We start from the raw sequence: 97,796 nt of genomic DNA, 5'->3' as shown, positions 1-97,796 counted from the left end.
GCCGCGGTCTTTGAGCATGCCAGTTGCTGGCGTATCGAGCCCTTCCGCGACCGCGGTCGCGCTGAGCGAGCTGTGGCTGACGTAGAGACCGGATGCGATCGGGTCAGGGCGTGGTGGTGGCGCGTGTCTCCGGGCCGTCAAGAGTGCGTCAATTTCGTCGGTCAGGGCGTCAAGGTTGTGTTCGCACGGCTTCCGGGGATCGCGGGAGGGATCAGACTCGCCGTCGGCGTCGCCGGAGGGGCCGGCGGCCGTGGTCGGAGGAGTGGTCCGGTGGCCGATGTGCTCTACGCACTGTTGCTGGTCGGCGGGTTCGCCGTGCTGGTGCTGTGCCTGCGCGGTCTGGAGCGCCTGTGAGTACCGCTGACGTGGTGACGAATGTGGTCGGCGGCGTGGTCGCGCTGGCCCTGCTCGTCTATCTGGTGGTGGCCCTGCTGCGTCCGGAGCGGTTCTGATGCGTCCCGACGTGCTCGTCTCCGCGGAGGGACGGTCGTGAACGACACCGTCGCCGGCCTGTTCCAGGTTGGCTTGCTGCTGGTGCTGCTCGCGGTGGTCTACGTCCCGTTCGGGGACTACATGGCCCGGGTGTTCACGAGCGAGCGGGACTGGCGGGTCGAGTCGGCGCTGTACCGGCTGGTCCGGGTCGATCCGGCCTCCGGTCAACGCTGGTCGACCTACGCCGCGGGTGTGCTGGGCTTCTCGTTCGTCTCGATCGTGCTGCTGTATCTGCTGCAGCGCCTGCAGCCGCTGCTGCCGATGGCCTTCGGGCGGGACGCCGTCGCGCCGTCGATGGCGTTCAACACCGCGGTGTCGTTCACGACGAACACGAACTGGCAGTCCTACGTCCCCGAGCAGGTGCTCGGCAACACCGTGCAGATGGCCGGGCTGACCGTGCAGAACGTGGTGTCCGCCGCGGTCGGTATCGCCGTGGCGATCGCGCTGGTCCGGGGCTTCGTCCGGCCCGGCGCCGACCGGATCGGCAACTTCTGGGTGGACCTGACCCGCGGGGTGGTCCGGATCCTGCTGCCCTTCTCCTTCGGGGCGGCGATCCTGCTGATCGCCATGGGGGTGACGATGTCGCTGCGCTCCGGCGTGGACGTCACCGGCGTCGACGGGGCCACCCAGACCCTGCCGCTGGCCCCGACCGCCTCGCAGGAGGCGATCAAGGAGCTCGGCACGAACGGCGGTGGGATCTTCAACGCGAACTCGTCGCACCCGTTCGAGAACCCGAACGCGCTGTCGAACCTGTTCGAGATCTTCCTGCTGCTGGTGATCCCGGTGTGCCTGACCCGCACGTTCGGCACGATGCTCGTGGTCGGGTCCGCAGGCTCCGCCTCCGCGGCCGGCAACCGCCGCCAGGGCACCGTGCTGCTGTCGGTGATGGGCATGCTGTGGGCGGCGATGCTCGCCCTGGCGTGGTGTGCCGAGACCCACCCCAACGGCCCGGCCACGCTGACCGCCGGCGGGGCGCTGGAGGGCAAGGAGGTCCGCTTCGGCATCCCCGCGTCGGTGCTGTTCGGGGTGTCCACGACGGGGACCTCGACCGGCGCGGTGAACTCGATGCACGACAGCTGGACCGGCGGGGGTGGCGGTGTGCCCCTGCTGAACATCCTGTTCGGCGAGGTCGCGCCCGGCGGGGTGGGCGCGGGCCTGTACGGGATCCTGGTGCTGGCGGTGATCGCGGTGTTCCTGGCCGGGCTGATGGTCGGGCGCACCCCGGAGTACCTGGGCAAGAAGCTCGGCCGACGCGAGGTCACCGCGGCCGCGGTGGCGATCCTGGCCATGCCGACGCTGGTGCTCGTCGGCACGGGCCTGGCCATCGCGCTACCGGGCACCCGCGAGGCGCTGAACAACGCCGGGGCGCACGGCTTCTCCGAGGTCCTCTACGCCTTCGCCAGCGCGGCCAACAACAACGGTTCGGCGTTTGCCGGGCTCACGGTGACCGGCGACTTCTTCCAGGCCGCCCTCGGGTTGGCGATGCTGCTCGGCCGGTTCGTGCCGATCCTGGCGGTCCTCGCCCTGGCCGGGTCGCTCGCGCAGCAGCGCCGGGTCGAGCCGGGCGCGGGCACGTTGGCCACGGACAAACCCCTCTTCGGGGTCCTCGTGGGCGGCACCGTCGTGCTGGTCGCCGCCCTCACCTTCTTCCCGGCGCTCGCGCTGGGCCCACTCGCGGAGGCACTGGCATGACACCCAGCCTGGGCACCACGCTGGAACGCACCGCGGAGCACACCGCACCCTCCGGCGGATCGGTGAGGGCGGGGGCGTTCCGGCCCGGGCAGTTGTGGGCCTCGCTGCCCGCGGCCCTGGGCAAGCTCGACCCCCGCGCCCAGCTGCGCAACCCGGTCATGTTCGTGGTCTGGGTCGGCTCGGTCCTGGTCACCCTGGACGCGCTCTGGCAGCCGACGCTGTTCGCCTGGCTCATTGCCGTCTGGCTGTGGTTCACCGTGCTGTTCGCCAACCTCGCCGAGGCCGTCGCCGAGGGCCGCGGCAAGGCCCAGGCCGAGACCCTGCGCCGCACCAAGCGCGACACCGTCGCCCGCCGGCTCCGTGCCGACGGGACCGAGGAACGTGTCGGCGGCACTGAGCTGCGCATCGGCGACCGGGTCGTCGTCGAGGCCGGCGAGACGATCCCCGGCGACGGCGACGTCGTCGAGGGCATCGCCACCGTGGACGAGTCGGCGATCACCGGCGAGTCCGCCCCCGTGGTCCGGGAGGCGGGTGGTGACCGGTCCAGCGTGACCGGCGGCACGACGGTGCTCTCGGACCGGATCGTCGTGCAGATCACCACCAAGCCCGGCGAGTCCTTCGTCGACCGGATGATCGCCCTGGTCGAGGGCGCTGCCCGGCAGAAGACGCCCAATGAGATCGCCCTGACCATCCTGCTCTCCGCGCTCACGATCATCTTCCTGCTCGCCGTCGTCGCCCTGCAGCCGATGAGCGCCTACGCCGGCGGCCCGCAGTCCGTCGTGGTGCTGGTGGCGCTGCTGGTCTGTCTGATCCCGACCACGATCGGCGCGCTGCTCTCCGCGATCGGCATCGCGGGCATGGACCGGCTGGTGCAGCGCAACGTGCTGGCCAGGTCCGGCCGGGCCGTCGAGGCCGCGGGCGACATCGACACCCTGCTGCTGGACAAGACCGGCACCATCACCTTCGGCAACCGGCAGGCCACCGAGCTGATCCCGATCGGCCACGCCACGGTGCCGGAGCTGGCCGCCGCGGCGCGGCTGTCCAGCCTGGCGGACCAAACCCCCGAGGGACGCAGCATCGTCGAACTCTGCTCGCGGGAGTACGGGCTGCCCGCCGAGGCCTCGCCCGAGGAGGCCCGGGCGGAGTTCGTGCCGTTCAGTGCCCAGACCCGGATGTCCGGGCTGGACCTGCCCGGCCGGTCCGTGCGCAAGGGCGCGGCGAGCGCGGCGCAGGAGTTTGGCGGGCCGGCCGACTCCACCGCCTGGGCCGAGGTCTCCCGCCTCGCCGACGCCATCGGCGACGAGGGCGGCACCCCGCTGGCCGTCGTCGAAGCCGCCGCGCCCACCGGCGACGCAGCGCGGGTACTGGGGGTGATCCGGCTGTCCGACGTGGTCAAGCCCGGCATCGCCGACCGCTTCGCCCAGCTGCGCGCGATGGGCATCCGCACCGTCATGGTCACCGGCGACAACCCACGCACCGCGCGGGCGATCGCGGCCGAGGCCGGTGTGGACGACCACCTCGCCGAGGCCACCCCCGAGGACAAGATGGCCTACATCCACCGCGAGCAGGAGGGCGGGCGGCTGGTCGCGATGACCGGCGACGGCACCAACGACGCCCCCGCGCTCGCGCAGGCCGACGTCGGCGTCGCGATGAACACCGGGACGGCCGCAGCCAAGGAGGCCGGCAACATGGTCGACCTCGACTCCGACCCCACCAAGCTGATCGCCATCGTCGAGATCGGAAAGCAGCTGCTGATCACCCGCGGGGCCCTGACCACCTTCTCCGTGGCCAACGACCTGGCCAAGTACTTCGCCATCCTGCCCGCGATGTTCGCCGCGCTGTACCCCTCGCTCGGGCTGCTCAACGTCATGGGCCTGCACTCGTCGCGGTCCGCGATCCTGTCTGCGGTGATCTTCAACGCGCTGATCATCATCGTGCTGATCCCGCTGGCCCTGCGCGGCGTGCGCTACCGGCCGAGCTCGGCGTCGGTGCTGCTGCGCCGAAACCTGCTGATCTACGGCCTGGGCGGCGTCATCACCCCGTTCGTCGGGATCTTCCTCATCGACCTGCTCGTCCGACTTCTCCCCGGGATGTGACGTGCTCTCCACATTGCGCAGGCAGACCGGCACCGGTCTGCGGCTACTGATCGTTTTCACAGTGCTCTGCGGGATCGTCTATCCGCTCGCCGTCTGGGGCGTCTCCCGGGTCCCCGGGCTGTCCGGCCACGCCGAGGGCTCGCTGATCACGCAGAACGGGACCGCCGTGGGGTCGTCGCTGATCGGCATCGACCCCGTGCCGGCCGACCCCGCCGCCGACCCGTACTTCCACACCCGGCCGTCGGCCTCGGCCGAGGGCGTGCTCGGCCCGGCCGACACCAGCACCTCCGGGGGCTCGAACAAGGCCGGCGACAGCCAGGACCTGCTCGCCGCGGTGACCCAGCGCCGCGCGCTGATCGCGCAGCGCGAGGGCGTCGCTCCGGAGGCAGTGCCGACCGACGCGATCACCGCCTCGGCGTCCGGGCTGGACCCGGACATCAGCCCGGCCTACGCCGCGCTGCAGATCGACCGCGTCGCCCGGGTCACCGGCCTGCCGATCGCGCAAGTGCGGGACCTGGTCGCGCAGGCGATCGACGGGCGCATACTCGGGTTCCTGGGCGAGCCGACCGTGAACGTCACCGAGCTCAACCTGGCGGTCGCCGCCGCGCAGCGGCCCGGCGGATGAGCACGGTGGGCGGGCCCGGCATGAACGGGGAGGCGATGACGACGACCGAGCCGAGGACTGGAGCGACCGGGCGACCCCGTGGTGAGCTGCGGATCCATCTGGGCGCCGCGCCGGGGGTCGGCAAGACCTACGCGATGCTCGCCGAGGCCCGCCGCCGCGCCGGTCGTGGGACCGACGTGGTCGTCGGGCTCGTGGAGACCCACGACCGCGCGAAGACCGCCGAGCTACTCGAGGGCCTGGAGATCGTGCCGCGGCGCCCCACCCGCCACGGCGGCGAGCTCGACGTGGACGCCGTGCTGGCCCGCCGCCCCGAGGTGGTGCTGGTCGACGAGCTGGCCCACACCAACGCGCCCGCGCCGGACCCGATGGTCGGCTCCGCAAGCTCCGCCTCCGGCAACGCCAAGCGCTGGCAGGACGTCGAGGAGCTCCTCGACGCCGGGATCGACGTGTTGTCCACGGTCAACATCCAGCACCTGGAGTCGCTCAACGACGTCGTCGAAAAGATCACCGGCGTGCGGCAGCGGGAGACCGTGCCCGATGAGTTCGTCCGCCGCGCCGACCAGATCGAGCTGGTCGACATCACCCCCGAGGCCCTGCGGCGCCGGTTGGCGCACGGCAACGTCTACGCCGCGGAGAAGGTCGACGCCGCGCTGGCCAACTACTTCCAGGTCGGGAACCTGATCGCGCTGCGCGAGCTGGCCCTGCTGTGGGTGGCCGACGAGGTCGACACGGCGCTGCAGCGCTATCGCGCCGAGAAGCGGATCTCCGAGACCTGGGAGACCCGCGAGCGCGTGGTCGTGGCGCTGACCGGCGGCCCGGAGTCGGAGACCGTGCTGCGCCGGGCCACTCGCATCGCCAAACGCGCCGGCCAGGCGGATCTGCTCGCCGTGCACGTGCTGCGCGGCGACGGCCTCGCCGGGGCGCCGGTCGGGGCCACGAACGCGTTGCGGAAGCTGGCCGATGATGTCGGGGCCAGCTTCCACGCCGTGGTCGGCGACAGCGGGGCCGGCGGGGTCACCGACGCCCTGCTCGAGTTCGCCCGCGGGGTGAACGCGACCCAGCTGGTGCTCGGCACGTCCCGGCGCTCGCGCCTGGCCCGGCTGTTCGACGAGGGCATCGGCGCCCGTGTCATCCAGGAGTCCGGCTCGATCGACGTCCACATGGTCACCCACGCCGCCGCCGGCTCCGCGCTGCGGCTACCACGGCTGCACAGCCCGCTGCCAGTGGACCGGCGCCTCGTCGGCTGGCTCCTGGGCGTCGCCGGCCCGGCGGCCGCCACGCTGATCGGCATCACGCTCCAAGGCGTCGTCGGGCTGTCCACCGACGTCGTGCTGTTCTTCCTCGCCACCGTCGTGGCGGCGCTGGTCGGCGGGCTGGGCCCGGCCCTGCTCGCCGCGCTGCTCAGCGGGTTGCTGCTCAACTTCTTCCTCACCCGCCCCTACCATTCGCTGACCATCGCCGACCCGGAGAACGTGGTCACCGTCGTCGCCATGCTGCTGGTCGCCGTCCTTGTTGCGCTGGTGGTCGACCGGGCGACGCGGCGCGGTGAACAGGCCGCGCGCGCCCGCACCGAGGCGGCCCTGCTCGCCTCGTTCGCCCGCACCGTGCTGACCGGCACCGACCCGCTGCCCCGGCTGCTGGAGAAGGTCCGCGAGGCGTTCGGGCTGCGCTGCGTCGCACTGCTCGAACACGACGGCGGCGGGTGGCGCCGCGTCGCGATCTCGGGGCCGCCGGACTGCGCGCGCCCAGAGGACGCCGAGGTCGACGTGGCCGTCGAACCGGGACTACATCTGATCGGCACCGGCCGCTCGCTGCCCGCCTCCGACCGGCGGCTCCTGGAGACCGTGGGCGGGCAGGCACTGCTCGCGCTGCGCAGCCAGCGCGCCGGCGAGGAGGCCATGCGCGCGCAGCGCCGCGCCGAGATCAACGAGACCCGTGGTGCGCTGCTCTCCGCGGTCGGCCACGACCTGCGCAGCCCGCTCACCTCCATCAAAGCCGCGGTCGGCAGCCTGCGCGATCCGCTAATCCGGCTTCCCGAGGCCGACCGGGCCGAGCTGCTCGCCACCGTCGAGGAGTCCGCGGACCGGCTGAGCGGCCTCGTCGACAACCTCCTCGACTCCTCCCGGCTCGCCTCCGGCGCCGTCGCGCCGCTGCTGGAACGCGTCGGCTACGACGAGGTTGCCGCCCGGGCGCTGCTCGGCGTGCCCGACGCCGAGCGGGTCCGCCTCGACATCCCGGATGGTCTGCCCGACGTGACCGCCGACGTCGGCCTCCTCGAACGAGTCGTGGCCAACCTGGTCGACAACGCCCTGCGCCACGGTGGCGGGGCGCCGGTCGTGTTGCGGGCCAGTGCCTACGAAGGCCGCGCCGAACTGCGCGTGGTCGACTCCGGGCCGGGAGTGCCGAAGAAGCAGCGCGACAGACTCTTCACACCGTTCCAACGGCTCGGCGACCGCCGCGCCACCCGAGGGGTCGGGCTCGGCCTGTCCGTGGCACGCGGGCTCACCGAGGCCATGGGCGGCACCCTCACCGCCGAGGACACCCCCGGCGGCGGCCTCACCACCGTCATCTCGCTGCCCGTTGCGCTCGCTCCGCAAGCCGCGAGCCGAGCCGTCGCCGGCAGCGGTGCCACCCGCAGGCCCGGTGAGGTCGAGGCGAACCCGGTGCAGCCGTGACCGGCGCTCCCAGCACCCGGGCGCCCGCAGCTCGTGTCGACGAGGACGGTTCCGCCGGGTCGGCGGTGCGCGTCCTGGTCGTCGACGACGACCCGCAGATCCTGCGCGCGCTACGGATCAATCTCACCGCTCACGGCTACCACGTCAACACCGCCGCCACCGGCCGAGCTGCCCTGCTGGCCGTCGGCGACGTGCACCCCGACCTCGTCGTGCTCGACCTCGGCCTCCCCGACCTCGACGGCACAGAGGTCATCGCCGGCCTGCGCGGCTGGACCACGGTCCCGATCGTCGTGCTCTCCGCCCGCGCGGACTCCACCGACAAGGTCGCTGCGCTCGACGCCGGCGCGGACGACTACGTCACCAAACCCTTCGGTATGGCCGAACTCCTCGCCCGGCTCCGGGCCGCCGCCCGCCGAGCCGCCACGTCCGTTGGCGGTGGTGACCGAGTCGTCGCGTTCGGTGAGGTCGAGGTCGACCTGGAACGCAAGCGCGTCCAGCGCGCCGGGGCGGACGTCCACCTCACCCCCACCGAGTGGGGCATGCTCGAGATGCTGGTACGCCACCGCGGCAAACTCGTCTCGCAGCGGGACATGCTGCGCGAGGTGTGGGGACCCCGCCACGAGGACCGCACCAACTATCTGCGCGTCTTCCTCGCTCAACTCCGTCGCAAACTCGAGCCTGATCCCGCGCACCCCCGGCACCTGCTCACCGAGCCTGGGATGGGCTACCGCCTTGAGCTGTAGCACCCGGCCGGCCTGGCATCGCCCGGGGTGACAAACGGGCTCTTCCGGAAATGGAGTGCAGGTGAGGGCGTGATCGACGGCGGGGTTGGGGTCGTGTCGCTGCGTTGAGGTGGGCCCCGAGAAGTTGATGATGCAGGTTCCTACGCCAGCAGCCTTTAGGCGTCCCGGGGTCCCGATGCCGCAGCCTACGTGCCCGCCTGCCCAGATCGTGACCGCCACGATCGTCCGCACCGTCGAACTCGGGGTGCGGATCACCGACGCCGCTGTGGACGGCGAGACCACCGTTGTGTGGTGTGCGCTAAAGCACGTGGCCGAAGTCAGGTCATCAGCCAGGACGACCTGAAGAGCAAAGTCATCTCCGCGCTCCGACGCCTGCAGAAGCTGCCCGCCCTCGTCCGCGGGTTCTTCCGGGACCCAAACCTGCAACACATCACTGCGTAACAGAAGATCGTCTACTGAGGTGATCTCAGTAAGGAATGGCAGGTAGCGGGCCCGACACGCCCAAGTGGGATGATCCCACCTGCACGACCTCACCTGCGCCCGCGACGGCGGCGTGCTCGCCGCCCCGTACTGGTCGGCGTCGCAACTGCGGCTGCCCGCACCGGCCGACTCCGGCGACGAAGGCGCAGGCCAATCCATCAAGACCCCGATCACACAGCCCAGCGGCGGACAGACCCCCGCTCCGGACAACCAGGCCTACAACACCCTGCTGCGAGCGACCCGCGGCCTCGGGGAACACGGATTCGCCCTGCTCACCGGACACTGGCGAGCACTGCAACGCATCACCGCCGGCCCCTCCAGAATCGGACACCACGTAAAAGCCGCGCTCGTCCTCACACAGATCGAACACCGACAACTTCGCAATCCCTGCTGAGATCACCTCACTTACTCATGATCTCCTTGGGGGTAGGTGGGGCCGGGGTCGTCGAGGGTCAGGCAGGTGAGCGAGGCGAGCAGGCCGGAGACGGTGTAGACGTCCCAGCCGGTGAGTGCGTGCCACCGCTCGAGGCGGTATTTCGCGGTGTTGGGGTGGATGTGCAGCGCTCGTGCGCATGCGGAGACCGAGTAACGGTGTGCGGCGAACGCTCGGACGGTGTCGGCGAGAGCGGGGCTGTTGCGGGCAAGTGATGTGCCGCCCTCCAGGACGGGGCGGAGCCTCGACCGTGCCCGACCCAGGATCACAGCGGGCCATTCCTCCCGGAAGTCGACGATTTGTCCCGGCCGAGCCATTTCTAGGGTCTCGGCCGCGTCGACGATGCCCGAGGCCGCCGCCTGCAGGCCGCTTCCGGGCGCCGCGAGCCCGACTGCCGCCGTCGGTTCACCCGCTCGAACGGCCGCGACGAGGTCGACCGGGCCGACGCCCTGCGCCACCACGAGCGCCTGTCCCGCCTCGCCCGCCGCGCAGTGGCCGACACCCGGTCCCGCTGCGAGCGAAGCATTCGTCTGCTCGATGTGGACCTCACCGCGCGAGGTCGAGCAGGCGACGAGGAACTCGCCGGCCGGTTCGAAGCCCAGTGCCACTGCGGCATCGAACGCGGCCTCCGAGGTAGCGCCGTCCCTGGCCAAGGTGTCGATGAACCGGCGCCGCAGGGCGAGCATGCTCGCGGCCTGGACCCGGGACTCCTCCGCGTGCGCGTCGGCGAAGGCGGCGCTGAACCGGTGGACCCAGGTCCACAGCAGGGCGACGGTGCCGACGAGTTCCCCGGTCAGGTCGGGCTCGTGCTGCTGGGCGCGGCGGAGCAGCTCGGCCCAGATCTCGCGGTACGAGATGTGGTACGCCTCGATCGAGGCGGTCAGGGCGAGGGGGAACTGCGCCCGCCGCCGTCCCATGCCGCGGGTGTGGGCGATGGCCTCCGCCGTCGGCGGCCGCCGCTCCCGCAGCCCCGCGAGGATGGCCACCACGCCGACCTCGACGTCGCGGTGGTGCTCCGGGTAGGGGAACTTCTCGTAGCCCGGCACCTCGGCGCGGATACGGCCGACGATGTGGGCGGTCAGCTCGGCCGTGCGCGCGGCCATCGCGTCGAACAGCGCCGTGACCTCGGTGTCGGCCGACACGAGATCCCCCCCTTCGTCAAATCCACGAAATCCGCTGGTCGGATTCGGGATTTGGTCACTTCATTCTGCCGTGTCGCCCCCGCATCATCGTGAAGTTCCTCAGAAGCGAGTGTCGACGGCGACACTCCGCCACCACCCGGGAGCTGCCAACGATGACGAACTCCTCCAGCCCGGACCAGCTCCGGACCGTGCGCCGAGCCACGCTCATCGGGATGATCGGCACGATCATCGAGTGGTACGACTTCATGATCTACGCGACGCTCGCGGCGAGCGTCTTCAACGTGCTGTTCTTCCCGGCGCTCGACCCCGTCACCGGCACCATCGCCTCGCTGAGCACCTTCGCGGCGGGCTTCCTCAGCAGGCCGCTCGGCGGCATCGTGTTCGGGCACTTCGGGGACCGGCTCGGGCGGAAGACCCTGCTCGTGTGGTCGCTGGTGCTGATGGGCGTCGCGACCGCACTGATCGGGCTGCTGCCGACGTACGCGAGCATCGGGGTCGCCGCCCCGGTCCTGCTCACCATGCTACGGATCCTGCAGGGCTTCGCGCTCGGCGGCGAGTGGTCCGGCGCGACGACGATGATCGTCGAGCACGCGCCGGAGGGCAGGCGGGCGTTCTTCGCGAGCTTCGTGCCTTTCTCCTCCGGCATCGGCTTCCTCGCCGCGCTGGGCACCACCCTGGGCCTGCGGGCGAGCCTCAGCCCCGAGGCCTTCCTGGCCTGGGGCTGGCGCGTGCCCTTCATCGCGAGCGTGATCCTCATCGGCATCGGGATGTACCTGCGCCTGCGGGTCGAGGAGACCCGGACCTTCCAGCAGGTGGCCGAGGCCGGCACGGTGCAGCTCCCGCTCGTGCGGCTCCTGCGCACCCAGTGGCGCACCGTGCTGCTGACCTTCTGCATGCACCTCGGCACCACCACGGTGGCGTTCGTCGTCGCGACGTTCATGTTGTCGTACGCCACGCTCCGGCCGGGCCTGGACAGCACCGTCATGATGGCTGCGCTGGCCACCGCGACCGCCATCAACCTCTGCTACGCGTGGACGGTCGGCATCCTCGCCGACCGGGTCGGCCGCAGGCGCGTGTTCGCCTTGGGCTGCGTCGTGCTGATGGTCATCGCGTTCCCGATGTTCTGGCTGGTCGACACGGCGGTGTTCGTCGGCATCGTGGCGGGCCTGCTGCTCGGGCTCGCGGCCCAATACCTCTGCAATCAGGTCGAGGCCTCCTACCTCTCGGAGCTGTTCCCGCCCGAGGTCCGCTGCACCGGGGTGAACCTCGGCTACCAGCTGTGCAACGCGATCGCGGGCGGCACGGCGCCCGTCGTCGCCGTCCTGCTCATGGAGTGGTCCGGCGGCGAGCCCTGGTCGATCTCCGTCTACCTGGTGGTCCTCGGCGCGATCTCGCTGGTCGCGGGCCTGCTCGCCAAGGAGACGAGCCCGCGCACCGCCGCCGTGGTCGTCGACGCCGACCCCGCCCGCGCCGCCGCCCAGGCCTGACGCCACCCCCGTCCCACCACCGGGAGACGCACGTGACAGAGACGCTCAGCCGCGCGCCCGTCGAGGCCCCCGACGCCGGAGGAGCCGCAGCGGAGCGCCTCACCGGCATCGAGGCCCTCGTCCGGGTCCTGACCGACCAGGCCGCCGCGGACGCCCGCGCCGGGCTCACCACGGGCGGGTTCGTGTCCGGTTACCCGGGCTCGCCGATCGGCCGGCTGCACGACGTCCTGGAGGCCCGGTCCGCCGAGCTTGCCGAGCGGCGGATCGTGCACTCGCCGGGGCTCAACGAGGAGCTCGCGGCCACCGCGGTCTGGGGCAGCCAGACCGTGACCGGCACCGCCGGCGCGACCGTCGACGGTGTGTTCGGGATGTGGTACGCCAAGGCGCCCGGGGTCGACCGGGCGGGCGACGCGCTGCGGCACGGCGCGATCCGCGGCGCCGCGCCGTACGGCGGTGTGCTGGTGGTGGCGGGGGACGACCCGAAGCCCAACGCCACGATGTACCCGAGCGACAGCACCCTCGCGTTCCACGCCTGGGGGATGCCGGTGCTCTATCCGAGCTCGGTCCAGGAGGTGCGCGACCTCGGCCTCCACGGCTACGCGCTCTCGCGGGCCGCGGGTGTGTGGGTGGGGTTCAAGATGGTCACCTCGGTCGCCGACGGCACGGGGCCGGTGCGGGACACGCCGGTCACGCCGCAGATCCCGACCGTGACGCTCGACGGTGTGCCGTTCAGCCCACGTCTGCGGGTGAACGACGCCGGCGAGCTCATGAAGGACGCGGAGCGGGATCTGCACGCGGCCCGGCTCCGGCTCGCCGCCGAGTACATCCGACAGAACCGGCTCAACCCGGTTGTCGTCGACCCGGCGGGAGCCACGACGGGGATCGTCGCCGCGGGGCCCGCGTACGCCGAGCTGCGCCGGGCGCTCGACCGGCTCGGTGTGGGCGAGGCGGACCTGCGTCGTCGGGGGGTCCGGCTCAAGAAGGTCATGGCGCCGTACCCGATCGCCGGCGCCGAGTGGGAGGAGTTCGCGGACGGGCTGACCGAGATCCTCGTGGTCGAGGAGAAGCGCCCGATCCTGGAGCCCTCGCTCAAGGACGCCCTCTACGGGCGCACCGACCGGCCGACGATCGTCGGGAAGACCGACGAGTCCGGCGCGGAGTTCCTGCCGGTGCACGGCGAGATCACGACAGGTCTGCTCACCCGCCGGTTCGCCGAGCGCTGGGGGCTGTCCGCCGCGGTCCCACGCTCCCGTCCGGCACCGTTGCCGCTGCTCACCACGTCGCGAACAGGTTTCTTCTGCTCGGCCTGCCCGCACAACACGGGTCTGAAGGCGCCCGAGGGGGCGAGCGTCGGCGCGGGCATCGGCTGCCACCTGCTGGGCCTGTTCGCCGGCCGACCGGAGCACGGTGAGATCTCCGGCTACACCCAGATGGGCGGCGAGGGGGCGCAGTGGCTGGGCATGGCCCCCTTCACGAACACCCCGCACCTCGTGCAGAACGTCGGGGACGGGACGTTCCACCACTCGGCCAGCCTCGCGGTGCGCGCGGCGGTCGCGGGCGGTGTCAACGTCACCTACAAGCTGCTCTACAACGGCACCGTCGGGATGACCGGCGGGCAGGACGTCCGCGGCGGGATGACCGTGCCCGCGATGGCGCGGATGCTGCTCGCCGAGGGCGTCACCCGGGTCGTGGTGACCAGCGACGATCCCGGGAAGTACCGGCGCCGGGACCTTCCCCGCGGTGTCCGGGTCCGGCCGCGCGAGGAGATCGTCGCGGTGCAGGAGGAGCTGGCCGCGCTGCCCGGGGTGACGGTGCTGATCCACGACCAGATGTGCGCGGCGGAGAAGCGACGGTGGCAGCGCCGGACCGGCGCGACCCCCACGAAGCGCGTCATGATCAACGAGCGGGTGTGCGAGGCGTGCGGCGACTGCAGCCGGACCTCACAGTGCCTGTCCGTGCAGCCGGTGGAGACCGAGTTCGGGCGCAAGACGACCATCCACCAGTCCTCCTGCAACACCGACTACACCTGCGCGGCGGGAGACTGCCCGTCCTTCCTCACCGTCGAGACGAAGGACGCGACCCGGCGGCTGGCAGAGATCCCGGAGGCGCCCCCGGCGCCGGAGCCCACGGTCGTCGTCCCGACCGACTCGTTCTCGATCCACATGACGGGGATCGGCGGGACCGGAGTCATCTCCGTGAGCCAGATGCTCGGCGCCGCGGCGACGCTCGAGGGCAGGCGCGTGCGCAGCCTCGACCTCACCGGATCCACGATCAAGGCAGGTCCGGTCGTGTCCCAGCTGCAGGTCGTCGCCACCGGAGAACCCCCGGCGGGCATCGCGGACGGAGGCGCTGACCTGTTCCTCGCATTCGACCTGCTGGCCGGGATGACACCGGCGAACCTCGCGCCCGCCGGTGCCGACCGGACGGTGGTGGTCGCGTCCTCGGCCGTGACGCCTACCGCGCAGATGGCAGTCGACCCCACCGTGCGCTACCCCTCGACCGAGGAACTGCGCAGCACTCTCGACGCGACCAGCCGGGCCGACCACAACGTCTACCTCGACGTCGAGGCACTCGCGCAGAGCATCGTGGGAACGCACATGGCCGCCAACGCGCTGCTGGTCGGAGTCGCCCACCAGGCGGGGGCCCTGCCACTGCGCGCCGAGTCGATCGAGCAGGCGATCCGCGACCAGGGCACCGCGGTCGAGCAGAACCTCGCCGCCTTCCGCTGGGGCCGCGCCGTCGTCGCCGATCCCGCCCTCGCCGAACGACTCGGATCCCGCCCGACGGGCCGCGGTGCGGTCGACGCTCGGACCCGCGCCCTCGTCGACCGGATCGGCGCAACCGGCGAGCTCGCCCGGCTGCTCGAGATCCGGATCCCCGACCTGGCGGAATACCAGAACGCGGCCTACGCGCGTGCGTACGCGGACGTGGTCGCCGACGTGGCGGCGGCGGAGCGGACCGTCGACGGCGACGGACTGGCCCTGGCGGTAGCGCGCCACCTGCACCGGGTCATGGCCTACAAGGACGAGTACGAGGTTGCTCGCCTGCACCTGCTGGACTCCGTGACCGCGGCGGTGGAGGCCGAGTTCGGCGCGGGCGCGCGAGTGTCCTGGAACCTGCACCCGCCCGTGCTGCGCTACCTCGGCATGGACCGCAAGATCACCTTCGGTCCGTGGTTCCGGCCTGCCCTCGGAGCTCTCCGCGCGATGCGCAAGGTGCGGGGAACCCCTGTCGACGTGTTCAGCCGCTCCCGGGTTCGCCGTGTCGAGCGGGCTCTCGTCGCCCACCACACCGCCCTCTGCCGAGCCGTAGCCGTCGGCCTGACCAGTGAGAACCTCGCGGTGAGGACCGCGCTCGTCGACGCCATCGGAGAGGTTCGCGGCTACGAGGAGATCAAGATGGCCGCCGTCGTGCGGTATGTCGAGACTGCCCGACCGCTCGCGGTCGCCGCAGGTGTTCCGTTCGTGACCGACGGACTTGCGGAGGCGGCCCGATGACCACCACCTCGACCCGCCTGTGCCGCTACACCGTCGACGCCTACGCCGATGTCGTCGGCGGGCCCGGCCCGACGACGCCCACCGGGCGAGCCCGCCCGCTGCCCGCCGAACTCGCCACGCTGTCGCAGGCCGAGGCCTACGCGATCCGGCGCGAGTGCGTCACGGAGCTGTGCACGACCCGGGGAGCCAGGCCCCGTGGCTACAAGATCAGCGTGACCGGCAAGGCCGACCAGGAACGGATCGGCGCCACCGAGCCGACCTTCGGCAGGCTGACGGACCGACACCTCCTCCCGACCGGCGCGGAGATCCGGCTCGACCTGGCCAACCAGCCACCGCTCGAACCTGAGCTCGTCCTGCGCACGTCCGCGGACCTCGGACCGGAGGCGAGCCCCGACGAGATCCACGAAGCGGTCGAGATCGCCGCCGCGTTGGAGATCCCCGTCTGCCGATTCGCCGACTGGTGGCCCGAGGGACAGCTCTCTCGGCTCACACTCACCGGTCTGATCGCGGACACCTCCGTCGCCGGCTTCGTCGTGGTCGGCACACAGTGGTCACGCCTGACGCGAGAGCGGGTCCGGCAGGTGACGGCGGCCGTGGACACGCCGGCGGGCAAGGTGGTCCACGGGCACCCGTCCGCAGAGCTCGGCGACCCGCTCGCGACGCTCGCCTGGCTGGTCGGCGCCCTTGCCCGGACCGGGGAGACCCTGCCCGCCGGGTCGGTGGTGTCCAGCGGGGCGTTAGCCGCACCCACCCGAGCCGTGCCCGGCACCTACCGGGCACGCTTCGACCAGGGGCTCGGCGAGGTCGCCGTCACGTTCGGGGAAGGGGTGGGATCGTCGTGGATCTCGAGCTGAAGGACCGTACGTTCCTGGTCACGGGCGGTACCGCGGGCCTGGGTTACGGGATCGCGGAGGTGCTGCTCCGGGAAGGCGCACACGTCGCGATCTGCGGCCGCGACCCCGAGCGCCTTGCGGAGGCCGCGGAGAAGCTGGGCGGCGAGGTGCTCGCGGTACGCGCCGACGTCACCCGTGCCGAGGACATCGGGGCGCTGGTCGCCGCGGCGGGCGAGCGCTGGGGCAGGTTGGACGGTCTGGTCAGCAACGCCGGGGTACACACCTCGGGCGCATTCGTCAACACCTCGGACGAGGAGTGGCAGGCGGACTTCGAGCTGAAACTGCTCGCGGCCGTCCGGCTGGTGCGGTCGGCCCTGCCGCTGCTCCGGGCGGCGGAGGGTGGCGCCTCGGTGCTCAGCGTGTTGAGCATCTTCGCCCGGTTCCAGCCGGCCCGGTCGATGCCGAGCTCGGTCTACCGCTCGGCCGGTCTCGCGCTCACCAAGGGCCTGTCGAACGAGCTCGCTGCGGACCGGATCCGGGTCAACGCCCTGCTCGTCGGGTTCATCCACAGCGACCAGTGGGCCCGAGCAGCCGCCGCTGCCGGGGAGAACCTGGCGGACTACGAACGCCGACGCGCAGCGGAGCTGGGCATCCCGCTCGGCAGGGCCGGCACGACCGAGGAGTTCGCCGACCTCGCGGCGTTCGTCCTGTCGCCACGCGCGGGATATCTCACCGGTACCGCACTGAACGTCGACGGCGGGCTCTCACCGGTGATCTAGGTGCACGCATTCGGCTTCGACCTCCGGCTCCGGGCGCCGGAGTCTTCAGGTAGATCGCGAACAGCGTGACCAGCGTGCCGTACTGCGTCGCGGCGGGCTCGTCCGGGTCGGTGGGCTGCGGGCTGTCCAGCCAACGGCGCCCGAGGTCGGCGTCGAACACCTCGCCGCCGACCAGCGCCCCGATCCAGGTGGCGAGATCGTCGGCGGTGGAGATCATCCCTCCGGCCGCCCAGGCGTACGACGGGTTCTGGTCGGTGTAGTCCTCGGGCTGCAGGGTTCCGGCCCTGGCCGTGGTTCGGAGGTCCGGCGGGTACGTGCTGTCCACCACGGCGTAGCGGGAGCCGCCGTACCTGTCGCAGTGCGAGTACGGAGCGGGGACGGCGGTGTCGGTGCTCGCCGGGAGCGACATCCGTGCCAGGTCCACCGGTCCGAACAGGCTTTCGCGGTAGACCTCGGCGAGGTGCCTGCCGTCGGCCTGCTCGACGATCAGGCCGAGCAGGGCGCAGTTGGTGTTGCTGGAGTCGTAGGACGTGCCGGGTGGAAACTCCGCGGGGTGCCGGAAGGCGATGGCCAGCGTCTCCTGCCCTGTCCACACCGTGCCGGGGTCGGTGTCGAGGGTCGCGGCGAGGTCGGGGTCGCTCGTGTAGCCGTACAGTCCGCTGCGCATCATCAGCAGGTCGGCGACGGCGACGGCGTCCCCGCCCGGCACGTCCGGGACGTATGCCGACACCGGGTCGTCGAACCGCACGCGGCCCTCCTGGACCAGCTGCACGACCACGGCGGCGGTCATCGTCTTGGTGATCGAGGCGATCCGGACGTGGGTGTCGCCGGCCGGTGGCACCGTGGCTCCCCGTCGTCGGCACGACCGAGCGGCGGTCGTGCCGTCCCGCTGCGGGCTGCGGACCTCGACCACGGCGCCGGGGATCATCAGCTCGTAGCGGTCGCCCCCACGGTCGCCCGCAGGGCGGCGGGATCGACGGTCTTCAGCACGGACGGGCCCCCGGCGTGGTGGTCGGCGGCGCGGACGAGGTGCTCGACGCCGGCGCGGCGTAGGCGACGCAGCCCCCGCGGCCACCAGGACGGCGCAGGCCGCTGCGCGGGAGGATGGAGGGCGGCATGGGGAGGAGGGGAGCGTGTCCGAGGAGGAGCTGATCGTCGAGTTCGCGCTGGCCCGGCTCGACAACCCCGGGCTGGACGTCGAGGAGATCGCGGCGCTGCTGGTGCGCCGGCTGGGGCCCGAGCGGATGCTCCAGTTCGCCACGCAGAACCTCGCGACGCGCGGCGAGCTGCGCGGACCGCTGTTCGAGTCGGCCGTGGAGCACGTCCTGCGGGTCGTCCTGACGCTGCGGGACGGCAGCGGCGACTGAGCTGAGCGTTCAGCCGTCCGTCAGGTCCCGCTCCGGCAGGGAGCCGAGCGAATCGTCGGGCTCGTCGCCGGCGACGACGTCCGCGCACCGTTCGGCGCCTCCCGGTGACCGGTCGCGGTGTGGGCGTTGCCCGGGTGAGTGCGCGGCCGTTGCACCAGGTGCCCGACCACGGATGAAAACTACTCTTCGTGATCGAGCAACCCCGGAGGGTGTGCGAACGTCCTCCCCTCGGAAGACCACCACACCGACACGAGGAGCGGCAGGGGTTTGGGTACGCGGCGTTTCGCACCAGCCACCCGGTCACGCAGGGGCACCCGGTCACGCAGGGGCATCCGCAGGACGGTCATCGCGACGGCCGTGGCGGCGATCGGGCTCGGCGTGGCCCTCGTCGCCGGCCCGGCCTTCGCCGAGTCGCCCGCCGCGCAGCGGGCGCACGCGGAGCCGCTCGTCGAGGGCACGCCGTGCTCGATCTCGACGAAGGCCTGCGTGGACCTCGAGTCCCAGCAGGCCTGGCTGATCCAGGACGGGAAGGTCGTCCGCGGCCCGGTGCGGATCTCGTCGGGGGGTCAGGGACAGGAGACCCCCGTCGGCCACTCCCTGCGGGTGTACCGCAAGGAGAAGGACCACCTCAGCCAGGAGTCCCGGCTGCCCGACGGTGACCCGGCCCCCATGCCGTGGTCGGTGTTCTTCGAGGACGGCGGCATCGCCTTCCACTCCGGCAGCCCCGACCGCGCGTCGGCCGGCTGCATCCACCTCGAGCCGGCCGACGCCGAGGCCTGGTTCACCTACCTGCAGATCGGCGACATGGTGCAGGTGGTGAGGGCGTCGGAGGAGATGGCCGCCCGCCACGGGCCGCCGGCGCAGAAGTAGCCCGCACACGCCGGTGGGCCCGGCCTCCCGGCCGGGCCACCGTCCTGCAGGTCGGTCAGGGAACGTCGACCCCCGCCGCGACCGGCTCGGTGCGCCCGGTCCTGCCGCGGCGGCCACCGACGAACCCGGTGCCGTAGGCGACCGCGATCAGGGCCGCCGTCAGCAGGTCCCAGCTCAGGCAGGCGATGGTGTACGGCTCGGGCGCGAAGGCCCGGCCGGGGCCGATGTTGTGCAACACGATGTCCCACACCGGGTGCAGGGCCCACCCCGCGGCGAGCCAGTACGGCGAGCGCCGGATCCCGAGCACGGCCATCCCGCCGAAGAGCAGGACGCCGAGGACCTCGACGGCCAGCCAGGCCGGACCCGCGTCCGCGCCGGCCGCGAACACGACGTAGAACGCCGCGGCGGCGATCAGGACCCCGGCGAGCAGGACCCGGCCGAGGACGTCGCGGACGAAGCGCGACAGGGCGAGGCCGACGAGCGACCAGAAGACGCCGCCGAAGGCGCCCTCGACGAGCAGTTCGACCACCATGGTCAGGTTCCTTCCAGGGGGTGCCGACGGGCCCGACGGGCCCGCTGCGGGGCAGGGGACGGGTCAGGACCGGGTCGCGCAGTGGCCGATGTACTCGCCGCGGCGCAGCAGCATCGCGACCGCCATCGCGGGCAGCATCAGGACGTGCCCGCCGACCATGACGGTGCCGGCGGAGATCAGCCCGGCCCACATCGGCGGGAACAGCACGACGAACGGCAGGTACATCGCGGCGGCCATCTCGAGGGTCGCGGGCCACCCGTGCCCGCGGAACCGCATCCACGCGCACATCGCGACGGACATGTTCGTGGCCATGATCAGCGAGGCCGGTTCGGGCGCGTGGAACGCCGCGGTCCAGCCGAGGGCCTCGCCGGCGAGCGACCAGAGGGGGCCGAGGGCGATCATGCCGACCACCATGGCCACGACCATCTCCAGGTAGTGGCGGACGATGTGGCCGGTCGGGGTGGTGGGTCGGAGCAGGGTCTTCATCCGTGGTGTCCTGTTCGGTGTCGCGGCCGGTGTCGCGGTCGCGGTCGTCGGGGGCGTCGGGGGCGGGGGCGTCCGGGGCGGGGTCGTCGGGTGGGCGGACCGGGTCACGGCGCGGCCCGGTGGCCGGTGTGCGCGATCGCCGCCCGTACGCGTTCGGGGGCGGCCGCCCCGGTCACGCGGACCGTCCGGCCGGACAGGTCGACCTCGACGGCGGTGACCCCGGCGACGTCACCCACACCGGCGGAGACGGCGCGGACGCAGTGCTCGCAGGTCATGTCCGGCACGCGGAGCTCGAGTACTTCCACGGGGCGATCCCTCCTCCGGGGCGTCCGCGGTTCGAACGCCTGGGAGAAGGGTCGGCGCGACCGCTGTCCGGCCCCTGTCCCGGCGCTGTCCGGGGTGAACGGGGCCGGACAGGCCCGGGCAGGGGAGTGGCGCGGGACGAGGGAGCGGCCCCGTCCGATACCGGACGGCCGCTCCCGGATCAGCCCTCGACGAGCGGACCGGGGCCGGTGCGGCGCCCCTCCGCGAGGGCGCGGGCGACGCGCTCGTCGCCGAGCAGTACCCGGCAGGCCGTCATGGCGCGGTCGCGATCGGCCTGCTCGACGGCGTCGGCGGGGCGCCCCGCCCGATCCCGTTCGGCGGCGGCCGCGCCGAGCAGTTGCGCGGCGCGCTCGGCCCCGGCTCCCGGCACGGTCCCGCCCGCGACGGCCCCGCCCGCGACGGCCCTGCCCGGGACGGCCCTGCCCGGGACGGCCCCGCCCGCGACGGCCCCGCCCGCGACGGCCCCGGCGACGGCGACACAGGCCAGCCCCTCCAGCGCGGAGGGCAGCGCGGCCGCGCCCCCGAGCTCGAGCGCGCGACGGTGCGTGCGGTCCGCGGCGGCGAGCTCGCCGGACTGCTCCAGTGTGTGGCCGAGCTGGACCGCCAGCGCGGCGGCCAGCCCGCCGATGCCGGCGGCCACCAGCTGCTCGACGGCCGGGGCGAGCACGGACCGCGCGGAGGCCAGGTCGCCGCGGCGGCGCGCGTCGACGCCCCTGGCGAGCGCCGCGAACGACGCACCGGGACCGGCGCCGAGCCGACGTGCGGTCTCCTCGGCCTCGGCGCACCGCCGCAGGGCGGTGTCGCGGTCGTCGAGGAGAAGTGCGCAGTAGGCCAGCTCGGCCTGCATCCACTGCAGCGTCAGCAGCAACCCGAGCTCGCCGGCGAGCCTGGCCGACCGCTCGATCAGCGGCACGGCCTCGGCGGGCCGTCCCGCCACCCGCACGGCGGTGCCGTGGTGGCCCAGCACCGCGGAGTGGCCCCATCGGTCGCCGAGGCCGGCGAACCCGGCCGCCGCCCGTTCGGCCAGCCGCTCGGCCTCGGCCTGCCGGAGGGAGCCCGTGCGGAACCCGATCTCGGCCCGGACGAACGTGGCCAGGGCGAGCCCCCACTCGTCGCCGGCCCGGTGGAGCGCCTGCTCGGCGGTGGTGAGCAGGTGCTCGGCGCCTGCCGGGTCGGCCCCGGTCGTGCCCTCCACGGCCAGCAGGATCCGGGCGTAGGTCGCCGCCGGGACCACCCCGGCCTCCTCGGCTGCGGCGAGGCTCACCTCCGCCTCCCGTGCGCACCGTGCGCCGGGATGCACGACGCAGGCCCCGGGCCGCCACACCAGCGACGCCGCCTGGTGGGCGACCGCACGGGCGGCGGCCGAGCCGCCGACGGCCGCGTCGAGCACGGCGTCGACGTGCCGCCGACCCTCGTCGTGCCGGCCGAAGTACCACCACCAGCCCAGTGCCCCCACCAGCCGGAGACCGACGTCGGGTGCCTCGGCGGCGTGCTCGAGCGCCCAGGCCAGCGCCGCGTCGACGTTGTCGCGCTCCGCCCGCAGCCGGGCGAGGGCGACGTCCTGGTCGCCGCCGCGGAGCAGCGGAGCCGCCGCCTCGGCCACGGCCAGCACCGCCTCGGCGTGCCGGCGCGCGTACTCGGTCCGCTCGCCCGCGGCGTCGAGCCGTTGCGCGGCGTAGACCCGCACGGTCTCCAGCATGCGGAAGCGGCCGTCGCCGTGCGCATCGACGACCAGCGACCGGGCGACGAGTCGGCCGAGCACGTCCAGCACCGCGTCGGGGGGCAGCGGGTCCCCGGGGGCAGCGGGTCCCCGGCGCAGGCGGCCTCCGCCTCCTCCAGGGTCCAGCTGCCCCGGAACACGGCCAGGCGACGGAGCAGGACCTGCTCGTCGTCGTCGAGCAGGGCGTGGCTCCAGTCGAGGGTCGCCTGCAGGGTGCGGTGCCGCGCGGCCGCGGTGCGCGGACCGCTGGTCAGCAGCGCGAAGCGGTCCGACAGGCGCGCGGCGATCTGCTCCACCGGCAGCACCCCCACCCGGGCCGCGGCGAGCTCGAGCGCCAGCGGCAGCCCGTCGAGCCGGCGGCAGATCTCGGCCACCGGCCCGAGCGTGGTCCCGTCGAGGACGAACCCCGGGCGGGCGGCCCAGGCGCGCTCGGCGAAGAGCCGTACCGCGTCGTTCGCGGCCAGCTCGTCGGGCCCGGCGCCGTCGGGCGGGGTCGGCAACGGGCGCACCGGGAGCTGCACCTCGCCGGGCACCGCCAGGGGCTCGCGGCTCGTGGCCAGCACGTGCACCGCCGGACACCCCACCAGGACGCGCTCCACCAGCACCGCGCAGGCGTCCACGACGTGCTCGCAGTTGTCCACCACGAGCAGCAGCCGGCCGTCGCGCAGCGTGGCGACGAGGCGCTCCACCGGGTCGACCGCGGCATCGCCGGCCGGTCCGATGGCGTCGAGCACCGCGACGGCGACCCGTGCCGGGTCCGCGACGCCGGCCAGTTCCACGAGGACGACCCCGTCCGGGAACCGGTCGGACACCGACCGGGCCGCCTCGGTCGCCAGCGTGGTCTTCCCCGCGCCACCCGGCCCGGTCAGGGTGACCAGCCGCCGGTCCCGGCACAGCCGCGCCACCCGCGTCAGCTCCTCGTCGCGGCCCAGCACGGCGGTGAGCCGTGTCGGCAGGGGCGGGCGCCCGCCTGCGGCCGGGGTCGGGGCGAGGTCCGCGCGGTGCCGCAGGATCGCGTCGTGCAGCGCCTCCAGCTCGGGTGACGGGTCCAGCCCGAGCTGCTCGGCCAGCGCGCGGCGGAGGTCGGCGTACACCGCCAGGGCCTCCGCCTGCCTCCCGGCCTGGTACAGCGCGGTCATCTGGTGGCCGCGCAGCCGCTCCCGCAGGGGGTGGGCGGCCACGAGCGGTTCCACCTCGGCGAGGACCTCGGTGCCCCGGCCGGCGGCCAACCGCAGCCGGGCGCGGTCCTCGACCGCGGTCAGGCGCAGTTCCTCGAGCCGGGTGCGCTCCAGCCCCGCCCAGCCCTCGCTCGCGAACTCGGCGAGGGGATCACCGCGCCAGAGCTCCAGCGCCTCGGTGTAGAGCTCCTCGGCCCGGCGACCGTCGGCCCGGCGGGCCCGCTCGATCAGCTCCGCCGCCCGGAGGGCGTCGACCCGGCGCGGCTCGACCTCCAGCACGTACCCCGGGGCCCGGGTCACGACGCCGCCGGGTGCTCCCGCCGCGGCCAGCGCCCGGCGCAGCTTCGAGACCCTGGTCTGCAGCGCGTTGCCCGGGTCCTCGGGCAGCCGATCGCCCCACAGGTCGTCGATCAGCCGGGCGGGCGAGACCGCCTGCCCGGCCCGCAGCGCCAGGAGCGCCAGGAGGGCCCGCTCGGCGCCGCGTCCCACGCTGCGCTCCTGCCCGTCGACGACGACACCGACCGGGCCGAGCAGCCGGACGTCCACCGCCCGGCGTGAGGCCGTGGTCGCTCGGTCGCCGCCCGTCACGACGTCAACCAACCACGCGCCGGGCCCCGGAGGCGAGCCCGGTGAGCACGGCCACGCCTTGACGCGGATACCGATGCTCTCCATTATCGGAGAGGAACACTATCTGTTCTACGGAGGAGGCGCGGGATGGCACGCACGGACGGCTCGCGGACGACGCACCAGCACGAGGGCGAGCTGGTGGTCTTCCTCATCGGCATGACGATCAACCGGTGGTGGCGCGTCGACCGGTGGCTGCCGACCCTGCTGGCGATGGGTCCGATGCTGCGGGAACTCTCCCGGGATCCGGCGTCCGGCCTGCTCGGCTTCCGCGCGTTGCTCGGGGCCGCAGGCCCGACCGTCGTCCAGTACTGGAGCTCGGTCGACGAGCTCTACGCGTACGCCGGCGACCGGACCGCCACCCACCGCCCGGCCTGGGCCGCGTTCAACCGGCGGGCCCGGAGGGCACCGGGGGTCGTGGGCGTCTGGCACGAGACGTACCGGGTGGCGGGGGCCGAGAGCATCTACGTGGGCACGCCTGCGATGGGCCTGGCGAAGGCGACCACGCGCGTCCCGGTCACGGCGCGCACCGACGCCGCCCGGCAGCGGATCGAGGCCGACCGCACGGTGGCCTGACGGGTGTCCGGGGCCGCACCAGGCCGAACGCGCACTCCGGCCGAGGTCAGGCGCGGCTAACATCGTCGCGTGGGGACCATGACACCCGCCGTGGAGGACTACCTCAAGACGATCTTCCTGCTGGCCACCCGCGGGGAGCCCGTCACGACCGGCGCGCTCGCGAAGGAGCTGCAGGTGTCCTCGCCGTCGGTGTCGGCCATGGTCAAACGGCTGGCCGACGGCGAGCTGGTCCGGCGGGGCCGCATCCTCAGCCTCACCGCCGCGGGCGAGCGGGAGGCGCTGCGGGTGGTCCGGCGCCACCGGCTGCTGGAGACCTTCCTGGTCCGGGCGCTGGACATGCCCTGGGACGAGGTGCACGAGGAGGCCGAGCAGCTCGAGCACGCGTTGAGCGACCGGCTGGAGGCGCGGATCGACGCGGCGCTGGGCCATCCCTCGCACGACCCGCACGGCGATCCCATCCCCGGGGTCGCCGGCCGGCACGACGAGAGCTGGGGGCAACCCCTCACCGTCGCGCCCGAGGGCTGCCGGTTCGAGATCGAGCGGGTGTCGGACCGGCACAGCGACGCGCTGCGGTACCTCGGCGAGCGCGGGCTGCGCCCGGGCGTGACGGTCGAGGTCGAGGAGCAGGACCCCTACGGCGGGCCCCGGTGGGTGCGGGTGTCCGGGGAGCGGGTCGCGCTGGCCCCGCTGCTCATCGGGCTGGTCCACGGACGCGTGGTCCGGTAGGAGGGTCGCCCGCCCTCGTCCGCACCGGAGCGCCCCGCGCGGGGCCACGGCGGGTCCCGCGCGGGGCGGCAGGAACGCCGACGCGCCGGCGGCCCCGGGGGGAGGGGCGGCCGGCGCGTCGGAATGGTGCGCCCGGCTCGGGGGTACCGGGCACCGTGGGGAGCGGACGCTCAGCCCGCGAGGGCGGCGATCTGCGAGGCGACGTCGCCCGCGGAGGGAGCCGCGAGGTCACTGGTGGGGAGCATGGTGTCCTGGGTGTCGAGGTCCTGGTCCGCGGTCGACGGCAGCTCCGGCAGCTCCGGGCCGGCCAGCGGCAGGGCGGCCTGCGGGGTGGCGAACTCGCCGACCGTGGTCGGCAGGTGGTCCTGGGGGAGCGCCGGCAGCTCCGGGAGCGCGGCCTCGTGGGCGGCCTCGTGCGAGGCGGCCGGGATGTCGCCCGCGGAGGAGGTGTTGCCGCTGCTGTCGACGCTGACGTTCGGGGCCTCGAGGTTGGCGACGCCCGGCACCGAGAAGGAGTCGAAGTCCGTGGGCAGCTCGTGGGCGGAGTCGGGCGACGGCAGGGACGGGGCCCCCGGCGAGGGGGCCTCGGGCAGGGTCGCGGCCCCGGTGGGCAGCTCCGGCAGCGTCGGCAGGTCGGCGGCGAACGCCTGGCCCGCGAAGGCCGCACCGAGGGCGGCGACGCCGGCGACGGTGGCCGTGGTGGCGAGGGTGCGCCTGACGAGACTGCTCATGAGTGGGGGGTCCTTCCGATCGGGGGTAACCGGACGTCGACCGTCGTCGACTCGCGTGCGGATCTGCGGGGCCAACGAAGGCGTCGTGACCGGGTTGTGCCCTCCGACCCGGCTTCACCCGATGCGGTGGCCGCAAAGACGCAGGTCACACGTGTTTCACCATGTCGGGGGAGCGGCGGTGCTTGACGCTGCGACCATCGGCGTCCCGGGCCACGGAGGGTGACTCGACGCGGGGACGGTCCACTCGGGATGATCGGGCGCGTGGGTGTTCGGGGACTGCTCGCCGCCGGTGTGGGCACGGGTCTGGGACTGGTGGGGGCCGGGGCGCTGGGGGTCGGCCGGTACTACGCCGCCGTGCTGCTCGATCCGTCCCGGGTCGTCGAGTACCCCGAGCGGGTGCTGCGGGCCGACGCGGGGTCGGTGACCCTGGCGGGCAGCCGGCTCGTCCGCCAGCCCGGGGTCTGGGGCCTGCGGTGGGCGGAGGGGCTCGCGGTGTTCGGCCGGGTGCTGTCGGACGACCGGCACGGCGTGCGCCGGGTCCTGCTGTCCGGGCCGGTCCCGCCGGAGGGACCCGCCGTCGTCGACGCCGGGCCCTTCGACCCGGATCCGGGGGCGCGCGGGCTGGCGTTCCGGGAGGTGCGGGTCGCGACCCCGCTGGGACCCGCACCCGCCTGGGAGGTCCCCGGCCCGCGGGACGTCTGGGCCGTCGCCGTGCACGGCCGCGGCGGGCGGCGCCGCGAGGCCCTGCGGATCCTCCCGGTGCTCCACCGCCTCGGCCTGCCGACCCTGGTGATCAGCTACCGCAACGACGACGACGCCCCGCCCAGCCCCGACGGCCACTTCCACCTCGGCGACACCGAGTGGGAGGACCTGGAGGCCGCGGTGCGCCATGCGCAGGAGCAGGGGGCCCGGCGCATCGTGCTGGTCGGCTGGTCGATGGGCGCGGCGATCGGCGGGGCCTTCCTCGACCGCTCCCCGGCGGCCGAGCTGGTCGACGCCGTGGTGTGGGACGCGCCGCTGGTCGACTGGCGCGCGACGCTGCGCCGCCAGGCCCGCAACCGGCTGCTCCCGCCGCAGCTGATCCCCGTCGCGACGGCGATCACCCGGCGGCGGATCGGCATCGACTTCGACGACTTCGACCTGCTGCGGCACCCGCCCGCGCGCCGCCCGCCGACCCTGCTCGTCCACAGCACGCCGGACACCGCCGTTCCGGTCGGGCCCAGCCGCGCGCTCGCCGCCGCGGGGCGGGACCTCGGCTGGCCCATCCGGTACGTGGAGGTCGGCGGGGTGGAGCACACGGCGGCGTGGAACGCCGACCCCGAGCGCTACGAGGGCGCGGTCGCGGCCTTCCTCACCGAGGTCGTGCCCGAGGAGCCCGCCGACGTGGAGACCGCCTAGGAACGACCGTCGCGGGCCGGCGCGGCCAGGGTCCCCGGCTCGAGGTCGACGTCGGTGGGCGGGACGGTGGACGGCGGCTCGGTGATCGACTCGACGGGCTGGGGCCGCCGGGACAGCACGAACCATCCGGCGATCGACAAAGCCGTGACCAGCAGGCCCGCGCCGATCCACCACCAGCGGCGGGGCGACGGGGTGCCGGGGTCGATCCGGGCCGCGAGCTCGCGGCGCGCGGCGAGCACGCCCTCGTCGAGCCGGTCGAGGGCCGTCGCGGCGGCGGCTCCGGCGACCGCCTCCACCCGCCCGGCGACCCGGCCGGCGCGTGCGGCGAGGACGGGCAGGTTCTCCTCCACCTTGCCGGCGACCTCGTGGGCGAACTCCTCCACCGTCCCGCCCAGCGAGGACAGCGTGGCCGCCGCCTGGTCGCGGGCGCGGCCGAGCGCCTCGGGGGTGCCGGTGGGGCTGGTCGGGGCGTTCATGCGACCTCCGCTCGTGGTGTACCGGGTGGCGTGCCCCACCGACCCTGGCACGATGGACGACGTGACTGCACCAGGCAACTCGAAGCAGACCGCCACGCTGCGGACCTCCGAGGGCGACATCCGGATCATCCTCTTCCCGGACCACGCGCCCAAGACGGTGGAGAACTTCGTCGGTCTCGCGACCGGCAAGAAGGAGTACTCGCAGCCGAACGCCGGCGGCGGCGCCAGCGGGCCGTTCTACGACGGCTCGGTCTTCCACCGCGTCATCGGCGGCTTCATGATCCAGGGCGGCGACCCGACCGGCACCGGTCGCGGCGGCCCGGGCTACCAGTTCGGGGACGAGTTCCACCCCGACCTGAAGTTCGACCGGCCGTACCTGCTGGCGATGGCGAACGCCGGGCCCGGCACCAACGGGTCCCAGTTCTTCATCACCGTGGGCCCGACGCCGCACCTCAACCGTCGGCACACGATCTTCGGTGAGGTGGCCGACGCGGAGTCCCGCGCCGTCGTCGACACGATCGCGAACACCGCCACCGACCGTGCCGACCGGCCGCTGACGGACGTCGTGATCCAGCACATCGACGTCGAGTAGGAGCCGAGTGACGTACCCCGCCGGACCGCCCGAGCCGGCGGCCGGGCCGCCGGTCTGCCCCCGGCATCCGGACCGCCCGACGGGCCTGCGGTGCACGCGGTGCGGTCGGCCCGCCTGCCCGGAGTGCCTGCGCGACGCCGCGGTCGGCCAGCAGTGCGTCGACTGCGTGTACCAGGGCAGCCGGGGCGTCCGGCGGGGCAGGACCGTGGCGGGCGCCGAACCGGGTGGCCGTCCGCTCGTGGTGCCGGTGCTCGTGGCGCTCAACGTGGCGCTGTTCGTGTTCACCGCCGCCCAGGCCCGCAGCATCGGGTCGAACGCCGCCGCGCCGCTCTTCCGGGAGTGGGTGCTGGTTCCCGGGCTGGTCGCCACCGGTGACTGGTGGCGGCCGCTGACGGCCGGCTTCCTGCACTACGGGCCGCTGCACCTGGTGTTCAACATGCTGGCGCTCTGGATCATCGGGCGGGAGCTCGAGCCCGTGCTGGGCCGGATCCGGTTCCTCGCCGTCTACCTGGTGGCGCTGCTCGGCGGCGCGGCCGCCGTGATGCTGTTCTCCCCGCCCGCCTCGCTGGTCGCCGGTGCCTCGGGCGCGGTGTTCGGGTTGATGGGCGCGCTGTTCGTGGTCGCCCGGCGGCTGCGGGTCCCGACTGGCCAGGTCGTCGGCCTGGTCGTGGTGAACCTCGTGCTGAGCGTGGTCGTGCCGGGGATCTCGCTGGTCGGCCACCTGGGCGGACTGGTGCTGGGCTCGGCCGCCACCCTCGCGCTGGTGCACGTGCCGCCGGTGCGCAACCGCACGGTTCTGCAGACCGGGGCGCTCGTGGTGCTCACGGTCGCGGTGCTGACCGTCATCGTCGGACGCGCCGCCGCCGTCGCCTTCGTCTGAGACCGGCCGGCCCGCCGGGGCCTCCACCGGACCGCTCCGGCGACCCACACCGGACCGCTCCGGCGACCCACACCGGACCGCTCCGGCGACCCACGCCGGACCGCTCCGGCGACCCACGCCGGACCGCTCCGGCGACGGCGAGCCGCTCAGGAACGGCTGGGGAGGTAGGGCCGCACGACCTCGGCGACGTCCTCGGGATCGGCGCCGAGGTCCAGCCGGCCCAGCACCACGAGGCGCTCCTCGCCGCCGACCAGCAGGTCGAGCTCCAGCAGGCTGGTCTCGCGGCCGAAGCGCCGCGTCCGCAGCACCCGCACCCGCTGTACGGCGGGCCAGTCGACGGACCGCGTGCGTGTGAGGCTGCGCACCACGAGCCCGTGGGCGTGCAGCGCGAGTCGGGGCCGGGCCACCGTGCCGACCAGCGAGGCGTACCCGAGGCCGAGCGCGGCGACCCCGGCGATCAGGCGCCCGGCCGGGTCGGCGGCGCCGAGCAGCAGGACCAGGAACCAGGCGAGCGCGGCCCCGGCGAGGACCCAGCCGAGCGCGACGAGCCCGCGGGCCGGGGCCCACCGGTGCTCACACATGGTAGCTGTGAGAGTTGTCCACAGGCCTTGTCCACAGTGGGGATGAATCACACACCTGTAGTTTCACCTGGCCAGGGGGGTGGCGGGGTCGGTGTCCCCCGTATCACGCTGCGTGATGGCGTCCGGCTAGCGCCACCGCATGGACATGAGGAGCGCGATCACGATCAGCCCGAAGCCGACGAGGAAGTTCGCGCCGCCCAGCGCCTGCATGAAAGGGATGGCGTCGCGGGCCAGGTAGTCGGTGATCAGCCAGGCCAGCCCGAGCAGGCCGACGCCCAGCATGATGGCGACGTACGCGGGATGGGTGGGGCCCTTGACCTTCACGGGCTTCCGGTCGCTCGCCGGCGGGGTGTAGGCGACCTTCTTGCGGACCTTGGACTTCGGCATCGGGGACCTCGTGGAGCTTTCTGCGGGTGGTGCGGGGTGGTGCGCACCGGGTGCGCACCGCTCGCCGACCACCGTAGCGCGAAACCTCCCGCGCCGGGCCGGCGCGGACTCCGCTCAGATCTGGGCGGTGAGGGCGGCGACCTCGTCTCCGAGCCGGCGGACGAGCTCCTCCGGCACCTCGTGCCCCGCGGTGGCGAGCCAGTTGGCCAGCATCCGGTGCCCGCCCTCGGTGAGCACGGACTCGGGGTGGAACTGGACGCCCTCGATCGGCAGGTCCTTGTGCCGCACGGCCATGATCAGGCCGGTCTCGGTGCGCCCGGTGACCTCGAGCTCCACCGGCAGCGTGTCCGGCCGGATCGACAGCGAGTGGTACCGGGTCGCGGTGAACGGCGCGGGCAGCCCGCGCAGCACGCCGACCCCGTCGTGGAAGACCTGCGAGGTCTTCCCGTGCAGCAGCTCCGGTGCCCGCTCGACCACGCCGCCCCAGGCCACCCCGATGGCCTGGTGGCCGAGGCAGACCCCGAGCAGCGGGAGGTTGCGGTCCCCGGCCGCCTTGATGACGTCGATGCTCCGGCCGGCCTCCTCCGGGGTGCCGGGGCCGGGGCTGACCAGGACCGCGCCCACCTCGCCGAGCTCGTCCAGCCCGGCGGTCAGCTCGTCGTTGCGCAGCACGACCGGCTCGACGCCGAGCTGCGCCAGGTACTGGACGAGGTTGTAGACGAAGCTGTCGTAGTTGTCGACGACCAGGACGCGCATCAGTTCCCGCCTCCGAAGAACCCACCGCCGGACGCCTGGCCCACGGTCAGCGTGACCGTGTCGTCCGGGTCCACGGACCGGCCTGCCGACGGATCCGACCTGACCACCTTGTTGTCCTGCGCCGAGTCCTGCACCTGGGTGGCCTGCAGCTGGTAGTTGCGGATGCCGGCCGAGCGCAGCTGGTCGACCGCGTCGTCGACGGACTGGCCCACGACGTCCGGCATCTGCACCTTGTTGCCGCGCGAGACCTGGAGCGTGATCGTGCTGCCGGGGGCGACCCGCGTGCCGGCCGACGGGTTGGAGCCCACCACGGTGCCCTCCTCACCGGCGCCGTCGACCTCCTGGGTCTGCACCGAGGTGAACCCCGAGTCGGCCAGCGTCCGGGTGGCCCGGTCCTCGCTCTGACCGGTGACGTCCGGCACCGCGACGGTCGTCTGCTTCGTGCCGACCACGACGGACACGGCGCTGCCGCCGGGCGCGTCGACCCCGGCCGCCGGCGACGAGGAGATGATCTTGCCGACGAGGTCGGAGTCCGAGGTCTCCTGGGTGCTCCGGTCGCCCAGCGTGAGACCCCGCTGCTCGAGCAGCGCCGCGGCCTCGTCCGTGGTCTTGCCGGTCAGCGCCGGGACCGTGGCCGACGCCGGCCCGGTGCCCACGTAGATCGTGACGCGGCTGCGCTCGGCGACCTGGACGTTCCCGGCCGGGTCGGTGCGGGTGACCTTGTTGGTCTGGGCGACGTCCGACGGCTCCTGTCTGAGGTCCACCAGCAGCCCCGCGTTCGACACGGCGGTGCGCGCGGCATCGGGGTCCTGCCCGACGACGTCCGGCACGGCGACCTGGTCGGGTTGCGCGGGCCCGCCGAGCACCTGGTAGGCGAAGAAGCCGATCAGACCGAGCGCGGCGAGCACCGCGACGACGATCCCGATCGTGCGCCCGGTGCCGCGCCGCGGCTGCTCGTCCTCCCACACCTGCGGGGGCGGCGGCGGGCCGTGCCGGCCGCCGCCGGAGATCCGCCGGGTGGTGGCGGTCTGCTCGGCGAGCAGTGCGGTCCGCTCGTCCTCGCTCATCACCATGGGGGCGAGCGGCTGCTGGCCGTTGCGCACCCGGATGAGGTCCGCGCGCATCTCGGCGGACGACTGGTACCGATTGGCGGGGTTCTTCGACAGCGCCTTGAGCACGACGGCGTCGAGCGAGGGCGGGATCTGCGGGTTGACGTCCGAGGGTCGCCGCGGGTCCTCCCGCACGTGCTGGTAGGCCACCGCGACCGGCGTGTCGCCGGTGAACGGCGGCTCTCCGGTGAGCAGCTCGAACAGCACGCACCCCGCGGCGTAGACGTCCGACCGCGCGTCGACCTGCTCCCCGCGCGCCTGCTCGGGGGACAGGTACTGCGCGGTGCCGATGACGGCCGCCGTCTGCGTGACGTTCTGGCCCTCGCCCAACGCGCGGGCGATGCCGAAGTCCATCACCTTCACCGCGCCGTTGCGGGTGATCATGATGTTCGCCGGCTTCACGTCCCGGTGGATGATGTGGTGCCGGTGGCTGAAGTCGAGCGCGGCGCAGACGTCCGCCATGACCTCGATGACGCGCTGCTGGGACAGCGGCCCGGTGGTCTTGACGATCTCCCGCAGCGTCTGGCCGTCGACGTACTCCATGACGATGTACGGCAGCGGGCCGAACTCGCTCTGGGTCTCGCCGGTGTCGTACACCGCGACGATGGCGGGATGGTTGAGCGCGGCCGCGTTCTGGGCCTCGCGGCGGAACCGCAGCTGGAACTGGGGGTCGCGCGCGAGGTCGGCGCGCAGCACCTTGATCGCGACGTCCCGGCCGAGCCGCGTGTCCATACCACGATGGACCTCGGACATGCCGCCGTAGCCGAGCGTGTCGCCCAGCTGGTAGCGCTCGGAGAGCAGCTTGGGGGTCGTCATCGGGTCCGGTTCCTGGAGGGGGCGGGGGCGGGGGCGGGTCCCATCATGCCCGGGCGGGGCACGGTCGCGGTCCCCGGCCACCCCGGGCGGGGACCGACCCCGCGACTGCGAGGGCTCACCGGACCTCCTCCGTGCGGGTCGGGGCGGCCGTGTCCCCCGGGGATCCGGCCGGTGCCGCCGGACGAGCGAGGACGGCCACCTGGCCCGGTACGCTACCTGCCCCGGTCCGCGCGTGCGTGCCGGTCGACGTGGGCCCGGTGGACGGTGCCGTGGCGTCGGCGAACAGCTTCGGAACCGTGAGCGCCGCCACCACGACGGCCGCGACGATCAGCAGCACGAAGGCCACGAGCAGCACGGTGCCGCCGCGGTTCGGCTGCGAGCGGGCGACGAGCTTGAGCGGCTCGGTCGGGGGCGCCGGGGCGACCGGAGGGCGCCGCGGCGGAGTGCGGGAGGTCGTCCCAGGCGCCGACGAACCGGGCGCCGACGAACCGGGCGCCGACGAACCGGGCGCTGACGGACCGGGCGCCGACGGACCGGGGGACGGCCGGCCGGTCGGCGTGTGTGCGGCGCCGGGCTTCGGGGTCGGTGCCGAAGTGGGGGTCGGTGCCGGGGTGGGGGTCGGTGCCGGGGTGGGGGTCGGTGCCGGGGTGGGGGTCGGTGCCGGGGTGGGGGTCGGTGCCGGGGTGGGGGTCGGGGCGGCCGTGCGGCCGGGCGCGGCGCCCGGTGAGGGGCCGGGGGAGGCCGCGCGGGTGGCCGTGTCGGCGCCGGCGGGCCCTGCTGTGCGGTCGGGCGCCGATCGCTCCGCCGCACGCCCCTCGACCCGTGTCGCTGCCCGCGCCGTCGGTCGGTCGGACGGGGGGCGCTCGGCCTGCTCGGCCACCGAGCGCGCCTCGGGAGCCGGTGCGGAGCCGGGCGACACCGGGGGCAGGGACGGGGCGGACGAGGGCCCGCCGGCCGCCGCCGAGGAGGACGACGACGAGGACGCCTCGGCGCCCCCGCCCGAGCCCGGCCGGCTCCGGTCCCGCCCGCGACCCGCCCGCCGCTCCCGCTTGCTGCGCCGTCGGTGACCGGGGCGGGTGTCGGTCCCGCCGGCCGTGCCGTCGTCGGCTCCCGCGGCGCCCTCGGGGTCGGCGGCAGGGAGCCGCAGGCCCTGTGCGGTCATCCGGGCCGGTGTGGGCAGGGCCTCCTCCCGGCGCACGGCGGCGATCGCGGCGGCCAGCTCGGCGCCGTCGGCGTAGCGCCGGTGCGGGTCCTTGACCAGGATCGTCTCGATCAGCTGCCGGACCCGCCACGGGACCGACCCGGGCAGCGGCGGCGGCTCGTCCCGGACCTGCATCATGGCGACGGCGACGGCGTTCTCGGCACGGAAGGGCCGGTGGCCGGCCAGGCACTCGTACCCGACGATGCCGAGCGAGTAGACGTCGCCCTCCGGCCCGGCCTCGCCGCCGCTGGCCTGCTCCGGCGCGATGTAGTGGGCCGTGCCCATCACCATGCCGGTGCGGGTGACGGGGACGGCGTTGGCCGCCTTGGCGATGCCGAAGTCCGTGAGTTTCACGGTGCCGTCGACGCGGATGAGGATGTTCCCGGGCTTGACGTCCCGGTGCACGAACCCGCGCTCGTGCGCCGCGTGGAGCGAGTGCGCGGCCTGCTCCATGATCCGTAGCGTCTCGGCCGGCTCCATCGGGCCGCGGGCGATCACGGCGGACAGCGGTTCCCCGCGGACCAGCTCCATCACCAGGTAGGCCGTTCGCCGGCCGTCCTCGGTGACCTCGTCCTCGCCGTAGTCGTGGACGGCCGCGACGCCGGAGTGGTTGAGCGAGGCCACGGTGCGGGCCTCGATCCGGAAACGGTGGAGGAACTCGTCGTCGTCGGAGAGCTCACCGCGCAGCACCTTGACCGCCACGCCGCGGCCGAGCCGCTCGTCGAGCGCCTCCCACACCTCGCCCATGCCGCCGACGGCGATCCGCCGCTCCAGCCGGTAGCGGTCGGCGATCAGCCGGCCCGCGGCGAGGGTGCCGGGGACCGGGAGCGAGCCGCCCGCGGCGGTCACCGGCCGCCCCGCAACGCCTCCGCGATCACGGCCCGGCCGATCGGCGCGGCGACGGAGCCACCGGTCGCCTCGAGGGCCCGGTTCCCGCCGTTCTCGACGAGCACGGCCACGGCGACCTGCGGGTCGTTCGCGGGAGCGAAGGCGACGTACCAGGCGTGCGGCGGGGTGTTCTTGGGATCGGTGCCGTGTTCGGCGGTCCCGGTCTTGGACGCGATCTGGACGCCGGTGATCTTCCCGCCGCCGGACGTGCGGGCCTCCGAGCCGAGCATCATGTCGGTGAGCGTGGCGGCGACCCCCGCAGGCATCGACCGGCCGAGCCGGTCCGGCTCGGTGGTGTCGATGACGTCGAGGTCCGGCCCCTGCACCTCCTTGATCAGGTGCGGGGCCATGGTCTGCCCGCCGTTGGCGATCGACGCGACGATCATGGCGTTCTGCAGCGGGGTCAGCCGGACGTCCCGCTGCCCGATCGAGGACTGCTGTACGGCCGCGGTGTCCGGCAGGTCCCCGACGCCCGAGGGCGTCACCGGCATCGGGACGGAGAGGTCGGAGCGGCCGATGCCGAACGCGTCCGCCTGGGCGCGCAGCTTGTCCGCCCCCAGCTCGCCGCCGAGCTGGGCGAAGGCCGTGTTGCAGGAGCGGGCGAGGGCCTCGCGCAGCGACGCGGTCTGCCCCGTGCCGCACTGCGTGCCGGCGTAGTTCTCCAGCGTGGTGTTCGTCCCGGTCAGTCGGATGTTCGAGGCCGCCGTGAGCTGGCTGTCCGGGGTGTAGCCGTTCTGCAGCGCGGCGGCCACGTCCACCAGCTTGAAGGTCGACCCGGGCGGGAAGGTCTGGTCGATCGCGCGGTTGGGCAGGGTCGCCGGGTCGGCCGCGTTGATCGACTTCCAAGCCTGCTGCTGGGTCGAGGAGTTGTGGCTGGCCAGCGGGTTGGGGTCGTACGACGGCGTGGACACCATCGCCAGGATCTCGCCGGTCTTCGGCTGCAGCGCCACGACCGCGCCCTCGTAGCCCTGCTCGGACATCTCCTGGTACGCCCGCTCCTGCACGGACGGCTCGAGCGTGAGCACGACGTTCCCGCCGCTCGGGTCCCGCCCGGTGATCAGGTCGGAGAGCCGGCGGGCGAACAGCCGGTCGTCGCTGCCGTTGAGCACCGGGTCGGCGTAGCGCTCCAGCCCGCTGGAGCTGTAGATCACCGAGTAGTAGCCGGTCACCGGCGAGTAGACGGGGCCGTCGGTGTACTGGCGCTGGTACTTGAGCCGGTCGTCCGTCTCGACGCTCTGCGCCAGCACCTGCCCCTCGGCCGAGATCTGGCCGCGCTTGCGGGCGTACTCGGCGAGCAGCACGCGCTGGTTGCGCGGGTCGTCCCGGTAGTCGCCGGCCTTCACGACCTGCACATAGGTCAGGTTGCCGAGCAGCAGCAGGATCAGCGCCATCACGGCGATGGCGATCCGGCGGATCGGGGTGTTCACGGGCGACCCCCGGGCGGGCTCGGGAGCGGCCCGGTGGTGGGCCGCTGGACCAGCTCGGTGCCGGCGTCGGCGATCGGGACCGCGGGGGCGGCGGGCCGGCGGGTGAGCGGGGCCCGGGCGGCGTTGGAGATCCGCAGGAGCATCGCCACGAGAGCGTAGTTCGCCACGAGCGACGACCCGCCGTAGGACAGGAACGGCAGGGTCAGGCCGGTCAGCGGGATCAGCTTGGTGACGCCGCCGATGACCACGAAGATCTGCAGCGCCACCGCGAAGGACAGGCCGGTGGCCAGCAGCTTGCCGAAGCTGTCGCGCACCGCCAGCGCGCTGCGCAGGCCGCGGGTGATCAGCACCAGGTAGACGACCAGGATCGAGGCCAGCCCGATCAGCCCGAGCTCCTCGCCGAGCGAGGAGAAGATGAAGTCGCTCTCGGCGAACGGCACCAGGTCGGGGCGGCCCGCGCCCAGGCCGGTGCCACCGACGCCGCCGGTCCCGAGCCCGAACAGCGCCTGCCCGATCTGGTAGCCGCGGTTGTCGTAGTCCGAGAAGGGGTCGAGCCACACCTGCACGCGGACCTGCACGTGCCCGAACAGCTGGTACGCGACGAGCGCGCCGACCGCGAAGAACCCGAGGCCGATGAGCATCCAGGACACGCGCTCGGTGGCCGCGTAGAGCAGGACCAGCAGGATCCCGAAGAACAGCAGCGAGGAACCCAGGTCGCGTTCCACGACGAGCACGCCGACCGACAGCCCCCACGCCACCAGCAGCGGTGCGAGGTCGCGGGCGCGTGGCAGCTCCATACCGAGGAACCGGCGCCCTGCCGTGGAGAACAGGTCCCGCTTCTGCACCAGGAACGCGGCGAAGAAGATGATCAGCAGGATCTTGGCGAACTCGCCGGGCTGGATGCCCGCCCCGCCGACCCGGATCCACAGCTTGGCCCCGTTGACCTCGGAGATCGACGACGGCAGCAGGCCGGGCAGGGCCAGCAGGACCAGGCCGACGAACCCGCACGTGAAGCCGTAGCGCGCCAACGAACGGTGGTCGGAGACCCGCCACAGCACCGCGATGAACAGCGCCAGCCCGACCGCCGTCCACAGAATCTGCTTGAACACCAGCGAGCCCGGCTCGGGCTGGCCGAGCAGTGCCGCGCGGTCCGCGTCGGCCAGGTCGAGCCGGTGGATCATCACCAGGCCCAGCCCGTTGAGCAGGGCGACCGAGGGCAGGATCAGCGGGTCGGCGTAGGGCGCGAACCTGCGCACCGCGAGGTGCGCGAGGGTGAGCACGACCAGGTAGGCGAGGCCGACGTAGAGCAGCGTCGGGGTGAGCTCCTGCTCCTGGTTCGCCTCCACCAGCACGAGCGCGCCGGTGACGATGATCGCGGCGAACACCAGCAGCAGCAGCTCGATGGTGCGCCCGGTGGGCAGCGCGGGGGCGCCCTCCCGACCGTCCGCCCCGTCCGGCCGGGCCGCCCTGAGTCCCGGGGCCGCCATCAGCTCGCCGGCCGGCAGGTCAAGCCGGGCTCGGGGGTGACGGTCGGCAGCGGGGTCGTGTCCGTGGGCGGCGCGTTCGGGTCCACCGGCGCGTTCGGGTCTACCGGGGCGTTCGGGTCCACCGGGGCGTTCGGGTCCGGCGCGGCGCCGCCGGGCGGGGCGGCCGGTGTCGTGGTCGGGGCTGCCGGCTGCTCGACGGGGCAGATCGGCAGCATCCGCTGGTGCAGCCGGTCGACGGTGCCGCGGGCGCCGTCGAGGCCCTCCGAGGCGGGGATGCCGGCGGTGACCGTGTTGCGGACGTCCTCGGGCAGGTCCGACAGGGTGATGTCCGTCCGCTCGGCCACGGTCTGCAACGGCACGCCCAGCACGCTCCCGCGCACCCCCTGGTAGATCACGACCTGCTCGGCCTCGGTCCCGACGTAGTACTGCTGCATCACCCAGGTCCGGGCCAGCCAGCCGCCGAGGACGAGGACGACGAGCAGCCCGGCGACGGCGAGGCCCACGCGGACCGCGGTCCGGTGGTGCGGGCGGTCCGGCCGGACCGCCGCGGCGGGCTCGACGCGGCGGGGCAGGGCCCGGGGGAGTGTGGTCGCGGAGGCCCGGGCGGCCGCGGTGTCGGCGCCGCTGATCCCGTCCTCGCTGCCGTCGCCTGCCGCGCCGCCGATGATGGGGGCGTCGTCGCCGTAGTCGACGTCGAGGACGTCGGCCACGATGCAGGTGATGTTGTCCGGCCCGCCCCCGCGCAGGGCGAGCTCGATCAGCCGGTCGGCGCACTCGCGCGGGTCGGCGTACTGGCGCAGCGTCTCGGCCAGCGTCTCGTCGCTCACCGGACCCGACAGCCCGTCCGAGCAGAGCAGGTAGCGGTCACCGGCCCGCGCCTCGCGGATGGTCAGCGAGGGCTCGACCTCCGCCCCGGTGATGGCCCGCAGGAGCAGCGAGCGCTGCGGGTGGGTGTGTGCCTCGTCCTCGCTGATCCGGCCCTCGTCGATCAGCGACTGGACGAAGGTGTCGTCCTTCGTGATCTGCGTGAACGCGCCCTCGCGGAGCTGGTAGGCCCGCGAGTCGCCCACGTGCACCAGGCCGAGCCGGTTGCCCGCGAAGAGGATCGCGGTCAGCGTGGTGCCCATGCCCTCGAGGTCGGGGGACTCGGCGACGTGCCGGGTGATCGCCGCGTTGCCCTCGAAGGTGGCCTCGCGCAGCTCGGCCAGCAGGTCGTCGCCGGGCTGGTCCTCGTCGAGCGGGGCCAGTGCGGAGATGACGAGGGACGACGCCACCTCGCCGGCGGCGTGTCCGCCCATCCCGTCCGCCAGCGCCAGCAGCCGCGGACCGGCGTAGACCGCGTCCTGGTTGTTCTGCCGGACGAGCCCGCGATCGCTGCGGGCGGAGTAGCGCAGGACCAGCGTCATGAGCGCAGCTCGATCACCGTCTTGCCGATACGGACAGGAACCCCGAGGGGAACCCGGGTGGGTCCGGTGACCTTAGCCCGGTCCAGATAGGTCCCGTTCGTCGACCCGAGGTCCTCGACGTACCACTCCTCGCCCTGCTGGCTGATCCGCGCGTGCCGGGTCGAGGCGTAGTCGTCGTCGAGCTTGAGGGTCGAGTCGTCCGCGCGCCCGACCAGGATCGGCCGTGAATCGAGCGTGATCCGGGTGCCCGCCAGCGGCCCCTGCGTGACCAGCAGCTGCCGGGCGGTGCGGCTGCGCCCCGCACGGGCCGACACCCGCCCGCCGCCGGGCAGGATCGCCCGCAGGCCGGACGCCGCGTACAGGTCCGACCGGACCACCCGCAGCGCGACCAGCACGAACAGCCAGAGCAGGGCGAGGAAACCCGCTCTGGTCAGCTGCAGCACCAATTCGGGCACTCGCCGGGCACTCCGATCTCGTTCGGTGGGCAGGGACTCGGCAGGGACGGTGCAGCGTACCGGCCCCGCCCGTGCGGCCTCCCGCCGGACGCGGGTCGGCTCAGCCCTGCGTGCGGAAGACCAGGCTGGAGTGGCCCACCCGGACCACGTCGCCGTCCGTCAGCTGCCACTGCTGCACCGGGTTGCCGTTCACCGTGGTGCCGTTCGTGGAGCCGAGGTCCGACAGCGTGGCCGTGTGCCCGTCCCAGCTGATCTCCAGGTGTCGACGGGAGACGCCGGTGTCCGGCAGCCGGAAGTTCGAGTCCTGCCCGCGGCCGATGACGTGCGTGCCCTCGGTCAGCGGGTAGCTGCGACCGGAGCCGTCGTCCAGGGTCAGCGTGGCCTGCAGCTGCTGACCGTAGCCGGGCTGGCCGCCCCAGCCCTGCTGCTGGCCGTAGCCCTGCTGGTCGTAGCCGCCGTCGTAGCCCTGGTCGTACTGCTGCTGGCCGTAGCCGTCGTAGCCGGGCTGCGCGTAGCCCTGCTGGCCGCCGTACTGGGGCTGGCCGTAGCCGGGCTGGGCGTAGGCCTGCTGGCCGCCGTACTGCTGGCCGGCGTCGTAGCCCTGGTCGTACTGCTGGCCGCCGTACTGGGGCTGGCCGTAGCCCTGCTGGCCGTAGCCCTGCTGGTCGCCGTACCCGCCCTGGCCGCCGTACTGCTGGCCGTAGCCCTGCTGGTCGTACCCACCCTGCTGCGGGTACCCGCCCTGCTGGCCGTAGCCCTGCTGGTCGTACCCGCCCTGCTGGTCGTACCCGCCCTGCTGCGGGTAGCCGCCCTGCTGGCCGTAGCCCTGCTGGCCGGGCTGACCCTGCTGGTCCTGCGGCGGGGCGTAGGTCTGCTGGCCGTACGGGGCGCCACGGTCGTAGCCGTACTGCCCGTTCTCCTCGGGGTGGCCCGGTTGCTGGCTCATGGGTGCTTCTCCTGCGTTGCGTGCTCGTCCGGCGGACCGACGGGAAGCGTCGGGGTCCACGGCCGAGCGGGTGCGGAACTGTCCCGTGTGCAGCGCCTCGGAGCGCTCCAGGAAGACTACGACCTCGCCGTAGGTGTCCCATCCCTGGTCGGCGAGTTGAGCGGCGACGTGCGCGGAGAGCGAGTCCACGACCCCGGCGGTGTCGCCAGCCATGCGGTCCAGATCGGCGGGGCTGAGCTGCACGGTGTAGCGGTTGGGTGCGAGCACCCGACCCCCCGCGAGCTGCCGGAGATGGTCCTCGGCTTCCCTGAGCAGCGCCTGGGCGACCTCCTGGGGAACGACGCTGCCTCCGAAGACCCGCGCGAAGGCGTCGCCCACCAGCCCCTGGAGGCGGCGTTCGAAGCGATCGACACGGCCCACTCGATCTTCCTTTCGTCCGCTCGGCGTGTTACCGGCTTCCCCGATCGTATCCGTGGTAGGCCCGCGTCCGGTGACGCCCGACCCGGTGGTGCGGTGACCGTCCGCCCGTGCGCGCCGGATCGTCGGCCGACGATCGGGTGGGGGACCCCCCTCGCACGGGCCCTCCGGAGGTCGTGCTAGCTTTTCCCAGTCGCTCGGGCGAGTGGCGGAATGGCAGACGCGCACGGTTCAGGTCCGTGTGTCCGAAAGGACGTGAGGGTTCAACTCCCTCCTCGCCCACCAGCTCCCGAAGGTCCGCCTGGCACCGGCGGGCCTTCGTCCGTTCTCGGGTCGGTGAGCCGCCGGCTGGGTGCGGCGACCGGTCGATCACCGGCCCTCACCCGCGCACGGCCGGGCGTTCGGGGTGATCGGCCAGAACCAGCACGTCGGCGGCTCCGGCGGGGTCCCGCTCGCGGGCGTAGCGCTCGAACACGGGCAGGGTCCAGCGCTCCTCCTCGGGGGTGCGGCGGGCGAGGGCGGCGCGGTCCATGTGCAGGTGGGCGACCAGCTCGAAGGGCAGCCCCCGGCCGAGCAGCAGGGCGCCCGCGACCACCACCACACCCCCGGCACCGAGGTCGCGGTAGTCCTCGCGGTAGGCGCGGTCCCGCTCGGCGTCCCAGAGCCGGGGGAGCACCCGCCCCGTGCCGTCCGGGCCCGCGGGGTCGAGGACCTCGCGCCGCAGGGCGCCCTCGTCGAGCCAGCCGTCCAGGAACATGTCCTCGTCGTGGTGGCCGTACTCCAGCCGCAGCGAGGCGGGCCGCAGGAAGTCCCCGGCCCGCACCGTCACGGCCGCCCGGCCGCGCAGCCGCAGCCCCTCGACCACCGCCTCGGCGAGCTCGGCCGTGCCCGTCGGCGGCGGCCCGTCGAGCGCGACCCGGACCCGTCCGGGCCGCGCGTCGGCCCGCTCGACCAGGTGCTCCACGAGCGCCTCGCGACTCACCGGCCGGATCGGGCGTGTCGAGGTCACTGGCGGTAGTTCTCCACCACTGAGGCGCCGCGGGGCCGTGCCTCGTCCGGGTCCTGGCCCGCGGCCCGGCGGGCGTCGCGCTGGCGCAGCAGGTCCCAGCACCGGTCCAGGTCCACCCCGATCCGGTCGAGCCGGGCCTTCTCGTCGCCGCTCAGCGGGCTGCCGACGTGCGCGCGCTCGAGCCGGTGCTCCTCCTCGACGAGGTCGGTGATCCGCTGGCGCAGTTCGGCGTCGTCGGTCATGAAGATCCCTCCGGGCTTGCTGGGCGATCGCTGCACCTCCGACACTAGTCGCGTGACCTCGGGGCAGGGTGGCTCGCTGGTGCGGGCGCTGCGCGTGCTCGAGGCCGTCTCCGCGCTCGGCGACGGGGTCACCGCGAAGGCCATCGCCCGCCGGCTCGGCTGCCCGCTGCCGACCGTCTACCGGGCCCTCGGCACCCTGGTCGAGGAGGGCTACCTGGTCCGGCTCAACGCCGTGCGCGGCTACGGGCTCGGCTACCGGGTCGCCGAGCTGCACCGGGGACTCACCACGCAGGTCCGGCCGTCGCCGGCGGTGCGCGGGCTGCTCCACGAGGTGCACGACGGCGTGGGCGCGGCCGCGTACCTGGCCGTCCGGCGGGACGTCGACGTGGTGGTCGCACACGTCGACCGCTGCGCGGAGCATCCCGGACCGCTCGGCCTGCGGGTCGGGGAGCCCGCCCCCGTGCACGCCACCGCCCTGGGCAAGGCGCTGCTCGCCGGCCTCGGTGCCGCCGAGCTGGGCGAGGTGCTGGAGCGCACGCCGCTGACCGCCTACACCCCCCGGACGATGGCGGACCGGCGCAGCCTGGACCGGGAGCTGCAGCGGATCCGGGCGGCCGGCGCCGCCGTCGAGGTCGAGGAGTTCCACCGCGGGGTGGCCGGCGTCGCCGTCGCGCTGCGCGGGGGGACGGCGGCGGTGGGGGTCGCGGTGAGCCGCGCCGAGTTCTCCGCGCGGCGCTGGGAGCTGGAGCACGCGGTCCGGGAAGCCGCCGACCGGGTGTCCCGGGTGCTCACGGCCTGAGCCGGGCGCCGCCGGATCGGCGGTCCACCGGACCGGGTCCTCGGCGCGGGCCCGGAGTGCCGGGGGGTGGGCGGGGGTCCGGGTCGGCGGGGCCGGGGTCGGTGGGGCCGGGGTCGGTGGGGCCCGGAGGGTCGTCAGAGCAGCTCGGCCAGGGTGTCCAGCTCGGTCAGGGTGGCGGACTCGGCGTCGGGCCCCTCCTGGTCCGTCAGGGTGAACAGCACCCGGTCCACGCCCGCCTCCGCGTACGACGCCGCCGCGTCGGGTTTCGGGACGCCGCCGAAGATCGTGACGGGGAGGTGGCCGCGACCGGCCTCCGCACAGCGCCGGCGCAGCTCCGTCACCCGCTCCGCGAAGGCGTCGAGCTCCCCCATCCGGATCCGCAGCGGGATCCAGCCGTCGCCGTGCGACAGGACCCGGTCGAGCACGGTCGGCCCGCCGCCGCCGATCAGCACCGGCGGCCCGGCCGTCGGCTTCGGCCAGGACCAGCTCGGGTCGAAGTCCACGAACCGGCCGTGGTACTCCGCCTCGTCCCGGGTCCAGAGCGCGCGCAGCGCCTCGATCCGCTCGAGCATCTGGGCGGTCCGCTGCCGCGGGTCGACGCCGTGGTGCGCCATCTCCTCCTCGTTCCAGCCGGGCCCCACCCCCAGCTCGACCCGCCCGGGAGCGAGCCGCTCGACGCTCGCCACCTGCTTGGCCAGGTTGAGCGGATGGTGCTGGTTGATCAACGTCACGCCCGTGCCCAGCGCGATCCGCTCGGTCACCGCTGCCATGGCGCCCAGCGCGACGAAGGGGTCGAAGGTGTGGCTGTACTGCCGCGGCAGCTCGGCCCCGCCGGGCCAGGGCGAGCGCCGGCTGGTCGGGATGTGCGTGTGCTCGGTGAGGAACAACGCCGAGAAGCCGCGCGCCTCGACGCCGCGGGCGAGGACGAGGGGGTCGATGCCGTAGTCGGTCAGGAAGGTGGTGACGCCGATGTCCATGACCGGGGACGATGCCATCCGCGCCCGTCCTGCACGGCGCCGCCGAGCACGTCGTGCGTGACGGACCGCGACACGGTGCTGATCCCCGGGCGGTCGGCCGCCCGGCGGGGCGATCGGTGACGGGGGTCGACGAGGGGCCGCGGCGGTTGATCGCCGGTCCGGACCGTCCGACGCCGCCCTGGGCCGCGAGCGGTCCCGTCCGAGATCACGGCCGAGCCGCCCGCCGGCGTCGTGCTCGACCCGGCCGTCGCGGTCCCGCTTCGCCGGGCCACAGCGGGGTCCGCGGGTCTACCGTCTGCCCATGGGGCCCCGCACCGAACCTCCGTTCCGCGCCGACCACGTCGGCTCCCTGCTCCGCCCGAAGGCCCTGCTCGACGCCCGGGCGCAGTACCCCGCCGGCTCGCCCGAGCTCACGGCGGCGGAGGACGAGGCGATCCGCGACGTCGTCCGGCTGCAGGAGGAGATCGGGCTGCAGGCGGCCACGGACGGCGAGTTCCGCCGCACCTCCTGGCACATGGACTTCATCTACCAGCTCGGCGGCGTCACGAAGACGGACGAGCAGATCCGGGTCCGGATGGTCAACGCCGAGGGGGAGGGCGCGTTCACCTCGGCCGGCCTGGCGATCACCGAGAAGGTGCGGCTGCGCGAGCCGATCTTCGCCGACGCCTTCCGGTTCCTCGCCTCGTGCACCACGAGCGCGGTCCCGAAGCTGACCATCCCCTCGCCGAGCATGGTCCACTACCGCGGCGGCACGGCGGCGATCGACCGCTCGGTGTACCCGGACGTCGAGGAGTTCTGGCGCGACCTGTCGGCCGCCTACGCCGACGAGGTCCGGGCGCTGGGCGAGCTCGGCTGCCGCTACCTGCAGCTCGACGACACCTCGCTCGCCTACCTGAACGACCCGGCCCAGCGGGCCGAGCACGCCGCCGACGACGCCGACCACCTGCACGAGCGCTACATCCGCCAGATCAACGCCGCGATCGCGGACAAGCCCGAGGGCATGCGGATCACCACCCACATGTGCCGCGGCAACTACCGGTCCTCGTGGGCCGCGGAGGGCGGCTACGACTTCGTGGCGGAGGCCCTGTTCGGCGAGCTCGCCGTCGACGGCTTCTTCTGCGAGTTCGACGACGAGCGCTCCGGCGGCTTCGCGCCGCTGCGGTTCGTGCCGCCGGGCAAGCAGGTGGTGCTCGGGCTCGTGACCACGAAGAACGGCCGGCTCGAGGACCCGGACACCCTGAAGCGCCGCATCGACGAGGCCGCCGAGTACGTGCCGCTGGAGCAGCTCTGCCTGTCCCCGCAGTGCGGTTTCTCGTCGACGGTCGAGGGCAACACGCTCACCGTCGACGAGGAGATCGCGAAGCTCCGGCTGATCGTGCAGGTCGCGCAGGACGTCTGGGGCTGAGCGGGGGCGGTGCCGGTCGTCGTGCCGGTCGTCGTGCTGGTCCGGGGGGCGAGGCATTCGTGTCGGGGTTCTTGTCGGGGCCCGGCGCTACCGTGCGCTCGTGGCCTATGACGAAGCTCTCGCCGCGCGCCTCCGCAGCCTCCTGACGGGCGAACCCGGGCTGACCGAGAAGCGGATGTTCGGCGGTCTCGCCTTCCTGCTGGGCGGGCACATGGCCGTCGTGGCGAGCGGACGGGGCGGGCTGATGGTCCGGGTCGACCCGGACCGCGCCCCCTCGCTCCTCGCCCGCCCCGGTGTCGAGCGGATGGTGATGCAGGGCCGGGAGATGGCGGGCTGGCTGCGCGTCCTCGGCCGTCCCGAGGTCGACGACGTGGCGGACGAGGACCTCGCCGGCTGGGTCGCCGAGGGCGTGGGGTTCGTGAGGACCCTCCCGCCCAAGTAGGGCGCGGTGGTGCCGCACTCTGCGGACTGTGCGGGCTCCCGAGGACTGGGCGAGCGAGGTGGCGGACGGGGCTCTGCGTCCGGTGTGTGTCGCGGGGACCATGAGCGGCGCCACCTCCGGCTAGGCTCGGGCGGGTGAGCGAGGGGGCCACCGGCTGGGGCGAGCCGCTGTACGAGCGCGTACTGGCCGGCGTCCCGGAGGGCGCATCGGTGCTCGACGTCGGGTGCGGGCCCGGGGTGTTCGCCGCGTTCGCCGCCGCGCGCGGCCTGAAGGTCAGAGGACTCGACGTGGACCGCTCGGCGGTCGCGGCCGCCCGGCGTGCGGTGCCGGACGCGGTGTTCGCGGTCGGCGACGCCCACCAGCTCGACGGGTCCTTCGATCTCGTCGCGCTGGTGCAGGTGCTCGCCCACGTCACCAACCCGCTGAAGGTGCTGAAGGAGGCGGCGCGGGTCGGCGGGCTGGTCCGCGCGACGGTCTGGGGCCGCGAGGAGGAGTCCGACGTCCGGCTCTTCGGCGAGGCCCTCGCCCCGTTCCTCCCGCCGCGCGGCGCCCGCCGCACCCCGGCCGGCCCGCCCCCGCTGACCGAGCCCGACCGCTTCCGGAAGATCGCCTCGACCGCCGGGCTCGAGGTCGTCGCGCTCGACGAGGTGCGCTGCCCGTTCGACTACCCGGACGAGGATTCCCTGGTCGGGCCGCTGCTCACCTCCGACATCGGGCGGTACGCGGTGCACACCGCCGGCCCGGTCGCGGTCCGCGAGGCGGTGCTGGCCACCTTCGCCCCGCACCGCCACGGCGCGGGCTACCGGCTCTGGAACCTCTTCCGGGTCCTCGACTCCCGCCCCACCTGACCCGCGCCGCCCCACCGGCTCGAGCTGGTCGCCAATCCCGTGCAGGGCGCGTCGGCAGGCTGATCCATGGTTGTGTGCAGCAGCGGTTCCTCTCGCGACCTCCGTTGCACATCACCGCCGATCATGTGGGCCCGCGACGCGCTCCCGAGAACGACGGACCGGGGCCCACCACCCCCGCGGGACCCCGGTCGTCGATCGTCGGTCAGGCCCTGGCCTTCGCCTCCTCGGAGTAGCGCAGCTTCAGCAGGGACTTGCAGTACTCGCCGTTGGTCTCGATCCCCACCCGCTGCAGACGCGCCCGCCGCAGGTGCAGCGGCACCTGGGCGGCCGTCACCCGGCTGCCGTCGGGGTGGATGAGCAGCGGCGCGTCGTCCTCGTAGGGCAGCCCGATCGCCAACCGCCGGTCCCGGAGCCGGCGCAGCTCCATGGAGTCGGGGATGTCGGCCAGGGTGAGCTCGGCGAGCTGGTCCGGGCCCAGGCCCTCGTCGACCAGTGGCCGCGCGAGGCGGTCCTGGCCGGCGAGCGCCGCCTTCGACAGGAAGACGCGCCGCAGTTCGTCGAGCTCCGCCGTCGCCTCGCCCTCGAACGAGGCGACGAACCCGGCGTGCGCGGCCACCCCGCCGTTGATCTCCTCCGACGCGTGGTGGTCGGCCAGCGAGACCACCGCGCGGGTGACCCCGGGGACCGCCGACACGGCGTCGTAGGCGTCGGCGACCATGAGGAAGGAGAAGTTGGGCGCGCAGAAGAACGTCGGCAGGCGCAGCCCCACGGTGACTTCCCCCGAGGGGGAGACGGTGCACGACTCGACGAAGTCGAGATCCGTGATGGGCTCGTCCAGCTCCGGGTCGAGCACCGTCCCCAGCGCCCGCCAGACCGCGGCGGGCAGATCGGTCATGCCTGGGCACCCGCCTTGTCCTCGACGAGCTCCTCACCCGGCTGCATCGGCTCGTCGGCCGAGGTCGGCAGCTGGCACTCCGCCGGCACCGGGATGTCGTAGAGCTTGGCGGCGTTGAGCCCGAGGATCTTCTTCTTCGACGCCGTGGTGAGGCGCGGGTAGTCGGCGAACTGGTCGTCGTCGGGCATCTGCCAGTCGACGAAGCCCTCGACCTGCCACTTCGGCACCCAGATGTTGTAGTCGGAGCCGAAGGTCATCTTGTCCTCGCCGACCCAGAACAGCAGCTCGCCCATGACCTTGGCGAAGAACTTCGGGCGGGCGTGCATCAGGCCGCCGATGACGACGGAGAGGCCGGCGTAGACGTTGGGCTCCTGCACCGCCATGAAGCAGAAGTCCTCGATGCGCGGCAGGCCCACGTGCTCGACGACGAAGTTGAGCCCCTGGAAGTCCGTCGCGGCGTGGTCGACGTCGGCGACGTCGAACGCGTCCTTGTCCAGCGGCCAGATCGTCGGGCCTTTGTGGACGTGGATGTTCTTGATGCCGAGGTCCTGCGCGGCCTGCAGGAAGTGGTACGCCTCGGGGTCGGTGAGCTTGTAGCCGCGGGAGTCGCCGTTCCACTCCGCGGTGTAGAGCTTCACGCCCTTGAGCTTGTACTTCTGCGCGTCGGCCTCGAGCTGCTTGAGGCCGGCGTCGCCCTCACGCGGGTCGAAGCGGCCGTTCACGATGAGCTTGTCGCCCCAGCGCTCCAGCAGCTGGGCGTTCTGCTCGACCGTGTTGAAGCCGTCCTTGTACCACTCCTTGAGGTAGGTCGACTGGAAGATCGCGTGGTCGACGTGCCCCTCGACGAACATGTCGCGCTCGAAGTCCTCGGGCGTGACCTTGAGGTACTTCTCCCAGTCCCAGTGGGTCTCGGGCGGGCCGAGCTGGTGGTAGCCGTAGAAGCAGTCGATCCAGCCCTTGGCGAACTGCTCCTTGCCCTCGACCCAGTTCTCCTTGGACGCGTCCCAGAAGTGGCTGTGTGAGTCGACGACGAAGTACTTCTCTCCGTCTTTCTCGTACATGTGGTGGTTCCTTCCGTCAGCGTCGGTGCTGCTGCGAGGGGGTGATCAGGGGACGAGGATCGCCCGGCCGCGGACCCGGCCGGCGTCGAGGTCGTGCAGGGCGTCGAGCGCCGCGTCCAGCGGGTACTGCTTGGTGTGGAGGGTGACCTTGCCGGCCTGCGCGAGCACCATGAGCTCGGCGAGGTCGTTGTAGGTGCCCACGATGTTGCCGATGACGCTCTTCTCGCCCGCCACGAAGTCGAGCGTCGGGGCGGTGAACTGGCCGCCGTAGCCGATCACGTACATGTAGCCGGCCGGGGCGGTCATCTTCCAGGCGTCGAGCTCGGCGCCCTGCTCGGCCACGAAGTCGAACACGACGTCCGCGCCCTTGCCGTTGGTCAGGTCGAGGACGGCGTCGACGTGGTTGCCGTTGGCCTCGACCGTCTCGTCGGCGCCGATCTGCTTGGCCAGGGCCAGCGCGTCGGGGTTGCGGTCGACGACCACGATCCGGGTGCCGGTGATGGCGGCGAGGGTCTGGATGCCGATGTGTCCCAACCCGCCTGCACCCTGCACGACGGCGGTGGTGCCCGGATACAGCATGGGGACGGCCTTGCGGACCGCGTGGTAGGCGGTGATGCCGGCGTCGGCCAGGGCGGCGACGTCCGCGGGATTGGTGTTCGGGTCGAGCTTCACGCAGGCACGGGCCGTGGTGCGCAGGTACTCCGCCATGCCGCCGTCGTTGTTCGACAGGCCGGGGAAGAACGCGTTCTCGCACTGCATGTCCTTGCCCGCGCGACAGGCGAGGCAGAGGCCGCAGCTGGGCTGCGGGTGCAGGATCACCGTGTCCCCGACCGCGACGTTGGTGACGCCGTCGCCGATCGCGTGCACCCATCCCGCGTTCTCGTGCCCGATCACGTACGGCAGGTCGGGGTTCATGGCCTCGGCCCAGTCACCGTTGACGATGTGCAGGTCCGTACGGCAGACGCCGGCCCCGCCGATCTTCACGATCACGTCGAGCGGGCCCTGGAGCTCGGGCTCCGGGATGTCGTCGATCTTCGGGTCGGAGTGGTACTCGTGCACCCGGACGGCTTTCACGCCGTACCTCCTCGGAGTCACTGCCGCTGTGGTCCCGATCACCGTCGATCACGGTGGGAGGTGTCACAAGGCGCCAGATTCCGTCAGATGAGAAAAAGGGCGAAACGGACGGCAGCTCGGTGCGGTCGGCCGGGCGAGACGATCATGAGGTGCCGAGGAAGAGCGCTTCGACCTGCGACGACGTCGGTTCCGGGCCTGATGCGGGCCTCGTCCGGTCCGGTGTCTCATCCTGCGACGGACTGCCCATCGGGGGAGGGGCGGAGCCGACCCCACCCCCCGTGTTCCACGTGGAACACCGAACGGCGGGTCCGCGCGACCGCCGCTAGCGTCGCGCTCATGCGGACCGTCATCGCGGGAGGACACGGCAAGATCGCCCTCCGGCTCGCCACGCTGCTGGCGAACCGGGGTGACGAGGTGGTGAGCGTGGTGCGCAACCCGGACCACCGGGCGGAGGTCGAGGCGACCGGGGCCGCGGTGGCCGTGGTCGACCTCGAACGGGCGGCGCCGGCCGACCTCGCGCCGCACCTCGCGGGCGCCGACGCGGTGGTCTTCGCCGCGGGCGCGGGCCCGGGTAGCACCGCCGAGCGCAAGGACACCGTCGACCGGGCCGCCGCCGAACTGCTGGCCGAGGCCGCCGCACGGGCCGGGGTGCGCCGTTACGTGCTCGTCTCCTCGACGGGGGTGGACCAGGAGCCGGACCCGGGGCGCGGTGAGGTGTGGGCGGCCTACATCACGGCCAAGAAGGCCGCCGAGGACGCCCTGCGGGCCCGGCCCGACCTGGACCTCACGATCGTCCGCCCCGGCCCGCTCACGAACGACCCGGGTGTCGGGCGGGTGCGGCTGTCGAAGGACCACCTCGAGCGACGGGAGGTCACCCGGGACGACACCGCCGCCGTCCTCGCGGCGATCCTCGAGGCCCCTGGCACCACCGGGCTGACCCTCGAGCTGATGGGCGGCGAGAACGACATCCTCGAGGCCGTGACGGCGGTGCAGGCCTGAGCTGAGCGGAGGCGGTCCGTCCGCCACGGGAGCAGGATCCGGACCGCCGCGGGCAACCCGGGGTGTCGGTACGGGAGGAGTTCGGGTGAGCGAGCACGAGTTCGACGTCGTCGTGATCGGGGCGGGCCCGGTCGGGGAGAACGCGGCCGACTACGCCCATCGCGGCGGGTTGTCGGTGGCGCTGGTGGAGGCCGAGAAGGTGGGCGGGGAGTGCTCGTACTGGGCCTGCATCCCGTCCAAGGCCCTGCTGCGCACCCCGAGCGCCGTCGCCGCGGCGCGCCGCCTGCCGGGGGTGACCGCGGAGTTCGACCCGAAGGCCGTCTTCGCCCGACGGGACGCCTTCACCTCACGCGGCGACGACTCCGGCCAGGCCGAGTGGGTCGGGTCGGCGGGGATCACGCTGGTCCGGGGGCACGGGCGGCTGGCCGGGGAGCGGATCGTGGCCGTCGGTGACGACCTGTTCCGGGCTCGGCACGCGGTCGTCGTCGCGACGGGGAGCACACCCGTCGTCCCGCCGATCGAGGGCATCGACATGGTCCGGACCTGGGGCTCGCGTGACGCGACCGCTGCGGACGAGGCGCCGCGACGGCTCGGCGTGCTGGGCGGCGGCGTGGTCGGCTGCGAGATGGCGCAGGCGTACGCCCGCCTCGGCTCGCAGGTCACGATGCTCGTGCGCGGCGACCGGCTGCTCACCTCGGCCGAACCCGTGGCGGGGGAGAAGGTGGCGGAGGCGCTGCGGGCCGACGGGGTCGACCTGCGGCTCGGTCAGGGGATCGACGCCGTCGGGAGGTCCGGCGACGCCGTCGCGCTCACCGTGGGCCGCCGGACCGTGGAGGTCGACGAGCTGCTGGTGGCGACCGGCCGGCGTCCCCGCACGGCGGACGTCGGGGCCGAGACCGTCGGACTGGAGCCCGGGAGACCGTTCGTGATCGACGACACCGGGCTGGTCCAGGGGGTCGACGGCGGGTGGCTGTACGCGACGGGCGACGTCACCGGCCGGGCGCCGCTCACGCACATGGGCAAGTACCAGGCGCGCATCGCCGGCAACGCGATCGCCGCCCGGGCCGGCGGTGCCCCGCTCGACACCGGCGCCTGGGGCGAGCACGCGATGACCGCCGACCATCGCGCCGTGCCGCAGGTGGTGTTCACCGATCCCGAGGTCGCCCACGTCGGGAGCACGGCCGAGCAGGCGCGCGACGCGGGCGTCCCCGTGCGCACGGTGGAGCTCGACATCGCCGTCGCCGGGGCGTCGCTGCACGCCGACGGCTACGACGGCGGCGCGGTCCTCGTGATCGACACTGCCCGGGAGGCGCTGGTCGGCGCCACGTTCGTCGGTCAGGACGTCTCCGAGCTGCTGCACTCCGCGACGGTGGCGATCGCCGGGGAGGTACCGCTCGGCCGCCTGTGGCACGCGGTCCCGTCGTTCCCGACGATCAGTGAGGTCTGGCTGCGGCTCCTCGAGACCGCGCGGTCCGAGGCGCACGCGTAACCTCGCAGGACGTGCTCGACCTGACCGACCTGCGCGCCGACTGCAGCCGCTGCACCGGGCTGTGCTGTGTGGCGCCCGCCTTCGCGCGCTCCGCCGACTTCGCCTTCGCCAAGCCCGCCGGAACGCCGTGCGGGCACCTGCAGGAGGACGCCCGGTGCGGTGTCCACGCCGAGCTGCGGCCGCGGGGCATGGTCGGCTGCACGGTCTTCGACTGCTTCGGTGCGGGGCAGGCGCTCTCGGCGCGGGCAGACTGGCGGGCGGGCGACTCCGTGACGGTGTTCGCCGCATTCCCGCAGCTCAGGACGTTGCACGAGCTGCTTCGGCATCTGCGGGAGGCGCGGGGTCTCGCCGACGGCGATCTCGGTGAGGACCTCGGGACGGCGATCGGGCGGACCGAGGAGCTCGCGGCGCTGGGCCCCGCCGAGCTGGTGGCGCTCGACGTCGAGGCGCACCGCCGCGCGGTCAACCCCCTGCTGGTCGCGGTCAGCGAGGCCGTGCGCGGCGACGGCCCCGATCATCGCGGGGCGGACCTGATCGGCGCCCGCCTGCGCGGTGCCGACCTGCGGCGGGCGAGCCTGCGCGGTGCGCTGCTGCTGGGCGCCGACCTGCGCGGGGCCGATCTGCGGGGGGCCGACGTCACCGGTGCCGACCTCCGGGGCGCCCGGCTGGAGGGGGCGGACCTGCGGGACGTGCTGTTCCTGGTGCCGCCGCAGCTCACCGCGGCGCGGGGCGACGGCACCACCCGCCTGCCCTCCGGCTTCGATCGGCCGCAGCACTGGACCGCGTCCGACCCCGCCCGCACGTCACGTCCGCGGAGTCGTACCGGGCGCCGTTCGCACCGGCGCTGACCACGCCCGGCGAGCGGCGGCTCCACGCCGCGATCGGGGAGGGGCAGGCCGGCGCCGGGCACGTCGTGCAGCGGCTGGCCGTCGGCGTCCTGGTCGAGGGTGCCCGGTGCCGCTCGGCCGCGGGGCAGCCAGGCTCAGGTGGCGGGCGGTCGGGCTCAGGTGGCGGTCGGGCTCAGGGGGCGGTCTGGCTCAGGGGGCGGTCTGGCTCAGGGGGCGGTCTGGCTCAGGGCGGCGGCGACCCCGATCGTCACCGCCATGACCGTGACCTCCACGCCCGCCCAGCGCAGCACCGGGAGCGTGCCCCGCTGCAGCCGCCGGCGCGCCAGCCCGCCGAGCAGGGCCAGGACGCCGATCAACCCCGTCTTGGCGAGGATCAGCGCGCCGTAGCCGCTGCTGACCAGGTCGCCGAGGTCGGGCAGCCGGAGCAGCGCGTTCGCCACACCGGTCAGCGCGGTCCCGGCCAGGCAGACGGTGGCGATCCGGGAGAAGCGGGGCAGACCGCGCTCGAGCAGGGCCCGGTGCGGGGCGATGAGCACGAGCAGGACAGCGAGCCCGCCGACCCACAGCGCGGCGGCACCCACGTGGAAGGCCACCGTGACCACGGCGAGCGAGTGCTCGGGGGTCGAGCCGGTGTGCCCGGTGACGCCCGGGGTCAACGCACCGAGCAGGGCCCCGACCAGCACGACCCGCCCCGGCACGGCGTCGGGGTTGCGGACCCGCGCGACCGCGCACCCGAGCACGGCGGCGGCGCACAGGGCGGTCAGGACGATCCCGCGACCGGCGGCGACGCGGGTGACGAAGGCGCCGACGTCGGCCGGGGTGAGCGCGCCGAGCGGGCGGCCGACCGCCTCCGCGGCGCGCACCGCGATCGACACCAGGACCGCGGCCAACCACCCGCCGGCGACGACGACCGTGGCCCGGTCGCCGCGCTGGATCACGGTGGTGCCGCGGGCGTCCCGCGCCGAGGTCGGGACCAGCACGGTGACCAGCCCGAGCCCGACACAGGCGACCGCGGCCGTGTCGGTCAGGCCGCGGGCCGTGGAGGCGGCGAGGGTGATCCCGGCCGCCTCGGTCAGGACGGCGGCGAGCAGGGCGGCGCCGACCGCGAGCGCGGCCCACACGAGCGGGGCCGCCCGCTCGGCGGCGGGCCCCCGGTTCGCGGTCGGCGCCCCCATCAGGCCCGGCCCCGTCGCGGCGCGGTCACGAGCGGCCCAGCCGCATCGCGACGACCACGCCCGCACCGACGAGTACGACCGCGCCGACGATCCACGGCCAGACCGGCATGCCGCCGGAGTCATCGGCCGGGGTCGCCTGCGCGGCCGGGGCGGCGCTCGGTGCGGCTTCGGCCGACGGGATCGGCGCGGCGGAGCTCCCGGTGCCGGTACCGGCCGTGGTCAGGGTGAACCCGACCTTGCCGGTGACGGGGTGACCGTCGTCGGAGAGCACGCGGTAGCCGATCTCGTAGCGGCCGGCGGGCCCGAGCGGACCGACCGGGGCGTCGACCGAGGTGCCGTCGACGAGGACCTCGCCCGAGACGTAGTCCTTCCCGTCGGGGCCGATCACGGTGACGGTGTTGAAGCCCTGGGTCATGGTGTCGCTGAAGGTCAGCGTGACCTTCTGCGGCCCGGTGTCGAGGGTCGCGCCGTCCGCCGGGTCGCTGCTCTCGAACTGGGCGTGCGCGAGCGCCGGGGTGGCACCCAGCAGCAGCGCGAGGGCGGCGAGCAGGCCGGTGGCGGCGAGCCGGGCGAGTCGGGTCATGTGTCGCTGCCCTTCCTCTCGTCGGTGCGCGCCGGGCGTCGGCCGCGGAGCAGCGCCCCGCCGCCCAGGCCCAGGCCGAGCGCGCCGAGCAGCAGCCCGACGCCGCCCAGCCAGCGCGCGGTGGTGTCGGTGGTCGAGGCGGCGGCCTGCTCGGTGCCGGCTGCCGCCGCGCCGTCCTGGCCGCCGTGCGCATCGCCGGTGGCCGCGGTCAGTGTGACGACCGGGGCCGGGTGCTCCGGCTCCGGCCCGCCGGGAGTGGTCGGCTCGTCCCAGGCGACGACGCGGCCGTCGTCGTAGGTCTGGACGGCCGGCAGGACCAGCTGGTCCGTGCCGGTCGGCAGCGGGCCGAGCGACAGCGGGAAGTCGACGAACTCGCCGGGCCCGATCCGGGTGCCCGGCTGCGCGGTCCAGGTGACCTTCGTGACGGCCTGCGTGACCTGCCGGCCGTGGACGTCGACGGGTGCGGGCAGGTCCCCCTTGGTGACCTCGGCGGTCCAGCCCGGTTGCGGGGTGGTGCGCGCGGAGGTGACGGGGTGGTCGACCGGGAAGGTGACCTCGAGCTTGGTCGTGCCCGCGGTGTCCGACTCGTTGGGCACACGCATCGCGATCACGGCGTACCCGCCCTGCTCGGCGGTGCTCGGCTGAGCGGTGACGTGTGCGAACGCCGGGACGGTCCCGGCGAGGAGGAGGCCGCCGGCGGCGGCGGTGACGGCCGTCGCGCGCAGCGCGGTACGGCGGGTTCGGGTGAGCACCGGATGTCCTCTCGGCGCGCCGACTCGGGCGCGCGGAACGCGGACCGGTCCGCGACCGGGACCGGCGGGTCGATCAGGGGACGGGGATCGGACCCGGCGCCGGGGGGCCCCGGCGGAGGAGGGCGCCGACAGCGGCGCGACGGACGTGCCCGACCACCCCCGCCGGGGGCACCGCGCACGTGCGCAGCGGGGCGTCGGCGGCGAGGAGGGCGGGCCGGCGCGGCAGGACCCGCCGCAGGGCGCGGGACAGGGCGCAGAGCAGGCGGTCGGCGTCCCGCAGGAGGAGCCCGGAGAGCACGGTGGCGACGGCGTGCATCGCCACCATCTGCGGCCCGGAGGCGGCACCGGCGTGGCCGTGCCCGAGGACCACGAGCAGCTCGTGCAGCACCAACTGGCCCGTGCCGAGCACCAGCAGGGTGCCGACCGGCCCGCGGGCCCGCTCGGCGGTCGACGTGACCACCAGCGCGAGCAGCGGCAGCAGCACGACGAGCAGTCCGAGATCCGGCAGCGTGCCGCCACCGGCCAGGTGACCGAGGGCGGTCAGCAGGGTGGTCAGCGAGGCCAGCACGGCACCACGGAGTATCCGCACGTGGGCCGGTCCGGTCGACGGGCCGGCCCCGAACGGGCTGGTCCGGGACTGCATGGGCACAGACGGTAGCCGAGCAGCCGCCTCCGGCGGAGGGGTGGGTCAGGGCCGGATGCCGAGGAGGTCGAGCAGCTGGTCCTCGGTCCGGTCGAGCTCGCCCGAGACGGCGCGGAACGCGGTCCGGCGGCGCGCCGAGGGCATCTGTTCCGCGGCGCGGACGGCCACGGCCAGGTCCGCGAGCCGGGGCCGCGTCTCCCGGACGAAGTCGGTGGCGGCCGGGGTCGCGTCGGGCGCGCTCTCCAGCTCGGTGAGCGCCTCGCCGGCGCGGGAGATGCGGGCGTGCAGCGCCCCGCCACGGCCCGTGTAGCGGCCGAGCTGGTCCGCCGGCACGCCGAGCTGCCGGGCGCGGTGGGCGTCCCAGCGGTCCCGGGCGACCGCCCCGGCCGCGATCGCGTAGGGCGCGAGCAGCGGCGCCACGGCCTTGCCCACCGCGATCAGCCGCTTGGTGTGCGCGGGGGTGAGGTCCTTGGGGGCGGCCGTGCCGGCCTCCTTCGACAGCGCCTTCTGCGCCTTCCCGGCCTCCTTGCGGGCCTTCTTCGTGGCCCGCCGCCCGGGCTTGTCCGTGGTGACGGCCTCGACGGCGGCGAGCGCGGTCCCCGCCGCCCGACTCACGGAGTCACCCGCCTGCTCGGCCGCCCTGCGGGCCTTGCGCTCGGCCCTGTCGGCCGTCTTCGCGGCCTTCTTCTCGATCCGCGCGGCCTTGGCGGCGGCAGGCGACCCACCTCGTCGCAGTGCCATGTCCCGTGCCTCCCGCGTCGCGTACCCGATCCCGGTGATCAGCGGCAGCCTAGAGGGCGTGGCGCACCGTGGCAGGTGCGGACTTGTCGGTGCCGGTCTCTACCCTCGGGTGTGTGACGGCGACGATCAGCGGTAGGGACGGGCAGGCGGGCCCCGGCGGCCCGGTGCCCGGGCCCGGCGAGCGGTCGGCGCCCGCCCCGGGGTCCGGGAACGACCGGCCGGTGCCCCTGCTCGACGCGGCGGCCACCAGCCGGTGCCGCCGCCGGGTGCACCTGGACCACGACCCGGCCGCGGCCTCGGCGCCCCGGGCCCTGCCCGATCCGGCGCTGGAGCAGCGCCGGGCGGACGTGCGGGAGCATCGCGCCCGGGTCGCGGAGACGGTGGCCGGTGCGCAGGACGGCGCCTGGACGGCGGTGCCCGGAGGTCTGCCGGCCGCGGAGCGCGCCCGCCTCACCGGCGAGCTGGTCGCCGCGGGTGCCGGCGTGATCGGCGGGGCGGTGCTGCCGGTCGACCCGGCGGGCCGGCGCGGCTCCGCCGAGCTGCTGGTCCGGGTGCCCGGCGGCGGGTACGTGCCCGTGATCGTCGTGCGGCACCGGATCACCGATCCCGGCGCCGGTGCGGCCACCACCCCGCTCACCGAGCCGTTCCCGCAGCGGGCGCTGGTGGACCAGGAGCGCAAGGTGCGCTCGCAGCCGCGGGACCTGCTGCGGCTCGCGCACCTCACGCGGATGCTCCGGACGGCCGGCTGGGCCCCGCCGGCCGAGGTGGAGGGTGCGGACCGCGGCGGGGTCGTCGGCCTCGACGCCGACGTCGTGGTGTGGCACGACCTGCGCGCCGGGCACTGGCCGGGGGACCGCAGCACCCTCGAGGAGTACGACGAGCGCTTCGCGGACCGCGCTGCCGTCGCGCTGGCGGCCGCGACCGGGGCCGAGCCGCTGGCCGAGCCCTCGCGCGTGCTGGAGTGCCGGCGGTGCCCGTGGTGGCCGACGTGCGAGGCCCGGCTCACCGCGGAGCGGGACGTCAGCCTGGTGGTCCGCGGCGACACGGCGACGGCGCTGCGCGACGTCGGCGTCCGCACCGTCGACGAGCTGGCGGACCTCGATCCGCTGGCCGAGCCGCCGGTGCCGCTGCCCGGCACCCCCTTCGCCGACGTGGTGGCGCTCGCCCGGGGCTGGCGCCGCGGCCTGGCCGTGGCCCGGCGGGTGCAGCGGGTGCCGGTTTACCGGGCGGACGTCGAGGTCGACGTCGACATGGAGAGCTTCGGCGAGTCCGGCGCCTACCTCTGGGGCGCGGCGCTGTCCTACCCCGGCGGCGTGCGCGAGGGGGACGAGCCGGAGGGCTACCGCGCCTTCGCCACCTGGGAGCCGGTCCCCACATCGGACGAGGCCCGCTCCTTCGCCGAGTTCTGGACCTGGCTGTCCGGCGTCCGGGCGGCCGCCGAGCGGACCGGTCGCACCTTCGCCGCGTACTGCTACAACGAGCAGGCCGAGAACCGCTGGCTGCTGTCCTCGGCCACCCGGTTCGTGGGCATGCCGGGCGTCCCGCCGGTCGAGGAGGTCCGCGCCTTCATCGCGGCGGACTGGTGGGTCGACCTGTTCGCCGTGGTCAACGAGTGGTTCCTGTGCGCGCAGGGCAAGGGGCTGAAGAAGATCGCCCCGGTGGCCGGCTTCACCTGGCGGGACCCGGAGGCCGGTGGGGAGAACTCGATGCGCTGGTACCGGGACGCGGTGGGGATGGACGGTGCCCCGCCGGACCCGGCGCAGCGCGCGCGGCTGCTCGGCTACAACACGGACGACGTGCTGGCCACGAAGGCGCTGCGGGAATGGATGACCGACCGGGCGGTCGACGAGGTGCCGCTCGCCTCGGAGCTGTGAGCCTGGCGGGATGTCCGGAACCCGCCGGACCGGGCCGGCCGCACCGGAGCATGCTGTCCGGGTGGAGCTGAACTGGCGGATCGTCCCGGCCCCGGAGCCGATCGGCGCGCTCACCGTCGGGGTGAGCGACATCGGCCTCTGCCTGGTCGGGTTCGGTGCGGTGCCGGAGCGCGCCGCCGCGGCGGCCGCGCGGCTGGGCGCCGAAGCCGTCGAGAATCCGGTCGCGACCCGACCGGCGGCCACCCAGCTGGCGGAGTACCTGACCGGTGCCCGCCGTGCCTTCGACCTCCCGCTGGACTGGCGCCTGACCCACGGCACCCAGCGCACCGTGCTGCAGGCGCTGTTCGCACACGTCCCGTTCGGCGCGACCACCACCTACGCGCAACTGGCAGCGCTCAGCGGGGCGTACGAGGGCCACGGCCACACGGCCGCCCGCGCGGTCGGCGCGATCATGGGCTCGAATCCGATCCCGGTCGTCGTGCCGTGCCACCGGGTCATGGCGGCCGGTGGGCTCGGCGGCTTCGGTGGGGGTCGCGCGACCAAGGAGTGGCTGCTCGCGCACGAGGGCGTGCTGGCCCCGACCCTGTTCTGACTCGTGCGGGCCGACCTGCTCGACCCGCACACCTTGCCTGCGGCCCGTCGCACTGCGGTTCCACCCCTGGCTCTCGCCGGTCGATCCGCTCACCAGGCCTTGATCGCGTGCTCGTGATCGCCGTCCGGGACCGGGACGTGCCACACGGGGCGCTCACCGGTCCCAGACGGCGATCATGGATGAGGAGAGGGCCGGGCCTCGCCGTGATCGTTGCGTGGACCGGTCGCTGCGTGGACCGGTCGTTGCGTGGGCCGGTCGGGGGCGCTCACGTCCGGCCCGCCGTCGGACGGTCGGCCGGACCGGGTCCGCTTCCGGTCGGCATGGGCGCCGGCAGGGTGCGAAGGTGGGGCCGTGGCACCCCGCACGTACGAGAAGCTCGGTCCCGCCGGCGCCGCCGCGAGCACCCATCACCTCGGCACCTCCACCGCACTCACCGTGCTGGCCCGTGGCGGCAACGCCTTCGACGCGGCCGTCGCGGCCGGGTTCGTCCTCCAGGTCGTGGAGCCGCACCTGTGCGGTCCCGGCGGCGAGGTCCCGGTCGTCTTCACCACCGCGGCCGACCCGCGGCCCCGGGTGCTCTGCGGGCAGGGTGTCGCTCCCGCCGCAGCGACCATCGACCGCTACCGCGACGAGGGCTGCGCGCTGGTCCCGGGGACCGGGCTGCTCGCCGCCACCGTCCCCGGCGCGTGGGACGCCTGGTTGACCCTGCTGCGCGACCACGGGACGTGGGAGTTGGCCGACGTCCTGGCTCCCGCGCTGGGGTATGCAGCGCGCGGGTTCCCGCTGGTCCCGCGGATCCCGGACACCATCGCGACCGTCGCGGAGCACTTCCGCCGGCATTGGCCCGGCTCGGCGGAGCAGTGGCTCGTGGCAGGGGAGATCCCCCGCCGGTCGCACCGGTTGCCGGCGCTCGCGGCCACCTGGGAGCGGTTGCTCGGCGAGGCGCAGGGGCCGAGCCGGGAGGCGCGCATCGACGCCGCGCGAGCGGCCTGGTACCGCGGCTTCGTCGCCGAGGCCGTCGACCGCTTCTGCCGTACCCCGGTGCGCGACGAGACCGGTGAGGACCACGCCGGCCTGCTCACCGCGGACGACCTCGCCGACTGGTCCGCCACCTACGAGGACGCCCTGGTCGTCGACGCCGGCGCGGGCTGGCAGGTGGCGAAGTGCGGGCCGTGGTCGCAGGGTCCGGCCCTGGCGCAGACGCTGCGCCTGCTCGACGGGACCGAGCTGACGTACGAGAACGGGATCGCCACCGCCGACACGGTGCACACCTCCGCCGAAGCCGCGAAGTTGGCCTTCGCCGACCGGGAGGCCTGGTACGGCGACAGCGCCCCGGTGCCGATGGACGACCTGCTCGCCGACGACTACACCGGAGCCCGGCGTCGACTGATCGGCGAGCTGGCCTCCCGGGAGCTGCGGCCCGGCTCGCCCGGCGGCCGCGACCCCCGGCTGGCCGCGCTGGCGACCGACCACGACCGGCCGATCGGCAAGGGCACCGAGGGCCCCGGCACCGGGGAACCCACCGTCGCCGACCTGCGCGAGGGCCAGGCGATCGGCGAACCGGCGCCGAGCGAGCCCGCCCTCACCCGGCAGGGTGTCGCGCGCGGGGACACGGTGCACGTCGACGTCGTCGACGCGGCCGGGAACATGGTCTCCGCGACGCCGTCGGGCGGCTGGCTGCAGTCCTCGCCCACCATCCGCGACCTGGGGTTCTGTCTGGGCACGCGGGCCCAGATGTTCTGGCTGGAGGAAGGTCTGCCCAGCGCGCTGGTGCCGGGCCGACGCCCGCGCACGACCCTCTCGCCCAGCCTCGGGCTGCGCGACGGCGAGCCCCGGATCGCCTTCGGTACCCCCGGCGGCGACCAGCAGGACCAGTGGCAGCTGTGCTTCCTGCTCGCCCACACCCGGGCCGGGCTGGACCTGCAGGCCGCGATCGACGCCCCCGCCTGGCACACGACCTCGTTCCCCGCGTCGTTCGCGCCGCGCGGGTGGGAGCCGGCCGGGCTGGTGGTCGAGTCACGGCTCGGCGCCGACGCGATCGACGAGCTCGCCCGCCGCGGCCACCGCGTCAGCGACGCGGGCCCCTGGGCGCTGGGTCGGCTCTCCGCCGTCGGACGGGGGGACGACGGCCTGCTCGCGGCCGCCGCCGACCGCCGCAGCGGCGTGGGCTCCGCCGCCGCCCTCTGACCGCATCATGGTTCCATAACGCGCTCCGGCAGCCCTCGCGAGCGCATTATGGTTCCATAACGCACTCAGGAGGCCTCAAGGAGCGCATTATGGTTCCATAGCGCACTCAGAAGGCCCCCAGGAGCGCATTATGGTTCCATAACGCGCTCCGGGAGCCCCTGATGGTGCGTCGTGCGGCGCCGGAATCAGCCCAGGACGGCCTGGATGTCGATGTCGATCCGCAGGGTGCGTCCGATCGCCAGCACCCCCGCGAGGACGCTCTGGTTCCAGGAGATCGCGAAGTCGTCCCGGGAGATCTCGGCGGTGGCCGAGAAGGCCGCCCGGGTGCCGCCCCACAGGTCCGGGCCGGTGCCGCGGTACTGGACGTCGAGCGCGACCGGCGCGCTGACGCCCTTGAGCGTGAGCACCCCGTCGACCCGCCAGTGCCGGCCGTCGATCCGGACCAGCCCGTCCGACTTGTAGCCGATCTCCGGGTGGACGTCGACGTCGAGGAAGTCGGGGCTGCGCAGGTGCGCGTCCCGGTCGGCGTCGTCGGAGTCGACGCTGCCCGGGTCGATCGAGACCTCCACCGAGCTGTTCTCCAGCGGGTCGGCGACCTGGATCCGACCGCCGAAGGCGCGCAGCCGCCCGTGGATCCGGCTCATGCCCAGGTGCAGGGCGGTGGCGCGGATGCTCGAGTGGTGCGGGTCGATCGTCCAGGTCCCGGGCGTGGGCAGGACGTCCCCGCCCACCTTGGCCAGCTCCAGCACCCCCATCGTGGAGCGCTCGCCCACCACCTGGACCGTGCGGGCCGCGGGCTCGTGCCCGGCCGCCGCGGCGATCACCGTGTGCGGGCCCTGGCCGAGCCCCTCGATCACGAACCCGCCGTCCTCGCGGCTGGCCGCGCGGCCGCGCTGCACGCCCGTCGCGTCGACGGCCGTCAGCGTGCCCCCGGTGACGGGCCAGCCGTCCGGGGTCGTCAGCCGTCCGGTCACGTCGCTCATCGGATCACCCCTGTCGTCCCGTTCTGCGCCGCGCCGGTTCCCGCCGTCCCGGTCGGCCCGGCGCCGTTGCGGGCCGGTCCGATCTGGGCTCCGTCCGGCGCCGCTCCCTCCGGCGCCGCTCCCTCCGGCGCCGCTCCCTCCGGCGCCGCTCCCTCCGGCGCCGCTCCCTCCGGCGCCGCTCCCTCCGGCCCTGAACCGTGCGGCCCTGAACCGTTCGGCGCGGGCCCGTTCGGCCCCGCCCCGTGCTGCATCAGGACCGGGAACTCGACGTCGGCCGTGGTCACCCCGCTGGAGCCCACCTGCACCACCGTCGCCACCGGCGCGTAGCCGCTGGCCGTGAGCGTGTAGGTCCCGCCGGGCAGGTTCTCGAAGACGAACGAGCCGTCCGGGCCGGTCACGGTCGACGCGACCACGGTGCCCCGCCCGTCGATCAGGGTCGCGAGCGCCTCGCCGACCCCGTGGCCGTCGCTGGCCGCCACCACCGTGCCGACGAGCCGGGCCCGCCGGGGAAGCTCGACGTCGTGGTCGGTCACCATGCCGGTCCGCAGCTCGACCGCCGCCGCGATCGGCGCGAACGTCGCGCCCGTGACGGTCAGCGTGTAGCGGCCCTCGGGAACGCCCTCGAGCCGGTAGCGCCCGGCGTCGTCGGGCCGGCCGGCCGCGGCGACGTCCCCGCGCGCGTCGATCAGCGTGACGGTGGCGTCGCCGACCGGCGTGCCCTCCCCGTCACGAACACTCCCGCGGACCGCGCAGGTGCCGGCGAGCGGGACGTCGTGCCGCACGGGTCGGTCGGCCACCGCGACCATCGCCGCGTACGGCTGGAACGCGCCCGAGGTGGCGACGACGAGGTACGTGCCGCCGTGGGCCAGCGGGATGCGGTACCCGCCGTCGGGGCCGGTCACGGCGCGGCCCTCCTGGTGCCCGGCCGGGTCGGTCACGGTGACCACCGCGTCGGCCAGTCCGGCGCCGTCGGCGCGGTGGACGATGCCGTTGACCTCGGGGCCGGGCCCGTGCGCGCCCGGTCCCGCCGCGGCGGCGGGGTCGACCGGCAGCGGCTCCGTCCTGTCGACCAGGTGGTGCCGGCCGCCGTCGACGGGCTGGTCGCCGGACCCGTTGCGTGCCGCCACGGCCGCAGCGACGGTCCCCGGCCGCGCCCCCGCGTGTCCGTTCCCGGGGTACCCGTCGGCGGGGTGTCCGTCGCCCGTGTGCAGGGCCTGGAACTCCTCGATCGGCTCGACGGCGGGGTCGACGGTCGCCGGGGCCGGCGGGGTCCCGGCCTCCTCGGCCAGCCGGGCCTGGGCGCCGGACATGGTGCGCAACGGCAACTCCTTGATGAACAGCACGACGACGAACGCCAGCGCGATCACGCAGGCGGCGACCAGGTAGGTCAGCGTCATCGAGTCGGTGAACCCGACCAGGAACGGCCGGGCGAGCCGGGGGTCGATCTGCTGCAGGAACGCGGAGTCGTTCAGCACGCCGGAGGCGGCGGACAGGTTGCCGGACTGCGCGCCCTGCACGATCTGCTGGTTGGCGGGGTCCGCCACGACCGCGGGGTCGGCGAGGGCGGAGCGGAAGACCTGCCCGGCGTCGCCCCGGAAGGCCGCCGTGATCTTGTCGGCGACCGTCGAGAACATGATCGACAGGAAGATGGCGGTACCGAGCGTGCCGCCCATCTGCCGGAAGAAGGTCGACGACGCCGTCGCCACACCCATGTCCCGGGCGGGCACGGCGTTCTGCACGGCCAGGACCAGGGTCTGCATGCAGCACCCGAGCCCGAGGCCGAACATCGCCATGTAGAGGTCGAACTCCCACAGCGCGATGTCGACGCTGAGCCGGAAGTGCAGGATCACCAGCGCGCCGGCCATGAGCGCGGTGCCGATGACCGGGAAGATCTTGTAGTGCCCGGTCCGGGAGGTGACCTGGCCGGACACGATCGATGCCGTCATGATCCCGCCGACGAGCGGCAGCATCAGGAAGCCGGACTCCGTGGGGGTGACCCCGTGCACGATCTGCAGGAACTGCGGGAACAGCGCGATGCCGCCGAACATCCCCATGCCGATCACGACGCCGGCGATGCTGCTCAGGCTGAACACCCCGTTGCGGAACAGCCGCAGCGGGAGCAGCGCGTCGTCGCCGTAGCCGCGCTCGCAGAACACGAAGGCGATCAGGCCGATCGCGCCGATGATGTAGCAGACGAGTGCCGCGGTGGAGCCCCAGCCCCACTCGCGGCCCTGCTCCGCGACGATCAGCAGCGGCACCAGGCCGATGGCCAGGGTGAGCGCCCCCGGCCAGTCGATGCGGTGCGGGCGTGGGGTGTGGGGGACGTTGAGGACCTTCGCCACGACCGCCAGGGCGATGGCGCCGATCGGCACGTTGACCAGGAAGATCCAGCGCCAGCCGTCGATGCCGGCGATCGTGGCCTGGCCGGAGAACACACCGCCGATGACCGGGCCGAGCACGCTGGACGTGCCGAACACGGCGAGCATGTAGCCCTGGTAGCGGGCCCGCTCCCGCGGCGGCACGATGTCGCCGAGGATCGTCAGGGCCAGCGCGAACAGGCCGCCGGCACCGAGGCCCTGCACCGCGCGGAAGCCCGCGAGCATGTACATCGACGTCGCGAAGGTGCACAGCACCGAGCCGACGAGGAAGATCGAGATCGCGGTCAGGAACAGCGGCTTGCGGCCGAAGATGTCGGAGAGCTTGCCGTAGAGCGGCGTGCTGATCGTGCCGGTGATCAGGAAGGCGGTCGTGGCCCAGGCCTGCTGGGACAGCCCGCCCAGGTCGTCGGCGATCGTGCGGATCGCCGTCGAGACGACCGTCTGGTCGAGCGCCGCCAGGAACATGCCGAGCATGAGCCCGATCAGGATCGTCAGGATCTGCTTGTGCGACAGCTCACCCCCCCGGTCGGTCGGCGGGGCCGGCCTCGCGGGCGCGGCGGCTGGGCTGGTCATCGGGTGTCCCCCTCGGTCGTGCGGTGGAGATCGGCGACGAACCGGCCGAGCAGCTCGGCGAACTGGCCGCGGGACTCGGGGGTCCAGTCGGCCAGGGCGTCGACGAGCTGGGCGGCCCGGCGCCGGCGTTCGGTGTCGAGGACCCGGTGGCCCTCGGCGGTGGCGGCGAGCAGGCTGGCGCGGCCGTCCTCGGGGTCGGCGCGGCGCTCGACGAGCCCGGACCGGACCAGGCCGGCGACCTGCCGGCTGATGGTCGACGGGTCCGCGCACATCGCGGCGGCGATCTCCCCGGATCGTTGCGGCCCCTCCGCGGCCAGCCGCGCGAGCAGCGGGAACGACGCCGTCTCCAGCTCCGCGCCACGGTAGGCGGGCCCCACGCGCTTGACCAGCCGCATGAGCATCACCAACTCGTGCACCAGCCGGTCGGCGACGTCGATGTCGCCCGCGGAGAGCGTGCGCCCCGCGTCGATCTCGGCGGTCATGCCTGCTCCTGATGATCTCTTTACCTCGACTTTGCGTGTATCACGCAAAGAGTTGCTGTGCGCAAGCATGCACCCCGTCCCGCCCTGCCCGCAAAGCGATGACCCGCTCGACGGCGGTGATCCGCACCACCTGCCCGGGTTACCGTGGGGGTGTGGTCCGGCCCACGGTGGTGGAGAACGTCTTCGATCCCCGCGTGTTCGCCCGCGGCGTGCCGCACGCGGCACTGCGCCGGCTGCGGGACGAGGCACCGGTCTCTTGGCAGGAGGAGCACGAGGTCGGCATCTGGCCGGCCGGGCCCGGCTTCTGGGCCGTGACCCGCTACGACGACGTCCGGCACGTGCTGCGCAGCCCGGCCGACTTCTCGTCGTCGCTCGGGGCCACACAGATCCGCGATCCGGACCCGGCCGACCTGCCCTTCATCCGCCGGATGATCCTCAACATGGACCCGCCCGAGCAGGTCCGGCTGCGCACGCTGGTGACCGGCGCGTTCACCCGGCGCCGGCTGGAGCGGTTCGCCGCGACGGTCCGGGAGCGGGCCGCCGCGCTACTGGACGCCGTCGCGGGGCGGGGGAACTGCGACCTGCCGGCCGAGATCACCGACGACTTCCCGTTGCAGAACCTCGCCGACCTGCTCGGCGTGCCCGCGGCGGACCGGGCGCAGCTGCTGCGCTGGACGAACCGGGTGATCGGCTACCAGGACCCCGAGCACGCCCAGGTCGTGCTCGACGCCGACGGCCGCCCGGTCAACCCTCGCTCGCCCGCTCAGCTCGCGGACATGTTCGGCTATGCCGAGGAGCTCGCCGAGGCCAAGCGCCGGCACCCGGCCGACGACGTGATGACCGCCCTGGTGCAGGCGGAGGTCGACGGCGAGCGGCTCACCGACGCCGAGCTGAAGATGTTCTTCTTCCTGCTGGTCATCGCGGGCAACGACACCGTCCGCAGCGCCCTGCCGGGCGGGGTGCTCGCGCTCGTGGAGCACCCGGGGGAGTACGCCCGGCTGCGCGCCGATCCTGGCCTGCTGCCCGGGGCGGTCGAGGAGATGCTGCGCCGGCACCCGCCCGTGCTGACCTTCCGCCGCACCGCGACCCGGGACCTGGAGCTCGGCGGGCAGGCGATCACGGCGGGGGACAAGGTCGTCGTCTACCACGTCTCCGCGCACTACGACGAGCGCCGCTTCCCCGATCCGCACCGCTTCGACATCCGCCGAACGCCCAACGAGCACCTCGCCTTCGGCCAGGGCCCGCACCTGTGCCTGGGTGCCGCGTTCGCCCGCCTGCAGATGCGGGAGTTCCTCGGCGAGTTCCTCGGCCGGCTGCCCCAGGTGGAGCTCGCGGGCAAGCCCCGGCGGTTGACCTCGAACTTCATCAACGGCATCACCCACCTACCCCTGCGCTGGTGACCCCCGTCTAGTCTCCGCCGCAGCGATCACGGGAGGCGTGCCAGTGGGTCGGACGGGCCTGATCGGGAGTGTGGTCACGGGGACCGCGTGCGTGCTGGCTCTCGCCGGGTGCGCGCAGCCCGGCCAGCTCGGCCACCCCGAGCCCACCGCGATCCCCGTCGCTCCGGCGCCCGTCCCGGGGACCGCTGCGGAGGCCCCGGCCGGTCCGCGGGTCGTGGGACGCGGCCTCATCGACATCCCGCTGCGCTTCCGCACCCCCGCCCCCGCCGACTACGCGATTCGGGCGCTCGAGCTCGGCCCCGGCGAGGCGCTCGGCTGGGAGACCCACCCCGGCACGGAGCTCACCCTGCTCGACGCCGGCCAGGTCACCGTGCAGGAGACCGACGCGTGCGCCCGGCGGGTGCTCACGCCCGGGGACGTCGCGGTCTTCGGCGAGGGTGTGGCCCACGTCGTCCGCAACACCGGCGCGGAGCCCGCCCGGCTGGTCGTCACGACCTTCCTCGTGCAGGGCGTGCCGGAGGCGACGCCGGTACCCCCGGCCTGCCCGGAGGACCCGGCCACGCCCGCCCCGTAGTCTCCCCGGGCGCCGCCGGCCCGCGCTCCGTCGTGCGGGCCCGGGCGGCAGGTCCTACGATGCGCCGATCTGAGCCGACGACGTCTCAGGAGCGTGATCCCCATGGTGGACGGTATCGAATGGAACCGGCGGCGTTTCCTCCAGGCCGCGGGACTGGCGGTGTTCGGGGGAGCGCTCGCGGCCTGCGGAGGCGGGGGAGCCGCCGGCGGCGCCCCTGCTCCGCCGTCCCAGCCCGCCCCGCCGGGCACGTTCACCGAGCCGGCGAGCCCGCTGTCCGGCTCCCTGTCCATCCTCATGTGGAGCCACTTCGTGCCGGCGCACGACGCCTGGTTCGACCCGTGGGTGAAGGACTGGGGGTCCAAGGTCGGGGTGTCCGTCGCCGTCGACCACATCAACTACGCCGAGCTGCCCGCCCGCACGCAGGCGGAGATCCAGGCGAACCAGGGCCACGACCTGATCCTGCACATCGCCCCGGTGCCGCAGTACGAGCCCAGCGTGCTGGACCTCACCGACGTCGTGACCGAGGCCAACAACCGGCACGGCGGGCAGCTGGACCTGTGCCGCAGGTCCAGCTTCAACCCGACGACGGGGAAGTTCTTCGCCTACGCCCCGGCGTGGGTGCCCGACCCGGGGGACTACCGGCAGAGCCTGTGGGCCCCCGCCGGACTGGCGCAGGGCCCCGTCACCTGGGACGACCTGTTGCGCGGCGGGGCGCAGATCAAGCGGGACCAGGGCGTCCAGCTCGGCGTGGGGATGTCGCAGGAGATCGACTCCAACATGGCCGGCCGGGCCCTGCTGTGGTCGTACGGGGCGTCGATCCAGGACGAGTCCGAGCAGGTCGTCCTCAACTCCCCGCAGACCGTCGAGGCCGTGGAGTTCATGAGCCGGCTCTACCAGGAGGCGATGACACCGGAGGTGTTCTCCTGGAACGCGGCGTCGAACAACCAGGGGCTGGCCGCCGGGCAGCTGTCCTACATCATCAACTCGATCTCGGCCTGGCGGACCTCGCAGGAGACCGACCCCGAGACCGCCGCCGACATCTTCTTCACCGCGCCGCTGCGCGGTCCCGCGGACGCGAGGGCCGCCAGCCACGTCATGTACAACTGGATCGTCCCGACCTACGCCGCCAATCCGGCGGCGGCCAAGGAGTTCCTGCTCCACTACACCGCGAACCTCGACGTCGTGGCCTGGCAGTCGAAGCTCTACGACTTCCCCGCCTACCCGGACGTGGTGCCGGACCTGGACAAGTGGCTCGGGGCCGATCCCTTCGGCGCCCGCCCGGCGGACAAGCTGGCCCTGCTGTCGAACGCCGTGGAGTGGAGCACCAACGTCGGGTACCCCGGCACCGCGAACACGGCCGAGGGCGAGGTGTTCGCGACGTTCGTCATCCCGAACATGTTCGCCCGGGCGGCCCGCGGCGAGGTGACCGCCCAGCAGGCCGTCGCCGACGCCGAGGCCCAGATCCGCCCGATCTTCGACAACTGGCGGGCTCGCGGCCTCATCGGCACGGGCGGGCGTTGACGTGGCCACCGTCGCGGTCCGCGACCTGCACAAGCACTTCGACGGCGGGCGCGTTCGCGCCATCGACGGCGTCGACGTGACCACGGGCGACGGCGAGTACCTCGTGCTGCTCGGCCCGTCGGGCTGCGGCAAGACCACCTTGCTGCGCACGATCGCGGGGCTCGAGGAGCCCTCGAGCGGCGACGTCGTCATCGACGACCAGGTCGTCACCGGCCTTCCCCCGCGGGCGCGGCGGATCGCGATGGTGTTCCAGAGCTATGCCCTCTACCCGCACAAGACCGTGCTGGCCAACATCGTGTTCCCGCTGCGGGCGGCGGGGGTGCCGCACGGTGAGCGGGAGGGCAGGGCCCGGCGCGCCGCCGGCATGCTGGGGATCGAGCACCTGCTCGGGCGCAAGCCGCGCCAGCTCTCCGGCGGCGAGCGGCAGCGGGTGGCGCTGGCCCGGGCGCTGGTCCGCGATCCCTCGGTCTTCCTGCTCGACGAGCCGCTGTCGAACCTCGACGCCAAGCTGCGGACCAGCGCGCGCGACGAGCTCAAACGGTTCCAGCAGGACATCGGCGCGACCACGATCTACGTCACGCACGACCAGAGCGAGGCGATGGGGCTCGGGGACCGGATCGCGGTGATGTCCGGGGGCCGGGTGCGCCAGCTCGGCCGGCCGGTGGAGGTCTACGACGACCCGGCCGACACCTTCGTCGCGACGTTCATCGGCTCGCCCCCGATGAACCTCGTGCCCCGGGGCGACGTGCTCGTCGGCTTCCGCCCCGAGCACCTGCTGCCGGTGGAGAACGTGCCAGGCGAGCGGGTCACGGTCACGCTGGAGGTGCAGCGGATGGAGTACCTGTCCGGCGACCGGCACGTCTACGGCACCGTCGACCTGGGCGCCGGGCCGGCGCGGGTGATCGCCCGGCTCCCGGCCACCGTCGACACGCCCCTCGAGCCGGGCGAGCGGCACGACTTCGCGGTGCCGGCGCGACGGCTGCGGTTCTTCGACGAGGACTCGGGCCTGCGCACGGACCCCGTCCCGCTCCGGAGCTGAGGCGATGGCGCGTCCACGGGGAGCAGCACCGGCGGACACCCGGCCCGCCGGCGTGGCCGCGGACCGGGAGCGGACCCCGCCCACCCGGTACCGGCGCCGGCTCGCGGACCGGGACGGGGCGCTCGCCTGGCTCTTCCTCGCCCCGGCGGTGGTCTACATCCTCGCGCTGGTCGGGCTGCCCTTCGTGCTCGCGGTGGCGTTCGCGTTCTCCGACGTCACCGGCGGCGACCCGAGCTTCGACTGGGCGGGGCTGCGGAACTTCGAGCGCGTCTTCGGGGACCCGGTGTTCTGGCGCGCGCTGCGCAACACGCTCGTCTTCACCGCGGTGTCGATGTTCTTCATCGTGCTGTTCGGCAAGGTGCTGGCCAACGTCCTGATCGCGGAGTTCCGGGGCCGGTGGCTGGTGCGGTTCCTCGTGCTGCTGCCCTGGACCACGCCGGTGGCGCTGTCGACCATCACCTGGCTCTGGATGCTCGACTCGGTGTTCTCGCCGATCGACTGGGTGCTGCGCGAGATCGGCCTGATCCAGACCAACATGTTCTACCTGGGCCGGCCGACCCTGGCGATGGCGTCGGTGATCGGCGTACACGTCTGGCGGCTGGTGCCACTGGCCGCGGTGATCATGATGGCCGGGCTGCTGTCGATCCCGAAGGACGTCCAGGAGCAGGCCCTGGTCGACGGCGCCGGGTACTGGCGGCGGATGGTCGAGATCACGATCCCGCTCACCGCGCCCGTCATCGCGATCTCGGCGCTGTTCGGGGCGATCTTCACCTTCACGGACATGACGGTCGTCTACGTCCTCACCCGGGGCGGCCCGACGAACGAGACGCAGGTGCTCGCCAGCTGGGCGTTCTTCCGCGGCATCGAGGGCAGCGACGTCGGGCAGGGCGCGGCGATCGCGCTGTTCCTGTTCCCGTTGCTGCTCGCGGCGGCGATCGCGATCCTGCGCGCGGTCCGCCGGATGGAGGTGAGCTGAGCCGTGGCCGGGTCGGGTGCACTCGTGGTCACCGAGGCCGACCGGCGCCGCTACGCCCGGCGGCACCGGGCGGCCCGCGCCGGCCTGTACGTGCTCGCGGTGCTGTCAGCGCTGGCCGCCGCGGGCCCGTTCGTCTGGGCGGCGATCACCGCGTTCAAGCAGGACAGCGACCTCTACCGGCGGCGCAACAACCCCTTCGTCTACAACGAGGCCCCGACACTCGACCACGTCGAGCTGTTGTTCCGGCGCACCGCGTTCGCCACGTTCGCCTGGAACACCCTGTGGGTCGGCGTGCTCGTCGTGCTGATCACGCTGGTGCTCGCCCTCCCGGCGGCGTACGCCCTGGCCCGTCTCGACCGGCCGTGGGGCGGCCGGTTGGGCATCGCGATCTTCTTCGTCTACCTCGTGCCGCCGACGCTGCTGTTCCTCTCGCTCTCGCGGCTCGTGGTGGCGCTCGGGCTGCAGGACTCCACGTGGTCGCTCGTGGTGATCTACCCGACGATCACGGTGCCGGTCTCGGTGTGGCTGCTCATCGGGTTCCTCAAGACCATCCCGAAGGACATCGAGGAACAGGCGATGGTCGACGGCTACAGCCGGGTGGGCGCGATGGTGCGCGTCGTCGCCCCGCTCCTGCTGCCGGGGCTCGTCGCGGTGGTCGTCTTCGCGTTCACGCTCACTGCCAGCGAGTTCATCTACGCGCTCGCGTTCATCTCGCCGAGCGCGGAGAAGGTGATCAGCACGGGCGTGCCGACCGAGCTCGTCCGTGGCGACGTGTTCTTCTGGCAGTCGCTGCAGGCGTCGGCCGTCCTGGTCGCGGTGCCGATCGCGGTGGTGTTCACGCTGTTCCTGGACCGCTTCGTCGCCGGCTTCACCCAGGGCGCGGTGAAGGGCTGAGCGTCCCTCCGGACGGGGGGATCACGACCGCGGGAGGGGCGGAAGGGCCTCCCGGTGTGGAACGATGGCGCGGTCGCGAACCTTGTGGACCGGGCGGAGTGCATGGCGAGGAAGACCGTGACCGCCAACGACGGGCGGACGTGGGAGGTCAGCAGGCGCATCGACTGGTCGCCGCCCGCCGTCGGCGACGAGTTCGAGCACGACGTGGACGGCGGCCGCGGGGCCGTCGTGATGGTCGTCTGTGCGCTGATCGTGTTCGGCGTGGCCGTCGTGGCGTGGCCCCTGCTGGCGCAGTCCCAGGTCCACGTGCCCCCGGCCTACTGGTTCGCCGCGTTCGTGATCCTCAGCTTCTTCCCGGCGCGCTGGTACCTGCGCCGACCGTGGAAGATCGTCGCGGAGACGGACGGGCACTACGGGGCCGACGCCGGCCGCGAGCACTGGGTGGGCAAGGTCCGCGGGATCGGCCGCGCCCAGGAGGAGATGCGCGTGGTCGTGTTGTCCCTGCGCCAGCGCGGCACCCCCGGCCACGCCGACAGTCCCCTGCAGCCGGTCAACTGATGCCCGAGCTCCCCGAGGTCGAGGCGCTCGCCCAGCACCTGCGCGACCACGCCCTGTACCGGCCGGTCGCCCGCGTCGACGTGGCGAGCATGAGCGTGCTCAAGACCGTCGACCCGCCGGTGTCGGCGCTGGTCGGGCGGGTGGTCACCGGGGCGAGCCGGTTCGGCAAGTTCCTCTCGGTGGACCTCGAGGACCGACGGGACGAGCCGGGCCTGCACCTGATCACGCACCTGTCCCGGGCCGGCTGGTTGCGCTGGCACGACCAGGCCGCGGCGACCCCGCCGCGGCCCAGCGGGCGCGGCCCGCTCGCCCTGCGGGTGCACCTCGACGCCGTCGGTGGGCCCGGCTTCGACCTCACCGAGGCGGGCACCCAGAAGCGGCTGGCGGTGTACCTGGTGCACGACCCGCAGGAGGTCCCCGGCGTCGCGCGGCTCGGGCCCGACGCGCTCGGGATCGACCGCGCCGGGTTCGGCGCGCTGCTCGCCGGGCGCACCGAGCGGATCAAGAACCTGATCACCGACCAGAAGGTGCTGGCCGGGATCGGCAACGCCTACAGCGACGAGATCCTGCACACCGCCCGGCTCTCCCCGTACGCCGTCTCCGGGCGGCTCACCGACGACAGGGTCGACGTCCTGTACGAGGCGATGCGCGGCGTGCTCACCGACGCCGTCGACCGCTCCGTCGGGCAGCGCGCCGCCTCGCTGAAGGGCGAGAAGCGCTCCGGCCTCCGGGTCCACGCGCGGACGGGGCTGCCGTGCCCGGTGTGCGGCGACACCGTCCGGGAGGTGTCGTTCGCCGATCGGTCGTTCCAGTACTGTCCGACCTGCCAGACCGGCGGCAGACCCCTCGCCGACCGGCGGCTCTCCAGACTGGTGAGGTGACCACGGTGGCCGACGTGCTCTCGTCGCCGCTCGTGCTCGTCCTCGCGGCGGTCATCGTCGCGCTCGTCGCGGTGATCGTGGTCCTCCTGGTCCGTCGCGCCCGCCGACACACCTTCGCGAGCCCTCTCGAACGCGCCACGTTCTCCACGCTGCACACGGTGGCGCTCGCTGCGCCGGCGCTGCGGGACGGGCTGAACCCGAACTCCGCCGCCTACGCGCTGCCCTACCTGCGCACCCTGCTGGACACCTGCGCCCTCACGATGACGGACGCCCGCGGCGAGGTCCTGGCCTGGGACGGCGACGCCGACCAGCACAAGCCGGACGTGGTGACCCTGGCCGACCAGGTGATCTCCACCGGCCGCCAGCAGGTGCTCTCGCACTCGGCCATCGCCTGCCAGTACCCGAGCTGTGACGTCCGCGGCATCGTCGTCGTGCCGCTGGAGAGCGACGGGGCGATCATCGGCACCCTCGCCGCGCTCACCACCGCGACGGCCGGGCCGGTGCTGCTGCGGGCCACCGCCGAGGTCGCGCGGTACGTGTCCAGCCAGCTCGAGCTCGCCGAGCTCGACGAGTCGCGCGCCCGGCTCAACCGGGCGGAGGTGCGGGCGCTGCGGGCGCAGATCTCGCCGCACTTCGTCTACAACGCGTTGACCACCATCGCGAGCTTCATCCGCACCGACCCGGTGCGCGCCCGCGACCTGCTGATCGAGTTCGCCGACTTCACCCGGTACTCCTTCCGCACCGCCGGCGAGTACACGACGCTGTCGGACGAGCTGACCAACATCGAGCGCTACATCGCGCTGGAGAAGGCCCGCTTCGGCAACCGGCTGAACATCAAGCTGCAGATCGCGCCCGAGGTGCTCAACGTCGTGCTGCCGTTCCTCGCGCTGCAGCCGCTGGTGGAGAACGCGGTGCGGCACGGCCTGTCCGGCAAGCCCAACGGCGGCACCATCACCATCACCGCCGAGAACGCCGGCGCCGAGTGCGTGATCATCGTGGAGGACGACGGCGTGGGCATGGACCCCGCACGCCTCACCGAGGACCTCGACGACGCCCACCTCTCCGGCGCCCACGTCGGCCTCGGCAATGTCGACGACCGGATGCGCTCGGCCTTCGGCGACGACTTCGGGCTGGTCGTGGACACCGCCGTCGGGGCGGGCATGAAGATCACCCTGCGGGTCCCGAAGTTCCGCGCGGGCATCCGCGTCTGAGGCGTCACCGCCCTCGCCGGACAGGACCGTCGCCGTCCCTCGCCGGACAGGTGCGCACGGCGGGGTCGAATCGCGCCGAACTTTGTTCAACCGAACTGCATCCGCAGGTCGCCGCGCGCCGGTAGTGCGGGGTGTCAGGTTCGACCCCCTCACGAGGAGATCCGATGCGACGCCTCACCCTCGCCCTCGGCGGCCTGCTCACGGCGTGCGCCGCCGCCGTGGCGACCGCCCCGGCCGCGGCCGCCCAGGAGACCGGGACCGTCCACGTCGTCCACGGCATCCCGGACACCCCGGTCGACGTCTACGTCGACGGGCAGCGCGCGCTCGACGACTTCACCTTCGGCACGGCGGCCGGTCCGGTCGACCTGCCGGCCGGAACCCGGACCGTGGCGATCTTCCCGGCCGATGCGGCGGACGGCTCCGGCGATCCGCTGTTGTCCGCGCAGGCGGACGTCCCGGCAGGCGGCGACGTCACCCTCGCCGCCCACCTCGACGCGTCCGGGTCCCCGACCGTCACCGCGTTCGCCGACGACGTCTCGGCCGTCCCGGCGGGCCAGGCCCGGCTCGTCGTGCGACACCTCGCCGCCGCACCGGCGGTCGACGTGCTGGCGGACGGGAGCCCGGCGCTCACCGGGCTGACCAACCCGAACGAGGCGGCCGCCGAGGTCCCGGCCGGCACGCTGTCGGCCGCGGTCGCGGCCGCGGGCACGACCGAGCCGGTGATCGGACCCGCCGACCTCACCCTCGCCGAGGGGACCGCCACCTTCGTGCACGCGGTCGGCTCGCTCGAGGCCGGGAACCTGCGGCTGGTGACCTTCACGGTCGAGGGCCTGCACAGCGCCCCGGCGGGCGTCCCGGCCGGTGCGCCGTCCGGTGCCCCGGCGGACGACACCGCGGGCTGGTCGACGATCGGCGCCGCGACCGGCCTCGTGCTGGTCGGGGCCGCGGCGTTCGGCCTGCGTCGTACCAACCTGCGCCGTTCCTGACGATGACTCGGACACGGGCCAGGGGCCGCACGATCGCCCTGCTCGCGCTCGTGGCCGGGCTGGTGCTGCTCGCCGTGTCGGGGGTGGCCTGGGCGCTCCGGGCCACCCCCGCCCCGGCACCGGCGGTGCCGGGGCCGGCCATCTCGGGCCCGGCCTCCCCGGGGCCGGTCTCCCGGGGCGGGGTCGTCCCGGAACCGGTCGCGGCAGGGCCCTCGGCGGCGCCGCGGGGGGAGGTCGAGCCTGCGGCCGCGCCGGTGGGGCTCACCGTCGAGCGGGCGGGGGAGACCCTGCTCGCCGCGCCAGTGGTGCCCGTCGGCGTCGATGCCGCGGGGGCCATGGGCGTGCCGCGGGACGTGGACACGGTCGGCTGGTACCGCTTCGGCGCGGCGCCCGGGGCCGGGACCGGGTCGGCGCTGTTGGCCGGGCACGTGGACGACCGGGAGCAGGGCCTCGGCGCCTTCCACGATCTCGGCGGCCTCGTGCCGGGGGACCTGGTCACGGTGCGCCGGGACGGGGCCCCGCCCATCCGGTACGCCGTGCGGGAGGTCCGCAGCGTGGCCAAGGACGCGCTGGCCGCCGAAGAGCTGGTCGCCCGCGCGGGACCACCCAGGCTCACCCTGGTGACCTGCGGCGGGCCGTTCGACCGGCAGACCCGGTCGTACCGGGACAACGTCGTGGTCGTCGCCCTGCCGGCGCCGGCGACCCCGTGACCACCCCGTCGTCGGGATGCCCGGTTCGTCCGGTGCTGGGATGCTCGTCCGGTGACCCGCGGACGGACGCCCGGATGAGGGAGATCCTGCCGCCCGGTGCGCCGCGCGAGCCGGGGGGACCCGCCACGGCCGCACCCGACCCGACGGGCTGGGGGTCGCCGGGGTCGGAACCCGAGCGGGTGCCGGACGAGGAGATTACCGCACGGCTGCGCGACGGCGACCCCGAGGCGCTGCGCCTGGCCTACGACCGGCACGCGCGGGTGGTGCACACCGTCGCGCTGCGGGTCCTGCGGAGCCATCACGACGCCGAGGACGTGACCCAGCAGGTGTTCGTCCGCGCCTGGCGCGGCCGCGCGACGCTCGACCCGGAGCGCGGCGGGCTCGGCGCGTGGCTGATCGGGATCACCCGCCGGCAGATCGCCGACCGGCTCGCCGTGCGGGGGCGGGAGCGCGCCGCCGCCGACGGGGCGTTGCGGGCCGGGCCCCCGTCCCCGCCGGCACCCGCTCCGGACCAGGTCGTCGACGTCGTCGTGGTGGCCGACGAGCTCGACCGGCTGCCCGAGGCGCAACGTAGGGTGATCCGGCTGGCCTTCTACGACGACCTCACCCAGCAGCAGATCGCCTCGGTCACCGGGCTCCCGCTGGGCACGGTGAAGAGCCACCTCCGGCGGGGGGTCGACCGGATGCGACGACGATGGGAGGCGGGCGGTGCGGCACCCGGGGCCTGACGAGCTCGTCGCCGCCGCCCTGTCCGCCCTGTCCGCGCGGAACCCGGCCCCGGGGATCGAGACGCACCTGCGCAGCTGCCCCGCCTGCCGGGCAGAGGTCGAGTCGCTGCGGACCACGTCGCGGCTGGCCCGCGAGGGCGCCGACCAGCCGGTGCAGGACCCGCCGTCCGCGGTGTGGGAGCGGGTCGTGGGCGAGCTCGGCCCCGAGCTCGCCGGCGCAGCCGGGCGCCCGGCCGATCCGCCGGCCCTCCACGCCCTCGCCGACGAGTCGGTCGCGGACAGGGCCGTCGAGGGTCGGACCCGGCGCCGGGGACCGGTGCTCCTCGCCGCGGCCGCTCTGGTCGCCGGGCTCGCGGGCGGGCTGGCGATCGGTCTGACCGTGGGCGGGGACCCGCAGGTCCCGGCCGAGGTCCCGCTCGTCGCGCTCGACCCCGGCTCCGGCACCACGGGCAGCACCGGGCTCACCGAGGTCGACGGCAGCCGGGTGCTCGTCGTGGCGCTCGAGCGCGACGCGCTGCCGGCCGGTGGCTACCTGGAGGCGTGGCTGATGGACGAGGGCGCCACCCGGCTCTATGCGCTGGGCGGGCTCGCTCCGGCCGGCCCGGGCCGCTGGGCCGGCCGGTTCGTGCTCCCGCCGGACCTCCCCCTGGAGGTGCTCGACACCGTCGACGTGTCGGTCGAGCACTTCGACGGCGACCCCGGCCACTCCGGCGAGAGCCTGGCCCGCGGCCGCACGGCCTGACCCGGCCGCTCCGCCCACCGCCGTCGCCCTGCCCGTGGTCGCCCTGCCCCGTGGTCGCCCTGCCCCGTGGTCGCCCTGCCCCGTGGTCGCCCTGCCCCGTGGTCGACCGGCCGCGCCGCCGCCCTGGGCGCCACGCGACGTGGAACCCCGCACGTGCCCCGGCTGTGGTCATAGGCTGGCGGCATGGACGCCCTCCACCTGCCCGACCGCCTGACCTCGCGCCTCCCCGGACGGCTCGGCGAGAAGGGCGACGTCCCGGTCGTGCCGCTCGTGCGGCTGCACGGCGTCATCACTCCGCAGCCCGGCCCGCTGGCCCGCGCGGTGATCAACGCGACCTCGGCCGAGAAGGTCCTGGAGCGGGCGTTCGGCACCGAGCGGGTCGTCGCCGTGGGACTGCTGGTGAACTCGCCCGGCGGCTCGCCGACCCAGTCCGCGCTGGTCGCGGACCGGATCCGGGGGCTGGCTGCGGAGCACGAGGTGCCGGTCCTCGCGTTCTGCGAGGACGTCGCGGCCTCGGGCGGCTACTGGCTGGCCTGCGCGGCCGACGAGATCTACGCCCACCCGACCTCCATCGTCGGGTCGATCGGCGTGATCAGCTCCGGGTTCGGGCTGGAGGGCTTCATCCAGCGGTTCGGCATCGAGCGCCGGCTGCACACCGCGGGCGAGTCCAAGTCCCGCCTCGACCCCTTCCTCCCGGAGAAGGAGGAGGACGTCGCCTGGCTGCGCGGCGTCCAGGACGAGCTGCACACCCTGTTCCGCGACTGGGTCGTCGAGCGCCGCGGCGACCGGCTGACCGGCGGCGACGAGCTCTTCACGGGCGAGGTGTGGACCGGGGCGCGAGCCGTGGAGCTGGGCCTGGTCGACGGGCTGGGCACCGCCCGCTCCGTGCTCACGCAGCGCTTTCCGGACGCGAAGCTGACCCCGGTCGAGGGACGCAGACCGCTGCTCGCGCGGCTCGGTCTGAACGCCCCGGCGGCGTCCCTCCCCGCAGCGTTCACCGGCGGGGGCCCGGTGGACGCCGCCCTGGGTGTGGTCCAGGCGGCCGACATCAGGGCGGCGTGGGCGCGCTACGGTCTGTAGCCTCGCCGGCGGTGGGCGAGCCCGAGGGGCCTCCCGTCCTCACCCGTTCGATCAGTAGCCGATCGGTCGCAGATTGATGAGTTGCCCTGGCATCCCGCTCCGATCACCGTCACCATGGTCGGCAGGGCCCGGGGTCGCCACCACCGAGGTGCGCGCCCGGCCGTGCACCGGGAACGCAGGATGAGGAGATCGTGGACAGCACCGACAGCTCCGGAGGTCTGGTCGTCCTCGCAGTGGACGACGAGCAGCCGGCTCTCGAAGAACTGGCGTTCCTGCTGAACGAGGACCCCCGGGTCGGTGAGGTGCTCAAGGCCTCGGACGCCACCGAGGCCCTCCGCATCCTCAACGCGCGCAGCTCCCGGGAGAGCGTGCACGCCGCCCGCGCCGCAGGGGCCCCGCACCCGGCCGCCGGCACCCGGGTGGCCGAGAAGACCGACGTCGACGTCGTCTTCCTCGACATCCGCATGCCGGGGCTGGACGGCCTCGAGCTCGCCCGCGTCTTCTCCTCCATGGCCCAGCCGCCGGAGGTCGTGTTCGTCACCGCCCACGACGACCGGGCGGTCGACGCCTACGAGGTCGGTGCCAAGGACTACCTGCTCAAGCCGCTGCGCGAGGAGCGGCTCGCCGCGGCGCTGGACCGGATCATCGCGAACCGGTCCGCCGCTCCGCCTGTCGAGCCCGTCCCGCAGGAGCGGGACGAGGACGAGGTGATCCCCGTCGAGCTCGCGGGCACCACGAAGCTCGTGCCGCGCTCGGCGGTCCGGTACGTGGAGGCCCAGGGCGACTACGCCCGGCTGCACACCACCGAGGGCAGCCACCTGGTCCGCATCCCGCTGTCGGTCCTGGAGGACCGCTGGCGCGACGCGGGGTTCGTGCGCATCCACCGCTCGTTCCTGGTGGCGCTGCCGCTGGTCACCGAGCTGCGGCTGTCCGGGTCGGGCTACGTGGTGCGGGTGGGCTCCGGCCCCGACACCGCGGAGCTGCCCGTCTCCCGCCGGCACACCCGTGAGCTGAAGGACCGCCTGGTCCGCGCGACGAAGCAGGCGTGGAGCCAGAGATGAGCCCCGACGACGCACTCGTCACCGCGGAGGAGGCATGAGCGCTGCCGTCGACGGCTCCCCGCCGTCGATGAGCCCCGGCCCGGGCGACGGCGAGGGGTCCCCGCGCCGTCGGCGGCCGGCGCCACCCCCGGGGCCCGGGACCCGCGCCGAGGGCTCCGGGCCGATGTGGCTGCAGGAGGAGATGCGCCGCCGCATGGACGCCAACGCACGCTCCGGCCGTGGCCGGCATGCGCGGGACGAGGCGGACACCGAACAGTTCGGGGTGAGCGAGCTGCGCGCCCGGGTGAGCCGCGGCGACGCGGGCCCACCGGGTCGGCGCGACCACACCGACCACACCGGCCACCTCGCCCAGCCCGGCCACCCCGTCCAGCCCGGCCACCCCGTCCAGCCCGGCCACCCCGCCCAGCCCGGCCACCCCGCCCAGCCCGGCTACACCGACTACACCGACTACACCGACTACACCGACTACACCGACTACACCGACTACCCGGACTACGACGACGACCACCCGGACGACGACTACGACGGGGACGTTCCCTTCGCCGGAGCCGAGGTCGAGCGGTTCGAGCGGGTCCTGGGTCCCGCCAGCGTGCCGCTGCGGGTGCCCGCGCCCGAGGCCTACGACGACGGGCGCGGTGCCGAACGGGGCGCCCCCGGTCCGGCGCCGGACCCGCACGGCCCGCCGGCCGGACCCGGCGGGATGCGGCAGCCGGGCGCGACCGGCGGCAGCCCGCTGTCCCGGGCCGGGCGGCCCGCCCTCGCGCCGGACTCCCTCGGCCCCCGGCCCCCGGCAGTCGGGCCGCCCGACGGCGGATCCCCCGCGGGTCCCGCGACCAGCGGCGACGCCGCCCGCGGAGTGTCGTGGGAACCCACCGGCGAGGTCGTCGTCCAGCCCCCCTCCCGCGCCGTCCCCGGGCCACCGCCCGGGACCCACCCCGGCCTGCACCCCCCGATGTCGGATCCCGACGCGGAACGCACGGACGTCGGCGTCATCCCGCCCGTCCCGCCCGCAGAGCCGTCCGGGGCGCCGTTCGCGCAGGCGGCGACGCCGGACACCACCATCCGGCCCCACGCCGACGCCCGGGCTGCGGACCAGGCGAACCGGCTTCCGCTCTCCGCCCGCCCCGTCGGCGCCCCCTCGCCGACCGTCGCCCCGACGGCGCCCCCCGGCGACACCGCCCCCGGCCGGCCCGTCGGGGCGCGGTTCCGCACCGTCGAGGAGGAGCCCGGCGAGGGCGTCCCGCGCCGCACCCGCGTGGTCCTGTCCGAGCGGAAGGGCGTCGCCCGCACCGTCCGCACCGTCGTCGACGTCCAGGAGGGCACGCCCGTCGGCGAGCTGCTGCGGGCCAACCTCATCGGCGGACAGCTCGCGGTCGCGCTGCGCGTCGGCGGCCTCGCCCTGCTGGTGCTCGGCCTGCTGCCCGCCGTGTTCGCCTTCTACCCCGAGCTGGGCCGGGCCGAGGTGCTGGGCCTGCGCCTGCCCTGGCTGCTGCTCGGCGTGCTGGTCTACCCGTTCCTGCTGGCCCTGGGCTGGTGGCACACGAAGGCCGCCGAGAAGGTCGAGCAGAACTTCGCCGACCACGTCCAGGACTGACCCCGTCCCGTCCCCGCCGCGCCCCGCCGCACCCCCCACCAGAGAGCTCCCCGTTGCCCACCCCGTCCGTCATCGCGCTGGCCGCCATCGCCCTCGTCGGCGTGGCCTCCGTCGTCATCGGGTCGCTGGGCGTGCGCGTCGCCCGCAGCACCTCGGACTTCCTCGTCGCCTCCCGCACCGTCGGCGCCGTCCCCAACGCCGCGGCGATCTCCGGCGAGTACCTGTCCGCCGCGGCCTTCCTCGGGATCGCCGGCCTGGTGCTGCGCGAGGGCGCGACCGCGCTCTGGTACCCGATCGCCTTCTGCGCCGGGTACCTGTCGCTGCTGCTGTTCGTGGCCGCCCCGCTGCGCCGCTCCGGCGCCTACACGATCCCGGACTTCGCCGAGGCCCGGCTGCACTCGCGCCGGGTGCGCCGGCTGTGCACCGCGCTCGTGCTGCTGATCGGCTGGCTGTACCTGCTCCCGCAGCTGCAGGGCGCGGGCCTCGCGTTCACCACCCTGACCTCGCTGCCCTCGTGGGTCGGCGTGCTGGGCGCGGGCGTGCTGGTGGTGCTCAGCGTGGTGGCCGGCGGCATGCGCTCGATCACCTTCGTGCAGGCCTTCCAGTACTGGCTCAAGCTGACCGCGCTCACCGTGCCCGCGCTCGTCGCGTCGGCGCTGTTCCTCGGGAGCGATCGCGAGCTCGACCGGCCCGCCGCGCCGGAGTTCCCGGAGACGACGACGATCGACGTCCGGGTCCCGGTGAACCTCGAGGTCGCGGTGCCCACCCCGGTCGACGCCCGCGGGGAGGTCGACGGCGCCGCGGTGGACGACCTGCTGGTCTGGCAGCCGGGCCCGCACACCGTGGCGGCCGGGACCGAGCTGCGGTTCGCCGCCGGTACCGGCGTGCCCGTGCCGGCCGGCACCCCCGCGACGGACCGGGAGTGGCTGGAGCCGCAGTCCGGCCCGCTGGACCTGCTGGAGATCTACTCGATCCTGGTCGCGGGGATCGCCGGGACCATGGGCCTGCCGCACGTCCTGGTCCGCTTCTACACGAACCCGGACGGCCGGGCCGCCCGCCGCACGACCGTCGTCGTGCTGGCCCTGATCGGCGGGGTGTTCGTGCTGGTCACGCTGCTCGGGTTGCTCTCGCGGGCCTACACTCCGCAGCTGCTCGTCGACGGCCGCACGGACGGTGCGGTCCTGCTCGTCCCGACCGCCGTGCTGGGCGACGGGTGGGCCGGCTGGCTGCTCGGTGGCCTGGTGTCCGCCGGTGCCGCGGCGGCGTTCCTGTCGACGTCGTCGGGCCTCGTCGTGAGCCTCGCGGGCGTACTGTTCACGGACGTGTTGAAGGGCAGGCTGCGCGACTTCCGGCTCGCCGCCCTGCTGTCGGCGGTCCTCCCGGTGGCGCTCGCCCTCGCCGTCGCTCGGCTGGACCTGGCGCTCACCGTGCCGCTGGTGTTCGCGGTCTCCGCCGCCACCTTCTGCCCCCTGCTCGTGCTGGGCGTGTGGTGGCGCGGGCTGACCCCCGCCGGTGCGACCGCGGGCCTGGTCGTCGGGGCCGCGCTGTCGGCCGTGGGAGTCGGGTTCGCCCTGGCCGGCAGCGTGCCGGACGGGGCCGTCGGCGTGCTGGTGCTGCGGCCCGCCGCCGTCGCGGTGCCGCTGGCCTTCCTGACGATGGTCGTGGTCAGCCGGGCGACCTCCCGGGACGTCCCGGTCGATGCCGAGCGCACACTGCTGCAGCTGCACGCGCCCGAACGCCTCGGCCTCTCCCGCGACCGGCTGAACCGGGAACCCTCGTGAGCGCGACGGCCGTCGCGGCGCTGGCCGCGATCCTGTTGGTCGCGGTGGCCTCGACGGTCATCGGCATGATCGGCCACCGGTCCCGCCGGACGTCGGACTTCCTGGTCGCCTCGCGCACGGTCCGGCCGGCGGCCAACGCGGGGGCGATCTCCGGCGAGTACCTGTCCGCGGCGTCGTTCCTCGGGGTGGCCGGGCTCGTGCTCCGGGACGGCGTCGACGCCCTCTGGTACCCCGTCGGCTACACCGCGGGCTACCTGTCGCTGCTGTTGTTCGTGGCCGCCCCGCTGCGTCGCTCGGGCGCCTACACCGTGCCGGACTTCGCCGAGCTGCGGCTGCACTCGGCTGCGCTGCGCCGGCTCTGCAGCATGTTCGTGCTGGTCGTCGGGTGGCTGTACCTGCTGCCCCAGCTACAGGGCGCCGGGCTCACGGTCGAGGTCGTGACCGGGCTGCCGCGGTGGATCGGCACGGTCGGGGCCGGCGTGATCGTGGTGGCGACGGTGGTCTTCGGCGGCATGCGCTCGGTGACCTTCGTGCAGGCGTTCCAGTACTGGCTCAAGCTCACCGCGCTCGCCGTGCCCGCGGTGGTGGCGCTCCTGTTCTTCCTCAACAGCGGACACACCTTCGACCGGCCGCAGGCGCCGGACTTCCGCGAGCGGACCACGGTCGGCGTCGACACCGACGTGCAGCTCGCCACCGGCGCGCCGACCCGGGTGGAGATCGGGCCCGACGGCGGCGTCGTCGACGGCGCGCCCGTCCCACCGGGCACCGTGCTCACCTGGGAGACCGGCAGCCGGCACGAGGTGGCCGCCGGGTCCGAGCTCGTCTTCCCGGCCGGCTCGCCCGTGCCGACGACCGCGGGCCGGCCGGCCACGGACGCCCGCTGGCTCACCCCGCTGGCCGGCGACGGGGAGTACCAGCTGCTCGCCATCTACTCGCTGATCATGGCGACCTTCCTGGGCACCATGGGGCTGCCGCACGTCCTCGGCCGTTTCTACACCAACCCGGACGGCCGGGCGGCCCGCCGCAGCGCGGTGATCGTGCTGGGCATGCTCGGGGCCTTCTACCTGCTGGTCACGCTGATCGGTGCGCTGTCCCGCTTCTACACGCCGCAGCTGCTCGTCGCCGGGCCCACGGACGCCGCGGTGCTGCTGCTGCCCGGTGCCGTGCTCGGCAGCGGGCTGGCCGGGGCGCTCCTCGGAGGATTCGTCGCGGCCGGGGCGTGGGCGGCGTTCCTGTCCACCGCGTCGGGGCTGCTGGTGAGCCTGGCCGGGGTGCTCTCGACGGACGTGCTGCGCGGCCGGGCGGTGGCCGACCGGCGGCTGAGCGGGCTGCGGATCGCGACGGTGCTGGCCGGCGCGGCGCCGCTGGCCCTCACCCTGGGCGTGGCGCAGCTGGACTTCGCCGAGACCGTCGCCCTGGCGTTCGCGGTGGCCGCGTCGACCTTCTGCCCGCTGCTGGTGCTCGGCATCTGGTGGAAGGGGCTGACCGCCCGAGGCGCGATCTGGGGCCTGCTCGTCGGCGGCGTGCTCTCCGCGGGCGCGGTGGCGGTGAGCCTGGCCGGGATCGGGGGCGAGGACTGGCTCGGGGTGCTGCTCCACCGGCCCGCGATCGTCACCGTGCCGCTGGCGTTCCTCGTGATGATCGTGGTCAGCCTGGCCACCCGGAAGCACCGCCCGGCCAACACCGAGGCCCTGCTGCTGCGGCTGCACGCCCCCGAACGCCTCGGGCTCTCCCGCGAGTCCCTCGAGGGCAACCGGCGACCGTCCGTCTGACGCAGCCGACCGTTCACGTTGCGTCGCATCTGTCACCACGGACGGTTTCCGCCGAGGGCCGTCTCGATCGGCGCCCCGGCTCGTTCCCCCGTAGTGGACCCGGCGCCGGAGAAGGGACGGCACCGTCGCGCGGTAGGTCCGCACGACCGTGCCGTTCGTGCGTTCACGGGAGCCTGACGGGGACGGGTGTCATCATGGGGACATGACCAGCGTTCCCTCCGTGTCCGTCGCGGACCTGCCGGCCGACGCCGCCATGCTCGACGTCCGCGAGGCCGACGAGTGGGCCGCCGGGCGGGCCCCCGGTTCCCGGCACCTCCCGATGTCCGAGCTGACCCGGCGGATCGCCGAGATCCCGGGCGACGAACCGCTCTACGTCGTGTGCCGTTCCGGCGGCCGGTCCTCGCGCGTCGTGGCCTACCTCGCCCAGCAGGGCTACCCGGCGGTGAACGTCGACGGCGGGATGCAGGCGTGGGCCGGTTCCGGCCGGGAGATCGTCGCGGACCCGGACCGGACCCCCGAGATCATCTGAGTCGGGCCCGCGTGAGCCCCGCCCCGCGCCCCGCGCCCCCGGGTCCGCCCGCCCGCCCGGCGGGTGGGGCCACCGCACGCCCGCCGGCCTGTTCGCGGTGCGGGCGGGTCGCGCCACCCGGTGCCGGGCCCTTCTGCCCGTACTGCGGCCGCTACCTGGCCGCACTCGCCTGGGTGGCGGAGCCGCCGCCGACCGGCGTCCCGCGCCCCCCGGTCCGCCCCCGGTTCCGGTACACCGGTCCGCCCCGCTACCGGGAGGTGCCGCGCTGGGGCTTCCCGCCGCTGCCATGGCGCGGCGAGTCCGAGGCCGAGCGCGTTCCGGCGCTCGAGCGGGCCCGCTGGATCGCGCACCCGCTCGACGTCCTGCTGCGGGTCACCGCCGGCGTGGCCGTGGTGGCCGCGGTGGCCGAGATCCTGCGCTACGTCCTGCTCGTGCTGAGCCGCGCCGACGCGCTCCCCGCGCGCCTGGTCGCCTTCTCCGACGCCGCGGTCGCCTTCGGCGGCTGGTCCGGGCTGGCCGCGCTCGCCGGCTGCGGGGTGCTGATGGTGCTCTGGACGCTGCGCGCTCGCGAGGCCGCTGCCGAGCGGACCGGCACGGTGCCGGACCGGCCGGCGTCCGCCGTCGTCGCCGGATGGGTGGTGCCCGGGCTCAACCTCTCGGTGCCGGGCTCGCTTCTCGCCGAGATCGAGCACGCCGGGCTGGACCGACCGCCCGCCGAGCGCCCGCGCCCGTCGCGGCTGCTGCTGGTGTGGTGGGCGACGTGGGGGGCCGGGGTCGTGCTCGGCGTCGTCGTGTTCGGGTGGTCCTTCCGCAGCGGGGTGCAGGCGATGGCCGACGGGGTGGTCCTGCACGCGGCGCTGGACCTGCTCGCCGCCGCGACCGCGCTGATCACCGTGCGCGTGCTCCGGTACCTGATGGCGCTGCTGGAGCCGGTCCGCCCGGTGCGGCGCGAGACGCTCGTGGCCGTGCGGCCACCGGGACCGGCGGCGGACCCGGCCGCGCCCGGCGCTACGGTGGCGCCCTGATGGCCAAGAAGAACCGCGTCAAGTCCAGCGCCGCGACCGGCGAGAACCCGCGCCGCCCCTGCCCCTGCGGCTCGGGCAAGCGGTACAAGGCGTGCCACGGCGCCGGCGACGACGTGATCGTCACCCGGCCCTTCGAGGGGCTCGCCGCCGAACCGGACCTCGTCGCGATGCGCGAGTTCCTGCCGTCGGCCGTCGCCCCGCTCCCGCTGCGGGAGACCGGCGAGCGTCCGGTCCGGCTCGCCACGGTCCTGCCGGGCGCCTCCGCCGCGATCGTCCGGCCGGACGGCGAGATCCTGCTCGGCATGCAGGTCCAGACCCGCTCGGGCGACCTCTCCGCCGATCTCGCCAAGGCGCTGCGCTGGGCCGGGACCGCCGAGCCGGGGTCCGCGCTGCCGGTCGTCGGGCCGGGGGTGGGCGAGGGCGAGGTCGTCCGGCTGCAGGACCTGCTGGTCGCCGCCGCCGAGCTCGACCTCACGCTGCACCAGGACTTCCACTGGTGGGTCCCCTCGGAGGACGGCGAGCCCGCCGCCGAGATCGCCGCGACGATCGAGCGCGCCAACTCCGTGATCATGCCGACGGAGGCCGTGACGGGCGAGGGCGTCCGCGCCGCGTACTGGGTCGACACCGGCAGCAAGGCGCACGTGCGCTGGGTCCGGCCGGAGGCCGAGGACGCGCTGATGGCGGCCCTGGCGCGGCTGCACGCGGCCGGGGAGCTCGACCTCGGCGAGGGCAGCCGCTACGCCGGCGCCTTCCGCGCGCACGGTCTGCTCGTGCCGGTCTGGGACGTCGACCGGGAGATGCACGCGAAGGAGTGGGTGGCTCCCGCGGTGGCCTTCGCCCGGCGCCTGCAGGAGGCGCTGGCGTCGACGGACGACCTGACCTCCGCGGAGCGCTCGGCCCGGGACGTGCTGGCGGGCAAGCAGGTCACCCTGCGCTGACCGGCCGTCGAGCCCCGACGGCACTACGGAACCACGACGCGGCCGGAACCGGCGATGTGGCGCACTATGGTTCCACCACGCGCTCAGGAGCCGACGATCGACGCGTGATGCGAGTGGTGGCCGGTTCCCGCGCAGTGTGGGAGCAGGCGTGCGCGACGGTCAGACGCGGCCGCCCGCGACGGGCGGGGCGGAGGGGTCGGCTGCCTCCCCCTTCGTGAGCTCCCGGGCCACGAAGTCCTCGATGTGGAAGAGGTTGTCGCCGGCCCGGCGCACGACCGTGAGCAGCGTCGACATCGACGCGACCTCCTCGACCTGCTCCTTGAGGAACCACTGCATGAACTGCTCGCCGAGGTAGTCGCCCTCGTCCCGGGCGGTGCGGGCCAGCGTGGTGATCTGCTCGGTGACCCGCTTCTCCTGCTCCAGCGCCAGCTCCACGACGTCCTCGACGCTCCCGAAGTCGTTCCGGACGTCGTCGATCCCCGGGATCGGCACCTGCTCGTGCGTGTCCAGGATGTACTGCACCATGCTCATCGCGTGGTTGCGCTCCTCCAGCGCCTGCGCGTGGAAGAGCGCGGCGAGCTGCGGGAGGTCCTCCCCGTCGAGCCACACCGCGACGGCCGTGTACTGCTGCGAGGCGGTGAACTCGCTGCGGATCTGGTCCTTGAGCAGGGCGAGGAACTTCGAGTCCGACACGTGCTGAGGCTACCCTGACGCGATCACGGTCGAAGGCCCGCCGGGAGCAGGGCGTATCCGACGAACGCCACGACGTCGATCAGCGCGTGCGCCCCGACCAGCGGCCACAGCCGTCCGGTGCGCTGCCACACCCGCCCGAACACCAGCCCCATCACCAGGTTCCCGACGAACCCGCCCAGCCCCTGGTAGAGGTGGTACGCCCCGCGGAGCACGGCGGCGGCGAGCACCGAGCGATCCGCCGACCAACCCAGCTGGCGCAGCCGGGTCAACAGGTACCCGATCATGACGATCTCCTCGGCCCAGGCGTTCGCCGCGGCCGAGAGGATCAGGACGGGGGTGCGCCACCAGGCGTCGGCGAGGGTGCTGGGGGCGACGTCGAGGCTGACGCCGAGGGCCCGGGCAAGCAGGTACAGGCCCAGCCCGGGGATGCCGATCAGCGCGGCCAGCCCCACGGCGCCGAGCGCGTCCCTCGCCGGGCGGGTCCGGTCGAGCCCGATCCGTGCGAGCGGGATCCCGGCGCGCAGCAGCAGGTAGGCGGCCAGCGCCCCCCACCCGACGAGCTGCAGCACCCGCACCAGCTGCACCGCGAGGTCGACCAGGCCCGCCTGTGCCGCCGGCGCGTTCAGGGCGACCTGCTGCTCGGCCAGGGGAGTGGGGGCGAGCAGTGCGTCGATCAGGGACAGGGCGCTGCGAACCGCGGAGAGGCCGAGCGTCACCGTGAGCACCACGGCGATCTCCAGCCCGATCAGCCGGCGGGCCCGCGGGTCGGTGACCTCGGTGATCTCCGACGGCGGGGCCGCGAGCCACCGCCCGAGCCGACCTGCCGCCACGCACCGACGCTACCGCCCACCGTCCCCCACCGTCCGTGGGCCCGTGATCGTCGCTCGCGGTCACCGCCCTGCCAGATCTGCCGTGATCGCCGGTGGTGACCGTGGGCGGCCGGATGTGGCGCTGAGGTGTCCGGGCCGGCGATCACCGATACGGAGCTGGCGGGGGGGCACGCTGTTGCGCGCCGCGTGGCCGCGCATCACGATCTCCGGCCGCGGCGCCTCGGCCGGCTCCGGCTCCGTGCGCGTTCGCCACGGGCTCGGCCTCCGGCTCGTCGGCGTGCTCGTCCTCCAGCGCGCAGGTCGTGATCGCCGGTTGGGACCGTGGGCGGCCGGATGTGGCGCTGAGGTGTCCCGGTCGGCGATCACTGTCAGGGAGCTGGTGGTGAGGTCTGTGCGCGATGCCATCCGGGAGCGCTGGTGGCGACTGCGGGGCGCCGCAGGCAGCACGGAGGTCCGGGCCGGCGAACCCGAGTGGTGCTGGCCCTCGGCGTCCTCGCACCGTCCGGGCGGAGGGCCGAGCAGTGGGTGGTGGATCGGGTGCGCTGCTTCTCGTGATCGATCGAGCCCGCTGAGCGCCGGATCTGTCGCTTCCCGTCCGCTCGATGATCACGGGACTCGGGCGGAGCGGGAGGGGGCGCCGGCTCGGACGCGTATCGTGAATAGCGTGTGGCGTGTGGTCCTGTCCCCCCGCTGGATCGTCTGGCATCTGCTGGCGATCGTCGCGGTGGGCGTCTGCGTCGTCGCCGCGATCTGGCAGTGGAACCGGGCCGGGTCGGCGTTGGGCTCCGCGCTGAACGTCGGCTACGGCATCCAATGGCCGATCTTCGCCGTGTTCTTCGCCTACATGTGGTGGCGGTTCCTGCGCATGGAACTGCTGGACCACCGTGAGAACCACGCCCCCGAGGGAGCCGTGGCCGCGGCGGAGGGCGACGCACCCCGGACAGAGGTCGCGGTTCGGGCCGTGGAGCGCACCGGCCCTCCTGGCTCGACGACCGCGGGGTCAGGCACGGCCGAGCCGACCACGACCGGCACGACCGGCACGACCGGCACGACCGGCACGACCGGCACGACCGCAGGGTCCACCACGGCCGGCACGACCACGGGGAACATCGGGGACCCGGAACCCGTCGCCCCCCCACCCGCCGTCGATCGCCCCCTGCCCTGGGACGCCACCCCCTTCACCCGCAGCCCCCTCGCCGCACCGGCCCCCGTCACGGACGAGGAGGCGCCGGGTCTGGCCGAGTACAACCGGATGCTGGCCGACCTCGCCGCCCACGACGCCGCCGACCAGGGTCCCCGCGACACTGCCGAGCGGGGTTCCCGCGACACCACCGACCAGGGCGCTCCCGCCGCCGCCCGCGGGCCCACGCGGGCTGCCACGCAGGGCCGACGCCGAGCCGAGTCCGCGCCCACCGGCGAAAGCCCGTCCGAGCCCGCCGCGCCCACCTCGTCCCGCGACCCCGCTCACACCGGCCGGTCGACCGCGGACGAGGGGTGACCCGCCGCGGCTAGAGTCGAGTCGTGACCAGTCCCAGGACGTCCACCGCGCAGCGCCCCGTCGGGTGGCGGCTGCCGCTGTACCGCGTGTTCGCCTACATCACCGGCGTGGGGCTGCTGCTGCTCGTGTTCTACGCGATGCCGATGAAGTACTTCGCCGGCGACCCGACGCCGACGGCGGTCATCGGCATGCTGCACGGTTTCCTGTACATGGCCTACATCGTGGCCACGCTCGTGCTGGCCGAGCGCGCCCGTTTCACCCCGGTGTTCGCGCTGCTGGTGCTGCTCGCGGGCACGATCCCGATCTGCTCGTTCGTCGCCGAGCGCAAGGTCACCCAGCGCGTGCAGGAGCGCGAGCGCACCCTGCAGCAGGGCTGACCCGCGCCGCGCCGCGCCTCCCGCCCCCCGGCCCGCCGAGCAGCCCCGACCCGACGCCCGCAGCAGCACGGCCGCTCACCGCGCATCAGCGCGGACCGGACCGTGCATCCGCGCGCGCAGCAGCACCGCCGCTCACCGCGCATCAGCGCGGACCGGACCGTGCACCGGCCCGCGCACCGGCGCCGACCGGACCGTCACGTCACGCGGCGGTCAGGCCTCGTCGACCTGCGCGTGCGCGTCTCCGCCCACCTGCCGGAACGGGCACCCCACCAGCGTTCCGAGCTGGATCCGCAGCTCGTCGGCGGTGGCGGCCTCCTGCGGCCACGCGAGCCGGACGTCGTGGTCGCCCTCGGGCGTCTCCACCCGCAGCCGCAGCCCGCAGCGGTCCACCCCGAGCGGACGGACCCGGGCCCCGAGGGTGCAGCGCAGCGGGGCGGGCAGGTGCCGGGCCAGCGCGTCGAACACCTCCGGGTGCGCCTCCTCGAGGTGCGCGAGCCAGTGGTTCTCCATCCGGCAGAAGGGGTCCGGACGCGCGGCGGCGAGGTCGACGGGCGCGAGCGCGGCCGTACCTTCGGCGTCGGCCAGCACGGCCGAGCTCGGGGTGAGTTTCACCAGCGTGGCGCCGTGGCCGAGGTCGAGCAGCCGCGGGTGCGGGGCCACGTCGGCGACCTGCACGGCGGCCCGGCGGGCCGAGGTCGCGTCCGGGATCCGGAGCCAGCCGCTGATCCACAGCAGCGCCCGCACCGGTTCGCGCAGCTCCACCGGCGCCCGGTCGGTCAGCTCCAGCATGACCGGGATCTCGCCGCGGTCCGACGTGCGGATCGCCTCGAGGACCGGCGACCCGTCGGGGAGCAGCAGGACGGCCGAGCCGTCGGCGTGGACGTGGTGCACCAGCGGGACGACGGGCTCCGGCCCGCCCGTCCCGACCAGGGCCGCCTCCCCGCCGCGCGCCGCGACGCTCCGGGCGCGTTCGGCGTCCGCAGGGGCCGGCGGACGCCGGAGCCGGGTCTGTCCCACGTAGCTCACCTCCGAGTTAGGTGAGGCTAAGTTAGCCTCCGGACGACGACGCTGTCCAGGGGTGATCGGCGACCCCTTGTCGGGTCGGTGTGAACGGCGGGTTAGCGTCGTACCCGTGACGACCGTGCCCTCGGGATCCTCCGCCGACCCGTGGCCGATCCGTCCCCTGCTCGCCGGACTGGTCGACGACGCGAGCCTCGTCCAGCCGCGCATGGTCGCGCCGGGCATCGACGCCGTGGTGGCCCGTCACCTGTCGGCCCGCGACGGGGCCTACGGGGGCATGATCGGCCACCTGGTCTGCCCCGTCTCGCGCCTGCCCGCCCTCGTCACCGAACTGGCCCGGTCCGCGCCGTCGCGGCCCGTCGACCTGTCGCTCGTCGTCGACACCGGGCTGGGCGCGGTGCCGAAGGCGCTGTCCACGGTCTTCTCCCGGTCGAGCCTGCTCACCCCGCGGACCGTCGAGACGGCCGCGCCGCCGGACGTCGACGCCGTCTGGCTGGAGCGCGTGTCGGAGTTCGTGCCGGACGAGGTCACGCCCGTCGTCGAGCCGCGGCGGCCGCTGGGTGGCTCCGCGGACGAGATCGACGCGTGGCTCGACGCGGTGCAGCGGGTTGCGGAGCACGGCTGCACCCCGAAGCTGCGGTGCGGCGGCCCCCGGCCGTCCGACGTGCCGTCGGTCGCCGAGGTCGAGCGGTTCCTGCAGGTCACGGCCGGCAAGGGTCGGGGCTTCACCGCCATCGGGCTGCGCGAGGCGGTGCGGCCGGCGGCGGAGAGCGAGTCGGACCGGGGCCGGCACGGGGTACTCAACCTGCTGCTCGCCGTGGCCCGCGAGCTGGGCACGGGTGGCGAGGGCACCGTCGAGGACGCCCTGCGCGAGACGGACGGGCCGGCGCTGGCCGGGGAGGCCGAGGCCCTGTCGGCGCGCACCGTCGAGGCGGTGCGCGGGCTGTTCCCCTGCTGCGGCATCGACCCCGACCCGATGTCGGTCAGCGAGTTCGCCGCGCTCGGCCTGCTGTAGGGGTGGGCCGCCGGACCCCGGACGCGGGACCCGGCGACCCCCGGGACGGCGGTCCGGACACCCCGCTCCCCGGACGCGACCTCCCGTCCTGATGTACGGATGGGGGCTCGGGTCGGTTCACGCCCGGCCCGAAGTGCGTCCCTCCGGTCGTGCCCGATGGTCGGGCCGGGGCAGCGCGGCGGCCGCCGGCGGCCCGGCTAGGCTGGTCGATCGTGCCCCGTCCCCGATCCCGCATCGGCTTCCTCGGTCCGCACGCCACCTTCACCGAGCAGGCGCTGCGCACGCTGCCGGAGTCCGGGGACGCGGAGCTGGTGCCGTTGCCGGGCAATCCCGCCGTGCTCCGCGCCGTCCGCGACGGCACGGTCGACGCCGGGTGCGTGCCGATCGAGAACAGCGTGGAGGGCGCCGTCCCGCCCGTGCTCGACGGGCTGGTCGAGGAGCCGCCGCTGGTGATCGTCCGCGAGGCGGTCATCCCGGTGCGGTTCGTCCTGCTCGCCCGCCCGGGCACGACCCTCGCCGAGGTCCGGTCCGTCGCCTCGCACGGGCACGGCATCGCGCAGACCCGCGGCTGGATCGCGGCGCACCTCCCGGAGGCCGACGTCCGGGTGGCCACCTCGACGTCCGAGGGCGCGGCCCAGGCCGCCCGGGGTGAGGTCGACGCCGCGGTGTCGTCGCCGCTGGCCGCCGAGCAGCACGGACTCGAGGTCCTGGCCGAGGACATCGCCGACAACGCCGGCGCGGTCACCCGGTTCGTGCTCGTCACCCGGCCGGGCCCGCCCTCGGCGCCGACCGGGCACGACCGCACCACGCTGGCCCTGACCACGGAGAACCGCCCCGGCTCGCTGCTGGGGCTGCTCACCGAGCTGGCCGTGCGCGGGATCGACCTGACCCGGATCGAGTCGCGTCCGATCAAGGACAGGCACGCGAACTACTGGTTCCACCTCGACTGCAGCGGGCACGTCGCGGAACCGGCGATGGGCGAGGCGCTGGCCGCGCTGCACCGTCGCTGCGACCGGGTCCGCTTCCTCGGCTCCTACCCGCGGGCGGCCGGTGCGCCCGAGCCGGTGGAGGGGGTCGGGGCGCCCGCCGTCCCGGTGCACGGGGCGGACGCCGCCGCGTACCGGGCGGCGCAGGAGTGGCTGACCGGAGTGCGGAACGGAGAGCGGACATGACCCCCGAGGAGCCCGAGCAGGACGAGCTGCGCCTGGTCCTGCTGCGGCACGGCCAGACGGACGCGAACGTCGCGCGGGCGCTGGACACCGTCCCGCCCGGGGCCCCGCTCAACGAGACGGGCCGGGCGCAGGCGGCGACCGTCGCCGAGCTCCTCGCCGACTGGCCGGTGCGGGCGGTGCACGCCTCCCGCGCCATCCGTGCACGGCAGACCGCCGAGCCCGTCGCGCTGGCCCACGGGTTGGGGGTGACGGTGGTCGACGGGGTGCACGAGATCTTCGTCGGGGCGCTGGAGGGTCGGTCCGACAAGCCCGCGCGTCGCGAGTTCGACCAGGTGTACGACGCCTGGTGGGGCGGCGACCTCGCCCGCTCCCTGCCCGGCGGCGAGTCGGCGCTGGACCTGCGGGCCCGGTACCTGCCCGCCGTCGACCGGATCGTGGAGCAGGCCGAACGAGCCCACGGCCCGGGCGGGATGGTGGTGCTCGTCAGCCACGGCGCCGCGATCCGGCTCGCCGCCGCCGCGCTCCTCGGCGACACCGCGGAGACCCGCCACGTGCCGAACACCGGCCGGGTGGTGCTGCGCCGCGACCGGTCCGGCGGGACCGGATGGGCCCTGGAGCTGTGGGACTCGGGTCCGGCGCTGGTGGGCGACGTGACGGCCGGCGCCTCCCTCGAGGCGCACTGACCCGGGACGCATCGGCCCCGGACGCATCGACCCGGGACGCATCGACCCCGGACGCCGGCGGTGCGGTGCAGAGCGTGGGTTTCCTCGTGGACCCGCTGGAACGGACCGGCTACGTCGAGCGGGTGCCCGACCCCGCCGACGGCCGGGCGCGCCTCGTGCGGATCGCGGAGCGGGGGGCCCGCAGCGTCGAGGCCTCCCGCGGGATCGTCGCCCAGGTGGAGGCGGAGTGGACCGCGCACCTCGGCCCCCGGCGGATGGAGCAGTTGCGCGGCATCCTCGGCGATCTGCGCGAGATCACCGACCCGTGGCGCTGACCGGCGCGCTCAGCCCCAGCCGAGCTCGTGCAGGGTGTGTTCGTCGATGCCGAAGTGGTGGGCGATCTCGTGCACCACGGTCACGGCGATCTCGTGCACGACCTCGTCCTCGGTCGTGCAGAAGTCCAGCACCGCCTCCCGGAAGATCGTGATGCGGTCGGGCAGCACGCCGCCGTAGTCGCTGGTCCGGTCCGTGAGCGCCACGCCCTCGTAGAGCCCCAGCAGGCCGGGCTCGTCGGGGTGGCGGTCCTCCACCAGGACCACGACGTTGTCCATCGCGGCGGTGAGCCGCGGCGGGATCGTGTCCAACGCGTCCGACACCAGGTCGTCGAACCGGGCCCGGCTCATCTCCACCACGGGGTCAGGGTGCCGGAAGCTCCACCGGCGCGGAGACCACCGGGGCCGGGGGCTCCGAGGCCGGCGGCGGCGCCGGCGACTCGGAGGAGGGCGCCGGAGCCGCGGGGTCGGACGACGCGGGCGGCGCGGCCGGGTCGCTGCTCGGCACGGCGGTCTCCGTCGGCGGGGCGGGGACCCCCGGCTTCGGTGTGGTGGTCGCGGGCGGCGCGGGCTGGTCGCCCACGGTCACCTCGCCCTTGACCGGGCCGGTGACGGGCGCGAACCCGCTGCGGTCGGGCAGCAGCGCCGCCAGGTTGCAGTTGACCTTGCGGGTGCCCGCGTTCCAGGACTCCTCGGTGACGTTGTCCCAGTAGACCGTGAGGCCCTTGTCGCTGATCACCTGGTCGCCGCCGGCGTACTCGCCCGCGATCCGGCTGCACTCCGGCTGCAGGAACCCGTCCTGGTCGCCGACCGCCGGGAAGCCCTCCGGGAACTTCTCGGACAGGTCGACGACGCCGACGGTCTCCACCGCGTGCGGCCCCGCGCAGTCCGTGGGGTCGCCGACCCGCGGCCCGTCGATCGCCAGGCAGGTGCCGGGCTCGTGGACCCCGGACTGGTCCTGCTCGGCCGCCCGGCCGCTCAGCGGGTACAGCGCGCCGGAGCGCGAGGCGCTCTGCACGCCGCAGCGCAGCTCGCGGTCGCCCTCGTCCCACTTCTTCTGCGCGGGCTTCAGCGCTCCCACCCGGAACTTGCCGTTCGGGTCGAACCTGCCGCCGAGGTACTGCAGCACGACCGGGGTGCACCGCTCGTTGACCAGTTGGCGCATGGTCGCGTCGTCGGGGAGGTTCGGCTGGTCGGCGAGCCGGACGGTGCCCGCCTGCTCGAACAGGTGCGGCTGCGCGCAGTCGACGACGGCGGTGTCCGCGGCGTCGGCCCGGGTCCAGTTCAGGCAGGTGCCGGGCGTGGTCGGCGGCGGCGGGATCTCCTCGACGTCCGCCGAGGTGCCGTTCGGCGAGGGGAGCGCGGCCAGCGAGCCGAGCACCGGCACGGTGGCGCCGGCGACGGTGTCGAGCGTGGCCACACCGAGCATGACGGCGGCGCCGACGAGCACGGCCGCGACGATCCGCCGCGCCTGGCGGCGGCCGGGCACGCGCACACCCCGGCGGGGCGGCGGGCTCGTCCGCGCGGGGCGCGGGCGGTCGGCGACGGCGAGGGGGGAGCGGCCGCCGGACGGGGTGGGGAGCTCGTCCATGGCAACGACCATCTTGCCGTCCCCGTCCGGGCGACCCCGATCCGGTGTCGCCGTCGCTCGGTCATCGGTCGCGCGGGTGCTGCGAGGTGTCCCCGCGACGCGGCGAGGGACCCCGATGCGGTGATCATGCGCGACGGGAGGTGGCCGGGGCCGGATGAACGGCGTCGCGGTCCCGGCCCGGTCGATACCGACCCGAGACCCGGGCCGGTCCCCCGGGCGCGGACG

General features: G+C 74.4%; 94 protein-coding genes and 1 tRNA gene. 57 read left to right on the top strand and 38 right to left on the bottom strand.

Annotated elements, in window-relative coordinates; all coding sequences use genetic code 11:
- The 8 genes from ACL02T_RS13720 to ACL02T_RS13685 all read left to right on the top strand — a co-directional run.
- The coding region (locus tag ACL02T_RS13720) for a hypothetical protein (RefSeq protein ID WP_412831071.1) at positions 1 to 354 on the top strand (354 nt) is incomplete at its 5' end.
- On the top strand, positions 351 to 452 hold the full coding sequence (kdpF, locus tag ACL02T_RS13715) for a K(+)-transporting ATPase subunit F (protein ID WP_181781203.1): 102 nt from the start codon (positions 351 to 353) through the stop codon (positions 450 to 452). The genes ACL02T_RS13720 and kdpF, both read left to right, overlap by 4 nt.
- A gap of 37 nt (positions 453 to 489) precedes the next feature.
- Complete coding sequence (kdpA, locus tag ACL02T_RS13710; RefSeq protein ID WP_412831070.1) at positions 490 to 2,184, top strand: potassium-transporting ATPase subunit KdpA; 1,695 nt, start codon at positions 490 to 492, stop codon at positions 2,182 to 2,184.
- The gene (kdpB, locus tag ACL02T_RS13705) at positions 2,181 to 4,280 is read left to right on the top strand and encodes a potassium-transporting ATPase subunit KdpB (protein ID WP_412831069.1); all 2,100 of its coding nucleotides are present in this window, start codon (positions 2,181 to 2,183) and stop codon (positions 4,278 to 4,280) included. The genes kdpA and kdpB overlap by 4 nt, the downstream gene beginning before the upstream one ends.
- A 1-nt stretch (position 4,281) precedes the next feature.
- Positions 4,282 to 4,905, top strand: a complete 624-nt coding sequence (gene kdpC / locus ACL02T_RS13700; protein ID WP_412831068.1) for a K(+)-transporting ATPase subunit C — start codon at positions 4,282 to 4,284, stop codon at positions 4,903 to 4,905.
- A gap of 35 nt (positions 4,906 to 4,940) precedes the next feature.
- A complete protein-coding gene (locus ACL02T_RS13695; protein ID WP_412831067.1) occupies positions 4,941 to 7,580 on the top strand; it encodes a DUF4118 domain-containing protein in 2,640 nt (879 codons plus the stop codon).
- A gap of 65 nt (positions 7,581 to 7,645) precedes the next feature.
- Positions 7,646 to 8,323, top strand: a complete 678-nt coding sequence (locus ACL02T_RS13690; protein ID WP_412831078.1) for a response regulator — start codon at positions 7,646 to 7,648, stop codon at positions 8,321 to 8,323.
- A 553-nt stretch (positions 8,324 to 8,876) separates the two neighbouring features.
- A complete protein-coding gene (locus ACL02T_RS13685) occupies positions 8,877 to 9,197 on the top strand; it encodes a transposase family protein (RefSeq protein WP_412831066.1) in 321 nt (106 codons plus the stop codon).
- Between the two features lie 11 nt (positions 9,198 to 9,208).
- Here ACL02T_RS13685 and ACL02T_RS13680 read toward each other — a convergent pair whose 3' ends face one another.
- Positions 9,209 to 10,378: a PucR family transcriptional regulator gene (locus tag ACL02T_RS13680; protein ID WP_412831065.1), complete on the bottom strand. Its 1,170-nt coding sequence runs from the start codon at positions 10,376 to 10,378 to the stop codon at positions 9,209 to 9,211.
- A 152-nt stretch (positions 10,379 to 10,530) separates the two neighbouring features.
- On the opposite strand from ACL02T_RS13680, the gene ACL02T_RS13675 reads away from it, so the two are divergent.
- Genes ACL02T_RS13675 through ACL02T_RS13660 form a run of 4 tightly spaced genes read left to right on the top strand, consistent with a single transcriptional unit; the run spans position 10,531 to position 16,974 of the window.
- Positions 10,531 to 11,865, top strand: coding sequence for an MFS transporter (locus tag ACL02T_RS13675; RefSeq protein WP_412831064.1), 1,335 nt, complete (start codon positions 10,531 to 10,533; stop codon positions 11,863 to 11,865).
- 32 nt (positions 11,866 to 11,897) lie between these two features.
- Positions 11,898 to 15,362: an indolepyruvate ferredoxin oxidoreductase family protein gene (locus ACL02T_RS13670; RefSeq protein WP_412831063.1), complete on the top strand. Its 3,465-nt coding sequence runs from the start codon at positions 11,898 to 11,900 to the stop codon at positions 15,360 to 15,362.
- A complete protein-coding gene (locus tag ACL02T_RS13665) occupies positions 15,359 to 16,216 on the top strand; it encodes a 2-keto-4-pentenoate hydratase (protein WP_412831062.1) in 858 nt (285 codons plus the stop codon). The genes ACL02T_RS13670 and ACL02T_RS13665 overlap by 4 nt, the downstream gene beginning before the upstream one ends.
- Positions 16,201 to 16,974 (top strand): SDR family NAD(P)-dependent oxidoreductase, encoded by a 774-nt coding sequence (locus ACL02T_RS13660; RefSeq protein ID WP_412831061.1) that lies wholly within the window; start codon positions 16,201 to 16,203, stop codon positions 16,972 to 16,974. The genes ACL02T_RS13665 and ACL02T_RS13660 overlap by 16 nt, the downstream gene beginning before the upstream one ends.
- Here the strand turns inward: ACL02T_RS13660 and ACL02T_RS13655 are convergent.
- Positions 16,925 to 17,815: a serine hydrolase domain-containing protein gene (locus ACL02T_RS13655; protein ID WP_412831060.1), complete on the bottom strand. Its 891-nt coding sequence runs from the start codon at positions 17,813 to 17,815 to the stop codon at positions 16,925 to 16,927. The genes ACL02T_RS13660 and ACL02T_RS13655 overlap by 50 nt on opposite strands.
- A 292-nt stretch (positions 17,816 to 18,107) precedes the next feature.
- Between ACL02T_RS13655 and ACL02T_RS13650 the strand changes: the two genes are divergently transcribed.
- The gene (locus ACL02T_RS13650) at positions 18,108 to 18,341 is read left to right on the top strand and encodes a hypothetical protein (RefSeq protein ID WP_412831059.1); all 234 of its coding nucleotides are present in this window, start codon (positions 18,108 to 18,110) and stop codon (positions 18,339 to 18,341) included.
- Positions 18,342 to 18,698: 357 nt separating this feature from the next.
- Entirely contained in the window at positions 18,699 to 19,211 is a 513-nt protein-coding gene (locus ACL02T_RS13645; protein ID WP_412831058.1) for a L,D-transpeptidase, read from the top strand.
- A gap of 55 nt (positions 19,212 to 19,266) precedes the next feature.
- On the opposite strand, the gene ACL02T_RS13640 is transcribed toward ACL02T_RS13645, so the two are convergent.
- The 5 genes from ACL02T_RS13640 to ACL02T_RS13620 all read right to left on the bottom strand — a co-directional run bounded on the left by ACL02T_RS13640 (position 19,267) and on the right by ACL02T_RS13620 (position 24,039).
- The gene (locus tag ACL02T_RS13640) at positions 19,267 to 19,743 is read right to left on the bottom strand and encodes a DUF6010 family protein (protein ID WP_412831057.1); all 477 of its coding nucleotides are present in this window, start codon (positions 19,741 to 19,743) and stop codon (positions 19,267 to 19,269) included.
- A 63-nt stretch (positions 19,744 to 19,806) separates the two neighbouring features.
- On the bottom strand, positions 19,807 to 20,229 hold the full coding sequence (locus tag ACL02T_RS13635) for a hypothetical protein (protein WP_412831056.1): 423 nt from the start codon (positions 20,227 to 20,229) through the stop codon (positions 19,807 to 19,809).
- A gap of 104 nt (positions 20,230 to 20,333) precedes the next feature.
- Positions 20,334 to 20,534, bottom strand: coding sequence for a heavy-metal-associated domain-containing protein (locus ACL02T_RS13630; RefSeq protein WP_412831055.1), 201 nt, complete (start codon positions 20,532 to 20,534; stop codon positions 20,334 to 20,336).
- Between the two features lie 179 nt (positions 20,535 to 20,713).
- Entirely contained in the window at positions 20,714 to 21,817 is a 1,104-nt protein-coding gene (locus ACL02T_RS13625) for a hypothetical protein (protein WP_412831054.1), read from the bottom strand.
- Positions 21,814 to 24,039, bottom strand: coding sequence for an ATP-binding protein (locus ACL02T_RS13620; RefSeq protein WP_412831053.1), 2,226 nt, complete (start codon positions 24,037 to 24,039; stop codon positions 21,814 to 21,816). Before ACL02T_RS13620 ends, ACL02T_RS13625 begins: the two co-directional genes overlap by 4 nt.
- Positions 24,040 to 24,165: 126 nt before the next feature.
- Between ACL02T_RS13620 and ACL02T_RS13615 the strand changes: the two genes are divergently transcribed.
- Both ACL02T_RS13615 and ACL02T_RS13610 read left to right on the top strand, forming a co-directional pair.
- The gene (locus ACL02T_RS13615) at positions 24,166 to 24,651 is read left to right on the top strand and encodes a DUF4188 domain-containing protein (RefSeq protein WP_412831052.1); all 486 of its coding nucleotides are present in this window, start codon (positions 24,166 to 24,168) and stop codon (positions 24,649 to 24,651) included.
- Positions 24,652 to 24,729: 78 nt separating this feature from the next.
- A complete protein-coding gene (locus ACL02T_RS13610) occupies positions 24,730 to 25,377 on the top strand; it encodes a metal-dependent transcriptional regulator (protein WP_412831077.1) in 648 nt (215 codons plus the stop codon).
- Positions 25,378 to 25,547: 170 nt separating this feature from the next.
- On the opposite strand, the gene ACL02T_RS13605 is transcribed toward ACL02T_RS13610, so the two are convergent.
- Positions 25,548 to 26,108 (bottom strand): hypothetical protein, encoded by a 561-nt coding sequence (locus ACL02T_RS13605; protein WP_412831051.1) that lies wholly within the window; start codon positions 26,106 to 26,108, stop codon positions 25,548 to 25,550.
- A 261-nt stretch (positions 26,109 to 26,369) separates the two neighbouring features.
- Between ACL02T_RS13605 and ACL02T_RS13600 the strand changes: the two genes are divergently transcribed.
- Positions 26,370 to 27,506 (top strand): alpha/beta hydrolase family protein, encoded by a 1,137-nt coding sequence (locus ACL02T_RS13600; protein WP_412831050.1) that lies wholly within the window; start codon positions 26,370 to 26,372, stop codon positions 27,504 to 27,506.
- On the opposite strand, the gene ACL02T_RS13595 is transcribed toward ACL02T_RS13600, so the two are convergent.
- Entirely contained in the window at positions 27,503 to 27,982 is a 480-nt protein-coding gene (locus tag ACL02T_RS13595) for a hypothetical protein (protein ID WP_412831049.1), read from the bottom strand. The two genes, ACL02T_RS13600 and ACL02T_RS13595, sit on opposite strands and share 4 nt — an antisense overlap.
- A gap of 52 nt (positions 27,983 to 28,034) precedes the next feature.
- Here ACL02T_RS13595 and ACL02T_RS13590 point away from each other — a divergent pair, with 52 nt between their 5' ends.
- Both ACL02T_RS13590 and ACL02T_RS13585 read left to right on the top strand, forming a co-directional pair.
- Positions 28,035 to 28,574: a peptidylprolyl isomerase gene (locus tag ACL02T_RS13590; protein ID WP_412831048.1), complete on the top strand. Its 540-nt coding sequence runs from the start codon at positions 28,035 to 28,037 to the stop codon at positions 28,572 to 28,574.
- Positions 28,575 to 28,581: 7 nt separating this feature from the next.
- On the top strand, positions 28,582 to 29,454 hold the full coding sequence (locus ACL02T_RS13585) for a rhomboid family intramembrane serine protease (protein WP_412831047.1): 873 nt from the start codon (positions 28,582 to 28,584) through the stop codon (positions 29,452 to 29,454).
- Between the two features lie 146 nt (positions 29,455 to 29,600).
- On the opposite strand, the gene ACL02T_RS13580 is transcribed toward ACL02T_RS13585, so the two are convergent.
- From ACL02T_RS13580 to ACL02T_RS13535, 10 genes are all read right to left on the bottom strand, one after another.
- Entirely contained in the window at positions 29,601 to 30,035 is a 435-nt protein-coding gene (locus tag ACL02T_RS13580; protein WP_412831046.1) for a PH domain-containing protein, read from the bottom strand.
- A gap of 126 nt (positions 30,036 to 30,161) precedes the next feature.
- A complete protein-coding gene (crgA, locus tag ACL02T_RS13575; protein WP_412831045.1) occupies positions 30,162 to 30,422 on the bottom strand; it encodes a cell division protein CrgA in 261 nt (86 codons plus the stop codon).
- Positions 30,423 to 30,536: 114 nt separating this feature from the next.
- On the bottom strand, positions 30,537 to 31,178 hold the full coding sequence (locus ACL02T_RS13570; RefSeq protein ID WP_412831044.1) for an aminodeoxychorismate/anthranilate synthase component II: 642 nt from the start codon (positions 31,176 to 31,178) through the stop codon (positions 30,537 to 30,539).
- Positions 31,178 to 33,103 (bottom strand): Stk1 family PASTA domain-containing Ser/Thr kinase, encoded by a 1,926-nt coding sequence (pknB, locus tag ACL02T_RS13565; RefSeq protein ID WP_412831043.1) that lies wholly within the window; start codon positions 33,101 to 33,103, stop codon positions 31,178 to 31,180. Before pknB ends, ACL02T_RS13570 begins: the two co-directional genes overlap by 1 nt.
- A gap of 115 nt (positions 33,104 to 33,218) precedes the next feature.
- Positions 33,219 to 35,153 carry a serine/threonine-protein kinase gene (locus ACL02T_RS13560; protein WP_412831042.1) on the bottom strand — a complete coding sequence of 645 codons (1,935 nt, stop codon included), beginning with the start codon at positions 35,151 to 35,153 and terminating at the stop codon, positions 33,219 to 33,221.
- Complete coding sequence (locus ACL02T_RS13555) at positions 35,150 to 36,619, bottom strand: peptidoglycan D,D-transpeptidase FtsI family protein (RefSeq protein ID WP_412831041.1); 1,470 nt, start codon at positions 36,617 to 36,619, stop codon at positions 35,150 to 35,152. Before ACL02T_RS13555 ends, ACL02T_RS13560 begins: the two co-directional genes overlap by 4 nt.
- Complete coding sequence (locus ACL02T_RS13550; protein ID WP_412831040.1) at positions 36,616 to 38,106, bottom strand: FtsW/RodA/SpoVE family cell cycle protein; 1,491 nt, start codon at positions 38,104 to 38,106, stop codon at positions 36,616 to 36,618. Before ACL02T_RS13550 ends, ACL02T_RS13555 begins: the two co-directional genes overlap by 4 nt.
- Positions 38,106 to 39,512 carry a PP2C family protein-serine/threonine phosphatase gene (locus ACL02T_RS13545; RefSeq protein WP_412831039.1) on the bottom strand — a complete coding sequence of 469 codons (1,407 nt, stop codon included), beginning with the start codon at positions 39,510 to 39,512 and terminating at the stop codon, positions 38,106 to 38,108. Before ACL02T_RS13545 ends, ACL02T_RS13550 begins: the two co-directional genes overlap by 1 nt.
- Complete coding sequence (locus ACL02T_RS13540) at positions 39,509 to 39,967, bottom strand: FHA domain-containing protein FhaB/FipA (RefSeq protein WP_412831038.1); 459 nt, start codon at positions 39,965 to 39,967, stop codon at positions 39,509 to 39,511. The genes ACL02T_RS13545 and ACL02T_RS13540 overlap by 4 nt, the downstream gene beginning before the upstream one ends.
- A 100-nt stretch (positions 39,968 to 40,067) precedes the next feature.
- A complete protein-coding gene (locus ACL02T_RS13535) occupies positions 40,068 to 41,333 on the bottom strand; it encodes an FHA domain-containing protein (protein ID WP_412831037.1) in 1,266 nt (421 codons plus the stop codon).
- Positions 41,334 to 41,529: 196 nt separating this feature from the next.
- Here ACL02T_RS13535 and ACL02T_RS13530 point away from each other — a divergent pair.
- Positions 41,530 to 41,615, top strand: a tRNA-Leu gene (locus ACL02T_RS13530).
- A 94-nt stretch (positions 41,616 to 41,709) separates the two neighbouring features.
- Here ACL02T_RS13530 and ACL02T_RS13525 read toward each other — a convergent pair.
- Together ACL02T_RS13525 and ACL02T_RS13520 are read right to left on the bottom strand one after the other, a co-directional pair.
- On the bottom strand, positions 41,710 to 42,312 hold the full coding sequence (locus ACL02T_RS13525) for a nucleoside/nucleotide kinase family protein (protein WP_412831036.1): 603 nt from the start codon (positions 42,310 to 42,312) through the stop codon (positions 41,710 to 41,712).
- 23 nt (positions 42,313 to 42,335) lie between these two features.
- Positions 42,336 to 42,581: a DUF2630 family protein gene (locus ACL02T_RS13520; RefSeq protein WP_412831035.1), complete on the bottom strand. Its 246-nt coding sequence runs from the start codon at positions 42,579 to 42,581 to the stop codon at positions 42,336 to 42,338.
- Positions 42,582 to 42,633: 52 nt separating this feature from the next.
- On the opposite strand from ACL02T_RS13520, the gene ACL02T_RS13515 reads away from it, so the two are divergent.
- Complete coding sequence (locus ACL02T_RS13515; protein WP_412831034.1) at positions 42,634 to 43,380, top strand: IclR family transcriptional regulator; 747 nt, start codon at positions 42,634 to 42,636, stop codon at positions 43,378 to 43,380.
- Between the two features lie 134 nt (positions 43,381 to 43,514).
- Here the strand turns inward: ACL02T_RS13515 and ACL02T_RS13510 are convergent, their stop codons facing one another.
- Entirely contained in the window at positions 43,515 to 44,375 is an 861-nt protein-coding gene (locus ACL02T_RS13510; RefSeq protein ID WP_412831033.1) for an LLM class F420-dependent oxidoreductase, read from the bottom strand.
- Between the two features lie 283 nt (positions 44,376 to 44,658).
- On the opposite strand from ACL02T_RS13510, the gene ACL02T_RS13505 reads away from it, so the two are divergent.
- The 3 genes from ACL02T_RS13505 to ACL02T_RS13495 all read left to right on the top strand — a co-directional run bounded on the left by ACL02T_RS13505 (position 44,659) and on the right by ACL02T_RS13495 (position 47,052).
- The gene (locus ACL02T_RS13505) at positions 44,659 to 45,762 is read left to right on the top strand and encodes a 5-methyltetrahydropteroyltriglutamate--homocysteine S-methyltransferase (RefSeq protein ID WP_412831032.1); all 1,104 of its coding nucleotides are present in this window, start codon (positions 44,659 to 44,661) and stop codon (positions 45,760 to 45,762) included.
- A 100-nt stretch (positions 45,763 to 45,862) separates the two neighbouring features.
- A complete protein-coding gene (locus tag ACL02T_RS13500) occupies positions 45,863 to 46,204 on the top strand; it encodes a TfoX/Sxy family protein (RefSeq protein ID WP_412831031.1) in 342 nt (113 codons plus the stop codon).
- 134 nt (positions 46,205 to 46,338) lie between these two features.
- Positions 46,339 to 47,052 (top strand): class I SAM-dependent methyltransferase, encoded by a 714-nt coding sequence (locus ACL02T_RS13495; RefSeq protein WP_412831030.1) that lies wholly within the window; start codon positions 46,339 to 46,341, stop codon positions 47,050 to 47,052.
- A 202-nt stretch (positions 47,053 to 47,254) separates the two neighbouring features.
- Here the strand turns inward: ACL02T_RS13495 and ACL02T_RS13490 are convergent, their stop codons facing one another.
- The 3 genes from ACL02T_RS13490 to ACL02T_RS13480 are packed head-to-tail and all read right to left on the bottom strand — an operon-like array spanning position 47,255 to position 50,082.
- Positions 47,255 to 47,947: an iron-sulfur cluster assembly protein gene (locus tag ACL02T_RS13490; protein ID WP_412831029.1), complete on the bottom strand. Its 693-nt coding sequence runs from the start codon at positions 47,945 to 47,947 to the stop codon at positions 47,255 to 47,257.
- Complete coding sequence (locus ACL02T_RS13485; protein ID WP_412831028.1) at positions 47,944 to 49,008, bottom strand: amidohydrolase family protein; 1,065 nt, start codon at positions 49,006 to 49,008, stop codon at positions 47,944 to 47,946. Before ACL02T_RS13485 ends, ACL02T_RS13490 begins: the two co-directional genes overlap by 4 nt.
- A gap of 45 nt (positions 49,009 to 49,053) precedes the next feature.
- Entirely contained in the window at positions 49,054 to 50,082 is a 1,029-nt protein-coding gene (locus ACL02T_RS13480; protein ID WP_412831027.1) for an NAD(P)-dependent alcohol dehydrogenase, read from the bottom strand.
- Between the two features lie 336 nt (positions 50,083 to 50,418).
- Here ACL02T_RS13480 and ACL02T_RS13475 point away from each other — a divergent pair, with 336 nt between their 5' ends.
- The 3 genes from ACL02T_RS13475 to ACL02T_RS13465 all read left to right on the top strand — a co-directional run bounded on the left by ACL02T_RS13475 (position 50,419) and on the right by ACL02T_RS13465 (position 53,418).
- Positions 50,419 to 51,081, top strand: a complete 663-nt coding sequence (locus ACL02T_RS13475; protein WP_412831026.1) for an NAD(P)H-binding protein — start codon at positions 50,419 to 50,421, stop codon at positions 51,079 to 51,081.
- An 85-nt stretch (positions 51,082 to 51,166) separates the two neighbouring features.
- The gene (locus ACL02T_RS13470) at positions 51,167 to 52,570 is read left to right on the top strand and encodes a dihydrolipoyl dehydrogenase family protein (protein WP_412831025.1); all 1,404 of its coding nucleotides are present in this window, start codon (positions 51,167 to 51,169) and stop codon (positions 52,568 to 52,570) included.
- An 11-nt stretch (positions 52,571 to 52,581) separates the two neighbouring features.
- Complete coding sequence (locus ACL02T_RS13465; protein WP_412831024.1) at positions 52,582 to 53,418, top strand: pentapeptide repeat-containing protein; 837 nt, start codon at positions 52,582 to 52,584, stop codon at positions 53,416 to 53,418.
- Positions 53,419 to 53,624: 206 nt separating this feature from the next.
- Here ACL02T_RS13465 and ACL02T_RS13460 read toward each other — a convergent pair whose 3' ends face one another.
- The 5 genes from ACL02T_RS13460 to ACL02T_RS13440 form a co-directional block, all read right to left on the bottom strand.
- Positions 53,625 to 54,593 (bottom strand): CopD family protein, encoded by a 969-nt coding sequence (locus ACL02T_RS13460; protein WP_412831023.1) that lies wholly within the window; start codon positions 54,591 to 54,593, stop codon positions 53,625 to 53,627.
- A 25-nt stretch (positions 54,594 to 54,618) separates the two neighbouring features.
- Positions 54,619 to 55,176, bottom strand: a complete 558-nt coding sequence (locus ACL02T_RS13455; RefSeq protein WP_412831022.1) for a copper resistance CopC family protein — start codon at positions 55,174 to 55,176, stop codon at positions 54,619 to 54,621.
- Positions 55,173 to 55,928 (bottom strand): YcnI family copper-binding membrane protein, encoded by a 756-nt coding sequence (locus ACL02T_RS13450; protein WP_412831021.1) that lies wholly within the window; start codon positions 55,926 to 55,928, stop codon positions 55,173 to 55,175. Before ACL02T_RS13450 ends, ACL02T_RS13455 begins: the two co-directional genes overlap by 4 nt.
- A gap of 73 nt (positions 55,929 to 56,001) precedes the next feature.
- Positions 56,002 to 56,571 (bottom strand): hypothetical protein, encoded by a 570-nt coding sequence (locus ACL02T_RS13445; RefSeq protein WP_412831020.1) that lies wholly within the window; start codon positions 56,569 to 56,571, stop codon positions 56,002 to 56,004.
- A gap of 45 nt (positions 56,572 to 56,616) precedes the next feature.
- Complete coding sequence (locus ACL02T_RS13440) at positions 56,617 to 57,312, bottom strand: DUF6474 family protein (protein ID WP_412831019.1); 696 nt, start codon at positions 57,310 to 57,312, stop codon at positions 56,617 to 56,619.
- 221 nt (positions 57,313 to 57,533) lie between these two features.
- Here ACL02T_RS13440 and ACL02T_RS13435 point away from each other — a divergent pair, with 221 nt between their 5' ends.
- From ACL02T_RS13435 to ACL02T_RS13425, 3 genes are all read left to right on the top strand, one after another.
- Positions 57,534 to 59,186, top strand: coding sequence for a TM0106 family RecB-like putative nuclease (locus ACL02T_RS13435; protein ID WP_412831076.1), 1,653 nt, complete (start codon positions 57,534 to 57,536; stop codon positions 59,184 to 59,186).
- A 10-nt stretch (positions 59,187 to 59,196) separates the two neighbouring features.
- The gene (locus ACL02T_RS13430) at positions 59,197 to 59,778 is read left to right on the top strand and encodes a methylated-DNA--[protein]-cysteine S-methyltransferase (RefSeq protein ID WP_412831018.1); all 582 of its coding nucleotides are present in this window, start codon (positions 59,197 to 59,199) and stop codon (positions 59,776 to 59,778) included.
- A 351-nt stretch (positions 59,779 to 60,129) separates the two neighbouring features.
- Positions 60,130 to 61,965, top strand: a complete 1,836-nt coding sequence (locus ACL02T_RS13425) for a gamma-glutamyltransferase family protein (RefSeq protein ID WP_412831017.1) — start codon at positions 60,130 to 60,132, stop codon at positions 61,963 to 61,965.
- Between the two features lie 185 nt (positions 61,966 to 62,150).
- Here the strand turns inward: ACL02T_RS13425 and ACL02T_RS13420 are convergent, their stop codons facing one another.
- From ACL02T_RS13420 to ACL02T_RS13410, 3 genes are read right to left on the bottom strand one after another with little or no spacing between them, the layout of a single operon-like run.
- On the bottom strand, positions 62,151 to 62,948 hold the full coding sequence (locus ACL02T_RS13420) for a YceI family protein (RefSeq protein ID WP_412831016.1): 798 nt from the start codon (positions 62,946 to 62,948) through the stop codon (positions 62,151 to 62,153).
- Positions 62,945 to 65,899, bottom strand: coding sequence for an MFS transporter (locus ACL02T_RS13415; protein ID WP_412831015.1), 2,955 nt, complete (start codon positions 65,897 to 65,899; stop codon positions 62,945 to 62,947). The genes ACL02T_RS13420 and ACL02T_RS13415 overlap by 4 nt, the downstream gene beginning before the upstream one ends.
- Entirely contained in the window at positions 65,896 to 66,381 is a 486-nt protein-coding gene (locus ACL02T_RS13410) for a MarR family winged helix-turn-helix transcriptional regulator (RefSeq protein WP_412831014.1), read from the bottom strand. Before ACL02T_RS13410 ends, ACL02T_RS13415 begins: the two co-directional genes overlap by 4 nt.
- Before the next feature lie 152 nt (positions 66,382 to 66,533).
- Here ACL02T_RS13410 and ACL02T_RS13405 point away from each other — a divergent pair, with 152 nt between their 5' ends.
- The 21 genes from ACL02T_RS13405 (at position 66,534) to ACL02T_RS13305 (ending at position 88,381) form a co-directional block, all read left to right on the top strand.
- On the top strand, positions 66,534 to 67,781 hold the full coding sequence (locus ACL02T_RS13405; RefSeq protein WP_412831013.1) for a cytochrome P450: 1,248 nt from the start codon (positions 66,534 to 66,536) through the stop codon (positions 67,779 to 67,781).
- Positions 67,782 to 67,872: 91 nt separating this feature from the next.
- Positions 67,873 to 68,355, top strand: coding sequence for a cupin domain-containing protein (locus tag ACL02T_RS13400; RefSeq protein ID WP_412831012.1), 483 nt, complete (start codon positions 67,873 to 67,875; stop codon positions 68,353 to 68,355).
- A 102-nt stretch (positions 68,356 to 68,457) separates the two neighbouring features.
- A complete protein-coding gene (locus tag ACL02T_RS13395; RefSeq protein ID WP_412831011.1) occupies positions 68,458 to 69,876 on the top strand; it encodes an ABC transporter substrate-binding protein in 1,419 nt (472 codons plus the stop codon).
- Position 69,877: 1 nt separating this feature from the next.
- A complete protein-coding gene (locus ACL02T_RS13390) occupies positions 69,878 to 70,915 on the top strand; it encodes an ABC transporter ATP-binding protein (protein ID WP_412831010.1) in 1,038 nt (345 codons plus the stop codon).
- Positions 70,916 to 70,919: 4 nt separating this feature from the next.
- Complete coding sequence (locus tag ACL02T_RS13385) at positions 70,920 to 71,891, top strand: carbohydrate ABC transporter permease (RefSeq protein ID WP_412831009.1); 972 nt, start codon at positions 70,920 to 70,922, stop codon at positions 71,889 to 71,891.
- 3 nt (positions 71,892 to 71,894) lie between these two features.
- Entirely contained in the window at positions 71,895 to 72,785 is an 891-nt protein-coding gene (locus ACL02T_RS13380; RefSeq protein ID WP_412831008.1) for a carbohydrate ABC transporter permease, read from the top strand.
- Positions 72,786 to 72,887: 102 nt separating this feature from the next.
- A complete protein-coding gene (locus ACL02T_RS13375) occupies positions 72,888 to 73,343 on the top strand; it encodes a hypothetical protein (protein WP_412831007.1) in 456 nt (151 codons plus the stop codon).
- Entirely contained in the window at positions 73,343 to 74,224 is an 882-nt protein-coding gene (locus ACL02T_RS13370) for an Fpg/Nei family DNA glycosylase (protein WP_412831006.1), read from the top strand. The genes ACL02T_RS13375 and ACL02T_RS13370 overlap by 1 nt, the downstream gene beginning before the upstream one ends.
- Before the next feature lie 5 nt (positions 74,225 to 74,229).
- A complete protein-coding gene (locus tag ACL02T_RS13365; protein ID WP_412831075.1) occupies positions 74,230 to 75,435 on the top strand; it encodes a sensor histidine kinase in 1,206 nt (401 codons plus the stop codon).
- 164 nt (positions 75,436 to 75,599) lie between these two features.
- Positions 75,600 to 76,421 carry a DUF4397 domain-containing protein gene (locus ACL02T_RS13360; RefSeq protein ID WP_412831005.1) on the top strand — a complete coding sequence of 274 codons (822 nt, stop codon included), beginning with the start codon at positions 75,600 to 75,602 and terminating at the stop codon, positions 76,419 to 76,421.
- Between the two features lie 2 nt (positions 76,422 to 76,423).
- Positions 76,424 to 77,131 (top strand): class F sortase, encoded by a 708-nt coding sequence (locus tag ACL02T_RS13355; RefSeq protein WP_412831004.1) that lies wholly within the window; start codon positions 76,424 to 76,426, stop codon positions 77,129 to 77,131.
- Between the two features lie 74 nt (positions 77,132 to 77,205).
- A complete protein-coding gene (locus ACL02T_RS13350; protein ID WP_412831003.1) occupies positions 77,206 to 77,859 on the top strand; it encodes an RNA polymerase sigma factor in 654 nt (217 codons plus the stop codon).
- Positions 77,840 to 78,601, top strand: a complete 762-nt coding sequence (locus ACL02T_RS13345) for an anti-sigma factor (RefSeq protein ID WP_412831002.1) — start codon at positions 77,840 to 77,842, stop codon at positions 78,599 to 78,601. Before ACL02T_RS13350 ends, ACL02T_RS13345 begins: the two co-directional genes overlap by 20 nt.
- 183 nt (positions 78,602 to 78,784) lie before the next feature.
- On the top strand, positions 78,785 to 79,681 hold the full coding sequence (locus ACL02T_RS13340; protein WP_412831001.1) for a S49 family peptidase: 897 nt from the start codon (positions 78,785 to 78,787) through the stop codon (positions 79,679 to 79,681).
- A gap of 191 nt (positions 79,682 to 79,872) precedes the next feature.
- Positions 79,873 to 80,742: a LytR/AlgR family response regulator transcription factor gene (locus ACL02T_RS13335; protein ID WP_412831000.1), complete on the top strand. Its 870-nt coding sequence runs from the start codon at positions 79,873 to 79,875 to the stop codon at positions 80,740 to 80,742.
- 34 nt (positions 80,743 to 80,776) lie between these two features.
- A complete protein-coding gene (locus ACL02T_RS13330) occupies positions 80,777 to 82,336 on the top strand; it encodes a hypothetical protein (RefSeq protein WP_412830999.1) in 1,560 nt (519 codons plus the stop codon).
- Positions 82,337 to 82,389: 53 nt separating this feature from the next.
- Entirely contained in the window at positions 82,390 to 84,117 is a 1,728-nt protein-coding gene (locus ACL02T_RS13325) for a sodium/solute symporter (RefSeq protein ID WP_412830998.1), read from the top strand.
- A complete protein-coding gene (locus tag ACL02T_RS13320) occupies positions 84,114 to 85,889 on the top strand; it encodes a sodium/solute symporter (RefSeq protein WP_412830997.1) in 1,776 nt (591 codons plus the stop codon). The genes ACL02T_RS13325 and ACL02T_RS13320 overlap by 4 nt, the downstream gene beginning before the upstream one ends.
- 202 nt (positions 85,890 to 86,091) lie before the next feature.
- Positions 86,092 to 86,418, top strand: a complete 327-nt coding sequence (locus ACL02T_RS13315; protein WP_412830996.1) for a rhodanese-like domain-containing protein — start codon at positions 86,092 to 86,094, stop codon at positions 86,416 to 86,418.
- 11 nt (positions 86,419 to 86,429) lie between these two features.
- Positions 86,430 to 87,443, top strand: a complete 1,014-nt coding sequence (locus tag ACL02T_RS13310) for a DUF4328 domain-containing protein (protein WP_412830995.1) — start codon at positions 86,430 to 86,432, stop codon at positions 87,441 to 87,443.
- The gene (locus ACL02T_RS13305; protein ID WP_412830994.1) at positions 87,443 to 88,381 is read left to right on the top strand and encodes a DUF5926 family protein; all 939 of its coding nucleotides are present in this window, start codon (positions 87,443 to 87,445) and stop codon (positions 88,379 to 88,381) included. The genes ACL02T_RS13310 and ACL02T_RS13305 overlap by 1 nt, the downstream gene beginning before the upstream one ends.
- A 159-nt stretch (positions 88,382 to 88,540) precedes the next feature.
- On the opposite strand, the gene ACL02T_RS13300 is transcribed toward ACL02T_RS13305, so the two are convergent.
- Positions 88,541 to 89,074, bottom strand: coding sequence for a ferritin (locus ACL02T_RS13300; protein WP_412830993.1), 534 nt, complete (start codon positions 89,072 to 89,074; stop codon positions 88,541 to 88,543).
- A 23-nt stretch (positions 89,075 to 89,097) separates the two neighbouring features.
- Entirely contained in the window at positions 89,098 to 89,904 is an 807-nt protein-coding gene (locus ACL02T_RS13295) for a CPBP family intramembrane glutamic endopeptidase (RefSeq protein WP_412830992.1), read from the bottom strand.
- Between the two features lie 664 nt (positions 89,905 to 90,568).
- Between ACL02T_RS13295 and ACL02T_RS13290 the strand changes: the two genes are divergently transcribed.
- Both ACL02T_RS13290 and ACL02T_RS13285 read left to right on the top strand, forming a co-directional pair.
- Positions 90,569 to 91,402, top strand: a complete 834-nt coding sequence (locus tag ACL02T_RS13290) for a hypothetical protein (RefSeq protein WP_412830991.1) — start codon at positions 90,569 to 90,571, stop codon at positions 91,400 to 91,402.
- Positions 91,403 to 91,425: 23 nt separating this feature from the next.
- Positions 91,426 to 91,779 carry a DUF3817 domain-containing protein gene (locus ACL02T_RS13285; protein WP_412830990.1) on the top strand — a complete coding sequence of 118 codons (354 nt, stop codon included), beginning with the start codon at positions 91,426 to 91,428 and terminating at the stop codon, positions 91,777 to 91,779.
- Between the two features lie 210 nt (positions 91,780 to 91,989).
- Here the strand turns inward: ACL02T_RS13285 and ACL02T_RS13280 are convergent, their stop codons facing one another.
- Positions 91,990 to 92,796: a DUF2470 domain-containing protein gene (locus tag ACL02T_RS13280; RefSeq protein ID WP_412830989.1), complete on the bottom strand. Its 807-nt coding sequence runs from the start codon at positions 92,794 to 92,796 to the stop codon at positions 91,990 to 91,992.
- A gap of 115 nt (positions 92,797 to 92,911) precedes the next feature.
- Between ACL02T_RS13280 and ACL02T_RS13275 the strand changes: the two genes are divergently transcribed.
- From ACL02T_RS13275 to ACL02T_RS13260, 4 genes are all read left to right on the top strand, one after another.
- Positions 92,912 to 93,814: a hypothetical protein gene (locus tag ACL02T_RS13275; protein WP_412830988.1), complete on the top strand. Its 903-nt coding sequence runs from the start codon at positions 92,912 to 92,914 to the stop codon at positions 93,812 to 93,814.
- Positions 93,815 to 94,026: 212 nt separating this feature from the next.
- Entirely contained in the window at positions 94,027 to 94,986 is a 960-nt protein-coding gene (pheA, locus tag ACL02T_RS13270; protein WP_412830987.1) for a prephenate dehydratase, read from the top strand.
- Positions 94,983 to 95,669, top strand: coding sequence for a histidine phosphatase family protein (locus ACL02T_RS13265; protein WP_412830986.1), 687 nt, complete (start codon positions 94,983 to 94,985; stop codon positions 95,667 to 95,669). The genes pheA and ACL02T_RS13265 overlap by 4 nt, the downstream gene beginning before the upstream one ends.
- Before the next feature lie 74 nt (positions 95,670 to 95,743).
- Positions 95,744 to 95,983 carry a MarR family winged helix-turn-helix transcriptional regulator gene (locus ACL02T_RS13260; protein ID WP_412830985.1) on the top strand — a complete coding sequence of 80 codons (240 nt, stop codon included), beginning with the start codon at positions 95,744 to 95,746 and terminating at the stop codon, positions 95,981 to 95,983.
- Positions 95,984 to 95,992: 9 nt separating this feature from the next.
- On the opposite strand, the gene ACL02T_RS13255 is transcribed toward ACL02T_RS13260, so the two are convergent.
- A complete protein-coding gene (locus ACL02T_RS13255; RefSeq protein ID WP_412831074.1) occupies positions 95,993 to 96,331 on the bottom strand; it encodes a metallopeptidase family protein in 339 nt (112 codons plus the stop codon).
- Between the two features lie 13 nt (positions 96,332 to 96,344).
- Positions 96,345 to 97,571: a septum formation family protein gene (locus ACL02T_RS13250; protein WP_412830984.1), complete on the bottom strand. Its 1,227-nt coding sequence runs from the start codon at positions 97,569 to 97,571 to the stop codon at positions 96,345 to 96,347.
- Between the last annotated feature and the right edge of the window lie 225 nt (positions 97,572 to 97,796).

Origin of the sequence: Pseudonocardia oceanicola (genome assembly GCF_047200735.1) — a bacterium.
GTDB lineage: Bacteria > Actinomycetota > Actinomycetes > Mycobacteriales > Pseudonocardiaceae > Pseudonocardia.
This window is presented reverse-complemented; position numbering and strand designations above follow the sequence as displayed.

Coding starts and splice junctions, on each gene's coding strand:
- ACL02T_RS13695 (WP_412831067.1), top strand. CDS start 4,941: ATGACGACGACCGAGCCGAGGACTGGAGCGACCGGGCGACCCCGTGGT.
- ACL02T_RS13415 (WP_412831015.1), bottom strand. CDS start 65,899: ATGACCAGCCCAGCCGCCGCGCCCGCGAGGCCGGCCCCGCCGACCGAC.
- ACL02T_RS13510 (WP_412831033.1), bottom strand. CDS start 44,375: ATGGCATCGTCCCCGGTCATGGACATCGGCGTCACCACCTTCCTGACC.
- ACL02T_RS13355 (WP_412831004.1), top strand. CDS start 76,424: ATGACTCGGACACGGGCCAGGGGCCGCACGATCGCCCTGCTCGCGCTC.
- ACL02T_RS13615 (WP_412831052.1), top strand. CDS start 24,166: ATGGCACGCACGGACGGCTCGCGGACGACGCACCAGCACGAGGGCGAG.
- ACL02T_RS13640 (WP_412831057.1), bottom strand. CDS start 19,743: ATGGTGGTCGAACTGCTCGTCGAGGGCGCCTTCGGCGGCGTCTTCTGG.
- ACL02T_RS13350 (WP_412831003.1), top strand. CDS start 77,206: ATGAGGGAGATCCTGCCGCCCGGTGCGCCGCGCGAGCCGGGGGGACCC.
- ACL02T_RS13545 (WP_412831039.1), bottom strand. CDS start 39,512: ATGACGCTGGTCCTGCGCTACTCCGCCCGCAGCGATCGCGGGCTCGTC.
- ACL02T_RS13370 (WP_412831006.1), top strand. CDS start 73,343: ATGCCCGAGCTCCCCGAGGTCGAGGCGCTCGCCCAGCACCTGCGCGAC.
- pknB (WP_412831043.1), bottom strand. CDS start 33,103: ATGACGACCCCCAAGCTGCTCTCCGAGCGCTACCAGCTGGGCGACACG.
- crgA (WP_412831045.1), bottom strand. CDS start 30,422: ATGCCGAAGTCCAAGGTCCGCAAGAAGGTCGCCTACACCCCGCCGGCG.
- ACL02T_RS13590 (WP_412831048.1), top strand. CDS start 28,035: ATGGACGACGTGACTGCACCAGGCAACTCGAAGCAGACCGCCACGCTG.
- ACL02T_RS13385 (WP_412831009.1), top strand. CDS start 70,920: ATGGCGCGTCCACGGGGAGCAGCACCGGCGGACACCCGGCCCGCCGGC.
- ACL02T_RS13550 (WP_412831040.1), bottom strand. CDS start 38,106: ATGGCGGCCCCGGGACTCAGGGCGGCCCGGCCGGACGGGGCGGACGGT.
- ACL02T_RS13580 (WP_412831046.1), bottom strand. CDS start 30,035: ATGTGTGAGCACCGGTGGGCCCCGGCCCGCGGGCTCGTCGCGCTCGGC.
- ACL02T_RS13375 (WP_412831007.1), top strand. CDS start 72,888: ATGGCGAGGAAGACCGTGACCGCCAACGACGGGCGGACGTGGGAGGTC.
- ACL02T_RS13265 (WP_412830986.1), top strand. CDS start 94,983: ATGACCCCCGAGGAGCCCGAGCAGGACGAGCTGCGCCTGGTCCTGCTG.
- kdpB (WP_412831069.1), top strand. CDS start 2,181: ATGACACCCAGCCTGGGCACCACGCTGGAACGCACCGCGGAGCACACC.
- ACL02T_RS13520 (WP_412831035.1), bottom strand. CDS start 42,581: ATGACCGACGACGCCGAACTGCGCCAGCGGATCACCGACCTCGTCGAG.
- ACL02T_RS13490 (WP_412831029.1), bottom strand. CDS start 47,947: ATGACCGATCTGCCCGCCGCGGTCTGGCGGGCGCTGGGGACGGTGCTC.
- ACL02T_RS13570 (WP_412831044.1), bottom strand. CDS start 31,178: ATGCGCGTCCTGGTCGTCGACAACTACGACAGCTTCGTCTACAACCTC.
- ACL02T_RS13250 (WP_412830984.1), bottom strand. CDS start 97,571: ATGGACGAGCTCCCCACCCCGTCCGGCGGCCGCTCCCCCCTCGCCGTC.
- ACL02T_RS13675 (WP_412831064.1), top strand. CDS start 10,531: ATGACGAACTCCTCCAGCCCGGACCAGCTCCGGACCGTGCGCCGAGCC.
- ACL02T_RS13610 (WP_412831077.1), top strand. CDS start 24,730: ATGACACCCGCCGTGGAGGACTACCTCAAGACGATCTTCCTGCTGGCC.
- ACL02T_RS13395 (WP_412831011.1), top strand. CDS start 68,458: ATGGTGGACGGTATCGAATGGAACCGGCGGCGTTTCCTCCAGGCCGCG.
- ACL02T_RS13485 (WP_412831028.1), bottom strand. CDS start 49,008: ATGTACGAGAAAGACGGAGAGAAGTACTTCGTCGTCGACTCACACAGC.
- ACL02T_RS13665 (WP_412831062.1), top strand. CDS start 15,359: ATGACCACCACCTCGACCCGCCTGTGCCGCTACACCGTCGACGCCTAC.
- ACL02T_RS13475 (WP_412831026.1), top strand. CDS start 50,419: ATGCGGACCGTCATCGCGGGAGGACACGGCAAGATCGCCCTCCGGCTC.
- ACL02T_RS13460 (WP_412831023.1), bottom strand. CDS start 54,593: ATGGGGGCGCCGACCGCGAACCGGGGGCCCGCCGCCGAGCGGGCGGCC.
- ACL02T_RS13440 (WP_412831019.1), bottom strand. CDS start 57,312: ATGGCACTGCGACGAGGTGGGTCGCCTGCCGCCGCCAAGGCCGCGCGG.
- ACL02T_RS13455 (WP_412831022.1), bottom strand. CDS start 55,176: ATGACCCGACTCGCCCGGCTCGCCGCCACCGGCCTGCTCGCCGCCCTC.
- ACL02T_RS13420 (WP_412831016.1), bottom strand. CDS start 62,948: ATGAGCGACGTGACCGGACGGCTGACGACCCCGGACGGCTGGCCCGTC.
- ACL02T_RS13305 (WP_412830994.1), top strand. CDS start 87,443: ATGGCCAAGAAGAACCGCGTCAAGTCCAGCGCCGCGACCGGCGAGAAC.
- ACL02T_RS13360 (WP_412831005.1), top strand. CDS start 75,600: ATGCGACGCCTCACCCTCGCCCTCGGCGGCCTGCTCACGGCGTGCGCC.
- ACL02T_RS13445 (WP_412831020.1), bottom strand. CDS start 56,571: ATGCAGTCCCGGACCAGCCCGTTCGGGGCCGGCCCGTCGACCGGACCG.
- ACL02T_RS13635 (WP_412831056.1), bottom strand. CDS start 20,229: ATGAAGACCCTGCTCCGACCCACCACCCCGACCGGCCACATCGTCCGC.
- ACL02T_RS13330 (WP_412830999.1), top strand. CDS start 80,777: ATGAGCGCTGCCGTCGACGGCTCCCCGCCGTCGATGAGCCCCGGCCCG.
- ACL02T_RS13595 (WP_412831049.1), bottom strand. CDS start 27,982: ATGAACGCCCCGACCAGCCCCACCGGCACCCCCGAGGCGCTCGGCCGC.
- ACL02T_RS13505 (WP_412831032.1), top strand. CDS start 44,659: ATGGGGCCCCGCACCGAACCTCCGTTCCGCGCCGACCACGTCGGCTCC.
- ACL02T_RS13410 (WP_412831014.1), bottom strand. CDS start 66,381: ATGACCGCCGAGATCGACGCGGGGCGCACGCTCTCCGCGGGCGACATC.
- ACL02T_RS13255 (WP_412831074.1), bottom strand. CDS start 96,331: ATGAGCCGGGCCCGGTTCGACGACCTGGTGTCGGACGCGTTGGACACG.
- ACL02T_RS13430 (WP_412831018.1), top strand. CDS start 59,197: ATGTCCGGAACCCGCCGGACCGGGCCGGCCGCACCGGAGCATGCTGTC.
- ACL02T_RS13340 (WP_412831001.1), top strand. CDS start 78,785: ATGGACGCCCTCCACCTGCCCGACCGCCTGACCTCGCGCCTCCCCGGA.
- ACL02T_RS13605 (WP_412831051.1), bottom strand. CDS start 26,108: ATGAGCAGTCTCGTCAGGCGCACCCTCGCCACCACGGCCACCGTCGCC.
- ACL02T_RS13315 (WP_412830996.1), top strand. CDS start 86,092: ATGACCAGCGTTCCCTCCGTGTCCGTCGCGGACCTGCCGGCCGACGCC.